The organism is Mesorhizobium sp. AR07 (assembly GCF_024746815.1).
GTDB lineage: Bacteria > Pseudomonadota > Alphaproteobacteria > Rhizobiales > Rhizobiaceae > Mesorhizobium.
Map to the genome: position 1 here is coordinate 5,474,363 of NZ_CP080525.1, position 113,755 is coordinate 5,588,117.

Here is a 113,755-nt window from a genome sequence, read left to right on the forward strand (position 1 = left end):
GGTGAAGTTAGACATCACAGCACCTGTGGCAGCCGGGGAAAATGCTTCGCAAAGGCTTCTCTGACCGGCGGCCAATCGGCTCGGAAGAGCGGTGCGTTGGAATTGACTATGTTCATCACATCGTAGCCGGCAGCACGCAGTTCTTGAGCAAGCTTGCGTTCCAATGCTGCCGTTCGATCGCGATAGGGAATGTGAAGGTCGAGCGCCAACTGCCAATGTGGCGCAGTTCTGTAGGCAAATTCTGGGTGCGATTGACTTCCGGGAAGATGGGACCGTAGGAGAACATACGAAATCTCTCGTATGAGTGGATTTCGCGGTTCTTGAACCTGTCCTCTAAGTGGCGGAGCAAAGCATTGGTGTTATCAGCATCGCCAAGGTGCTGCCCCATCCTACGATACACAGACGAGGCGTAAGGACTCGAGTTGTCTCCGGTGCGGCCGACATAAAGAACCTCGTCAGCTTCGACTTTCACTTCCCAGACGTAAAGCCAAAAACCCCTCTCGGTCATACCGCCAGGTAGATCTAGCTCGTAGATCGACGGCATCTGCCCTCCCCAACTTAGTTTTTTTCGCAACCCCAAATACTAGCTATAGTTTTTTGAGTTCAGATAGCAATTGCCTTCAGAACTGTGCTCGCCAGGTCGCGGCCTTCAGCAGCACGGATCTGTCCAGCGGTGGCGTGAGTTCGAAGGCGCGCGGCTCGCGGGCGAAGTCGAACAGTCGCACAAGTCGAAAAGCATCCGGCCGCTCCTCCGAAAAGGCTCGTTCGTTCTCCGAAAGCAGGAACGGGGTCTGCTTGTGCCCGGTGGTGGTCTTCACCTCGATAAGCCGCTCGCTGCCTGCTGGATCGAACGAGCGAATGTCATAGCCGGCGCCGTCGCCATCCTCCACTGACACCCAGCGCACCTTCCGGGCAAGATCATCGCGCCCGGCCACGCGCAAGCCAGACTGCTCGGCAAAGAAGATGCGTTCCTCGCCGCTCTTGCCCAATTGTCGGTTGCGGGCGTCTCGGAGTGCCGGATCAAACTTCCGCACGATCCGCTCCAGCACGGCTGGCACGGCTTCGAAAGCTGCAACAGGCGGCGCCTCGAAGAAGATTGGTTGAGGCTCGTGCAAGTCAAGCGCGGGCGCTGTCGGTATCGGGTTTTCGAAAAGCGTTGGATCGCGGGCGATATGGCGCTCGACGCCGTCGACCAGTGCGCGCTGGAAGTTTGCCATTGGTTTGTAGCCAGCGATCCACGACATGCTGAGCTGATAGAGCACCGCGCTGATGTTCTGGTGCTTGAATTCGATCGAGCCGCGGCTGCGGCCAGTCAATTCCTGGAGCTGGGCGTTGCGCCGCGCTTTGACGAATGGACGGCCCGTCAACTCCAACGACCGCATGTCGAAATAGTCACCGACGATCAGGTCGATTTCGCGGTCGCTCCAGTCGGTTCCGGCGAGCGCAACGGACATAGCTAAAGCTGGCCCAAGAATGCGCAGGATTGGAGGGAGGAAAAGAGGGCTTCCAGATACTGGTTCGCTTTTGATTGCGGACCGCAAATCCGATGAACTTCCTTAACAGCTTTCTCAAAACTCTGCTGATCATCGAGGTCAGGAACTGCTATTTCCACGGGATATATCCTTCCTCCGGAAATCAATGGTTGGGCAGATCGACCTGCGTATTGGTTGAAGTTTGCTTGCCTTAACGCCGCAGCAAGATAGAGCAGCGACATTGGTCTTTTGATCTCGGATACGTAAAGAGCGTTGTCCGTCACCCAGCTAGTAGGATCCGTTATATGAACGGCTCCGCAATACACACCGACGCGACCTAATACGATCTTTGGCTCTTCAAACATAAAGCGATCATGATAGCCGTTGACACCGTTGCCGCCATAGACTGGATAGCGACCGTCAGGAGCCATATCTTTGGCGACTAACCCGTTGCCGCTTCTTACTCGAATTAAATCGCCGAGCGGGATTCGCGCGAGATTCAGCGGATTGGTATTAGGGTCGCCAAACATCTCAAGAAGAATTGACTGCGTGAGGCTTTCGAGCAATTCGATGGCGTGCCTGCACTTGCGGCGCAGCGCATCCGCCTTATCCAAGATTGCCGCGATCTGCCGCTGTTCGTCGAGCGGCGGGAGTGGAAATTCATAACGAGCGAGATCTTGGCCGGTGAAATGTTTGATTGTTGCGCCGGTGTGGTAGTCCTCAAGTCCGCCGTTGTGGTAGTCGTAAAATAGGCGGTGGATCAAATAGTTAGCGTCTAGTCGCGGGCCGACCCTGACTCGGTGGCATGCTTTCTGGAAGATTATGCCATCTGAGTCCCCTTTCCAATGTGCCGCCCTCCCAGCCTCGCCGCCTTCGCAAATTAGGACATCGCCGTCGCGGATTTCATATTTGTGAACGTCTTTCTCCTCGACCAGAATCTCCTGCAGATCCGAGAGATCAAAGTCGAACCATCGGATGTTCGGATTCCTAAGATAGCGGCGCGGAACGCCTGTGTTTTTCTCCTTGTCGAGCATCTTTCCAAGTCGATGCTCCGCAATGTCACCAAGACGGACACGCGGCCATTTAAATAAAGGAGCGGCCTTTGGGAGATGGATGTTCACAGCATCGCCTCCAGCTCTTCCAGTCCCTCGGCGATCTCCTTCTCTAGTGCCTTCAGCTCGGCGATGATCTCCTTCGGCGGGCGATGCTCCTGCGTCTCGTGCATCACCTCCTTGTAGCGGTTGATGGAAAGGTCATAGCCGGCTGCCGCGATGTCGGCCTTAGGCACACTGAAACTCCGAGCGGTCTGCGGCCGCTCTCGCTCGGTGCCATTGCGCTCAACCCAGCGCGCGACGATGTCAGGCAGGTTGTTCTTCGCCAGCTCCTCGTCGGTGAGCGTCAGGTTGACGAAATGACCGGCTTCATGATGGCCTGGCGTCGGCCCGAGCTTTTCGCCCGGCAGCAAGGCATTGCGCTTGTCGTCCAGCGAGAAGCCGTCGGCCTGGCAGTCATAGAACCAGACGTGATCCGTGCCGCCTGAATTGGTCTTGGTGAACAGCACGATGGCGGTCGAGACACCGGCATAGGGCCGGAACACGCCGGACGGAAGCTTGACGATGCCGTCGAGGCGATGGTCCTCGACCAGCATGCGGCGGATCTCCCTGTGTGCGGTGGAGGAGCCGAACAGCACACCGTCCGGCACAATCACCGCCGCGCGACCGCCCGGCTTCAGCAGCTTCAGGAACAGCGCCATGAACAGAAGCTCGGTCTTCTTTGTCTTGACGATCGATAGCAGGTCCTTTGCGGTGGTGTCGTAATCGAGCGAGCCAGCGAAGGGCGGATTGGCCAGCACCAGCGAATAGCGGTCCTCGTCGCCGGCATGCTCCTGACTGAGCGAATCCTTGTAACGAATGTCGGGATCCTCAACGCCGTGCAGCGTCATGTTCATCGAACCGATGCGCAGCATGGTGTTGTCGAAGTCGAAGCCGTGGAACATTTCCTCATTGAAATGGTCGCGGCTCTCCTGATCGTGGAACATCTTTGGATTGGTGTCGCGCAGATACTCGCCCGCCGCGACCAAGAAGCCGCAGGTGCCGCAGGCCGGATCGCAGATGATGTCCTTCGGCGTCGGCGCCGTCATCTCCACCATCAGCGCGATGATGTGGCGCGGCGTGCGGAACTGGCCGTTCTGGCCCGCGCTGGCGATCTTGCCCAGCATGTATTCGTAGAGGTCGCCCTTGGTGTCGCGGTCTTGCATCGGCAGCTTGTCGATGAGGTCGACCACCTTCACCAGCAGCGCCGGCGAAGGAATGGTGAAGCGCGCGCCCTTCATGTGGGTTGCGTGAGCGGTGCCGTCTTCCGCCATGGCGCGAAGGAACGGGAAGACATGTTCGGCAACGAGTTCGAACATCGTGCCGGCGTCTTTGTTCTTCAGCCTCGACCACCGCATGTCCACATAGGCGACGCCACCGTTTTCGCCGATGCCGTCCTTGCCATCCTTGAAAATGCGCCGGCGCATCGGCTGACCTGTCCGCGTCGAACGGTTTTCCTCAAGCTGCTCGGCATCGTCCAGCCCGCGCATGAACAGCAGGTAGGTGATCTGTTCGATCACCTCGAGCGGATTGGCGATGCCACCCGCCCAGAAGGCGTTCCAGACTGCATCGATTTTCGAACGCAATTCACCGGTGAGCATTGTTCCCCTCGTATTAGACCGTGGGGCACCATACGGATCAGAGCAGCAGCGGCAAGCGTAATCAAGGAGGCCAACGCGCCCTCAGCCAGGCGTCGTCTGATGAGTCATATCCAATGCAGAGGCGTTGACTGCAGCCAGGCTGTCCACCGCGTCAGGAAGCGCCGAAAGCCCGACTCGGATATTCGAAGGTCGTTAAGCCCGACTAACTGCGGTGCCCTTTGATGGCATTTCTCACACTCGTCATATTTCAGACGCGCGCTGACGAAGGCCAACATTGATGTTTGCCTTTCGGAAGTTAGACCGTCCTCATCAAGATACATAATCCCGCCGTGCGATAAGGCATTTCGCAGCGTCATGAGGAACTGACGGAAGGACATTCCCGAGGCAGCGCCGAAAGCCTCTCCGCTACTTAGGGCGGCTGCGAGCTCTTTTGGGAATGGGTTAGCGAGGTTGAAAACCCGATTGCCTTGCACAAAGGCCCAAACGTCCGTCTCGAAAATGTCTGTATCGCGCAGCTTTGCCCTGGCAACGACCTTTCCGAGCGCTCCAGTGACCTCCGGAGCGATACCGCTATCATTGGCATAATCCGGAGCATCCGGTCCGAAATCCTTCAGCAGTCGTTCAACCGGCAACACGATCATCGGGATTGCCATCGCAAGAAGAAATGTGGTCGACAATGGGCCGTCGTGTTTCTGAGCGGTTCCTTTGTCTTTTTCGACAACCGGAAAAAGCAGGTCGATAAGGTCGAGACACCGTGTTGGGATCTCAACGCTGAAGTGCTTGGGGTTGGCCATCGCTTTTTTCCTTTTCTAGCACTTGGTAGCAGGAGCTATTGTCGGCTTGGATTCTGCGTGGACAGATAATCTCAAAGCCTCAGGGTTAGTCCCCTAGGTCGATTGCCGGGCGAACAACTGTCTTGCCGGCAAACCGCCGCTGCGTGGCTGTCGACCTGGCCGCCGCGTATTCAAGAACCACCTGCCGTGCGGGATCCTTGATGGCCCTAAGGACGACTTTGGCCGAGTAGCTCATCTGGGGGCCACTCTCTGAGCAGCCGGGTGACCACACCGGAAGGCCCTTATCCGAGTCGCGTCACCCTAGCGACAGGCACTTCCGAACTCGAGGCTATTTCCGTCTCGCCAACTCGGTCGCCGCCGTTCTCCTATGCGTAAATCGCCAAAAGACGTCAGTAAGTCATAGTTTACTTATGTATAAAATGAAATGAAAGCCAGCTTAAAGGATTTAATGTGCCGTTTTTTGGTTTATATGCTTGATCAGGTAGATGTCGATGGGAAGAAATATATTGTATCTCCCGATGGGGAATCGAAATCCCCTATCGCTGTCTGATATATAGTATGCAAGATCATGCGTTTAAGAAAGAGAACGAACATGGGAAACGATAGCAGGGGTGCACCAGGCAAATCCGAGATTGCCAAATTCCTCGACAAGCGCATCTACGAACTAAGGCACCGAAAGAGCCAAAGAGACATAGCCAGGGAGATTGGCTTCGCTAACGACAACGTCATCACGATGTTGAAGTCCGGTAGAACCAAAGTGCCGCTTTGTCGCGTCGTGAGCATTGCGAGGGCGCTAGAAACCGATGCGCGCCAGCTGTTCATCTTGGCACTCATGCAGGATGGCAATGAAATGGATCGTGCAGCCTTTGAGGAAATAGTCGGCGAGTCCGTTTCAGCCAATGAGAAAGAGATCATCGTCGCACTGCGCAAGGTGTCGAACGGAACGGATCCAAAGATGTCGGTCGTGTTTAGAAAAATCTTGCGCGCCCTCTTTGGTGACATGGGCGTGAAGAAACAGGACGATGATGCTGAGTGACGCCAGCGTCGAAACCCGATCACTGTGACCGACCGAGTTCGACCCCCGAAGGCGACCTTCATTTGCCGGGCGATGACAGCTTCGCGCCGCCGGGCGATTGCCTGCCCAACACCACCGTCGCGCGGACAAATGGAGGAAGCCTATGCTCCCTCACTATGCCTGCCATACCGCCACATCCGCCATGATACGGGCCTTTACAACAGGGTCGGCATAGCTCGCCTCGACGGAGTTTCGCGCAAGCTGCCGGATGATTTCGTCATCCCATGCAAAGGTTGCGGCGCACGCCTTGTAGGAGTCTTCGAGAGTGGTGCTGAGGAGCGCGGGGTCATCCGTGTTGATGGAAACCGAAACGCCTCCCTTGCGTAACAGATCAATGGGATGTTGCTCGAGCGACGGATAGACACCTAACACGACGTTGGAAATCGGGCAGATACCCAGAGGGATCTGCCTGTCGGCAAGCAAGTCAACCAACTCCAGATCCTCGATCGCGCGCACGCCATGGTCGATCCTATCGGCGCCCAGCAGTTCGAGCGCGTCGCGGATGCCCTCCGGCCCGCTCGACTCGCCGGCATGCACGGTGCGCCTTAAACCAGCTGCTGCCGCGCGGCGGAAGGCCTCAGCGAAGCGCGGACCGGTCCGTCCGGCGGCGGCCTCGTTTCCGTCGATCGACAAGGCAACAACGCGCGGGTGCCTGATCGTGCTCAGCAGTTCCACCAACTCGATCGATTGCGCCTCAGACTGGGTCCGAAGCAAGCTGACGCAAAGCCCTACGGGAGGATTTCCATCTTGCTCGGCCGCAGCGAAGCCGGCATCGAGGGCGTCGATCATCGCCGGGATATCTCCGCTCCAGTGCGGCCAATGCGTCGGGTTCACAATGACATCGGCATAGCGAACGCCGCTCGTGGCCATTCGCTGCGAGAACTTGTAGGCGGTCCCAAACAGCTGCTCGCGCGTTCGGAATGTGCCGCAGATCCAGTCGAGCATCTCGAGGAAGCTCTTCAGATCCTCCGCTTTGAAAAGTTCATCACGCGGTCTGCGGAGCGGGATTCCGGCTTCTTTGCAATTCCTGATCACGTCGTCCCTCTCGAAGCAGCCCTCAAGATGGATATGCACTTCGGCCTTCGGTAGCGTCCTGTAGTCGCTCATGATACCTCCACTTTGCGTCATGATACCTTCACTTTGCAAAGGCACCATGAAAAGCACGTCACCGGCTCCTGATGTTTCAAGAAATGGTTGAAGGATTTTGCCCCGGGAAGCACCCAAATAGGCGGCCGCTTATGGCGCTACTTGCTCGTTCCCATCGACGAGAAGAAAAGCAACATTCCGCCCATCTGAGCAAGCGCATGTTCGGTCAGTCCAGCTAATCCAGCGTGGTCGGCGAAATAGGCGCCCGTCAGCGAGCGCACCACTGCGGCAATCGGGTTTCGGTTCTAGGTGACGCTCGAAGAAACTGCTGACGCTCGCCGGGGTTCCTAGGAACCAATCGACTTTATCTCTGACCCGGGATGAACCCCATCGACGGAAGTCTTAGGATGGCCGTGGTGAGCCGAAGGGGATGCCTTTTGTTGCCGGAGACAATATTTCCCCCAATGCTCCGCTTCGTGTGGGGGGCATTGAGCTACCGAAACTTACCTACGCTTTGAATCCGGTGTGATCTGCTAGAAGGACCGGCATTGCACCGGTCTTTTCTTATTGGTTAGATGCCCTCGGGCTACCAAGGGGAACTAGCATGACACCGATAACCATCAAACGACAGGTCAAGGGCTTTCTCGAGCGGAAATATCCAGGGGCCACAGTCATCGAAGGACCAAAGGCACTCACAATCTTCGAGACCCCGGAGGATCACGAAACCGCGGTCACCATCACCTTCGCCCAGACCGGCTCGCTCCGGCGCCAGATCAAGGCCGCCGTGGACAGTAAAGCCAAGCCGGGACGCCAGGGCATCAGCCACAAGGGGAATCCATAAAGCGCCGGCGATACGAGCACGCCGAGTTCCGCCGGCGAACGAACCGAAATTGATCGAGTCCGGGCTTTCAGCTATAGCCACGAAGAGTGGAGGGGACCAAGCCGTGGCGGATGAGGGGTTGATAGAAGAGGAGCTCGCCAAAATTGAGCAACTCATTGGTGAGGCGGTGGACGAAGACCTCGCGAAGTTGGGCGAGGGCATCAACGATGACTCCGCTGGGCTTCAACGAGAGCGAGACATAGATCGGGAGATCGCGAAGTTCAAAGCCAACGCCCTCGATCGAGCTTCGACCTCGCTCGTAACCCTCGGCGCTTTCGCACCTCTGGTGGGTCTCCTCTATCACTCCACCACCGTCAGCTTCATGCAGGACCAGGAACTCGCCACTGCCGTCGTTGGTTGTTTGGTAGGCGCTTTCGTCCTACATTGGGTGGGACGAGGTTTCCTCGAGACGGGATTCAGACAATGAGCCCTGCATTTCTCATGTTTTCGGTTGCCCTGGCTGCCATCCTAATCTGGGCGGTGGTCAGCAGGATCATGTTCGAGCGCCGCGTTAATGACCGCATCAAGCGGGAAAGGGCTTTGGACGAGCGTGCTGCGGACTACCGGGCAAAGCTAAATGCAAAGAGCGCAGAGCTCCAAAAGCAGCTCGCCGATAAAGCCCCCAAAAGGGCGATGGATCTTGAAGAGACCGTAACCATCGCTGTGAATGAAGAGGTTAATTTCGCGCTCGCGAAGGCTGTAAGCGGCAGCTATTTCCGCGCTGCGCGAGAGGCAGCAGGGCACGCGCCGCGTCGTTTTCTCGTCGCGCATCGCATTCTTACGTCGGACGCAATAGTGCCTATCGTAGACCCTCACGATATCGAAGACGAACTGATGATGCGGATTAGCACTGGTCACAGGCCCAAATATCCCAACCCCATCGAAAAACCGGCTAAGCCGAAAGCGCCAGCTCGCGTTCTTCCGCCCGCTCCCATCACCAGATAGCCATCGCCGCCATCACAGGCCAGGCCACAACAGGCCAGGTTGACAAATGACAACCCAACGACCGGCTCGGCCCTCTAACGCAACCAGCTTCGTCAACCAAATAACCTGCGTTCTCTATCTCATTTAAGAGAACGCTTTCCATTAAGTTTACACCAAGTTGACAAAGCCGCCTGAAATCCAATTTTTCGGTAAAGTGTCAACTACGACTGGGTGAAGGGCCAAGCCCAGCCGGCGCAAACCGTTCTATCGGGCCCGATCGTGGGGTGTTCGGGCGCTGTGAGCCTCGATACAGCAAGGAAACTATTTCATATCCTCCCCAATTCGAAGCCCTCTGGTCCCGTAAGCCTCTGGGAGACCACGCCTAAATAGGCGAGATTGCACGGGCCGGAAACTCATGTGCGGGGTGCACAGAGGGCTTAGGTTCAAGCATTTGCATCATCCGATTCCCCACGCCGGAAGTTCTGGACGCAGCGTTCCTAGCCCCACTGTTCTCCCACAAGATGTCCTTCTCGACGACCGTTCATTCACAACGCATCGTCTTTGAGAACCGACGGAAATCCACGAACCATCCGATGGCTTAGAGATCAGCGGTCTTGTCGCAAGGGTGCATCAGATCAAGAGCCCTGCGCGTGCTCACCACGCTGTTAGGGGTGACCGTCAGAGAGCGCCGTAGTGTGCAGCGGTCCCGTTTCAGCAAACCGGCGCTCGAGCTCTCCAGTGAGCTCGCCTGGGACACGTCGCTCATCTTGACCAGAACCTCACCCGGCGTCCGCCGATGGAGATTTAGCCGAAGGACTGTTTTACACGCGCACGCCCCGCGGCTTGTTCGGCAGCACCGGCTTTATGGCGGTCCATTCATAGTCGCTGAGTTCGTAGCGCACGATTCGAAGCCAGTTTCGGAGCTTGAATCACGTCCATCAACCGCAACGACCCGTCGCGAAGCCGGTAATGCGCTTAAATTACTTCCGCTTTTGAGCCCCAAGCGGACAGGGTTTTAGCGTGCCTCACTGGTTTGCTCTGCACTCATCGTTCACTTGCGGGTCTGAAGCGCCGAGATTTGCTCGGTATCGTAGCGACGGCGAAGCTCTCCGATCACCTTCGAGTCAGGTAGGCCGGATCGCGAGACCATCTCGGCAAGCTCCTCGAAATAATGCTCGTGCCCAGGTGGCGAGACGGTCATGATGACCCGCGCCGGCTTGTCCATTGCGTTGGCGATGTTGTGCGGCACGCCCGGCGGGATGAACACGAATGTGCCGGGGACGGCTTGGACGGTTTCATCGCCGATCTGCCATTCGCACTCACCTTCGACAACATAGAAGGTTTCCTCCTGCACGCGGTGCACGTGGCGGCCGGTGGAGAACCGTGCGGGTATCGTCCAGTCGAACATGCTCGTGTGCTTGGTGTGCTTTCCGGTCACGAGGAAGGCCATCGGCTGGCCGGCTAGCGTTACGCCCGTAAAATCATTTGGCTGCCGGATCACTGCATTTGCGGGCATGGCGCAACTCCCTGCTTGCTGTAAGCTCCCTCATCGAGGAGCCGCCCGTAGAGTGCATCACGCCAGCTCGACATGTCGTGAAAGGCTTGCGAAAATGTTGCGAAACGTTTCCGAATGACAGTTGTTCGATCCATGTCAGCGATCTACGACTTCGGCCCGTTCCACCTTGACGCAAGTCTCGGGATATTGATGCGTGGATCAGAGCCCACTGGAATCGGCCATCGTGCGGCCGCCTTGCTTCAATTGCTACTTGATCGCGCCACGCAACCCGTCGCCAAGGAGTTGCTATTCCAGACCGCTTGGCCGGGACTCGCGGTCGAGGACAGCAACCTGACGGTCCAAATCGCCGCCATCCGCAAAGTCCTAGACGAAGTGGGCGGCGCAGGGTGGATCGAGACGTTGCCGCGCCGGGGCTACAGATATGTCGGCCCGCCGGTCGTAACCCGCCAACCTGACGTTGGCACCACAGAGGCTCCTCCATCTCTGGAGTTGCCGGTCAAACCCTCCGTCGTCGTGCTTCCCTTTGCCAACCTGGGCGACGAACCCGAGCAAGCCTATTTTACTGACGGCATGGTCGATGACATCATCACCGGCTTGTCGCGCGTCAAATGGATATTCGTAATCGGGCGCGGCACGACCTTCTCCTACAAGGGACGCATGGTTGCCCCGAGACAGGTAGGCCAGGAACTCGGCGTGAGATACGTGCTGGAGGGAAGCGTGCGCAAGATCGCCGATCACGTGCGCATCAACTGCCAGCTCGTCGACGCAACTAGCGCCGCTCAGGTCTGGTCGGAGCGCTACGACCGCAAGCTCGATGATGTATTCGCATTGCAGGACGGGATCGCCTCCTCGGTCGTTGCCGCGATGGAGCCGGGGCTTCAGCGTGCGGAGATCGAGCGCGTCAGGCGTAAGCGGCCGGATAGCCTCGACGCCTACGAGCTCGTGCTCAAGGCGCAACCTGACGTCGACTCGGGTATGCCGGAGCAGGTCACACGCGCACTCGTATGCCTTGAACGGTCGCTAATTCTGCTCCCGACTTACGCTCTGGCACACGCGAACGCCGCCATGTGCCACCATTGCCTCTTCCTGCGCGTCGGCCTTAGAGAAGAACATCGGGCAGCCTCGTTGCGTCATGCCGACGCCGCCATGACATTTGGCCAGGACGATGCTCGAGCCCTGACACTGGCCGGCTTTTCCGTCGGCATGGACGGCCACGACCGCGGTGGCGCATTCGCGGCCTTCGAGGCAGCATTGGCGTTGAGCCCCTCCTGCGCGCTCACCTACATTCTCGGCAGTGTTGTGGCTGGCTGGGCCGGCGAGGCGGAGCGTGCGATCGATTGGGGCGAGCGAGGCATCCGCCTCAGCCCATTCGATCCGTGGGCCTTTGCAGCCTACGACGCGCAGGCGCTTGGCTATTTTCGTGGTGGTCGCTACGAGGATGCGGCCGGCGCGGCCCACAAATACATCCGGGCCAATCCCGCCCACAGCATCACCTACGTGCAATTGGCCGCGGCGCTTGCCAAGCTTGGGCGCTTGGCAGAGGCGAGGACGACCGCGGCGCGGGTTCTCGAATTGCACCCCACGTTCCGCTACAGTCGGCAATTCTCCGGCGTCAACTGTGCGCCAGCTCTGGCGGCCTCTATGGCTGAGGCACTCAGCGCTGCTGGGCTGCCGGAGTAGGATTCAACTGCTCATTCGGGCTTTTGCGTCCCGAAGGCCGCTCAGCGATCGCACAAATCACGGAATTGGCCCGCACGTCGGGCAGAGCGCACCGATCGAGTTCGATTTATGAATACGAGCCCTAGGTCACCCGTTCGGAGCAGGGGACACTTTTCGGCCTGACTTCGCCACTCGCATTCTGACGCGCGCGATGGAACCACGCGGCGCATCAACGATAAACGGACGTTTGAGTGCGACAAGCAGATCCTTCAGCCGAGCATGTCCGTAAGTTCGCGTATCGAAATCGGTGGTCCGGCTCTCAAGTTCACGTTCGAGAAGGTCAATCGGAACCCAGTCTGCGGGATGATCTACAAGCATGGCCATAGCGCTTTTCACGACGACCTGGGCATCGCCGAGCGGGCGTAGCGGCTTCATTTTGGGACGAGTTGCATGCAGCGGATCGAACCGCAGGTTCTCCAGATAAACGAAGCGGCTACACGCTCGCCTTAACCGTTCCGGCGCGCTTTCACCGCCGAAAATATAGCATTCGAGATTCTGCTCCAGAATGCGGATCGCGAGATTGGCGAAATCGCTGTCGCTCGATACGATACAAAATCCGCCGAGGGCGCCGCTGTGCAGAAGATCCATCACATCAATTACCAGCGCGATGTCGGCGGCATTCTTACCCCTTCCGGAAATTGGCAGATGACGCGGCACGATTGCGTGCCGGACCAACGTCTCCTCCCACGCCAGGCCTTGTTGTCCGGCAAAATCGCCATAGGCTCGCCTCACCACTAACTGGCCGTATTTTTCCGTCTCCGTGATGACACGGCCGATCATCTTTGCCGGAACATTATCCGCGTCGATCAAGACAGCCAGGCGTTTGGAGCGCTGTTCTGTGGGCATCATGGTCTCTGAGCTCCTCATGTGCTTAGCGCTGTCGAGGGAGCTCATCAGAGAGCGCCGGGGTGCGCTAGCGATCAACTCCGGCGGGCCGACGCTCGAGATCCCCAGCGGGCTCGTCCGGGAGCGCGTCGCTCACTTTACTCAACGCATATCGGATTGCTTCGCTCTGGTTATTGAGGCCTTCACGCTGAATGACCGCAGAAATCATTTGCTTGTCCCCTGGCGCGAGCCAGACCGAAACCTGGCCAAGACCCTGGGCGATGCGCTTGCGACGTAGCTGCGCGACGCGCTTGGAAGAGGAACTCATGTGAATTCTCCAAACGTCCCTGGTCACCTCGCATCGGGCAGGGGCCAGCAAGCCAGCCAATCCTGGACTCCTTAAAGTCGGCAGTTCTGGAGGCGAAGTCATGTGATTGTCGGCAGAGATAAATTGTGCATTATTTTCAGGCGCCAGTCAAATGAAAATTGCTATACACTTTATATCTCATTTTTATACTTTTAATGCGGCAATGATATCGCACAGAAATTAGGCTGTAGACGACACTATTTCGGTTATAAGTCATAAATGACTTATCAAGGTCAACCTTTTGGCCAAAGGAGTATTGCTAAACGCTGCAACCCCGTGACGCAGGCGCCCGATCTTACGGCAAGACGCCCTCCATCAGATTTTGACGCATATTCTGCGACCAAAAAAGGATCTGTCGTCTACGAGAGTTCGGTCGAGGGCCCAGCAGACCGTTCGTTTCGCGCTGCCCAGTGTTTGTCTCGTCGATCACCCCTTCCTTCCTCTCCCGTCGTGGCCGGAACGCCCGCCAAATCACCATAGGGGGCCGCTGGTGCGTTCTTTCGCATTCCGAGTGACACTGCACTGCGCCGTTAGGTGCGCGCCCTGGATGCTCAGTGAGAATCTCCTCCAGACTGAGATATTTGGCGTGGATCCGGTAGGCTTGAGCCAGGGATCGATCACAGCGCTAAGGCTGGCGTCACATCGGTGAGTGTCGCCATCAATGTGTTCCTCTGGCCTTCAATTCCCGGGCAGCTGTGAATCTCGAGCCTTACCGGCCCACCTCTATCGCAACTCGTGCAGAACAACGCCCTCTCGACGGAACTGAACAGCGCCCCCTTGCCATATCGTCGGATCAACCCAGCTGGCTTCACCTCGGCATGATGTGAGCAGTTTTTGCACCAGGCTCGCAGCGAGTGCCATTCGCGCAGGTCGCCGAGCGAGACGTCCAGTCCTGCATGAATGCTGCCATCGACAATCATCTGTGGTGGAATCCTCACTTCGCCGGGCGCGATGATTTTCTCCATGACGTGGCGGCTGTTGAGGCGGGGGTGCGAGGGAACTTTTGGGACTACAACTTTATCGACCAAGCGGCTGCCGCGACAACGCAAGGAGTTCCGCCTCATCCGTAATTCCGGCCATGTAGTTGGCAATGATGCGAGAGGCCAGCGCTTCTCGTTGAGCTTCAGATTCACTTTCCCCCTTCGCTTGCTCGAATACCCGACCAAGAAGCCCTATCTCGGAAGGCGTGAAATTGCTCGCCTCCTTGATCCTGCGATTGATCGGCATGTCTGCCTCCTCTTTTTCGCGCAGTCCGGGCTTAGGTGCAACTTCGCCCATTGAGGGGATTTCAAACTGGCACATTACCCGGCAGCCGCTGGGTCGATAGGTCGTCTCCCTTCGAATAGGGCGCTCTGGTCCCCGATCTGCGCGATCATGTGTTCGCGAAAGACCCTCACCCGTTTGGTGTGCCGCAGGTCGGGATGATAAAGCAGCCATAACCCCAGATCGTGTAACGGGTCTGGCGCGCGGAAGCGTTCCAGCCGGTCATCACTGTCGCCCATGAAGCAAGGCAGGTAGGCCAGCCCTAGTCCCTGTTTCAGGGCAGCGAGCGTGAGCAAGGTGTCGTCGACAAAGAAGCTGTGACGATGATCCGGGCATGCCGCGTCGGTCCAGGATCGATGGAAAGCGCAGCATTCCACACCCAGCCAGGTTGGTTTGATGCCGCCGGCGCGCAAAGTCTTGAGGTAGCTTCTTTCCCCGTAAACGGCCGACGCAACGTTGGTGAGCCGGATACCGACCAGAGTGTCGAGCGGGGTGTTTGTCAGGCGAATGGCGATGTCCGCATGGCGCTCGGCCAAGCTGACATACTTGTTGGAAACCTGCACATGCAGCTCGATGTCCGGATAGCTTTCATTGAAACTGGCGAACATGGGCATCAGCACGGACGACGCCATATTGTTGATCGCGGACACCCTTAGCTCGCCGGCAACCCGATCTTCCTGACCGCCGAGAGCGCCCTCGACCTCGAGGACTTCCATCTCCATCTTGCCGGCCGCCATTTTCAATTCCTCGCCGGCCGCCGTCAGTTCGTATCCGGACTTCTTGCGCTCGATCAGGCGCGCGCCAAGCTGCGTCTCCAGCAGCCTGATTCGGCGCGATACGGTGGAGTGCTGGACGTTCATGCGTTTAGCGGCGCCGCTGATCGAGCCATCGCGCGCGACCGCTAGGAAAATTCGCAAATCATCCCACTGCATCATGGACCCCGATCTGTGCAATTTTGCAAAATGGGCGTCGAGATTTCGAGAATTGAACCGAAACTACGCGCCCAATATCGTTTCCTGCAAGACAATACTGTCTTCCGGAAGCCGTTCCGACTTCCGGGGTGATGCGCCAGGAGGCGACCATGGATCAGCAGCCGACTTTCGACCCGATCAAATTCAAGGAAACGACCCGTAAGCAGTGGGACGGTGCGGCCGAAGCCTGGAACCGCTGGAGTCCGCTTTTATCCCGGTGGCTTGGACCGGCGACCGAACTGATGCTGGACATGACCAATGTAAAGCGGGGCAGTCGCGTTCTCGATGTCGCCGCCGGAGCGGGGGAGCAAACGCTGACCGCGGCACGACGCGTTGGCCCCGAGGGTTATGTGCTGGCCACCGACATTTCGGCCGGGATTCTTGATTTCGCTGCCAGCAACGCGAAACTGGCGGGCTATGGCAACATCGACACCGTCGTCGCCGACGGCGAAATGCTGGGCGCCATATCCGCCGACCCGTTCGACGCCGTCATTTCGCGCGTCGGACTGATCTACTTTCCGGATCAGAACAAGGCGCTGGGCGGGATGCGCGACCACCTTAAGCCGGGGGGACGGGTCGGTGCAATCGTCTATTCCACCGGCGACAAGAACCCGTTCTTTTCGATCCCCGTCGGCATCATTCGCCGTCGCGCCGCGCTGCCCGCGCCCCTGCCCGGTCAGCCGGGGCCCTTCAGCCTGGGCGATCCCACGGTTTTGGCAAAACGCCTGGTCGACGCCGGATTCCGCGACGTCCGGATCGAAAAGGTCGATGCGCCAGTGCGGCTGCACTCGGCGATGGAATGTCTGCAGTTCGAGCAGGAATCGTTTGGCGCGCTGCATCAGATGCTCGCCGGCCTGGCCGCCCGGGAACAGGATGACGCCTGGGCTGAAATCGAGGAGGCGCTTGGCCAGTTCGAGCGGGACGGACAATTCGCGGGGCCATGCGAAATGCTCGTCGCGGCCGCCACAAAATAGGAACGCGCCGGCCACCGCGCTGCAGGGGGAAACCATGACGAGGATAGCCATTGTTCAGGAGCCGCCGGCCTTTCTGGATCGTGAAGGAACGATCGCCAAGGCAGTGCGGCTGGTAGCCGAGGCCGCTAATGGCGGCGCCGAGCTTGTGGTCTTCTCCGAGGCATTCATTCCCGGATACCCGGCCTGGATCTGGCGCCTGAAGCCGGGGGCCGACGGCGGCCTTGCAGGGCAATTGCACGCGCGTCTGGTCGACAATGCTGTTGACCTCTCGTCGGATCAGCTGCGCCCTCTGTTCGATGCCGCCAGGGCGTTCAAGGTGACGATCCTGTGCGGCATCGACGAACGCGACAGCGAGTTGAGCCGAACCACCATCTACAACAGCGTCATCGTCATTGGCACGGACGGATCGCTTCTGAACAGGCACCGCAAACTCATGCCGACCAACCCCGAGCGCATGGTCTGGGGCTTTGGCGATGCCAGCGGGCTCAAGGTCGTCGACACGCCTTCAGGACGGGTTGGCTCGCTGGTGTGCTGGGAGAACTACATGCCGCTTGCCCGCTATGCACTCTACGCCCAAGGCATCGATATCCACGTCGCCCCGACCTACGACAGCGGCGATGAGTGGATCGGCACATTGCAGCATATCGCGCGAGAGGGGGGCTGCTGGGTTCTCGGCGCTGGCAATGTCTTGCGCGTGGAGGACCTGCCGCGCGACTTTCCCGACCGTGACCGCCTTTACCCGGACGCGGGCGAGTGGATCAATCAGGGCGACTCCGTGGTGATCGCGCCAGGGGGAAAAATCGTCGCCGGCCCTTTGCGCAAGCAGACGGGCATCCTCCATGCCGACATCGATCTCAAGGCGGCGATTGCGGCCCGCCGCAGTCTCGACGTTGCCGGGCATTACAGCCGTCCGGACATTTTCACCCTGCAGGTCAATGCAAGATCGCAAAGGCCGGTAGAATTCGGTCGTTAAACTGGAAGGTCGTGACCCGCTGGGCTGCGTATCGTTGCCGGCAAGGGTTGGCGGTTCGAGTGGCATCAATGCCGGAGCGGGTGCAATGATGGGTGGGTTCAGCGGGGTTTAAGCATCCTGGGTGAGGCAAGGATGCCGGATGGGGCTTCGCTAAGCCAAAGCAGGCGCCGCACTGGTCCTGTTTAGAACATCGCGATGATGGTGAGCAGTTCCTATAGGAGCAACCATGTCCGATCACGTATTGCCCACACAGAAGAAGCCCAAACTGATCGTTGTAGTAGCCTTCGACCGCGGCGACGAAGGCGAACTGTTTACAGCCTTCGGGCCGACCGACCAGCAGAGCGAGGAGCGTGCAATCCGCACAGAGAGGGCGCTGGCTTCAAATCATGTCGGTGTCATCGCATGGAGCCGCGATGCAGATCCCGCGCTTGGCGACTACCTCATGCGTTTAAGACTGGATGCTAGGCAGCCAGCCTTTCGGCAGCCGCAGATGCGCTCGGCGCTTGAGACGGCGCTGGCGGCGATTGCCGACAATGCTGCGCCGATCGCGCTTGCCGAAGGCGCTTCCTGACATCTACATGGAGGCGCGGGAGTCTCGCTGAGGGGGGAAGGTGATCGGGGACGAAGTGCTGAAGGTTTTTGGGTTTTAACCCAAGGTCGAATGCGAAGAGATGAATTCGGCCGCTATTTGATGGCGTGAACATGCCCAAGCACCTTACGGGCAAAACCAAGGTTCTTAGTGGTTACCGGTCGGTCGAGCATCAGAAGATTCTATTCGATCGCGCAGTCAAGAAGTATGGATGTCTCCGCGGCTCGCAAATTTGTGGCTCCTCCGGGCAGGAGCAATCACCAGCGCGGCATGGCGGTTGGACATACATCCCGAGCGACACTTACGTCCGGCTCACCCTGGCGCTCGCCGCGATCGAACCTTGCCCGTTCACTGGCAAGCGTGAGCCTTACCAGATGGTCGAGGCGCTCATGACGTCTGACATCCGTTGAGCGTTCAGTCAAAGAACGCTAAGCCATTGATCTAATTCATGTTCATAAAAAGCCGCTTTAATTCACTTGTGATCCATCATCGCATGTGACTGATAGGTATTCCCCGCAGCAAAGACGAAACACGTATCGGAGCGAACGCTTCCGGCGACCGGCTCGTCGTTTTTTTTTGGAGATGCATCAATGTCTGCCGAGAATATTATCAATCTCACCGACCGGAAGAAGCTCTATTCAGTTGTTCCTGTCGATCCGAGCGACTTCAAGTTGGACACTCTGGACTCAGATTTGAGGAGCTTTGTCGTCTCTGGTCCTCTTGGGCCGATGTTCGACCATCCACTACATCGGGAAATGATGCTGCTTGCTGTTGCCGGCACGCCGGCTATCAATTGGGGAACGTATGTAAAGCCCGCCGGCCTTCGGTCGATAAATGAGATAATCCGGCGCAGGCGCGCCGCATTGGAAGAGGCGAGAGCCGCCGGCGACTGGCGCTCCTATGTCTTCATTCATCATAGACCCTACCGTGTCGAAGCGCTCAGCCAAATTATAAACGAAGTTGGAGTTTCAGACCTCTGGCCATTGGTGGGAGAGGTCTGGCAAGACACAGAATCATCGTCAGCATCGGCTGATGAATGGCAAGATGTTTGGGAGTTGAGTTATTCTCGGCGAGGCAAGTTCCGACGCAAATCGCGGGAGGTGATGGCCATTGATGACCGGCGTTACTACCGGGCCCTACCAGATTTTATTAAGGTCTATCGCGGTTGCAGGGACGAAAACCACATCGCCTCATTTTCCTGGACGCTCGATCAAAGCGTGGCAGAATGGTTCGCCTATCGCTCTCCAGGCGGCGAGCCAATCTTAGCTCAAGCCGAAATCTCGAAAACTCAAGCGCTCGCTTATTTTGGTGACAGGAACGAGTCGGAGATTGTGGTGGACCCGTTCTATATTTGCGACTGTGAATTTGAGATCCAGCGCCTGCCCGCGCGAAACGACATGCCGGCGCGACCGGGTTTGAAGCAAGAGGCTGCGTGATGGCTCGTCTTGGACGGCGCAGGGAGGTGATAGAGAGCCGCACGACTTCAACAGAAACCCGGGGCCGGACGTTCTACGGCACCTTTGAAGTTCGCAACACGCGTCACCCGATGATCTACGTCACGTGCGAATAGGGCGAAAAACCCGCAAGGCCGATAGCAGGGCTACCGAATTGCGAGACGGCTAATTGCATCCGGGCGAGATCGTTCGGGCAGCGTTGACCGACTTGGCAGCGACCACGTAATCCAACCTCGCCAGTCCGATCGACGGCCGGACAACCCATGAGAAGGGCGCAGATCACTCCGCGCCCTTCTTAGCTTCGGCACTTCCAGCGAAGCTTGACGCCAAGCTTGTCGCGTTTCCGGCCAACTCATATATCGTTCGCGCAAAGATGGGGGGGAATGCATGGACTGGGTTCTAATATTCTCACTTCAATGGGTGGTGGCAGGAACGCCAACTGCGCCGACGACATGGACCAATGTGGATTACGCCAGCAAGGAACTATTTGAGCAGGCCGTGGTGGCGCTGAAGGCCGAAATGGAAAAGCCCATCGCTGACTCAGAAACATGCGTCCGCGCCGTGTGCGTGCAAAGGAAGTGAGTTGCCGGCCGTCGGCCCTGATCTCAACGTCTACACTCTTGAAATATGGTGCGACCAGCGTCCCATTGGCTTTCGTGTAGCCACTGACAGGCGTGGTTCCAGGGTTCCCCGTCACGGCGCTAATAGCACCGTCGCCGCTCGCTGCGCCTGCGCTCTGCCCGCTTAGCCTCGGTTGTGCAGGCCGCCCCCGCTTGGCCCTCCCAATATAAAGACCCATCGATCCGCTCGTTCGTCTTCTCACCGAAGTAAATGATAGACGGCCACTTTTCGTCCGCGTTGGCCGAATCTAGCCAGGGGGTGAAGAATAGAAGGGAAGGCAGTCGTAGAACCGCCCGGCACATTGTGACAACTCCGCAACGCGAGGCCGCGAGCTATATGGAGCGCGAAGAAAACGCGAACGCGCTGATGTGGTGCGGTTAACGATTGGTGGCGGAGCGCCAGCCTCGCCGGTCTAATCAATCGCCGAACAAACATGCGAAGGGCGCGGATCACACCGCGCCCCCTACGCGCCAAAGCCTATAGGCGCGCTCAAAGTTCCCCGATCAGAGTTTCTTGTTGATCGCTGCTGCAGTTTTGTTGGTCGCGTCCTTTGCTGCGGCCTTTACGTCGCCGACAGCCTTTTGGACCTTGCCCTTCGCTTCCTGCGCTCCCCCTTCAGCCCGCAGCCGGTCATTTCCAACTGCCTTACCTACGCCCTGCTTCACATTTCCGGCTGCCTGGTTTGCGAGGCCGGCTGCTTTTTCGCTCGTGCTTCCCATGATGATGCCGCTCCTGGTTGATTAACTGGCCTCCTAGAACGCCGGAGCTAAGGGCAAGTTCCCCTGTAGGGCGGAATAGGCCCGCTAGCGCTGCGTCCACTCGGGAAACGACGCATGCTGGAGATCGTCCTCACCCATTTCGGTTGAATTTGCCGCTCGGTGCGCCCGCAACCGGAACATCTGAAGTTCTGACGCATTGCTTGCCTGGCGGATACCACTACGACTCACTGCCTACGGTCTCAAAATGCGGCACGTAATCACAGATGCATGGGGTTTGGTGCGAGAAAGCGTCGTTGGCTTTGTCAACGACAATGCTCTTAGTCATGGTGCGGCAATGGCTTTTTATGCCACCACATCGCTGGCGCCAATCTTGCTGATTGTGGTCGCAATCGCAGGTCTCGCTTTCGGGCATGATGCTGCACAGTTGGCTTTGTCTGCCCAGATCTCGGGTCTGATGGGGCCGGAGAGCGCGGGTCTCCTTCAGACCGCGCTCGAGAGCGCATCCAGTAAATCCTCCGGGACCTGGGCGACCGTCATTGGCATGGTTGCCTTGTTCGTGACCGCTTCCGGCGTCTTTGGCGAAATGCAGCAGTCGCTGAACACAATATGGAAGGTCGAACCGCAGGGGAGTTCGTTGTCGCGTCTGGTGCGGGCACGTGCAGCGAGTCTGGGTTTGGTCGCTGCACTCGGTTTCATGTTGCTCGTATCTCTCGTAGCGAGCGCGGTGATCTCGGCGCTGGGTAACATCATCAACGCTTACCTGCCGTTCGGCACAGTCGTGCTCGGTGTGATCAACGCGGCCATTTCGTTTGTCCTGATCTCAGTGATGTTCGCTGCCATCTACAAAGTCTTGCCCGATCGAACCCTCGAATGGCGCGATGTCGGGATTGGTGCCGTGGTGACCGCTGCGCTGTTCACGCTCGGAAAATCACTTATCGGCTGGTATATCGGCACCAGCGCGATCGCATCCTCATATGGGGCCGCCGGTGGGCTGCTCGTCATACTACTCTGGGTCTACTACTCGTCGGAAATTTTCCTTCTCGGCGCGGAATTCACTCGCGCCTATTCCATTCGAAAGGGCAGCAGGTCCGATCTGAATCCTGTGGTTCACAACGCCTTGCCCGCAAAACACGTCGTCCCATTTCGGGCAGAGCAAGAGGTCAACGCTTCTGGCGTCGTCGCGCTGATAGCGATGGCGTGCGTGAGTGCAGTGATTACCATCCTTATGCTGGGTCCTCGCCGGCAGTAAGATATTTTTCGTCGAATCGGGAGAACTCTCGTGACCGTCGACCACACTGAAGAAACGTTGATCGCTCAGCTGGCGGTCCGGCACTCGATTTCGACCGACGCTGTCAAAGCCGTCCTGCAGGCCCTTAAGGCAGGCGGCGGGAGGATGGCGCAGTTCAGCCATAAGGAGTTTGGAGGGATGGCGCAGTGGTCATCTGGCATGACGATGGTGGGAGACATGTTCAATGATCCACTTAAGGTCAAGCTCGATGCCCTTGCTACCGAACTGGCGGCATACCTTAGCGACAACCCCGAAGCGTTGGTCAGAAGCGATGAAGTCAGCTACCGCTCCGCCGTGCGTCCCGCGAGTGGCCCATGGTGGCCGCCTGAAATGGGCCAGCCGAACTCGACAGGTGCCCAGAATGATCTCCGCTATGCGATTTTTTCCGACGCCCGACGCCTGGTGATCGACGACCACGGCGAACGAGTGATTTATGACACGGGCGAGCACCACATCTCCGGTATCAGCCAAGCTCAAAGCTCGGGATCGACACTGACTTTTACCGGCCAGGATGGGCTGGTGAGGGTGTCTGATTTGAGGAAAGTCGGCCCATTGAGCTCGTAGAATTTCTTCCGCCGCACCAACGCGGCGATGAACTCCGGGTGCACATCTGATAGCCAATGCAGCGGGTCCAGGGACTCGTCGGCCGAAGCCGGATCGATGCAATCAGAATATAGCACCGCAACGAACGCCTTTACCTTTTGGGACTCCATACGAAACCGCTGGCCCCACGACGCCGGTCTTCGACTTGATTACCTCTTGTTCAGCCCGAACCTGAAAGACCCACTCATTGAAGCGGGTATCGATCAAGATGTCCGCGGCGTCGATGGCGCGGGAACGAAATGTCGTCGCATCGTCTGCCGGCCACCAGAGTGGTTTTTCCTCTAGCCGCTGGGCCAGATTCCGGCATCCGACTTCTTGCATCGTTCGGTCCGGCCCAATAGAAGACCTATCAACAACGGAAAGGGAAAACATAGATGTCCGAGGAAGCTGATCGAAACGCCGATCTAATTGGTTTGACCGCGGATATTGTCGCCGCATTTGTCCAAAACAACTCGGTGCCGGTCGCCGGCCTGCCGGATCTTATTTCCTCGGTGAATCCCGCACTGTTGAGCTTGGGCCAGCCGGCGGTTGCTAAGCAACCAGCACAGACACCAGCGGTCAATCCGAAGCGGTCCGTGTTTCCCGATTACATGTTTCGCTGGAAGATGGCCGTAAGTTCAAGTCAATGAAGCACCACCTTGGCTTGTTGGGCATGACGCCAGATGAGTATCGAGCCAAATGGGGTTTGCCGAGAGACTATCCCATGGTGGCCCCAAGCTACGCCGCCTAGCGATCGGAATTGGCAAAGTCATTCGGTCTCGGCCGAAAGCCTGCTGCGAAAGCACCCACCAAGAAGACGCCAGCCAAGGTGGCATCTAAGCGAGCGAAGGCCTGAAAGATTTAATTGCAATCGGGAGAGCAGTGGCGTTTGGCGTGATTGTCTGGGTCGGACTGTTGGCTTCGCCGGCGGGGGCGCAGTCGACTTTCGACGGCTACGACTGCACCGATGATTGCTCAGGCCACCAAGCCGGCTACGATTGGGCGGAGCGTAACGGCGTCTCCCACGCCAATGACTGCGGCGGCAACAGCCAATCGTTTAACGAGGGTTGCCAGGCCTATGTAGATGAGCAACAGCCTCTTCCGGATGATGAAGACGGGGCCGACGACAGCGACCAGGACAATCAGGAATCGCTGAATGAGGCAGTATCTGTGACGGCGCCCGAATGCGTGACCAAGATGCCTTACGAACCCCATCAATCAGTGTTCGCGCCTTGCAAAATTAGGCCGGCTTCCTCTCGCCAAGCAATCAATCTGGCAAGGTGTTCCCGCAGGATCGCCTGACGGTCCAGGGGAGCATCGATCAGCATTTCCTGGGCATCTTCAATCGCATCGTCCAGCGTGGTCCAGCGGCCGGATTTGTCATTCCGCGCATGAATCCGGGCCGCAATCGCGTGGACAAAATCTGCGCGCATCTTCGCCCCCATAATGTGAGGCGCGTCAAAGTAGATGATGCGCCTAGACAACCCTCTGAGGCGCGGGTCTTCAAATTGCCCTGAGAGTTCAAGCCGAAGTGGCCAGCTCGCCCCGCGGAACTCGTCAACCAGCGATTGGTCTGACCGGGAGTAGAAGCTGCCATAAATCTGCTCCTCGACATGAGGGCTTTCCGAGAACGGAGCACGGCCAGACATGACCGCCGACATCAGCCGCTGTCTGAGACCTTCGTCGTTGCGCACCAGTTCGGCTCGACGTGCGATCTCCTCGAGCCCAAGTTCGTATCCAGAAGCGTGTGCACCGGCGAGCTCGATCGGCATGAACAGCGGAGACGCATTGAGTTTTAACGAGGAAATTGGCCTCGGCTTCGTGGCAATATGTGCCGCCAGTTCCTCGATGGTCATCGACGAGAGGAGCGTTGGATCTTGCCTGAGATCGAGCGCGAAGAGCTCGCCCGAGTTGTCGGGGTTGATCCCGATGGCTGTAACTAGGCTTGAGGAGCAGAGACCAAATCGCAGGCGTGTCGCCATGAACACAGAATTCAGTTCGACAAACTGGGTCGCTGAGGCCTTCGAACGATAGGCCATGGCAGAATTCCAGACCGCAGGCGCACGTTCCTTAATGAGGCGGGCGATATGGATGGTGGCATGAACGTCTGCCAAGGCATCGTGGGCGTTGCTGTGCTCAAAGCCATTGGCCGGCGCCAGGCGATCGAGCTTGAAACTTGTCCGACCCTTTTCATTGACGGGCCAATTGAAGCCCTGAGGCGCGAAGGTGTGCGCTGCCACCGCGAGCGGCAGGATATCCAGACGCGAATTGCCCCCGGTGTTGGTCAGATAGATCGGCAAGAGATTCGAATAGAACGCACGCCGAAGCAATTCCTCGTCGAAGCTGATCGAGTTGTAACCTATCACCGTTGCCGGGGACCATGCAGTCATGACCTCATGAATTCGGTTGCACATCTCGTAGTGCGAGGGCAGCTGCGGATCAAAGAGCTGATCAACGCGCACGCCCGTGACCACCATAGCGCCTGGTGATGGAACGATGTGTGGGAGGAGCCGGCAACGTATCTCGAAACTGTCGATGACGTTGAGATCGTCGTCAGTCAGAGCCGTCGCGAACTGCAAGATCTGATCGAAGCATCGATCAGAGCCAGTCGTTTCGGTGTCGTAAAAGATAAAAGCCATTTGGCGCCCGTCCCTGGCTGATCATGCAAGAAGCTTCCCACATCAAGCAAGATCGGATGCACCGAAGGGGAAGGGCATCGATACCCGTTATGAGCCGTATGGTCCGACAGCTGTGCTTGCCTCCCCAACGACAGCTCGCATTTCTCAACCCACTCGCCAATTATGCATGGCAATTCCCGCAGGGGCCCTGTAGCGAGCCGCTGTCCACCCGAAACCCCAAGGAACCAAGCCATTCGTCACCTTGGGGCATAAAACTCGGAAGCGCCTTTGCGGCGGGATACCTGTGTTCTATCTTCTCGCAGTCGGCAATTATCGCAAGGATTGAGCGTCCGGATATTCTTCCTGCAATTTGTTGATCCAAGGCTGCAGATATTTCGCGTAGGCTTGAACGTCCCTTTCTAACGGGAGCGTCTTCTGCAAGGAGTAGCTTCGGAAGCCCCTATTGCGATGTGCGGTCGGCTTTTTCCCGGAAATACCAAACCGCTTACCAAGGTCCTTCAAGATCTTATCCACCATTTGTTGCTGCTCACGAGTGGCGCGTTGATCGTAGGGCCACGGAGAGACATACAGTTTCAGGCTCCGTTTTTGCAGTTCAAGTCCGACGCGGCAAAGGGGCTTGGTATTCGATTCGGCCTCTATATCGAGGAGTGCTTCACCATTGGTTTCGCGGATATTCACGACCCATCGACTTGCAATCTCCAGTTTCGACTGGAGCTCCGCCATCCAGACACGCTGCGCGAAGGTCCTGAGACGAAAATCCTTCAGGTAGCTCTCAAAACTATTAGTAGGCTCAAAAGCGGCAGGAGCGGCAGGCTGAAAGACGCTGCCAGCTATGTCGATTCGCGTCCTGACGCATGCCTCAACCGCTATCAATCGACCGAGTGCATCCCGCAAGTCGTTCAGATATTTATCGCGTCCAGGGATTTCCATTAGGGTCACGAGGAGATCAGCGCAGGCTAGCGGCTGCCAACCTTGCCCCGACCGTGGTTCTTCGCCAGAAAGCGTCAGGAATATCTTGGTTGTGGGATGATTAAGCGTCCTCAGGTTGTCATCGTATCTGGTGAGTTGTCCATCGCTTTCAGACGATTTGAGCTTCATCTCAACCGCTATCGCGCAGACTTCATTGCATTGGCGCAAGCCTTTTATCAGGAGGTCTATGTTGTTCCATTCGGCGACATACTTTATCTCGTCGCACGCAGCGAAATCCAATCCGGATAGCTCACTGAGAACTTTCTTGCGGCTCGGGCTGTCCAGAGTTGATTGATCGGACAAAAGCCAACCGAGCGCTGCGGTGAAGACCCTTTCCCTGGCAGCCACGAGCACCGCATCAACAAAATTCCGCGTTCCGAAATCGACGGTCTTGTTTGTCTCCATATTGACGGCCCCAGCCGCCCACGGTCCTTCCTCATTGCTGAAATTGCCGAGGTGTTCCCCTTCCTGATAGATTACGTGCAGCCTTAAGGTCATTTTTCCTCCGTTACTAAGCTGATCGGTTGAGTGGCTTGCAGCCGCTTGCTGATGAATTTCTTTGCGTGATGGCGGCACCGAACCAAGCTTAGTTAACCGAGGCTCGCGTCGAATAATCCGGTGGCTGAGACTTCGATCCGGCCCCGCCAAGCAAGCCTCTCTAGCCAATCCCTGGGAATTCCCGATGCACCATAGGCGGCTCCGGCGAGCTGGCCGGCGATGGCCGCCGTCGTGTCCGCATCATCGCCGAGATTGGCCGCCAGAAGGACCGCGGACCGGAAATCGGTTGTCCGATTGACGGCCCACAGCGCCGCCTGCAGTGACTTCACCACATAGCCGGAGCCGTTGATCGCGTTGCGGTGCTGATTACGAAACCCGCCATCGACCTCTTCAGCCTCAGGATCTGTCAAAATGTCGGTCAGCGGGTGGCCTTCAATAGCCTGCACCAAGAGACGCGTGAAGAGGCGGGAGGCTTGGATCGTCTGCGGTGAACCATGCGTGGTGCGAGTCTGCCGGTCGGCGATATCGAGCGCCATCTCAAGGTCACGCCAATGGCGGATGGCCACCGGTGAAAGCCGCATCAGCGCACCGTTACCAGACTTCCTTGAGTCCTCGGAGCCAGCATAGGGATCGCCGATGCGGCGATAGCGGTCAAGCGCGCCTCGGGTCGTGATGCCGATGTCGAAGCATGTGCCGGTGCAGGAATAGGTTCCGTTCAGCCACCAGTCCACAAAGCGATCCATCAGGTCGCCTGCATCGAGCGCCGGGTCTTCCTTCAGGCTCTCCGCCAGCGCCAGTGCCATGGCAGTGTCGTCAGTCCACTGGCCCGGTTCTAGCGGATGCGGACCGCCACCGATCATGTCCTCAATCAGCGTGAACTCTGGCTTTCTCGTGAACTCAATCGCGGCACCGACTGCGTCGCCCACGGCCAATCCGAGCAACGCTCCAGCGGCGCGATCGCGTGTGGCCTGGATGTCCGAGGATGGTAATGAGTCGTCGACCATCTTTCCGGCGGTGACCCACATCTCCTGCGCTTTCGTCTCTGCGGCGTTAGGGTGGCGGGCTTTGCGAACAGTGGCCAAGGCATCCAGCGAATCGGCGCCAAGTTCGACCAACAGCCGCGCCGAGATCATGCCTGCGCGCCCGATCCCGCCGCGGCAGTGAATGAGCACTCGGTTCCCGCGCTTGAGCAGGCCACGCAGTTTGGCTGAATTCCCAGGCCACTTCTTTTCGAAGAAAGCGTCAGGCACGGATACGTCGACGATCGGCAGGTGATGCCATTCCATGTGCCGTCGGCGCACCTCTTCGCCAAGCTGTTCGATCTGCAGCTCGTGGAACTCATGCTCTTCGATCAGGGTTACGACCGCTGCGGCGCCCCATTGAGCGACCTCGTCGAGATCGGCGCCGAGATCGCGCTCATGCACGCCGCCATACGCGCTCGGTCCGCGCTTGCCTGGCGCAAATGTAATGCCGATCAGTCCGCGGGCGGCACTGACTTCGTCTACTCTAAGTGGGTTGTTGATTTTTTCCGGCATATCGGTTCCCCTATTGATGAGAAACTAACTTGGTCTGCTGGAATTTTCGATTTCACCTCCCCTTTTTTCCGGATTCGAGTGCGATGGAAGAGTTTGTTGGTTTCTACTGGACGAGACCGGTAAACTGGGCTGGCTTCCGCAAGCTGCCCAAGGATGTCGAGCAGGCCGCAAAGCGGAGCAAGACCATCCGATACCAGTGCGAGCGCGTTCGACGCTGGGTGAGGAGCAATGGTGGAATTCTCGTCCGTGAATTCGTTTTCATCGAGAGAGACCCCGAAGAAGCCACATCGTCGATCCGTATGGAGTTAGGGAAGGCAATTGACGTATGCCTCGACCGCCAATGCCCATTGGTTCACGTCGACTTCGGCGCTGTGCAACTGTGGCGAAGGCATAGCTATATGAGGGATATGTTGAATGTGAGCGGATTAGAGCCGGTAGGTCTCTCTCCGGACTCCATCGATATAGACGGACGGTTGTTTGATCCGATTAGGCACTTCCAAGACTGGCGGAATACCGAATTTCTCCGCAGAGACGAACACAGACGCAGAGTGCGTTGCGTATTTGCCGAGGCCGAGGAGCGAATTCCGGAGGGTAGGGGACGCCCCAAGGCCATCGCGAGTTACCTCAATAATCTGGGCATTACGACCTTGACTGGTTTGGCGTGGAGCGACGAGACCGTCAGAAAGTTCAAATCGTCGAATGCTCGCTTCGATGGTTCAGCTGACTTGACCTGAACACGGCCTCTCTTGGCCGATTTAGGTCCTGGATAGCCGCTCAGGCGAGCGCCAACGTCATTCCGAAAGCTATATTTATTGCGATGCTGACGGTGTCCTCGTGTCCAATCACTCAAGCCCGTTGACTCTTGCCGTTGGAGAGAACAGATAGGGAACATAATAGGAGCCAATTGAGTTGCAAAGAGCATGGGTGTCGCCGCCGACCGAACCGTTGTCGAAGCCCTTCAGGAGCGTATTCGTCGTCTTGAAGGTGGCAAGGAGCACGGTCGAACGGTCTTGCCCTTCGGTATTGCTGAGCTCGATCGCCATCTACCTGGGGGTGGCTTGGCGCTGGGCGCACTTCATGAGGTCGCTGGCGGCGGCAATGGTGCCATCGACGGTGCGGCGGCATCGCTTTTTGCAGCCGGAATAGCGTCAAGGACGCGAGGCAGGGTGCTTTGGTGCGTGACTCGGCAGGATCTGTTTGCGCCAGCCATTGCCCAGGCAGGCCTTCATCCGGATCGAGTTATTTACGTCGAGGCGGGCGATGACAAATCCCTGCTGGCCTGTTTCGAAGAAGGCCTGAGGCACGTGGGTCTGGGCGCGGTCGTCGCCGAAGTCGCGCGGCTACCGATGACGGCATCCCGCCGCCTGCAATTGGCCGCGGAAGGCTCGGGCGCGATCGGCATTGCCATTCGCCGATGGCGCCGACAGGCTGACGCCGCCGATTTTGGCCAACCAACCGCCTCGGTCACACGGTGGCGAGTTTCGGTTCTTCCCTCGAAACCCCTACCGGTTCCAGGCGTCGGCCGGGCGCGATGGCACCTTGAGCTGATCCGATGCCGTGCAGGGGAAAGTGCTGATCTCGAAGTGGAGGCATGCGATGCCAAGGGTCGTCTCGCTCTTCCTTCCAAGCTGGTCGACAGATCGGCTCAGAAGGAAATTGGGCGACGCCTCGCCGCCACCGGATAAGCCATTGGTGCTGGTAGGTCGGCAAGGAAACCGTCGCATAGTTGTTGCCGCCGATCGCGCGGCGTTAGCAGCGGGCCTGCGTCTTGGAATGCCGGCGACCAAGGCACAGGCGCTTGTGCCCGGTCTGGTTGTCATGGACGCCAAAACGGAAGCGGATGCTGAAGCGCTCGATCGGCTGGCGTTATGGGCGTTGCGACGCTATGCGCCGATCGTCGCTGCGGATCCTCCTGACGGGTTGGTGATCGACACCACGGGTGCTGATCATCTTCATGGCGGCGAGCATGCGATGCTGTCCGATATGGTCGAGCGGCTTGTGCAAGCGGGCCTTTCCGCTCGTGCCGCTATCGCCGACACATGGGGCGCAGCTCATGCGGTATCGCGATACTTGCGGCAGAATGTCAACGTTGTGGCCAGCGGCGGGGCGCGAGATGCGCTTCTCTCTCTGCCAATCTCCGCACTGCGGCTACCCAGAGCGATCGTCGATGGATTGCGCGTGCTCGGCTTCGAAAACATCGGCGACTTGCTGGCGCAACCGCGCGCACCGCTGGCGCTACGCTTTGGTCCGGAGCTTGGCCGCCGACTCGACCAGGCCGCTGGGGTGCTCAATGAACCGATCGACCCGACCCGACCACCAGATGTGATCGAGGTGCAGCGTGTCTTTGGCGAACCGATCGGCGCTGCCGAAACTATCGCGCGCTATGTCCACAAGCTGGTCGAACTGATGTGTGCTGAGTTGGAGACCAAAGGCCTAGGAACACGACGTCTCGATCTACTGTTGCATCGCGTCGATAACCGGATCGAAGCAATTCGCGTAAGCACCGCACTGCCGGTGCGCGACGTGAAGCGGCTGACGCGACTGCTCTGCGACAAGATCGAAACGATTGACCCCGGTTTTGGAATCGAACTGATGCGCTTGGCAGCCCCCCTGGCTGAATCGCTCAAGCCGAAGCAGACGATCTCATCGCTTATCGAGCAACCGGACGCGGATATCTCCGACCTGATTGATACGCTCGGCAACCGCGTCGGCGAAGAGAAGCTTTATAGATTTGCTCCTGTCGCAAGCGACGTGCCCGAGCGGTCGTTTCGGCGTATCGCTCCTGCATCGCCAGACACCGGCGAGGCTTGGCCGGATCATTGGCCGCGACCCGCTCGTCTATTTGCCTTCCCGGAGTTGATCGAGGCGATTGCGCTTCTTCCGGACCATCCGCCAGTCAGTTTCACCTGGCGCGGCATCCGTCGCCGGGTGAAGCGTGCCGATGGTCCAGAGCGCGTTTTCGGCGAATGGTGGAAGTGCCATGCCGAGCTTGCAGCCGTGCGTGACTATTTCCAGGTCGAGGACGAAGCAGGTGAGCGTTTCTGGATTTACCGAGCCGGCGATGGTGAGGATGTCGCGACCGGTTCGCATTGCTGGTTTCTGCACGGGATTTTTGGCTAGTGGCTGGCGCTCCTTACGTCGAGCTGCAATGCACCTCGCACTTCTCTTTCCTGCGAGGCGCCAGTTCCTGCGAGGAATTGTTCGCTCAGGCGGCCGTCATGGAAATGCCGGCGCTCGCCATTGTCGATCGCAACAGCCTGGCTGGCATCGTTCGAGCGCATGAGGCCGCAAAGGCCACAGGCATCAGGCTTGTCGTTGGTTGCCGGCTTGACTTAGCCGAGGACGTGTCACTGTTGGTCTACCCAACGGATCGGCCCGCCTACTCGAGACTTTGCCGTCTGCTATCGCTCGGCAAAAAGCGGGGCGGCAAAGCCAAATGCGTGCTGCATTGTGCTGATCTCGTCGCCTATGGCGAAGGGCTGATTGTGGTTCTCGTGCCGGACCAAGCCGATGAGGCTTGCGCGCTTTGGTTGCGTCGGCTGGGCGAGGGCTTCGGCGATCGAGCTTATGTGGCGCTGACGCTGCGGCGCCGACCGAACGATGCCTTGCGGCTGCATGTTCTTTCCAACCTCGCTGCGCAGGTCGGCGTTCCGACTGTCGTCACCAACGACGTGCTGTTCCATGAACCTTCGCGACGTATCCTGCAGGATGTCGCGACCTGCATTCGCCACAACGTGGCGATCGACGATGCTGGCTTCCGGCGTGAGCGACATGCCGATTGCTATCTCAAGCCGCCGGAAGAGATGGCGCGCCTGTTCTGCCTTTATCCCAAGGCGCTCGCACGCACGGTCGAGATCGCTGAGCGCTGTTGCTTCTCGCTCGATGAACTGGCGTATCAGTATCCGGAAGAGCGGATGCTGCCCTGCCTGACACCGCAGCAAGCGTTGGAGAAACTGACTTGGGAAGGTGCGGCGGAACGCTTTCCGGAAGGCCTACCGGACAAAGTCGTGACCACTCTCAAACACGAATTACAGTTGATCGAGAAGCTGCAATACGCGCCATATTTCCTCACCGTGAATTCAATCGTCCGCTTTGCCCGCAGCCAGGACATCCTGTGCCAGGGCAGGGGCTCTGCTGCCAACAGCGCCGTCTGCTACGTGCTCGGCATCACTTCGATCGACCCGGACCGCAACGACCTCCTGTTCGAACGTTTTGTTTCGGAAGAACGGCGCGAGCCCCCGGACATCGATGTCGATTTCGAGCACGAGCGGCGCGAGATCGTCATGCAGTGGGTATTCGAGACCTACGGCCGCGACCACGCAGCCTGTGCTCTACGGTTATCCGCTACCGCGCGAAAGGTGCATTGCGTGATGTAGGCAAAGCCCTCGGCTTGCCCGAAGACCTGATCAAGATGCTGTCGTCCCAGGTCTGGGGCTGGTCCGATGGAGGCGTCCAGCCGAAGCACGCCGAAGAGCTGAATCTCAATCTCGGTGACCGGCGTCTTCGTCTCGCGCTTGATCTCGCCAGACAGTTGATAGGTGCGCCACGACACCTCTCACAGCATCCCGGCGGCTTTGTGCTGACACGCGACCGGCTAGATGATTTGGTCCCGATCGAGCCTGCTGCGATGAAGGACCGCCAGGTCATAGAATGGGACAAGGACGACATCGATGCGTTGAAGTTCATGAAGGTCGACGTGCTTGCGCTCGGCATGCTGTCCTGCATGAAACGCGGCTTCGACCTGCTTGCCCAGCACAAGGCCATCAATCTTGATCTCGCCTCGATCCCCGCTGAGGATCCGCGCACCTATGCGATGATCCGCAAGGCGGACACGCTGGGCACCTTCCAGATCGAAAGCCGTGCGCAAATGTCGATGCTTCCCCGCATCAAGCCGCGGACCTTCTATGACCTGGTCATCGAAGTGGCGATCGTTCGGCCAGGTCCCATCCAGGGCGACATGGTGCATCCGTATCTGCGACGCCGGGAAGGCAAGGAAGAGGTTGTCTATCCCAAACCCGAGCTGGAGAAGGTGCTTGGCAAAACGCTCGGCGTGCCGCTGTTCCAGGAACAAGCGATGCGTGTGGCGATCGAATGCGCAGGCTTCACACCTGGCGAAGCTGATCAGCTTCGCCGCGCCATGGCGACGTTCAAGCACACTGGCGGCGTTTCGAAATTTGGCACCAAGTTGATCGCCGGCATGGTGAAGAATGGCTATGAACGCGAGTTTGCGGAAAAGACATTCAAGCAGCTCGAAGGCTTCGGCAGTTACGGCTTTCCGGAAAGTCACGCTGCAAGCTTCGCACTGATCGCCTACGCCTCCTCCTGGATGAAATGCCATCATCCAGATGTCTTCTGCGCTGCACTTCTCAATGCCCAGCCGATGGGCTTCTATGCGCCCGCCAGATCGTCCGAGATGCGCGCGATCATGGGGTGGAAGTGCGTCCGGTTTGCGTCAATGCCTCGCGGTGGGATTGCACACTGGAGCCGACAGAGTGGGAAGATCGCTTTGCAGTTCGACTTGGCCTGCGCATGGTGCGTGGGCTTGCCAATGCCGACGCAGCGACCATCGTCACCGCACGCGCTGACCAGCCCTTCCAGTCCGTCGATGATCTCTGGCGCCGAGCCGGCGTTGCTTCAGCTTCGCTCGTCGAGCTCGCCGAGGCCGACGCGTTTCAGCCTTCCTTGTCGCTGGCCAGGCGAGAGGCGCTATGGGCCATCAAGGCGCTACGCGACGAACCGCTGCCGCTGTTCGCAGCCGCCTCCACGCGGGAGCAGGAAATAGTGCCGGAGATCCAGGAGCCCGCAGTAGCCCTGCGCCCTATGACAGCCGGGAGCGAGGTCGTCGAGGATTATGGGCACGTTGGCCTGACGTTGCGCAGTCATCCCGTAGCGTTCCTGCGCGCTGATCTGCGCCGCCGGCGCATGGTCAGCTGCGGCGAGGCCATGGAGGCACGTGACGGTCAGTGGCTGGAGGCTGCCGGTCTCGTTCTTGTCCGTCAGCGCCCGGGCTCGGCCAAAGGTGTCATGTTCATTACATTGGAGGACGAGACCGGCATCGCCAACCTGGTGGTATGGGTAAAGGTGTTCGAGAAATTTCGCCGGGTCGTCCTGTCCGCCGGGATGATCAGCGCTTACGGCCGTATCCAGCGCGAAGGCGAGGTCGTGCATCTCGTCGCTCATCGTCTGAGCGACCTATCGGCCGACCTCGCAAGTGTCGGTGAGCGCGATGCCGCTTTCCCGCTGCCGCATGGGCGTGGCGACGAGTTCCATAGTGGCAGTCCGACACCTGACCCACGTGGTCTGCCTAAGGGGCCGAAGCCGCGCAATATTGTCGACCTCTATGGGCACATTGATCAGATCAAGGTGAAGACGCGGGACTTTAAATAGATTGGAGCTATATCACCTGCCTAAGATGCAAAGCTCTGACCCAACGCCGGCATTCCGCACCAGCGTTGCTCGCGGATACGGACGTTCGGCTCGCGTCCGTTTTGGCTCAATGACGAAATTCGATAACGGCGGATGCGCGCTTCGCCCCAAAACATTTTTGGGACCGGCTGAGGATAAACGAAGATGGTCCGACTGCGCTGCACAGGCATATGATCGCGCTGGAAACTGTGGGCCCTTTGCGTCATGATCCAATCCCTCAGACTGTCAGCCGTAGACGGCTGATCAGCCCGTTCAACGCCGGAGGGGACTACAGCAGAAGCCGCTCAGCTAAGGTATGATGCGATGGAACACACAGATTTTCTATCCGGCACAAATGCAGATCCACTACTCTTGAGTGCACTCGTCGGACTGCAAAACAGTGGGCATCGTAGCGGTTGGATTGATCCTGACAAGATTAGTATCGCGGTTCTGCCATTTCGGAACCTAAGCAGTGGCACTGGTCAGGAATTTTTCTCCGACGGGCTGACCGAAGACTTAATTACGGAGCTTTCGCGATTCAAGGATCTCTTTATTGTATCTTGGAACTCCGCCTCTCAATTTAAAGACAAACCCACGCCAGCGGAGGAGATAGGCCGGCAGCTCGGAGTGCAATACCTCTTGGAAGGAAGCGTCAGACGGAATGGCAACCAAGTCCGAGTGACAAGTCAGCTTGTCCAGGCCAGGAACGGTGTTCACTTATGGGCGGAGCGATACGACCGCACCATTGATGATCTATTCGCGGTTCAGGATGAATTGGTGCAATCGATCTCCTCGGTAATTCCTGGGCACGTTGAGCGAATCAATCTTCAGGAGTTTCGGAAGGGTCCGACTGAGGTCTCCTCCGCATATCTTTGCGAGTTGCAAGGAAGATGGACCTCGCGTCACACCGCAAATGGACTGGGAACCGCCATTAGCTGGTATGAAAAAGCTATTTCCCTTGATGCTGACTTTGGTGTCGCGCATGCGGGGCTTGCCGAGCTTTACGCCTACAGCGTCTTCGTCTTAAGCGATCCCCCTGAAACACGATTTCCAAAGGCTCTTGACCACATTGGCAAGGCGCTGTCTCTGGATGACCTACATCCTCACGTGCAGCATAGGGCGGCATTGGTCTTTACGATGACCGGCTCGCTCGACGTGGCGGAAAAGCATGCCAAGCAGGCGGTCCTGTTGAGTCCTAATGATCCGCGCGTGTTGCAAGCAATGGGGGTTGTCATGACTTATCGGGGCCGGCTCGATGAGGCAATCTCTTGGTTCGCCAGGTCAGAAAAGATTGAGCCCTATGCGGCAGATGATGCACGCCTCGACACGCTTTGCGATGCATTTTTCATGCGGAAGGAATACGAGAAGATCGTCAAAATTTGCGGCAGCTACCAACAGGTTCCCGCACATCAGTATCCAGCGTTGGCAGCAGCAGAAGCTCAACTAGGCCGAGAGGAAAGAGCGCAACAGGCAATGGCACGATACGAATGCATAAAGCCCCCAAGCCACAATGCTGCTGTGATGGCCCGTCTACATGCGAATCTTTGTGAGAGGCCGGAGGATCGAGAGCACTGGCTGGAGGGGTATACGAAGGCAGGGGTGCTCAAGGGTTGACGTAGCGCGTCAATCTGGCTTCCAATCGAGGCTAGGCTTCTTTTTGAGGACAACGGTGGGCCTTGCTCGAAATCAAGTTTGATGCACCTGGCCCAACCTCGTCGCAGAAGCTAACAGTGCGCTTTGATCCTGTTGGGCCACCGACGGCTTGAGAACTTGTTGAAGTTCAGTCATCTCTCTCTGCATGGACGACAATGAAGCCTCGACAGAATGCATTACGCGCACCGCCAGGCTGGCCTCCATTTCTGGGGTCTCTGCAGCGCCGTGGGTTCCAAAAGACAACAGATGTCCATATAACTTAGCGACCTTGAAGGCCACCTCTGGCTCCATGAGTCCAATGCTCCCAACGTATGCGTTGAAGATCGGGGTCTGGAACTGAAATGAGATGCGAGGTTGCGTTTTCCTGTCTCTACCTTCGTTGGCAAGTGCTTCCGCGATCTGGATTTGCGCAGCCAGAAGACGCGATGCGTCGGCAACAGCCACTGCAAGGGCCTGCAGTTCTCCGACGATGGCATTCATGAGAGATGCCAAGTTCTGTCGATGGCGGTCCTCCGCTTCAGCCTTCGCAAGAGCTTCATAATGCGTGCGCTCGTCTGCGGACATTTTCGCTAGCGCTCGTTGTGAGTAGATAACACCACCAAATCCGAGCAGCGCTGCGAGCAGAGCGACCAGAGCTCCCAGCAGTCCTTGGTATTCAGTTATCCAGTTCACATGCAGACCTAATCAAGGTGGGACTTATAATCTAACCCTTCGCGCGAATGGAGCCTAGGGGATGGCGGATTAAATCACGGTTTCTGGTCGACTGCTGTCTTAGTGAAACGTCCGTTTCGCGGATTGGCGGCGACCACGCTTGGCGCAAAGCTGCCGCCGATCGACGATCGCCTGTCGCAAGTCACTGGCTTCCCTGCCGCACCGTCTGGACTGCCAGAAATCCCGCGGGCAGCGGTCGCAAAAGTTCAGCCTCGGGCTTTGTCAGATGAATCCAGGCTGGCCAATCCGCCGGCTGGAGCACAACGACTTGCCGGTTGTGATAACGCACCACATCCGGCCCTGGCTCAGTCGTCAGCATGGTGAATGTAGGGGGCTTGTTGCCGTCGCCTTCCTTCCACAAGCCGGCGATGGCCGTAAAGGAGGAGGAGCCGTTCAGCGAAAATCGATGTTTCGCCTTGGGATATCGTTCCCGTGAATTCGAAGAACGCTGACGCGGGAACAAGGCAGCGCTTGCTATTGGCAAACTGGCGACCTTCGGAGCGGAAGTTGAACACCGGACCGCCTTTCGGCCCCGACGGAGGAAAACCAAACGTCATCGAAACCAGTTCGATGGCATCGCCGGACGCGCGCATGATCGGAGCTCGGTCGTTGATGCGGATGTCGTCGGCCTGCGGCAAATCGAGTTCGGTTTGATGAGTAGAGATGTTGAGCGCGAGCGACTGCATCATCCGGCAGTATTCTGCCCAGGCAATATGCTGCTCGTAGTCGTTGCACATAGGAGGCTCCGCACGGTGGATCGATGGAGTTCAACATAGCGCGTGGAGATCGTCCAGACAGGGGTGGCTTGCCTTTTTGTTCTCTTTTTGTTCATGTTGAGGGCCGAAAGGAGACGATCATGAAAAACAAGCAAGAACCAGTCGTGCCGGTTGAGTTCGCTGGCGTCTCGTTCTCTGTTCATGAGATGCCAAACGGTCGATTTCGAATTGATCTCGAGGGCCAGGCAATACCGTCACTGCCGGGTGTTGCCTACGGGTTGGGTGTTCGGGCTGGGGCCAGGAAAGAGCAGGTGGAGAAGCTCCGTGACTTACTCGAAGAGCTTTGCCCCGAATACTACGCCGGATTCCTGGACCGGGTGAACGACGAAGAGTTCCAAGACTGGATGATGGAAGGCTATGACATCGCCGGCTACCTCAATCCGGGCCGCCCGTTGGGACCAGGCGATGAACTGGGCCGCGATCCGTTTGCCTACGATAGCCAGTAGGCTGTGAGCGAAGAGATTAGGCTGCTCAGGCTGAAGCACGTCACGCCGACTGGCTTCCAGCGGCAGCGGCGGGGATGCCGGCTGGGCTTCCCCGCGCCAGCAGTCGCGTTGGTTTTGCTTCGAGCATGCAGCGAAGACGAGCGATACTGCTGACGGAGTTGAATGTAATGTTCTCTGTAACCGACGAAGAGCAGGCTTATGTGAACGCGATTATCAGCAAGGAGATGCCCGACATCGAACGCGTGTCAAGGAAGATAGCCAAGCTCCTCAACACGCTGTCGCCTCAGGCTGCAGTGTATGCCCACACGCTGCTTGGCGCCGAGCTGATCGCCAGCGTAATCGAGGACGGCGATATGGCCGTCGAACTCTCAAAGCATCTGCAGAGGGAGACCGAAAAAGCGCTGCGCTGGAACCCGAAATATGCCGAGCAAAAGCGTATGAATTGAAATCTATTAGGTCCCCGGCGCGATCCTGGAGGCGGTTCCAGCGCCGCGGTCGCCTACCAGCGTCTCGCGCGTCGTGTATGCTTCTCTGTGCTTAAAGATGAAGCGGCCTACCGCCAGTGCATGTGCTCCCCTGCACGGAACCTCTCGATCGCGGCCCTGCTGTTCGTGCTCGCGCTCCGCCTTTAGACCTAGATTCTATTCGGTTGGTTCTCGCCGACACCATCTTCCAGGGCGCGCAGCCACGCGGCCGCCGCGTGATGCGTCAAATCATATTGGTGCGGGAGCAAATCACCAGTTGCTTGGCGCCTCGGGTCATGGCGACATAGAGGTGTTTCCGATCCATTGCCGCTGGATCAAGCACGACGGCAACATCCGCTTCCAATCCTTTCAGCAGCAAAGTGCTCCCAACCGTGCGTTTCGCTAGCGGTCGTCCGATGAGGCGAGACATTTCTCGCACGCGTATGGCAGCGTCAGCAGGTGCGATGTTCTCAGACCCGCCACATGTTTCCAACATTTTGAGGCCACCGCGTAGGATCGAAGGGCGATGAGCTCGCACACCGCTCTGCTTGCCGATCTCCACAAGCAGGTCTGCCGCCCGTCGGTAACTGGGGGCCTCCGCGAAGGCGATGGCAGCCTTTTCGGCATCGGATGCCTCCCGACGCTGCCTCGCTTCTCGTAGCGTTGTCACACGCTGCATCATGGTCGCACCACCAACCCCGGTCATAACGCTTGAGGCAAAGCCCACGACGTGATGCAACACGTTGGGCGACGTGAGATCGAGCCCTTCTCCGAATGTGACCAGATCGCGCATGTCTACATTCTCGACGGTGACAGCGCCTGGCGTTTGTCCCGCGAAATCGCGCTGACTCTGCGGCGATCGTGAGTCTGCGATGATCAACACTTTGCCATCCAGCCCAGCCACGGATGTCCTCCCGGCGCGGAGCCGAAGTTCGTGATCTCCGGGCCCGCCAGTAAGTTGGACCCAATGCACATTCGGAGGCGACCGAGTCAGGTCTACCTGTCGTCCGGCCACCAAGTCATGGCGAACATCAAGCAGATATCGACCGAAAACCTCCTCTCCTGCATTTATCCAACGCCACGGTGTTTCTAGTTCGCCCACAAGCGGGAACGCAGTGCATACCTCTCGGCTCCAATCGGGCAATACGTTGCCACCGAAAGCGAATATCGCCTGCATAGGGTCGCCAAGCACACAAGTCGGAATGATCGCTGCAGCGTGGAGCACAATGGCGTGCTGATTTTCCGAGCAATCTTGATACTCGTCGACAATGAGCCGGTGGTAAGTTGCGGCCAACACGTCACTCAGATGCCCGGCCTGCAACAATCTCCATGCCGCATCGCGAAGGGCAGGATAGTGGGCAGCCGGATTGCTCACCTGCAAAATCTGAGGGTCGTGGCCGCCACGTTTGGGAAACATCGTTAGTAGCCGCAACGCCCAACCATCGATGGTTGAAAGTCGATAGGCCCTTGAGGGCACGCCAGCGCGGTCTAAGCGACCGCGCAATGCGGCGACACCCGAGTTGGTATGCGTCAGCACGAGAATGGGCTTCGCGTCGGAATGCCGGGCAAGCGCGTCTGCGATGAGGTGCGTCTTCCCACATCCTGCCGGGGCAGTAACCGCGCCACGGTTTATCGCCAAAAGATCGATCTCAGGCACGGAAGATCCAGCGCATGATCGCAGTTACTATAGTTTGAAAGCCCGGCTCGGCATTGGCAAGACCCGGGCCGACGATGTCGCGCGCCGCTTCCTCCATCCAGGTCACTGACTTGAACCATCCGCTACGGCGCGAAGCGAGTGCCATGATTTGGCGGCTTGTGTGCGTCACGGCACCACGACACTGCCACAAATTCATCTGTCCGCTGGACGCTGACCCGATATTTGCGCCAATAGCCTCCTCACCGTGTATCGACACGGCGCGCTCCAACAATTGATGCACGGCCTCGTCGCTCAAGCTTGCGAATAGTTCATCCTCAAGAGCCCGCCCAGCACGCCAGCAAAAGAGGGAGCCTCCGCCCGCGGCGAAGGCTCCCTCCGTCGCCGCATCGGGTTGCTTGTCATCATCTCTCAGCACCGCGACCTCAAAATGCAATGCTCTGAACGCGTTCGCCCGCCGGTAGATGTGGTCACATCCTCCCGCATCCACGAGAGCAACGCCAACGGCTGTCATAGAGAGAGCGTTTTGAGAAACTAGATACTGGTCCAGGCCTCGCAACAGGCCGACCTCACTCGCCCCCTCACACACGAGAACAGAGGAGGCAAGAAATGCGTCCGGTGAGCTTCGGATCGTTCCTTGAATGCCAGGGTCCCCGCCAACAAGTTGAACCTCGTGAACTAATCCACGTTTTCGAACGACAACAAGCTGGTCGCCGCGCAACTCTCGCAATGCCACCGGCGAATGCGTTGTTAGGAAGGCTTGAAGTGGAGGCGGCGCCTCCTTCGCGCCAATGGACCCCAGAAGTCTGATGATGCGATGGGGCTCCAGACCGTATTCCAACTCATCCATAAGTATCACAGTGGCATTCTGCGCTGCACGGCGTTGTAAGCCCGCCAACAGGAGGCGCGTTGATCCGACGCCGAGGGATCGAAGTGGAACGCCGTCTGCCTCATGAAGCGCAATTGTTCCGCCGCTGAACGATACTGAATTCGCATCGAGCATAGCCTTCAGGTTGTCGCCGACGGCGATCCCAAGTGACTTCGCGACCTCGGCAACGATCTGCAGCGTCCCACTAAGCTGTTCCCCAGCCAAATCGCCGAAAGCAGCCCGCGCGTCACGTGCAGCCTTCGCTAACGCACCGGCGGTATCCGCACGTTCTTCGGATAAGCGGTTCAGTATTGAACCACGACGCCAACCAAGATTGTGATCTGCCAAAGCACCAATTCGCGTTGGCGAGATTCGTGTGCGGTCCGCCCAGGTCAGAAAGCGAGCCTGGCCGCGCCCCTCTGCACGATCCGACACCAATGTCCAAACTGGATCCAGGTCGCTACCGACTTGCAAATTGATGGTTAGAACCGTCTCAGCCTGAGCCTCGGGCTCGTCCTCGATCTCTCTAGTCGCCGCGTTGAAACTCCGAACGTAGTTGCCATAACTCTCGATACTCTTCAGCGAGTCATCCAGTTCGCCGATGGAGATCGTGATCGAGATCGGTATCTCGACGTTCAATCTGTAGAAATCCGCGTCGCTGAATTGGATCGAGCGGCGTGCGCCAAGGCAGCAGTCGATCGCATCAATAATTGAGGACTTCCCGGAGTCGCCAGGGCCAACTAGGCAGTTGAGGCCGGCAGAGGGGAACCACGACAGTGCCTGGATGCATCGGAAGTTGCGGATGTCGATGTGACGGATACGGGCCAACTATTCCTTCCCCCCAAGGCTTCGAGAAGCCTTAGTATCTGGAGTGGTCAAGCTCCACCAGAGAAGCAGACTCTGAGCGCACAATTATTTGTAAGACTACGGTCAATAATGTCGTATTGAGCGCGATCATTCGAGACGAGATCCCTGTCTGGTGCCCAATTCGGGCTGCCGAAACACCGATTTTGCGGGGTCGGCGGCGATACAATTTGCTTCTCAAAGCTCCGGAGCACCCTTGGTGCGAACAATTAGCACATACCATTCGACTTCCATTGTAGAGTTGACTGATGTATTTCTTCGCAGGGGAGGCCCAGTCTATGGCATATTTTGTAAAGCATTGTGCGATGGCATTTCTCGCTACGATTACGCTGCCGACGATCTCGCTTGGCAAATGCATGCTTGAGGGCTTTGACAAAGGATTGCCCCCTGCGATCGGGGACGAGGTGGATGGCGGAGACGGCAAGTTTGTTTGGGGTTCGGACCTAGATCGGATAGACGGCCGGAATCGAGTTTGGAATTTTATCCGCAACACGGGACAAAGCCCTCTAAATGCAATGTGGAGGAAAGCGGATATTCGGATTGACTACGCCAAACCATTGCCGCCGGGCGAAGTTTATTGCAACCGCTATTGGGTTAAAGAAATATCGGATAGCGACATCGATGATGACGCTCCAATCATCTACGGCAATCACAATACCAGTCAGCGCGCCACGGTTTTTAGAAAGGTGGAGACTGCGCAAGAATCAGATGGCTATTTCGAGAGCGCCATTGATACAGCCTATGCTGAGGTGAACGGCGTCGTGCGGGAAGTGCACGTTGGATTCTCTTATCAGGTCGAAAACAATCGCATCACGGCAATGAATCTCGACGCACCGTCAGACGTCTACGTATCGATCCCGGGGATTGGCTCGTCATGGTCCAGCGATACTTTGGCGAGGTTCATTCAGGCCGCAAAGGAAAATGGGGCGGAATTCACAAGTGGCAAGTTTACCGATTTCTCCCCAAGTTGGAGTGATTCGCTCTACTTTTCGGGAGATCCAGCACTAAAATCACCGGGTTATTTTACCAAGGGGTCTATAAAGAACTTCGGTATCAACAGTATGGCCTCGGGTAGCATTAATGGGCCTATGATATTGTTCGACTCTGAGAGGAAGCCAATTGCCTCGGGTTCCGTCACGATCCCCGTTATAAAATAGGCGTTCCAATGTCGTTTGAAGACTTCTCGGTAGCATCTGCCCTGTCCGCAGGTGGCGCTGCTATGTCCACCGTTAGCATGAGCGTTCCGGCCGGCTATGAGGCGCTTCACCTTGTCAGCGCTACTGCTATGGCGGCTGGTTATGCACTCGGGAGACAAACTGCCTCTGGAAAATCCCCCAGGGAGACGTCAAAACTGCCAACGTTGGCATGTGCCGCGCTGTCAGTTTGCAGTATCGTTCTCTATTACTTGGCGCTCAGCTACAATGAGCCAGGTGTCCTCGGAACGATCGAGTTGGCCGTCTTGGCATTTTTCACCTTCGCGCCGTTTACATATATACTCGCCATTACCCGGACCTGGCAGGCAGGCTAAACGCCGATGAAGGGTCTGCGCCGCCAACAAGAAGGTCGCGCGTCATGACGCAGACCTGAATCATATCGCCGAGAAACCCGCTACGGATCCCAGCGCTTCAGGCAAGATCTTCGTATTCCTCTCCACCGACAGATAGCAGACGCTTGCACGACGCATCCGGCGGCTGCATCGGAGGTCATTTTGTCGGTTGTCACAATGTTACAAAGATAATCGTAACTAATTGATTTTATTGGAATAACCTAGAGTTCAATCCTTTCTCGCATCGTCCCTTTTTCGCAGGTCAACGTTGCAAAGCCTGCCTCTCCAAAGCGCTTCTTACGAAAGTCGATTGACAAATTATGAAACTGCATTCAGTTTCATAATTGGAACAGGCAAGCGCTGCCGGCAAGGCGGCCAAACATGGGGAACTGACATGAAGTCACTGATCACACTGGCGACTGTTGCAGGTATGACTTTCGCTTCCGCAGTGGCCGCTAAAGCGGAGGATGCAGCCCTTTCTGGCAAGACAGTCTGTGTGAACAGATATGCCTCGGCGCCTGTCATTGATGACATCCTGAAAGGGATGAACGATGGCCTGAAGGCTTCGGGCGGCGAAAAGATCGTCCAGAACATTCAAAACCCCGAAGCTGACGCCGCTACACAGCAAACCATAGCGCAGCAATTCGCGAATGGCGGTTGCGATCTGATCGTGGTCATTGGCACCGCCGCAGCTCAATCCATACAGCAGGCTACCAAGACGGTGCCTGTAGTGTTCGTCGGCGTGTCGACACCCGTCGAGGCGGGCATCGTTCAGTCCCTCGCAAAGCCAGGCGGCAACATGACTGGAGTCTCGGATCCTCTTCCCGTCGAATCGGAAATCGACGGCATGTTGAGTATCCTGCCCACCATCGAGACCATCGGTCTTATCTACAAGGTTGGTGATCCCGCAGGCGATCCGCTGGCAGCGCGCGCTGTCGCGCACATAGAAAGCAAGGGTTTGAAGCACGTCACCGCGGGTATCGCCAATGCCGGCGAAACCACCCAGGCGGCGCAGTCGCTTGTCGGACGCGTTCAGGCGATCGAGTTTCCCTGCGATACGACGACCATCTCGGGCATGGCAGGGGCTCTAAAGGTTGCCAAGGACGCCAAGCTTCCAGTGTTCGGCTGCACGTCTGATGCGGTCAAGGGCGGCGCGATCCTGGCTGGCAGCTACAGTTATGTGACTGTCGGAACGAGAGCGGCCGACCTTGTGGTGGCGGTGCTGAAGGGCGCCAACCCCGCCACGACACCGGTCATCATTCCCAAGATTGCCGGTTTTGAGATCAACAAGACCGAAGCGGGCGCTTTGGGGCTGAAGATTCCCGAGACTATGATGACCTCGGCAGTCAAAACCTACTGAGGCGGATTTCGATGCTGATGGATGTGCTCGTGATCGGGGCCCAGATTGGGCTCCTCTATGGACCGTTGGCGCTGGGTATTTACCTCGCGATCAACGTGCTCAGCCTGCCGGATCTCACACTTGAAGGCTCGTTCGGCCTTGGTGGTGCGGCCGCGGCGAGCAGCCTTCTCATGGGGGTAGATCCGGTCAGTTCGCTGTTGCTCGGCATGTGTGCCGGCGCGCTTGCCGGACTTGTGACAGCCTTGCTGCACGTGATCCTTCAGATGAACGTTCTGCTTGCGGGCATTCTGATGACCACCGCGGCGTGGTCCGTCAGCATCGCGGTGATGGGCACAGGCAATGTCTCACTCGTCCGGGTGGATACGTTGTTCACTTGGGCCGAGAATCTCGGCCTGCGTAACCAGTCGGCTTCGATCCTTGTGGCAGGCGGTGTGACCCTGATCTTCGCGACGTTCCTGGTCTGGCTCCTGCATACCGGATACGGCCTCGCGACACGCGCAAGCGGGCTGAACATACAGACCGCGCGAAGTCTGGGCATACGGACGGAGATGCATCAGGTTCTTGGCCTCATGCTGGCCAACTCGCTCGCGGCTGCATCGGGGGCGCTGGTGGCGCAGAGCCAGGGTTTTATGGATGTCTCTATCCAGGGCGGCGTAATCGTGGTCGGCCTGGCCGCATTGACGATCGGGACCAGCGTCATTCGTTCCGACAAAGTCGCCGTTGGGGTGACCTCTGTTATCATCGGCGTGATCATTTATCGCTGTATCGTGGCGCTCAGCCTCAGAATGGGTATTCCGCCAAACTCCGTTCGGTTGATCACCGCACTGCTGGTGTTCGCCTTCATCGCAGCCCGCATCCACGGAAAGGGCACGCTCACGATTTCCGGGTTCGAAGGCTGGCGGGCCCGCCGGCGCAAACATGTGCAATTCTTGGAGAACGATCGTGTCACCACCCTTCTCTGAGCGACGCAACGCCAGCCCCCCAGTAGCTATCCGGCTTCGCCACGCGACGAAGCGCTTTGCGGGTCTTGGCAAGAAGGAAGTCTTCATCGCGTTGGATGATTTGACCCTTGATATCGCACGCGGTTCCTACGTTGCGCTGATCGGCTCGAACGGCGCTGGAAAGTCCACCCTGCTTTCAATCCTCATGGGGACATTGCTCCTTGATGAGGGATCCCTGCACATTGACGACGAGGACATGAGCGAGAAGCCCTCGTGGCAGAGGGCTTCCAAGATCGCTCTCGTTCGCCAGAATCCCGAGCACAACGTGCTGTCGTCTCTCAGTATCGAGGAGAATTTCGCGTTAGCGACGATGGGAAGGGAGCGTGCTTTCCGTCTTCGCCGCTATGATCGCGACGCGGTGCGGTTGGCGGCGAGAAGCGCGCTTCAGCGATTTGGCATGGGGCTGGAAGATCGGCTCGGTGAATCGACAGGCACTCTGTCCGGAGGACAGCGCCAGGCAGTGGCGATGGCGATGGCGGCGGTCCGCAATCCGCGCGTTCTGCTGCTGGATGAGCACGTGTCGGCGCTTGATCCTAAGCGCGCGAAGGTCGTTGCGGACGTAACCGAGGAGATCGTGCGCGCACAAGACATCACGACGGTCATGGTCACGCATGATCTTGGTCATGCGCTCAGCCACACTGATCGAGTGCTGATGATGCATCGCGGCAAGGTGGTGATGGATCTGTCGGGCGAGAAAAAAGCGGCGCTCGACCTGGCCGAGCTTGCCCGCCAATTCGAGAGACTGGTCGGGGAGGCGCTGCCTGACCGCACGCTTCTCGCGGCGGCTTCCTGATGGGGGACGAGATGACGGATCAGAACGCGCCAAACGCCTCGCCGGCTGGAACCCCGTCAGGCCGGGGCCAGGCAGGCTCCGCCGGAGCGCATCTGGCATTGGGTGATCGCTACGTCGCCGCCCTGAATGCGCAAATCAAGGGCGCGGGTGGCGAAGGCAAGAGCGCGCGGACACGAGCAAAACTGAAGCGGGCGGCATTCGATTGCTTGACGGAAAGCGACCTTGCCAGCCTCACAATCAACTCGATCACCGGCAAGGCAAAGGTCGCCGCAGGGACGTTCTACCTGCATTTCGACAGCATACGTGACCTGGTGCTTGACGTCTTTTCGGAGTTCGCCGCGGTCGACATTGCGCCGGCAATTCCCGAAGGCGACGAATTTGTCGACCTCTTCTCCCAGATGAAGGCGACATTCATCGAAATCGTTGGAGCGTTCCGCCGCCGGCGGATGTTCTTTCGATCATTGTTCCAGATGAAGCGACAGGACGCGGAAGCCAACGCGGTCTGGCTGAGGCTGACAGCGCAGTGGGCGGAAATACTTTCGGCCATCGCCAGGGATCATGCGAAGCAGCCTGTTCCCGCAGCGTTCGACCGGTTTATTGGGCACGCAACGAGTGCGTTCGCCGACGAGATCATGACCCGCATCTATGTCGACGAGATTTTTGGCGCGGCGTTCCCCGACGATCCGCGCAATGACGAGCACGTGGCGGAACTCCTGGCCTTCACGCGCCATCGGATGCTGTTCGGCTCTGATCCCGACCCGAAGCTGCTGACGGCGAACTCCCCCCTCAATGGTTTCTCTTACCCTGCCAAGCGGTCCTGAAAAGACCCGCCCCCGCAGGCAACAGTGCGAGGATACTCATGACACTGCGCTATCAGCATTTCATCACGCCCGAAGGCACGAAGGAATTTCCCAAGGTCGTCCGCGGTGAAGGCGTTTATATCTGGGACAGCACCGGTCGCCGTCTGCTGGATGGATCGTCCGGTGCCATTTCAGTCAATGTCGGGCATGCCCATCCCAGGGTCCTGGAAGCTATGCGTGACCAGATGGGGCGCATCATCTACGCGCACAGCATGAGATGGGACAACGACCCCAACGAGCGGCTGGCCGCCAGGCTCGAGCGCTTGAGCAACTGGAACTATGGCGCCGCCTTCTTTGTCTCCGGCGGTTCGGAGGCCAATGAGGCGGCGATCAAATTCGCCCGTCAGGTGGCGGTGGCGCGGGGTCAAGCTTCACGATTCAAAATCATCAGCCGCATCCCTTCCTATCATGGTGCGACAACGGCGCTTCTGGGCATCACCGGCGACCCCGACTATGCGGCAGCCTACAGGCCGATGTTTGTCGACATGCCAAAGATTGACGCGCCGCTGATGTATCGGCGCCCGGCCGGCGTGAGTGAACAGGATATCGTCGACCGCTGTGTGCGGCAGCTGGAAGAAACGATCCTCAGGGAAGGCCCCGAAACCATCCTCGCCTTCATGATCGAACCGGTCGGCGGCGTATCGACCGGAGCCCTGGTTTCCCCGGACAGCTATTCCACCCGCATCCGCGAGATTTGCGACCGTTATGGCGTCATGCTGATCTACGACGAGATCATGAGCGGCGCTGGCAGGACGGGCAAGTTTCTCGCCGGCCATCATTGGCCGGATTGCCGGCCCGATATCGTCACGCTCGCAAAAGGTGTCAGCGGCTCCTATGCGCCACTTGGTGTAGTCTTGGCGTCAGCCGATATGGTCCACGACGTCCGCCTTTCGGGCGGCTTCAAGCACGGCCATACCTACTCAGCCAATCCCGTCAGTTGCGCTGCATCCGACATGGTTCTGAGGGTTGTCGAGGAAGACGGTCTGATGGAGCGGGCGCAGGCCCTGGGTAGGCTCATCCGGGCACGTTTGGAGGACATCAAAGGCAAGACCGGCATCATCGGCGACATCCGTGGGCTTGGACTGCACATGGCCGTCGAGATCGTCGCGGACCAGGTCACCAAGGAACCGTTCCCGGCAGAGATGCGGGCGAGCGAGCGGATAGGAATGATCTGCCGCGACCATGGACTGCTGCTGTTCTCCCGGCGCACCGCCGGCGGTTCGTTTGGAGAATGGCTGATGGTCTGTCCTCCTCTGACTATCAACGAAGCTGAAATCGAGGAACTGATGGAGTCGTTCACGGCCGGCATTCGCGCTTTCGAGACGGAGATTTCGGCGGAGCCGGAACTGCGCGCGAGCGCCTGAGCGAAGTGGCGGCAGTGCTTGCCGCAATCAAAAGAACTGGCTGATTGGACGGCACCCTTCGAGCGCCGAAAGGAACAGGTATGGCCAAAGCGCAAATCGTCGGTTGGGCTCACACCAATTTCGGCAAATCCGCCGCCCCAGACACCGAAACGTTGATGGCGGAGGTCGTTGGTCCGGCGCTCGACCATGCCGGCGTCGGACCCGCCGACGTCGATGGCATCTTCGTTGGCGTCTACAACAACGGCTTTTCGCGTCAGGATTTTCAGGCCGCGCTGGTCGGCATGAGTCATCATGGACTTGCCGCAACCCCTGCGGTGCGCTTCGAAAACGCCTGTGCGACGGGTTCAGCTGCTCTTTTTGGTGCCCTCGATTTCGTCGAGGCCGGTCGCGGACGCATCGCTTTGGTGATCGGCGCCGAAAAGATGACTGCCCTGCCTTCCAGCGAGGTTGGCGATGTCCTGATGTCTGGCTGCTATCGCAAGGAAGAGGCGGACGTGGAAGGTGGTTTTGCGGGCGTATTCGGGCGCATCGCGCAGAACTATTTTCAGCGCCATGGCGACAGATCCGAGGAACTGGCGATGATCGCCGCGAAGAACCATCGCAATGGTATCGCCAATCCGGTTGCGCATATGCGCAAAGATCTGGGTTTTGACTTCTGCAACACGGTATCGGAGCGCAACCCCTATGTCGCCTCCCCTCTGCGGCGAACTGATTGTTCCCTGGTGTCAGATGGGGCTGTAGCCATCGTCATAGCGGACGAGGAGACAGCGGCCCACATGTCTCGTGCGATCGCATTTCGCAGCAGAAGCCATGCCAATGACGTCATGGCGCTAAGCCGGCGCGATCCGATCGCCTTTGATGGTGCGAGGCGGGCTTGGGCAACGGCGCTCAACTCCTCGATGTTGATCATAGATGATCTCGATCTTGTCGAGACACACGACTGTTTCACCATTGCCGAACTGATCGAATACGAGGCGATGGGCCTGGCGTTGCCCGGCCAAGGTTTTCGCATCGTGCGCGAAGGGGTCGCGGAACGTTCGGGCCGGCTGCCGGTGAATCCATCCGGCGGCCTAAAGGCGAGAGGCCATCCGCTCGGCGCGACCGGCGTCTCGATGCATGTGATGGCGGCACAACAACTCATGAACGAGGCCGGCGGAATGCAGGTTCGGAATGCGAGCCTTGCCGGTGTCTTCAACATGGGCGGCGCCGCCGTCACCAACTACGTTTCAATCCTGGAGCGATCACGATGAACGGGGCGACTGAGCGTTCAATCGAACCGGTGTCCAAGCGCGTGATGAACCTGTCGCGGTTCGTCACCCAGGCGGCTCGCCGATTTCCCGAAAGAATTGCATTTGTCTGGGGAGACAAGTGCTGGACATGGCGGGAGATTGATCGGCGGATCGATGCGATGTCATGCGCCCTTGCTGAAACTTACGGGGTTAAAAAAGGCGATCGCGTTCTCGTGCAGTCGCAAAACTGCAACCAGATGTTCGAGTCGATGTTCGCCTGCTTCCGCATCGGTGCGGTATGGGTTCCCACCAATTTCCGGCAAACACCGGAAGAAGTAGCTTACCAGGCAGAGGCAAGCGGCGCCGTGGGGATGATCTGCGGCAATATGTTTGCGCATCATCAGACCGCTTGTGCGGCCTCCTCCGCGCCTCTGCGCTTCTTCATATCCATCGGCGAAGCGACCTTCGGTGCGGACTACGACACGATCGTTTCTCAGCTCGACGGCAGGCAGGTCGAAACGGCAGCAGTTGAACGAGACCACCCCTGCTGGTTCCTATTTACGTCAGGCACGACAGGCCGGCCAAAGGCGGCCGTGCTAACGCACGGCCAGATGGCGTTCGTCATCACCAACCATCTTTGCGATCTCATGCCGGGGACGACTGCTGACGACGCATCGCTCGTGGTAGCACCACTGTCTCACGGCGCAGGCGTTCACCAGCTGACACAGGTGGCGCGAGGCGCCAAGACAGTGCTGCTGGCGACAGATCGCTTCGACATCGAAGCGGCATGGGCTCTGGTCGAAAAGTGGGGCATCACCAACATCTTCACCGTCCCGACAATCCTCAAACTGCTCGTCGAGCATCCATCTGTGGATCGGTATGACCACACATCGCTTCGCTATGTCATCTACGCCGGAGCCCCGATGTATCGCACGGACCAAGAGCAGGCCCTGACAAAGCTCGGGCCTGTTCTGGTCCAATATTTCGGGCTCGGCGAAGTGACGGGCAACATTACCGTCCTCCCGCCCAACCATCATCGACTGGGTGATGGCGCGGATGCGAGGATCGGCACTTGCGGCTTTGAGCGAACAGGGATGCAGGTTGCCATCAAGTCACCTGAGGGCGAAGAGCTCTCACTCGGCGAGACAGGAGAAATTTGCGTTATCGGGCCTGCCGTTTTTCCTGGATATTTCAACAATCCAGAAGCGAACCTGAAAGCGTTCAGAGACGGCTGGTTCTGCACGGGTGACATGGGTCACCTAGATTCGGAGGGCTTCCTCTATATAACTGGTCGGGCATCGGACATGTATATTTCCGGGGGATCTAACATCTATCCGCGAGAGATCGAGGAGAAAATCCTTGCACATCCCGGCATCAGCGAAGTGGCCGTGTTGGGGGTTCCCGATCCAATCTGGGGCGAAGTCGGGGTTGCTGTTTGTGTTGCAGCGCCTGGCACTGAGGTCGCAACATTGGACATAGATTCCTGGTTGATTGACAAGATCGCCCGCTACAAGCTGCCGAAGCGGTATCTGTTCTGGAGCGACCTGCCAAAATCCGGTTATGGGAAGGTGGCTAAGACGAAAATCAAAGAGGTTCTAGTCGGCCGAACGGATTGACTCTCTGATGGCGCCGGATTCCGTCTGCGATACGTTCATTTGACTGCCCGTCACAACGTTACAAAACTCTGTCTAAGTCGTTGATTTTGTTGATCTCATCCAGAGTTCAATCCTCTCTCTCAGCGCTACGCGTCGCGCGCTTTCTGCGGTTCAAGTTTTTTTTGAGGACTTCGGCTTCTCGGTGACGACAGCGCTATAACGTCAAGCAGAAGGAGCATTCTGCCATGACGATGATCAACTGTGGGCTGATACACGCTTTGCCGTTCGAAGCCCGCCGCGGCTGTAGCCGAAGGGAAGCAGCATCCTATGTAGGTGTCAGTCCGATCCATTTTGACAAGCTCGTCAGCAACGGCATCTTTCCAAGGCCGTTCGAACTTCTCGGTCGGAAGGTTTGGGATGTCCAGACACTCGATCGTGCCGTTGACGCGCTGTCGGGCATCGAGACGATTGCGGCACGTTCTCCGGTCAGCGACGAGGATCATCTTGACGGCGAACTGGCAGCGTTCGAGGCGAAGCATTATGGTCACGCTTGAATTGAAGGGCCTACACCGGGTCACGGCCAAGAGTAGGGTCTATTGGTATGCTTGGCGCGGTGGTCCGCGCCTTGCCGGTGATCCAGGCGCACCGGACTTCCTAGCCTCCTACAACGAGGCGATTGCCAGCCGCGCGACCCCTGACAACAACCGCTTTCGATCGTTGGTCACGCAATACAAGGCGAGCGCCGACTACAGAAAGCTTGCCGAGTCGACGCGACGTAACTGGGGTCCCTGGCTCGACCGGATCGCTGGCCATTTCGGGGAGCTGCGCATCGCCCAGTTCGATCGGCCGGACAAGATCAGGCCGGTCATTCGGCGGTGGCGAGCGGCATATGCCGAGACGCCCAGGTCAGCCGACTATGGCATGCAGGTGCTCTCGCGCCTGCTCTCATATGCAGTCGACCCGCTTGGCAAGATATCCTCGAACCCTTGCGAAGGAATCAAACAGCTTTACAGCGGCTCACGGTCGGAAATCATCTGGACAGACAGCGACATCGCGCATCTGAAGAAGACGTGCTCGGCCGAGATTTGCCACGCCGTCGACCTGGCTGCACATACCGGCCTTCGCGTCGGCGATCTCATCCGCTTGTCTTGGTCCCATATCGGCGAGGACGCCATAATCATCACGACTGGCAAAAGCAGACACCAGCGCGAGGCCATCATCCCGCTCTACCAGGAACTGCGCGACGTCCTCGGACAGATACCGAAGCGCTCACCGGTCATCCTGACCAACAGCAAGAAGCGCCCGTGGACTGTCAACGGTTTGGCTAGTTCATTCTCCGACGCCAAGAAGATCGCATGGCCGAAAGGCGATGACCTTCACTTCCACGATCTCAGGGGCACAGCTGCAACCAAGTTCTACATCGCCAGCCTGACCGAGCGTGAGATTGCGGAGTTGATGGCCTGGGACGAGGAGCATGTTGCACGCATTATCCGCCGCTACGTTGGCCGGCAGGCTGCAATCAAGGAGCGGATCCGGAAACTGAACGAGACGCGCCTGAAAAAGTAGTCTGAAATCCAAATCGGGATTGACCACGATAATTTTTTCTTCCACATCTGAGGTCCGAAAAATTATCGCGCAGGATTCGCACAGATGCTTGCAGCACGCATTTACTCCGAAGATTGGGAAATCGACGCTCGGCTCGCAGCCGACTTCGGCGTCACTCGCGACGACCTTATCGACGTCATTCGCAACACCTTGGCCGAGCGTTCCAGCTCGGTTGATGTAGACCCCGTGAATGCGCCTGGCCTGTTGGCATACATCGCCGGGACGCGGCATCTGCGGTGGTTGTTCACCTCGAAGGAGTTTCTGATCAACCGCGACCGCAACGTCGAGTCCGTCTTCAACCCGAACACCGGCATGAAGATCGCCTACCAGAACGTTGACCTTGCCTGCGCCCAGCGTTCGCCGCGCGCGATTTCAGGCAAAAAGTCAGGGTCCGCGAAAATCATTGGCGACGCGCAGGGCTTGCTGTTTCCCGACAGCGACGCACTGCCGGAGGTAGTCGATCCGGCGCTGGTCAAGGGCCTTAAGAGCGCGATGTGGTATCTCTGCGCATCATTCGAAGGCGACGACGTTCGTGCAGAGCTGTCTTTGCCTGCGTCGGTCAAGGACGGTAATTTTTATGGTTTTCTGGAGCGGATTTTCATTATCCGCGGTGGCGACTGGGGCGGCTTCGATTCTCGCCGCAGTGACGATGATGGTCCGGTGAATGTCGAGCCTGTGATTTCCCGAAGGTAGTTGCAATGTTCGACGTTGGCAGGCTTGAGCTGGCACGTAAGCGTCGCCGGATTACCGCAAAGATCCTTGCGGAGCGATCAGGCGTCGCTCCAGTGACGCTTTCCCGTATCGTCAACGGGAAGCAAGTGCCGGACGAAGACACAATTTCCAAGTTGGTAAAAGCCCTTTCTTTCCCCGCAGAGTTTTTTGAGAAAGACACTGCCGACGAAATCGATGTCGAAGCCGCCAGTTTCAGAAGCCTCACGACCATGACGGCCAGAGAGCGGGATGCTGCGCTGGCAGCTGGCGCATTGGCGTTCGAAGTAGCAGACTGGCTGAATTCCGAGTATCGGCTCCCCGAGCCTGATCTGCTTGACCTAAGCCAGGAAAGGAATCCGACGGCGGCTGCGCGGACGCTTCGACAATATTGGGCTATTGGCGAAAAGCCGATTGGCCATATGATAAAATTCATTGAAAGCAAGGGAATCCGTGTCTTCTCCCTCGCGGAGAACACCAAGAACGTGGACGCTTTTTCCGTATGGAGAAACGGAGAGCCTTTTATATTCCTCAATACATTCAAGACTGCGGAAAGAAGTCGTTTTGACGCGGCGCATGAACTTGGCCACCTGGTTCTGCATAAGCATGGAGGGCCAAATCAGCGCTCGGCCGAGATGGAAGCGAATGAATTCGCAAGTTCGTTTCTTATGCCTAGTGCAGATATTAAATCCCAAATCCCGTATGTCGGCAGCCTGTCACAGATCATATCCGCCAAAACTCGTTGGGGCGTTTCCGCCGCGGCTCTATGCTACCGCCTGCACAAAATGGGAATCATCACAGAGTGGCAGAACAGAACTTTCTGTATTCAACTCAATCAACGATATCGAAATTCGGAGCCTAACGGCATAGCCGCGGAACGCTCGTCAATCTGGCAGATGGTTCTCCAGGACCTGTGGCGTCGCGGCTCGACGCGCTCGAAGATAGCGAAGGCGCTTCATCTTCCGGAGCCCGAGCTAGAAAATCTGATTTTTGGACTAGCTTCCGATCCCACACCGCCTTCTCAAGCCGGGTCGCAGACCATTCGCGCAGTCAAATGATCGCCCGACCGCCTTGGGAAGAAGGTCCGTATCAAGAACATAGGCTGTAAAACTGCCCGTAAAACCGCCGGCTTTCAAGGCCCTCAACATCAGGCGTAAGCCCTTGTTTTACAAACTGGAGCGGGTAGCGGGAATCGAACCCGCGCGTTCAGCTTGGGAAGCTGACAGGCTACCATTACATCATACCCGCGCGTGCCCTCGTTACCATGATGGCCCGGCTTCGGGCAATCGCCAAAGCGGCAGGCGCGCCGGATCAGGCGCCGGGCAGGTAGATCACGGCGTAGTCGTCCGCATAGGCCCGCTTCCAGCCCAGTTGGTCGAAGAAGGGAATGCGGTAGTCGCCGGCCGTCAGCAGCGCCCAGCCTACCCCATATTTCTTCAGCTGGGCTTCGAGGAGCGGCTTGCCGTCGCTGTGTGTCGTCTCGTCATCGGTTTTTGTGAAACCGCCCAGGAACAGCTGGTCCGTCCGTCCGTCGATATAGGTCTTGATCCCGTGGAAAATCAGCGTGCCGCCGAAATCGTAGGAATTCAGCACGTTGCCGGACAGATGCTGGCTTTGGGCGAATGCCAGCGCTCCGCTGGCCGACGTCTTCGGGCTCGGCGTGACCTGATAGGTGCTGCCGAGCACGGCCACCGCGCCGACCAGCAAAACAGCTGCCGCACCGCAGATCGCGTAAAACCGCCTGGCGAAGAATTTCTCCAGTCCGTCGCGCTTTTCAGCCAGCCACGCGGTGGCCGAAAGCGAGGGATATTGCTGTGCGACCTCCATCGCGATCACGATCGGAACCAGGAGGAAGAACAGATACATGAAACGCACATGGGCGAGATAGACATGCAAGGTGAAGACGATGAACAACGCCTTGGCCCAGCCAATTCGCAACCCTGACACCAGCAGCCCGAACAGCGCCAGCAGCATCGCAACTTCCTGGACAGGGTAATCCTGCGCATTGAACGCTCGCCATTCCGTGATCAGCGGCACCGCCTCATTGCCATAGGCCACGGCGAAGGTCGCCAGGATGGCCTGGACGCCATAGGGGTGGATCAGGCTGACCAGCGGGCAAAGCAGACCGAATGCGACCCATTTCGCCAGGAGGGCTGGTTTCGAGAAGCCCGTGCGCGCCAACAGATCGAGGCCGGCGAAAGCCGCGATGATGAAGCTCAAGGTGAAGGTGGCGTGCAGGTTCGCCCACAACACAACCAGCACAAGCAGCCACCAGGGTGGTGCCCGTTCTTCCCTTGCCGCACGAAAGAGCATCGCCGTCCAGATGACGATGATCGGGAAGGTGAAGATATGTGGACGCCCTGTATAGATCGGGCTGATCAGGGCCGTGGCGACGAAGGCCAGCGCAATCGCCAGGATCGGCTTCAGCCATGTGCTGAGAAACCACCCCAGCAGGAAAACCGTCAGGGCTATCGTGACGATGATCAGCGTGGCCACGCCGTTCCAACCTCCTGCCCGGTAGGCCAAAGCCAGCAGAACCTGCCCCAGCCATTCCTTGGCAATCCATGGCTGTCCGGCAAACGTATAGGAATAGGGGTCGACCGTAGGAAATGTCCGGTTTGCCAGGAAATCCAGTCCGACCTTTACCTGCCACCAACTGTCGGGATCCTGCAGGACGGAACCGGCAAAGGCAGCCAGCACCGCCGCCATGATACAGGCCGTGAACAGGCAGAATATCAGCCGCGTCCGCTCGTCCAGCGTTGCCGCCTCCACGCTGGCTTGAGCGTCGTTCATGGTGCGCTGCCCCTGATCGCTTCCGATGACAGTTTGGTTCAAGGCGTTCGACACGACGCCCGCCGATGCCCATCGCTCACGAGAATGTTCGGGTCGGCGCTGTCGTCTCCGTGACCTCTACGTCCCACAAACACGAAGTGTGCCGAACCGAGGTAGAAGACAACCGAGTAGGCGCAGATTCCCGCGAGATGGACCAGCGGGCTTTCGATGATGCCGGTTGAACGGGCGGCGATCACGACTGCCAGATTGATGCTGTAAGCGACCAGAAAGACGCCCCCATAGCGCAGCGCGATTCCGGACCGGAAGCCGTCGGCTCTGGTGAAGGTCCATTGGCGGTTGAGGAAGAAGCCGAGGCCAAGGCCGGCGGCATAGCCCGTGGCATTGGAAACGATATCGCCAAGACCGAGTGCCAGCGCAGCCAGAATGACCGCGTATCCCAGCGCCGTGTTCAACAGACCGACGGCGCCAAATCGCAGCATCCGCGGATAGTCAAACGGCAGGTTTGACCGCATGCGCAAAATATTGGGCTCCGACAGGGACCTTGGTGAGGAAACGCTCGACCGGCCTCAGCCTCGCAAGCAGCCGAGGAAAGAAAATCCGGTAGATGATCCGGGTATTGGCAAGGCCCGCCGCGACCATGCGCCTGCGCATCTCGCGTGAGTTTATCAAAACCGCGTTTTCGTCGAAGGCGCAATTTCTCACCGCGTGCGTGGTCAGCGGGTTCCACGGATTGTGTTCGAAGACAAAGAAGCTGCCGCCATCGGCCAGCACCCTGCCGATCTCAGCGAGCAATCCGATCTGGAGGTCCTCGGGAATGTGGTGGAAGACGCAAGCCGCGAAGGCCAGGTCGAAGCTGCCGTCGGCAAAGGGAATTGTCTTGCCATCGAAATGCGTGAATGCGGCTTGGCCGGGAAAGCGCTTGCCGGCGATGTCGAGCGATTCCCGCGAAGGATCGAGCATGGTGATCTCGCTGTCGGGAAACGCGTTGCGCATATGGCCGAGCGAATTGCCGACGCCGGCGCCGAAGTCGAGTATCCGTCGCGGTTTCACGCCAGCCCGCCGCAGCGCCGCCGCGACGTCGTCGATCTTGTACTTGTGGAAGAACTCCGGCGCCTCGCCGCTCAGTCTTATGCTCGCGGCATGCTGCTGCTGGTATTCTCGCGCAAACTGGTCGAACTCCGCCTCAAGCACGTGCGGCCCTCTTTGCCATCTCCTGCAGGCGATGGACGGGCAATTCCTTGTCCTCGGCTGCCTGGCTGCGCGAAACGATCTCGTTGACGAAGTACAGCGGCCGCCGCTTCGTCTCCATGTACATGCGCCCGAGATACTCGCCGAAAATGCCAAGCACCATGAGCTGGACGCTGCCCAGGATCAGCATGATCGCGGCAAGGCTGGTCCAGCCGGGCATGACGTTTCCCTTGGACCATTCGAGCAGGGTGTAGCCGAGTACGACCAGCCCCAGAAGCCCGAACAGCATTCCAAGCAGCGAGGCGAACCGCAAGGGCGCGATGGAAAAGCTGGTCATCGCGTCGACCGCCAGAAGAACCATCTTCTTCAGGGGATAGTGGGTGGTGCCGGCAAAGCGCCGGTGCCGTTCATAGGGGAACGCCACCTGTTTCAGACCGATCCAGCTCACCATGCCGCGAATGAACCTGTAACGTTCGGGCATCGCGTTCAGATGGTCGAGCGCGCGGCGGCTCATCAGCCGGAAATCGCCGGTATTCGGCGCGATCTCGACGTCGACCATGCGGCGCAGCAAGCGATAGAACATCGAGGCGGAGGCGAGCTTGAACCAGCTTTCGCCGTCGCGGCTCAGCCTCTGGCCATAAACGACATCGAAGCCTTCATTCATCTTCGCCATCATCGCGCCGAGCAGCTCGGGCGGATCCTGCAGGTCGGCATCGAGAATGAGAATGCGCTGGCCGCGACAGAATTCGAGCCCCGCGCTCAACGCGATCTGGTGGCCGTAGTTGCGGGCAAGGTCGATGGCGACGACATGGTCGTCCTTTTCGGCCAACTGGAAAATGGCCTCACGCGTGCCGTCCGTCGCGCCATCGATGACAAGGACGATCTCGTAGGAAGGGCCTTGCTCGAGGCAAGCGGCCGTTATCCGCCGATGAAGCTCGGCCATCCCGGCCAACTCGTTGTAGCATGGCACGACCACCGACAGCATGACGGCGCGTCGCGCGGTGTTTTTTTCCGTCTCCACCAAAAGCCTTGCTCCCGCTATTCGAATGGCAATAGCGGCAATTGGTTAGAAAACAGATAAGCCGGCGGGATCGACCGCGGCTACTGGCCGTCCGCTTTTCTGCCGCCAGCGGCCACAGTCACGAACGAACCGGCAGTTCCATGCGGATGCGGGCGCCCCGCCAAGACCCGGTCAATATCCGGATGGTGCCGTCATGCAGAAGGGCGATCTGCCGGGCAAGGTTCAGTCCCAGCCCCGCGCCGCGCGACTGCGGCTGCAAGCGGTAGAAGGGTTCGAAGACATTCTCGTGCTCCGCCGCCGGAATGCCCGGACCCTCGTCGCGCACTTCGACGCCGCCGATCTCGTCGATCGCTATGGTGATCGTGCCGCTGCCGCCGCCATGGTCGATGGCATTGCGCACGAGATTGGCCAGCGCACGCTCGATCTGCAGGACATTGACCTCGACATGGGTCTTGTTGGGCGCGGGCTCGAAGGCAAGGTCATAGCCGGCCTCGATGGCAAGCGGCGCAAAGTCGGCGGCGACCCGGCTGACAAGGTCGCGGAGATCGACGATCTGGCGCTGGTCGGTGGGGCGGTCGAGCAATTGATGGTCGAGCAGCTGTTGGGCAAGATGCGACAGGCGCTCGATGTCGTGCAGCAGGCGCGCGCTTTGCGGCTCCTGCTTCAGCAATTCGGCGCGGGTGCGCAAGATGGCGATCGGCGTGCGCAATTCATGGGCCGCATCGGTGAGGAAGCGGTTGTGCCTGTCGTAACCTTGGGCGAGGCGCGCCAGTGCCTGGTTGAAGGCATGCACCAGCGGTGCGATCTCCTGCGGTACATGCTTGACCGGCAGCTGCATCGCGCGCGTACCGATATCGATGCGCGCGGCCTGCCGGACGGTTTCGACGAGGCCGGCAAAGGACCGGCGCACCACCGCGGGCGTCGTCACCAGGGTCGTGGTTCCCATGACGAGGACGATCGGCAACAGCAGGATGATGATGATGACCGCAAGCGCCGGAAGCGCTTTCTCCCAGTTCCTGCTGCCGTCCGGATTCCTGGCGACGTCGATAGTCGCCGAAATGTTGATTTCGAGGCCGTCGGTTGCGCCGCGCGACGACCGTGTCGCGGCGATGATCTGAACCGTGCCGGCCCTAGTCGAAGCCCTTTCGAGATAGGCCTCCGGCCTCAGATCATCTTCGGAAAATCCGATGGTGGCATGATCGGCCTCGCCAAGCAGGTCACCAAAATTCCTGGTGTAGACATCGGGTATGTTGCCGAAACGGACGCTCTGGCCGCTGCCGTCGCGAACGATGTACCAGACATTGGGGAAACCTTCGCGAAACGAACGCAGTTCGTCGGTCTCGTGGACGATCAATTTGCCGTCCTTGTCGCGGTCGACGGCATCCTTGATGGCGGCAACGGCAGCCTCGTTGTCGATCAGCAGCCTTGGATTGGCGATCCACAGCGCGGCCGCACACAGCACGATGAAGATGAGAAGCGTCGCCGCCTGCAGCAGGATCAGCCGCCGCACCAGCACCCATTGCAGCGAGCGCGTGCGCGGCTTTTTCACGAGGCCGCCCGCAGGAGATAACCGAGGTTGCGGATTGCCCTGATCTCGATGCCGGCGGCGACATCGTCGAGCTTGCGGCGCAGCCGCGAAATGTGGGCATCCAGCGCATTGGAGCCGATCTCGTCGTCCAGGGCATAGACGGCTTCTTCCAGTGCGCCGCGCATGATGGTCCGGCCCGGCCTGCGGATGAGCGTTTCGAGCACCAGCCGCTCACGCCGTGGCAGCTCCAGGGCCTGATCTTCGACAAGCGCCTCGCGATGGCGGAAATCATAGGTGAGACGGCCGACCACCGTCTGGTTGGCGCGCGAGGTGAACGAGCGCCGATGCAAGGCATGGAGCCTGGCAACCAGTTCCACCGTGGCGAACGGCTTGACCATGTAGTCGTCGGCGCCGGCATCGAGCCCGGCCACGCGGTCGTCTAGACCGCTGAGCGCCGTCAGCGCGATGACAGGCACATCCAGATGCAAGGCCCGCAGGCGCGGGATCAGGCTGAGGCCGTCGCCATCCGGCAGGCGGCGATCCAGCACCACGGCGTCATGATATCCGAGCCGCGCCATGGCCTCGGCATCGGCCAGTGTCGCGGCATGGTCGACGATGATGTCCTGGCGCTCGAGCGCCGTCCTCAGCACCGAGGCCATTTCTGGTTCGTCCTCGATCAGCAGGATGCGCATGCGCGCTCTCTTTCACGGGCAACCAGATGGGCATGGGCAACCGGCAGGCTGTGGCAATTCATTCGCATTCCAGCTTCGGTTGACGAAAGTTCTTCATGATGTTCGAGGCACACCCCGTCAGCGCCAGGACGATTGCGACCGAGACCGCCTTTGAGATCCACGCAGGATGGTTTGCACTCCGCTTGGGCATATCCGATTCCCATCATCAAGGTCATCCGCGGCACCTAGGGTGTGAAGATTGCATCGACATTACGGACGAACTGGCTGGGTCCACGGATGCGCGTCGATGCCAGCGCGGATGGACGCAACGCAATTGCGCGGCGCCCATTCTCCGCGGGCACCGCGCAAGGTCTGTTCGGACGGGAGTACAAGACGGCTGGTTCAACCGAACCATCGGCCTGCCCTAGAAGCGATAGTTGATGCCGGCCTTCAGTTCATGGCTACCGATCGTCGTCTTGGATTTGCCGAAGGCCGACGTCGTTTCGACGCCGGGGGTACGGACATAGTCATATTCGACCTTGGCCGAGAGGCCGCCGGCGAAAGCCTGCTCGATGCCGCCGCCGAGGAGGTAGCCGAGTTTCCATCCGTCGCTGCTGTCCACCTTGTCGCCTTTTTCGAATTTGGTCATGGCTACGCCACCGGTTCCAAACAGCAGCGTCTGGTCGAAGCTCAAGCCGGCCTTGGCCTTGGCGGCGCCGCGCCATTTTTCCTTGATCTTGCCGCCTTCGACGTCGTGTTCGGCACCGCCCAGATAGGAACCCTCGATCTCGGCGCCGAGGACGGCTGGGCCCATCTGCTGGTTGTAGCCGGCCTGAACGCCGCCGCTAAGGCCGTTCCTGCCGGCAAACGGGTTTGGCATCCCTGTGAACGCCGTGCCGCCATGCACGCCGACATAGGCGCCGCTCCACTGAAAGGCGGGGGGATCGTTGTAGGCGGGCGAAAGATCGGCAGCCATTGCCGAGCCGTTCAGGCCCATGGCAAGCGCACCTGCCGTCAGCAGCATCATTGCTTGGGGGGACATTGCATTACTCCAACACGCGCGCGCATCCGACGACACGCAGGTTTCTTTTCGAGGAGCCCGACCGGGGGCAGCCAGGGCTCCGATTCGTGTCTCTCAGGGATGGTCACGCGGCCTGGAAACTGGCTTTCGCCAGCTGCGGTGGGGTGAGAAGCGTCCGCGCAACCAGCCACCTGAAAGACGCCGACTGTCTCGCAGGCGAAAATTGCACGCACATTGCGCAAGATTGGAAAAGGACGATTTTGTGCTTTATTTTCAATAAATTATCGCGATCCTGTTTACGCATATTTAACAAATTGGCGCAGGGTTCGATCAGCTCAATGGCGCGACCTTGCCATGCAATGCCTCTTTCGAGGTCTTCGGCACCCGTCGACCTGTCGGCTTGAAGCCGGGAAGCCGAGTGCGTATGTCTGGGCCGACGCCCTCGAGTATGGGCCACCTCAATCGGGAGACAGGCCCTTGTCCGCATTGACGCGCTTTCTCGGCGACTCGCCGCTCAGGGTGATCCTGAAGCTGCTTGTGGTGTCGTTCCTCGTCGGCCTCGTGATGAATGCCTTCGGCTGGTCGCCGATGGACGTGCTCTACGGCATCCAGAAGTTCTTCATCGACCTGTGGAATCTCGGTTTTCACGCCATCGATCGCTTCCTCGGCTACATCCTGCTGGGTGCGGCGATCGTCGTCCCGGCCTTCATCCTGCTCAGGCTTGCCAACTATCGAAAGTGAGCTTTCAAGCGTAGCCGGCCGCAACCTCGAACAGGATGGCGTGGCGCGCGGCGAGTGCGGGCACATCCGTGGAATAGCCGCCACCAATCACGCCGCAGACGGGAATGCCGAGCGCTCGAAAGTGGCTGATCACGATGTCGTCGCGGGCGCGCAGGCCGTCATCCGAAAGCGCCAACCTGCCGAGCCGATCTTCGGCATGGACGTCGACGCCGGCATTGTAGAAGACGATGTCCCAGTGCGCCCCGGCGGACAGCTTAGGCAGGATGGTCGCGAGCCTCTCGATGTAGGCAGCGTCACCCGTGCCGTCGGGCAGTGCGATGTCGAGGTCGGAGGCGATCTTGCGCACGGGGTAGTTGCGGTCGCCATGCATGGAAAAGGTGAACACGCGCGGATCGCCCGCAAGAATATCGGCCGTTCCGTCGCCCTGATGCACGTCGAGATCCACAACCAGGATGTTTCGTGCAACATCCTCGCATAGCAAGGCCAGCGCGGCGACGGCGACATCGTTGAAGGTGCAGAAGCCGGCGCCCTGCGCGCGGCGCGCATGATGGCTGCCGCCGGCGGTGTTGCAGGCGATGCCGTGACGCATCGCGAGCCGCGCCGCCAGCACCGTGCCGCCGGCGGCAAGCTGCGCGCGCAGCGAGACGCGTGGGCCGACCGGAAAGCCGATCTCGCGCTCGATTTTTTCAGGCACGCAGCAACTGATGACCTGGTCGACATAGTCCGCCGCATGGGCAAGCTTCAGCCATGATGCCGGCGCCGGTTCGGCGGTGTTGAGCGCGTCGGGCCTGGCCAGACCGCGTGCGTGCAAGGCCTCCATCAGCAGCGGATACTTGCTCATCGGAAAGCGATGATTGACGGCGAAGCCGGCGTCGTAGTCAGGGTGATGGACAATCTGCAGGGGCATCGGCTGGATCCGGCGGGCTCGCGCCAGACCGGAGATTCGGTTGGCCGTCACGGTATGAGTGATTGCGCGGTGGCCGGAAAATGAGGCACATCGGCTGTTCGATCAAGCCGCAATCAGCAAGGCAGCAATCCCTTGGACAAGGGTGTATCCCCAGCCGACGCCAGATCCTTTGTCGTCACCAACCGTTCCGTGCTTGCCATCGCGGTGCCGATGACGCTTGCCTATCTGACGACACCGATGCTCGGCCTGGTCGACACGGCGGTTGTCGGTCAGTTCGGCGACGCGGCCCTGCTCGGCGGCCTGGCGGCCGGCGCGCTTATTTTCGACGTCGTCTTCACCAGTTTCAATTTCCTGCGCTCCGGCACTACCGGTCTCGTTGCCCAGGCTTTCGGGCGCGGCGACGAACTGGAGGAACAGGCGGTGTTCTGGCGCGCCGTGCTGATCGCTGTCGTCGCCGGCATCGTGCTGGCAGCACTTGCGCCCCTGGTCGCCATATCAGGGCAAAAGTTCATGGGCGCCGAACCGCGCGTCAGCGAGGCGATGGGCGTCTATATCCGCATCAGGCTGCTCGCGGCCCCCTTCTCGCTGATCAACTATGCCATCCTCGGCTATGTCCTGGGGCGCGGCGAGGGCGGGCTCGGGCTGATGCTGCAGCTGGTGCTCAACGGCATCAACATCGCGCTCTGCTTCCTGCTCGGGCTGAAGCTTGGCTGGGGCGTCGCCGGTGTTGCCTGGGCGACCGTCACCGGCGAGTTCCTTGCCATGCTGTTAGGCCTCGCGATCGTGATCCGCCGGTTCCGGGCGGCCCCGTCCTTGCCGCGCCATCGCCTGCTCGACATGGCCGCCTTCCTGCGCATGCTGTCGCTCAACCGCGACATCATGATCCGCTCGTTCTCGCTGCTCGCCGCCTTCGCGCTGTTCACCCGCCAGGGCGCGCAGTTCGGTACAGTGACGCTGGCCGCCAACGCCGTGCTGATGAATTTCTTCCTCGTCGCCGGCTATTTCCTCGACGGCTTCGCCACCGCCGCCGAGCAGCTGGCGGGGCGTGCCGTCGGCGCGCGCGCCGCCATCCCCTTCCGTCAGGCAGTCAAGCTGACCCTGTTCTGGGGTTTCGGGCTGGCGGGCGCCGCGACCCTCGTGCTGCTCACGGCTGGCGCCGGTCTGGTCGCCTTGGTCACGACATCGGAGGAGGTCCGCTCCGTGGCCGACATCTACCTGCCATGGGCGGCGTTCACCGCACTGAGCGGCGTGCTGGCTTTCCAGATGGATGGCGTCTTCATCGGCGCCACCTGGTCGCGCGATATGCGCAACATGATGCTGCTGTCGTTTCTCGTTTTTGCGGCAGCGCTGCTGACCCTGGCGCCTGCCTTCGGCAATCACGGTCTGTGGGCGGCGCTGCATGTCTTCCTGCTGGCGCGGGGCTTCAGCCTGCTGGCAATCCTGCGGCTGCGGATGCGGACGGCGTTCAGCTGAGCGGCTTCGACGCCCATCGATCGAGATGGCTGTCGCGCAACTCGCGAATGGATTTGAGCCGTTCCGTTCCGGCAAAGTGCGCCATCCCGGCGACGATGCGGCCTGGCAGTGCGGGGCCGGCATAGATCATGCTGGTGTAGAGCTGGACGAGATCGGCGCCGGCGCGGATCTTTTCCAGCGCCGTGTCGGTGGAATCGACGCCGCCGACGCCGATGATGGCAAGCTCAGGCCCAAGCAGTTTGCGCATCCTGGCCAGCACGATGGTCGAGCGTTCGAACAGCGGTTTTCCCGACAGGCCACCGGTCTCCTCTGCTATATCGCTGCTGCGCAGTGCGGGCCGGGAAATCGTGGTGTTGGAAACGATGACACCGTCGATCTGTTTTTCAGCGACCTCGGCGGCGATGTCTTCCAGCTCGGCCTCGGCCAGGTCCGGCGCGATCTTGAGGAAGACCGGCGGCTGCACTGTTGCAGCAGTGCGCGCGGCCATGACACGTGACAGAAGCTCGCCAAGCTGCTCGCGCGCCTGCATGTTGCGCAGGCCCGGCGTGTTGGGCGAGGAGATGTTGACTGAGAGATAGCTGGCATAGGGTGCAAAGCGGGTGACGCCGCGCTCATAGTCGCTGATGCGGTCCGCGCTGTCCTTGTTGGCGCCGATGTTGACGCCGACGATACCGGCGCGCCCCTTGCGCGCGGCAAGGCGTTTTTCGGCCGCGGCGTGGCCTTCATTGTTGAAACCCAGCCGGTTGATCACCGCTTCGTCCGCCGTCAACCGGAAGATGCGCGGTTTCGGGTTGCCGGCTTGCGGCAGTGGCGTGACCGTGCCGACCTCGGCGAAGCCGAAACCGAGCCCAAGCAGTGCGTCGGGCACTTCTGCGTTCTTGTCATAGCCCGCCGCCATGCCGAGCGGATTGGGGAAATCGAGACCGCGGACCGTCACCTTCAGCCGCGCATCGCGCGTCGTCCGCGCGCCAACCGGCAGGCCGCATCGCAGCGCCGCGATGGATAGGCCATGCGCGGTTTCCGGATCGAATGTGAACAGCAGCTTCTGGCCGAGCCGGTCGAGCACGCTCATTCGGCCTCCAGTGCCGGGAACTGGTGCGCGCCGTCGGCGCCGAGCGGCAGCGGCCGGACCCACAGCACCGTTTTCAGGTCCAGCACGCCATAAAGATGTGGAAACAGCGCACCGCCACGCGAGACCTCGTATTTCAGCGCGGCGCCCAGACGCGAGCCGTCGATGGCAACCAGCAGAAGGCCGGTCTGGCCAGCGAAATGTTTTGCCGCCGTCTCCTTGACCTGCCCTGCCGTGGAGAAATGGATGAAACCGTCGGCGACATCGATCGGCGCGCCGGTGAAGCGGCCATCTGCTTCGGCCTCGCGCCAAAGCGCTTCCGGGGTTATCTTGTAGATAAACTGAGACATGGTTGCGCTATAGTCCGAACCAGCCACGTGGGAAAGACCACGCCAAGGGTCTTCCCCATTTCCGGCGCAAACATGCGATAATTTCTGGCATTGACCATGGAGGACGACATGCGTCTACAGCACATCTTGATCCCCGCCGCGCTCGTTTCGCTGGTCGCGGCTTCAGCTTATTCGGAAGAAACCGACCGCTACCGGCTGGAAAAGTCTGATAACGGCTATGTCCGCATGGACACGCAGACCGGCGCGATGTCGATCTGCGAGGAGCGCTCCGGCCAGCTCGTCTGCAAGATGGCGGCCGACGAACGCGCCGCTTTCCAGGACGAGGTCGATCGCCTCCAGACCTCGATGAAGGCGATGGACGAGCGCGTCACCAAGCTCGAGAATTCGCTCTCCGCCCGCCTCGAATCGAAACTGCCGAGCGAGGAGGATTTCAACAAGACGATGAGCTACATGGAGCGCTTCGTGCGTGGTTTCATGGGCATCGTCAAGGATATGGACAAGGACAATGGCGGCGGCGCCCAGCTCAACTCGCAGAAGACCTGAGCGTTCAAAAACAGGGAAAACGCGGCGCGCTGGCTTTGCTGCTTGAAAACAGCGCGCAGCCCCTCATAATCGTCCAGCTGATCCCGCAAAAAAGCTAAAAAAATCAGGGATTCCGGGAGGGACATTTGCCGTCAGGCTATTCTTTCGTCATCGCCGACGATCACCCGCTGTTTCGTGGCGCGCTGCGCGAAGCGCTTGCCGGCATCGGCAATGTCGCGGCAATCCACGAGGCCGGCGATTTCGAGAGCGCCAAGGCGCTGGTCGTCGCCAACGAGGATGTCGATCTGGTGCTGCTCGATTTGTCGATGCCCGGCGCCAGCGGCCTCTCCGGTTTGATATCGCTGCGCGGCATCCATCCGGCGGTGCCGTTGGTCGTGGTGTCGGCGCATGACGATCCGGCGACCATCAGGCGCGCGCTCGATCTCGGCGCTTCCGGCTTCATCTCCAAATCGGCCAGCATGGAGGAGATCCGAAGCGCCGTGCAGACGGTGCTTGCCGGCGATATTGCCGCACCCGTCGGCGTCGATCTCGGCGTCGAGCGCGATCCCGAGATCTCCGACCTGATCAAGCGCCTGCAGGCGCTGACGCCGCAACAGACCCGGGTGCTCGGCATGCTGGCGGAGGGCCTGCTCAACAAGCAGATCGGCTATGAGCTCGGTGTCTCCGAGGCCACCGTCAAGGCACATGTCTCCGCCATTCTGCAGAAGCTCGGCGTCGACAGCCGCACCCAGGCGGTGATCCTGCTGTCCAAGATCGGCGGCGACCCGTTGCAGGCAGCCGGCTGACACGCTGTCCCCGTCGAAATCAAACGACTGGACTATTCAGCGGCAGATGCCAGTGGCCTGACCCTGGCCATCATCGAACGTAGCACCGCCGGTTTCAGCGGCTTGTTGATCATCGCAATCTCGAGCCCGCCCGCGGCTGTGCGCACCTCGTTGGAGCGGTCGGCGGTGACCAGCACGGCCGGCATGTCGTCGCCATGGATCGCGCGCAGCCTGACGATGATATCGAGACCGGTTTCGCCGTCGAGATGGTAGTCGGCAAGGACGATGTCCGGGCGGTGTATCGCGGCACCCTCCAGATCCCTCGAACCGGACACCGTGTCGACCTTGCAGCCCCAGCCTTCGAGTAATAGCCGCATGCCTTCGAGGATGCGGGCGTCGTTGTCGATGCAGAGCACGCGCAGCCCGGCCAGCGAAGCCGTGGCGCGGGCAGGAGCCCTGGTTTCGACCTCGCGTCGCGGCTCCTGCACGGCCGCTACCGGCAAGATGACGGAGAACCGCGTGCCCTTGCCCGGATTGGAAAAGATCCGGATCTCCAGGCGCAAAACGCGGGCGATGCGGTCGACGATGGAGAGGCCGAGGCCAAGGCCCTCGGCTTCGCGCGCGCCTTCGTCCAGTCGGGTGAATTCGTGGAAGACGGTGTTCAGCTTGTCGCCGGCGATGCCGATGCCGGTGTCGATCACCTGGATCTCGGCCAGGTCGCCGCGCCGCCTAACGCCGACCAGCACACGGCCGTGGCGCGTGTATTTGATGGCGTTGGAGACAAGATTCTGGATCAGGCGCCGCAACAGGTTGCGATCCGTCATCACGGTCAGCGATGATGCCATGATCGTCAGGCCGAGCTTCTTCTCGGCGGCCAGCGGCCGGAAATCATTGCCGATCTGGCGCAGCAATCCGTCGAGGTTGAAGGCGGTATCGTCCGGCTTCATCGCGCCGGCATCGAGGCGCGAGATGTCGAGCACGGCGCCGAGAATGGTCTCGACCGATTCCAGCGAGGATTCGATGTTGACCGCTGCCTTGCCGGCGGGTCCCTTGCCCGCCTTCTCGATCAGCGACGAGCAATAGAGCCGGGCGGCGTTCAATGGCTGCAGGATGTCGTGGCCGGCGGCGGCGAGGAAGCGCGTCTTGCCGAGATTGGCTTCCTCGGCCAGCATCTGCGCCTGCGCCAGTTCCTCATTGACGCGGGTCAATTCGATGGTGCGGGTCTTGACGCGCTGCTCCAGCGATTCATTGGCGCGCTTCAGCGCCAGATCCTGTTCGACGCGCCCGGAAATGTCGGCATAGGTGGCGACGATGCCGCCATCCGGCATCGGGTTGGAGCGCAGTTCCAGGATGCGGCCGCTGGTCTTCAGTTCCATCTGCCACGGGCTGACGAAACTGGTCAGCCGGTTGAGCATCGCCACGCGCTGGTCCGCCGGAATGTCGCCGCGCTCGGCAAGATGGCGCAGGATGCGGTCGAGCGAGACGCCGACCTGGCCCATCTCGTCGGGCAGGTCGAACAGCGCCCGGTATTGGCGGTTCCAGCAGATCAGACGGAAATCACGGTCGAAGACGGTGATGCCTTGCTCCATCTGGTCGAGCGCGATCTGCAAGAGGTCGCGGTTGTGCTGCAGCGCCTCGGTGGCGTCGTCGAGTAAGCGGAACGCATCCCTGGATTCGCGGTCGTGGCGCCGAAACAGCAGCGACAGGATCAGCCGTGCCGAAGAGGAGCCGACGGCGCTGGCCAGCAACTGCTCGGAAAAGCGGATGACGTCCATGCTCGCCTGCTCTTTGCCGTGCAGCGACGTGCCGTTGGTCTTTTCGAACGACTGGAAGGAGCGCTCGGTGCGTTCGACGCCGAGATAGCGCGCGATCGTGTCCTTGAGGTCGTTGACGGTGATGGCGGTGCGGAAGCGGCGCAGGCTGGGCATCGGCCCGGCATCGCGCGGCACGAAGATCGACGCCTGGATGCGTTCCAGCGGCACCGACGCACGCGACAGCGAGCCGAACACAAAGAACACCGCGTTGATCGACAGGCTCCACAACACGCCGTGGTTCAGCGGTTCGGCGACGGTGCCGAACAGCGCCTGCGGCCGCAACGCCTCGAAGCCGAACAGCCCGTGCACGATGATGTCGGTGTCGGGTGCGGCAAGCGATGGAAACAGCAGCGTGTAGCCCCAGACGAGGATGCCGGCGACCATGCCGAGTGCCGCGCCCCTGCCGTTGGCGCCGCGCCAGATCAGCCCGCCGATCAGGGCCGGTGCGAACTGCGCGATGGCCGCGAACGACATCAGGCCGATCGACGACAGCCGCGCGCTGTTGGTGCTCTCGCGGTAGTAGAGGAAGGCGATGAACAGCAGGATGAAGATCGCCCCGCGCCGCACATTGAGGATCAGCGTCGACCAGTCTTCGTTCTCGGAGGTCGAGGTCTTGAGCAGGCGACGCACGAACAGCGGAATGACGAGGTCGTTGGAGATCATGATCGACAGCGCCACGCTTTCGACGATCACCATGGCGGTTGCCGCCGACAACCCGCCGATGAAGGCCGCCATCGCCAGCAGATCATGGCCGCTGAACAAGGGCAGCGACAGCACGTAGAGATCGCTGCTGGTGCCGGTGCCGACCAGCGACAGGCCGGCAAACGCGATCGGCAGCACGAACAAATTGATCGCCACGAGGTAGAGCGGAAACACCCATGTCGCGGTGCGCAACTCGGCCTCGCCGCGGTTCTCCACAATGGTAACGTAGAACTGCCGCGGCAGCATGATGATGGCGAAGCCGCTCAAGCAAGTCAGCACCAGCCAGGTGGCAAGCGAGGTGTTGTAGCTCATCGCCTGCCGGACCTGTGCATTCTGCGCGAGCTTGTCGAACATGTCGCCCGGGCCGCCGAAGATCAGGAAGGTGACCATCAGGCCGATCGCCAGGAAGGCGGCAAGCTTGACCACGGTTTCGACCGCCACCGCCAGCACCAGCCCGTCCTGGTGTTCGGTGGCGTCGGCATGGCGGGTGCCGAACAGCACCGCAAACAGCGCCAGCAGCATGGCGACGACCAGCGAGATGTCGCTGACGAAGGGATCGAAGGAGGGTGGCGATCCGGTGTAGTGCTCGACCATCAGGCTGACCGAACCGGAGATCGCCTTCAACTGCAGCGCGATATAGGGCACCGCGCCGATGGTCGCGATCAGTGTTGCGATCGCCGCAACGGTGAAGCTCTTGCCATAGCGCGCGCCGAGGAAGTCGGCGATCGAGGTGATCTTCTCGGTCTTGGCCAGCCGCACGATGCGGTTGAGCAGCGGAAAGCCGAACACGAACACCAGCACCGGGCCGGTATAGATGCCGAGGAATTCGAGGCCGCGCTCGGAGGAGAGGCCGACCGAGCCGAAAAAGGTCCATGACGTGCAGTAGATCGCCAGGCTGAGCGCGTAGATGAAGGGCCGGGCGCGGCTAGGCCCGGAAGTCGCCGAACGCCGGTCGCCCAGGCTGGCGATGGCGAACAGCAGCGTCACATAGGCGATCGCGATGATGACGATGAACAAGCCCTGCACGCCTGGAATTTCCTCCTTTGCCGTCTTTTTATCCGGCTTGTCCGAACGCAATCACAGCTTGGCGTTCGAGTCCATTGCGGCTTTGGAAGCATGATCGCGGCCGCGACACTCAGACGGCACCGCCAAGCTGCCGCAACGTAAGGAGAAAGCGGTTGTTTTCTCCTTTTTTGCCCATGTTGCAACCGCAGGTTTTTGTTATGTTGTCTTCAGGTCGATGCCGCGAGGACGGAGCGGCAACACGGCCGGTCATGACAAGGAGGGTCGAATGCTGAAAGAATTCCAGGAATTCATTTCCAAGGGCAATGTGATGGACCTTGCGGTCGGCGTCATCATCGGCGCGGCCTTCGCCAGGATCGTCGATTCCCTTGTCAACGACATCATCATGCCGATCGTCGGCGCGATTTTCGGCGGACTGGACTTCAACAACTATTTCTTCGGGCTTTCCTCGACCGTCAACGCCACCTCGCTGGCGGACGCCAAGAAGCAAGGCGCCGTTTTCGCGTATGGCAGCTTCATCACGGTGGCGCTGAACTTCGTCATCCTCGCCTTCATCATCTTCCTCATGGTCAAGGCCGTGAACAATATGCGCAAGCGGATCGAGCGCGAGAAGCCGGCTGCACCCGCGGCCCCGCCACCGGCCGATGTCGCGCTGCTGACCGAAATTCGCGACCTGCTCGCTAGGCGCTGACCTCCAACAGCATTGCTGGACCAAAACCCCGGTCGTTCGCGGCCGGGGTTTTCTGTTTTCGCATCTGGTAAGGAGCGCTTGTTAACGCCCCGAGATCGGAACGGACCCGCCCATGACTTTGATCGACAGCTTGCGCACGCAGGCCCGCGCCGCGCCCGAAAGCGGCATTGTCGCCGTCGTCAATTATGGCCGCCTGCGCGAGGGCATGATCCCGCTCTGGGCCGGTGAGGGCGACCTGCCGACACCTCAATTCATCACCGATGCCGCGTCGAAGGCGCTGGCCGGCGGCGAGACGTTCTACACCTGGCAGAAGGGCATCCCCGATCTCAGGCAGGCGCTCTCCCGCTACTATGCCAGGCATTTCGGCAAGAGCTTTCCCGAGGAGCAATTCATCGTCACCGGGTCCGGCATGCATGCCATCCAGCTGGCGCTCGCCGCACTTGCCGGTGCCGGCGACGAGGTGGTCTATCTGTCGCCGGCCTGGCCGAATTTCGATGCAGCCGCGGCGATATCGGGAGCCGTTCCGGTGCCGGTCACGCTCGACCATTCCGGCAATGGCTGGTCCTGCGACGTCGAGAAGATCGCCGCGGCGATCACGCCGCGCACCAAGGCGCTGTTCATCAACACACCGTCGAACCCGACCGGCTGGACCGCCGATCGCGAGACCTTGCAGGCGATCCTCGATCTCGCCCGAGCAAAGAACCTCTGGATCATCGCCGACGAGATTTATGCGCTGTTCCACTATGGTCACGGTCGCGCGCCGTCCTTCCTCGACATCGCGACGGCAGAGGATCGTATCCTGTTCGTCAACAGTTTTTCCAAGAACTGGGCGATGACCGGCTGGCGGGTCGGCTGGATCAAGACCCATCCGGTGCTGCAGCAGGTGTTCGAGAACCTGATCCAGTATTCGACCTCAGGCGTCGCCCAATTCATGCAGCGCGGCGCGGTTGCCGCCCTTGACGAAGGCGATGCTTTTATTGCCGAACAGGTGGAGCGGGCGCGTGCGGCGCGCGATCTGGTCTGCGGCATTCTCGGCGCCTCCGGCCGCGCCCGATTCACCGTGCCGCAGGGCGCGTTCTATCTGTTCTTCACCGTCGACGGCATCACCGATTCACGCGCAGCCGCCTTCGACATCGTCGACAAGGCCAATGTCGGTCTGGCGCCTGGCACCGCCTTCGGCCCCGGCGGCGAAGCCTTCCTCAGGCTGTGTTTCCACCGCCGCCTTGACCAGGTCGAGGAAGCGGCGCACCGGCTGGCGAAGTGGATGAAGACTGTTTGAGCCGTCGACGAAGCCCGGAATGAAAATCGCTCCGGCGAGTCAGCTGGCGTGGGTGTCGAGAACCGGAGCGCAGCGGACATTCAGGTCCGTGAGCACCGGAAGCGCAGACACTCGCGTCAGATGGCCGTCGGAGTAGAGTTTCAAACGGGCTTCAGCCGCCTGACTTGGGGACGAGCAGCGGTATGATCCGGTCGCTCTTGGCGACCGACGGCCGGCCTGCCGAACCGTAAGCGATACCCAGCGCGTCCCAGGTCTCGACCAGGGCATCCTGCAGGGCCGCGATCAGCGCGTCGGAATGGAACGGCGTCGGCGTGATGCGCAGCCGCTCGGTGCCGCGCGGCACGGTCGGATAATTGATCGGCTGGATGTAGATGCCGTGCACGCCAAGCAGGCGGTCGCTCGCCATCTTGCAGAGTTCCGGGTCGCCGACGAGCAGCGGCACGATGTGGGTGGAAGACTCCATCACCGGTAGCCCGGCAGCGGCGAGAATCTGCTTTGTCAGTGTCGCCTGCCGATGCTGGGCGTCACGCTCCGCCTGCGAACGCTTCAGATGGCGGATGGACGTGGTGGTGGCCGCGGCGATGGCCGGCGGCAGCGCCGTGGTGAAGATGAAGCCCGGCGCGTAGGAGCGCACGGCGTCGATGACAGCGCTGGTGCCGGTGATGTAGCCGCCAAGCGTACCGAACGCCTTGGCCAGCGTGCCTTGGATGATGTCGATACGGTCGGCCAGGCCTTCGCGCTCGGTGATGCCGCCGCCGCGCGGTCCGTACATGCCGACGGCATGGACCTCGTCGATATAGGTCATGGCGTTGTAGCGCTCGGCGAGTTCGACGATCTGCTTGATCGGCGCGATGTCGCCATCCATCGAATAGACGCTTTCGAAGACGATCAGCTTGGCGCGTTCACGGCCCGCCGCCTGCAAAAGGCTTTCCAGATGCGCGACGTCATTGTGGCGGAAGATCTTCTTTTCCGCGCCCGAGCGCCGCACGCCTTCGATCATCGAGGCGTGGTTCAGTTCGTCCGAGATGATCAGGCAATTGGGCAGAAGCCGCGCGATGGTCGAGATCGACGCTTCGTTGGAGACGAAGCCGGAGGTGAAGACCAGTGCCGCTTCCTTGTCGTGCAGGTCGGCAAGTTCCAGCTCGAGCTCGACCAGCGGGTTGCTGGTGCCGGAAATGTTGCGGGTGCCGCCGGCGCCCGAGCCCATCTTGCCCGCCGCATTCTGGAAGGCGGCTATGACGTCGGGATGCTGGCCCATGCCGAGATAGTCGTTGGAGCACCAGACGGTGATTTCCTCGGCGCGGCCATTGGAACGCCAGATGGCGCGCGGAAACTTGCCTGCAATACGCTCGAGGTCGGCGAAGACGCGGTAGCGACGCTCTGCATGGAGCTGATCGATCGCTTCTTCGAAGAACCGCTGATAGTTCATGTCGACTTCCCAATTTTGCGCGGGATCATAATCATTGCCCTATTGGTCGTCCACCGGGCCTTTTTGGTCAAAATGCCACGCCCCGGACCTGTTCCTAACGACCACGGATCGTGGCCTATTCCGTTGATGTGGATCAATTTTGTTTCAGCACGATGCCACATCCTGGCAACGCCGGTTACCAAGGGTTCTAATGGCCATTCCACGGGCTTTCCAGTAAGGCGATGGTTGAGACAGTTTCCGATAAATCTTGAGATGCGAGGATGCGGATGACGGTTTTGGTGACAGGCGGTGCCGGTTATATCGGCAGTCACATGGTCTGGGAGTTGCTGGATGCCGGCGAGAGTGTCGTCGTTCTCGACCGTCTTTCCACCGGCTTCGAATGGGCGGTGGCGCCGGAGGCGAAGCTGGTCGTCGGCGATGTCGCCGACAAGGAACTGGTCGGCGGAGTCATCAGGGATAACAAGGTCGACGCGATCATCCATTTCGCCGGTTCGATCGTGGTGCCGGAATCGGTCGCCGACCCGCTCGGCTACTACGAGAACAACACCTGCAAGACGCGCACGCTGATTGAAACCGCGGTGCGCGAGGGCGTCCCCAATTTCATCTTTTCCTCGACCGCCGCCGTCTATGGCGGCGCCGGACTGGAGCCGGTGCGCGAGGATGCCCGCCTGGCGCCGGAATCGCCCTATGGCCTGTCCAAGCTGATGAGCGAATGGATGCTGCGCGATGCGGCGATAGCGCATGGGCTCCGCTACACCGCGCTGCGCTATTTCAACGTCGCCGGCGCCGACCCGAAAGGTCGCACCGGCCAGTCGACGCCGGGTGCCACCCATCTGATCAAGGTCGCCTGCGAGACAGCGCTAGGCAAGCGTCCGTTCATGCAGGTTTTCGGCACCGACTACTCGACGCCGGACGGCACCTGCATGCGCGACTATATCCATGTCAGCGACCTGGCGGCGGCGCATCGGCTGGCCCTGCAGCGGCTGCGCGACGGTGGCACCAGCCTCGTCGCCAATTGCGGCTACAGCCATGGCTATTCGGTGCTCGAGGTCATCGACAGCGTGCGGCGTGCCTTCGGCCATGATTTCGAGGTGAAAATGGGTGATCGCCGCCCCGGCGACGCCGCGGCGGTGGTCGCCAATTCGGATCTCGCCCGCGCCGAACTCGGCTGGACCCCGCAACGCGACGATCTCGACCAGATCGTTGCCGATGCGCTCGCCTGGGAGCGTATCCTGACCGGCAAGAACTCCGCACGGGGCTGAACCGGCGGCTTCTCCCCAGGGCTCGCAAGGCGGGCAGTGAAGCGCTATTGAAGACACTTGCGGCAGGGCGTGGAGGCGCTGTGCCGCGAAGAGCTTTGGGGGACGGTATGAAGATAACGGTGCTTGGGGCCGGCGTTGTCGGTACGGCGGCCGCCTATTATCTGGCCAGCGACGGTCATGAGGTCACCGTGATCGAGCGCCATCCGGCGCCGGCGCGTGGCACCAGCCAGTCGAATGCCGGCTTGGTGTCGCCGGGCGATGCCACTGCCTGGGCCTCGCCGGCGGCGCTGAAGACCTTCCTGCGCGCGCTCTACAACCATGATCTCGGCATAAAGGTGCGGCTGCGCTTCGATCCGTATTTCCTCGCCTGGAGCCTGCGCTTCCTGCGCCAGTGCACGAAAGAGCGCTTGCGCGCCAACAGCCGGGTCAAGCTGCGCCTGGCGCTCTATTCGCGCGACTGCATCAACGCCATCTCCGCCGATACCGGCATCGGCTATGACGAGCGCAAAAAGGGCATCCTCTATTTCTTTCGCTCGCAGCACAGTCTCGACACCGGCACGGACAATTATCGCTATCTGGCCGAGCACGGCCTGCCGATCGAGATCGTTGGGCGCGACCGGCTGATCGAGCTTGAACCGGGTCTTGCCGGCGTGAAGGAAAAGATCGCCGGTGGCGTCTATTCGCCGATCGACCAGACCGGCGATTCCCGGCAGTTCGTGGAAAAGCTCGCGGCCCATGCCGCCGAGAAGCTCCGCGTGACATTTCTCTACGGCACGACGGTCGAGGGCCTCGATATCGAAGGCGACCGGGTGCGCGCGGTGATGACGTCGGCCGGGCCGATCGCCGGCGATGCCGTGGTCATCTCCATGGGGCCGGAAAGCGGCCTGCTCGGCCGCCGCTACGGCATCGACCTGCCTGTCTATCCGGTGAAGGGTTATACCGCGACGATTCCCCTGGAGGACGAGACCAGGGGCCCGACGATGGGCGGCGCCGACGAGGACCAGCTGATCGCCTATTCCAGGCTGGGCAACCGGCTGCGGCTCGCTTCGACCGCCGAATTCACCGGTTTCGACCGCGGCCACAAGCCAAGCGACTTCGCCGCCATGTTCAGGACCGGCAAGGACCTGTTCCCAGGCGCCTTCGACGAGAGGAGGGCGGAGCTGTGGGCGGGTCTGCGGCCGATGATGCCCAATTCGGTGCCGGTTATCGGCCAGGCGCGCTACCAAAACCTCTATCTCGACACCGGGCACGGCCATGTCGGCTGGACCATGGCTTGCGGCTCGGGGAAATTCCTTGCCGACCTGGTCGCAGGCCGCAAGCCGGAGATCGACCCGCAGGGGCTGGTCTACGCCAATTGATGGAGAATTAGCCGTCGTGTCGGACAGACCTATCCCTGCGCTTCGACCGCCGCGCGCCATGCGCTGACGTAGCCGGCCCAGACCGGGTCGGTCGGTGGCTCCAGCCTTTTGCCCTTGCCATGAGCAGTTGCCTGGTCCGTCGCCAGCAGCGCGGCGCCGATGCTGGTGCCGGTGGCGGCCTCGGATGCGATGACGCTGCGTGCCGTGCTTGACGCCAGCATGCCGACAAACAGCCGGTTGCGGGCAAAGGGACCTTCGACGGTGGTCGGGCCGTCGGCGCCGATCAGCTCGAGGCAGGTCGCCGTCATCAGCGCCAGGTAAAACGAGATGGCGGCAAAGCGCTGAGTGTTGTTGATGCCGTCCGCGTTGAGCCATGTCGCGGCATGATGCAGGAACGGCCCCGACCCTTGCTGGGTCGAAGGCAGCAGCAATGTCTTTCGCGCCAGCACAGTGCCGACATCATCTTCGGTCCAGTTGTCTGGCTGGCCTTCGGTCAGCAGGGAAAATTCACGCCCGCCCATGAAGCGCGCGGAGGGAACGGGGTCGCCCAGCGCGCTGACATTGACCAGCGTATCGCGCGCCGCATCCAGCACGACCTGTTTGCCGCCGACCGCCATCGACACCACCCAGGTGCCGGTCGAGACCACGGAGAAGGGCGGCCTGTCGGACAGGAGATGCGGCAGCAGCGAAGCGTTGGAATCGTGCAGGCCGCAGAACACCGGTGTTTGCGGATCGAGCCCGGTTCGTGCCGCAAGCGCCGGCAGGATTGGGCCGAGCCGATCCCTTGCCGGCCGTACCGGCGCCATCAGGTCGCGCCAATCCAGGCGATCGACCAGTGACGAGAAATCGGCTTTCCAGGGGTTCCACAAATCGGTGTGGCAGCCGAGCGAGGTCACCTCATTCGCGGCGACGCCTGTCAGGCGCAGTGCCCAGTATTGCGGATACATCAGCATCGCGGCGGCCTTGGCGAATTCCGCTGGGAAACGCTTTTGCTGCCAGAAGAATTGCGCGCCGAGATTGAGGCCGAGCGGCAGCCGTGGCGTGCCGGTCTCGGCGAAGGGCGGGCGGATCGCGTCGTAGTCCGCCGCCAGCCTGTCGGGGCCATCGAACTCATAGTCGAGCACCGGCAGCACCAACTCGCCCGCGGCGTCGACCAGCGCACCGGTCGCGCCATGCGTGGTGATCGAAATGGCGTCGATGCGCTGTTCGCGGTTGAGATCGGCAAGGCTGTCGAGGATGAACGTCCACAGCGCCTCGACATCGTGATGCGGGTAGGGCGCCTGCCGGACCGGTGCATTCGCCATGCGGCGCAGCGCCCCTTCTGTCAGCGTGGCGAGGTCAACCAATGCCACCTTGGCGTTGGTCTTGCCGATGTCGATGACGGCGATATGGCGGATCGCGCTCATGCCATATGGAACACGGTTTCCAGCGCCACGGCCACCGGCTGATTGTCCGGCCTGGTCTCCATGATGTCCGCCATGTGGGCCCACCAGCGCTGCATCACCGGATGCTTCGGCAATTCGTCCATGCCGTGCTCGTCTCGTCGCCACAGCACGCCGAACAAGATGCCGGTCTCCTCGTCAAGATGGATCGAGTAGTCGGAAACGCCGGCCTGCTGCAGGAGCGCTACCAGCGATGGCCAGATCTCGTCGTGGCGCTTCTTGTATTCGGCCTTCATGCCCGGCATGAGCTTCATCTTGAACGCGTATTTCTCAGGCATATCGTCCTCCGCGCAGCCGCCGCCAGACGATCGGCAGCGCGATAACGATGATCAGCAGCAGGCCGATGAAGATCGACATGACGATGCCGGGCACGTTGAGCAGGCCAAGCCCGAAGGTGACCAGCCCCATGATGAAGGCGGCGAGCACGACGCCCAAAATGCTGCCGGCGCCGCCGAGGATGCTGACGCCGCCAAGCACCACCATAGTGATGACTTCCAGCTCATAGCCCTGCGCGATCGACGGCCGTGTCGAGCCGAGCCGCGAGGTGATCAGCACCGAGGCGATGCCCGACATCAGCCCGGTCAGGCAAAACAGGATGAACTTGGTGCGGCCGACGCGCACGCCGGAAAACTGCGCCGCGACCGGATTGTTGCCGATGGCAAAAACGCGGCGGCCGAAGCTCGTGCGGTGCAGCACGAACCAGTAGACGACGGCCGCGATGAGAAACAGCACCAGCTCGAAGGACACCACCCACCAGACGTAACCCTGGCCGAAGAAGGCAAAAACTTTCAGGATAGCCCTTGTAGGCCTGGTCGCCGAGGATGATGAAGGCGATGCCGCGAAAAAGGCTCATCGTGCCGATGGTGACGACGATGGAAGGCAGGCCAAGTCTTGTCACCAGCAGCCCGTTGAAGGCGCCACAGCCGAGCCCGACGACAGTGCCGATCAGCACCAGCACAGGTGTGCCGGCGCCGGCCTGCACCGCCATGCCCATCATCGTCGACGCCAGCGCGACGATGGCGGCCACCGACAGGTCGATCTCGCCGGAAATGATCAGCAGCGCCATGGCAAAGGCGATCAGGCCCTTCTCGGTGAAGTTGAAGGTGAGATCGGACAGCGAATAGGGGTCGAGGAAATAGGGCGAGGCAAAGCTGTTGATGGCGAAGATGGCGACGGCCACCACGACCAGCAGCGCTTCCCAGGAAAAGATCGCTGACCTTAGCGGCTTATCGAGCCGGTCGGGAATGTGGCGCGGGGCAGGGACGTCGGTCATGTCACCGCCTCCATTTTTCGCAGGATAATGCGGCCCTGCTGGCGTTCGCCGCGCGCGTTGAGCACGACGGCGAGGATGATGGCGCTGCCCGAAATCGCCATCTGCCAGAAGGGCGAGATGTTGATGACCGGCAGGGCGTTAGAAATGATGCCGAGGAACAGCGCGCCGAGCACCGCGCCGCCGACCGAGCCGATGCCGCCGGCGATCGAGATGCCGCCGATGACGCAGGCGGCGATGATGTTGAGCTCATAGCCGTTGGCGACCTCGACCGAGGCGATCACATAGCGCGAGATCCAGAGGTAGCCGGACAGCCCGCCGATCATGCCGGAGATGCAGAAGACAATGAATTTCGTCCGCCCGACATCGATGCCGGCATAGACCGAGGCCGTCGGGTTGACGCCGATGGCATAGATCGATCGGCCGAGCGCGGTGCGCGTCATCAGGACGAAGAACAGCGCGATGACCAGGATGGCGATCCAGGACAGCACCGGAATGCCGAGCAAGGCCGTGCGCTGAAAGCCGATGAAGTCCGGGCTCATCTTGTCGGCATTGACCCAGGCGCCGCCGGACAGGACGAAGGTGGCGCCGCGGTAGATGGTCAGCGTGCCCAGCGTCACCACGATCGAGGGGATGTTCAGCCGCCAGACCAAAAGGCCGTTGATGGCGCCGAGCACCAGCCCAACGGCCAGTGCGATGACGATCAGCAGCGGGATCGGGATCGCCGGGTGCGCGGCGTTCAGCATCGCCACCACCATGCCGGTGAAGCAGAGATTGGACGCCATCGACAGGTCGATCGACCGGGTCAGGATGACGACCATCTGGCCCAGCGCCAGGATCATCAGGATCGAGGTGTCGTTGAACACCTGACGCAGATTGCCCGGGTCGGCGAAGGCCGGAAAGCGTGTCGAGATCAACCCGATCAATACGACAATGGCCGCGAGCAGCCAGATTTCGCGGTATTTGAAAAGAGCTTTCATGCCGCGATCCCCGCTGCCGTCCTGACCAGCGTTTCGGCGTCGAGGCCGTTGTTGTCGTAGACCGCCGCGACAAGACCTTCGCGCATGACGACGACGCGGTCGGACATGCCGAGGATCTCGGGCAGTTCCGAAGACACCATGATCACCGACAGGCCTTGCGCCACCAGCTCGGCCATGAAGCCGTGCACTGCGGCCTTGGAGCCGATGTCGATGCCCTTGGTCGGCTCGTCGAGGATGATCACCTTGGGCGCGGTCGCCAGCCATTTGGCGATGACGATCTTCTGCTGGTTGCCGCCCGACAGGGTGCCGACATCCTGGCTGAGCGAGGAAGCGCGCAGATCGAGCCGCTCGGTGTAGGAGCGGGCGAGCGAAAATTCTTCCGCCAGTCGCAACAGGCCGGATTTCGAGGTGTGCTGGAGCGAGGGCAGCGAGACGTTCTGGAAGATCGGCAGGCCGATCACCACGCCTTGCTTGCCGCGCTCCTCCGGCACGTAGACGATGCCGGCCTCGATCGAATCCGCCGCCGATTTCGGCGCGATCGTCTTGCCTTCCAGCGTGATCGTGCCGCCCGACGTGCGGGTGATGCCTGAAATCGCTTGCATGACCTCGCTGCGCCCGGCGCCGACAAGGCCGTAGAAGCCGAGGATCTCGCCCTTGTGCAGTTCGAAGCCGATATCGTTGAATTCGGTGGGGTGCGACAGGCCGGACACGGAGAGCACCGGCGCGCCGATCTCGGCCTTGCGTTGCGGAAAGATGTGATCGACCGAGCGGCCGACCATCATGCGCACGATCTGGCTCTGGCCGGCATCCCTGATCAGGCCTTCACCGACCATCTCGCCGTCGCGGAACACCGTGTAGCGGTCGGCGATGCGGTAGATCTCGTCGAACTTGTGGCTGATGAACAGGATCGCCTTGCCTTCGTTCTTGAGGAACTCGATGAGCAGGAAAAGCTCCTCGATCTCCTTCATCGAAAGAGCAGCGGTCGGCTCGTCCATGATGACGATCTGCGCGTCGATCGACATGGCGCGGGCGACGGCGACGAGATGCTTGTTGGCGATGCCGAGGTCCTTCAACCTTGCGTCGGCGTCGATATGGCCGGCATGCATGGTGTCGAGCACTTCGCGCGCGTTTTTGCGCATCGTGCGCCAGTCGATGGTGCCAAAGCGCGTGCGCGGCGCGTGGCCGAGAAAGATGTTTTCGGCCACGCTCAGGTCGTCGAACAGCACGGTTTCCTGATGGATGGCCGTGACGCCATGCCCGAAGGCGGCGTGTGCGCTAGGCAGGGTTACGGCCTGGCCGTCGATGCTGATCGTGCCCGCATCGGGCTGGTAGATGCCGGTCATGATCTTGACCAGCGTCGACTTGCCGGCACCGTTCTCGCCGATCAGTGCCGTCACCTGGCCCGGATAGAGCGACAGGCTGACATCGTGCAGCGCGCGCACGCCGGGAAAGCTCTTGGATATGCCCGACAGCGCCAGGCGTGGGGCTGCTTTACCCTCCCCCTTGTGGGGAGGGTCGCGAACAAGGTGAGCGGGGTGGGGGTCTACTAGCATATCAAGGTCCTGGCACATGGAGATGTCGCCATCCCCACCCCGTCTCGCCTGCATCGCTTCGCGAAGCCGCCTCGCCGACCCTCTCCACAAGGGGGAGGGTCGTGCGAGCGTCCCAGATCAATAGATCTTGGAGAACTTCTCGATGTTGCTCTTGTCGAACTGGAAGGGCGGAGCCATCGCAGCCGAGTTGGTGTCGTCGAGCGTGACCTTGCCGACGCGGCCGATCGACAGCGTGGCGCCGGGCTTGGCTTTTTCCTTCTTCACCGCCAGATCATGGGCGAGGTAGACGGCGGAGTAGCCGAGGTCGATCGGGTTCCAAAGCGCAACGGCTTGCGAAGCGCCGTTGTCGATGAACTTCTTGAACTCGGACGGCAGCGCGAGACCGGTGACATTGACCTTGCCGATCAGCTTCTCGTCGGTGACGACCTGGGCGGCGGCAACGACGCCGACGGTGGTCGGCGCGATGATCGCCTTGAGGTTCGGGTAGGACTTCAAGAGACCCTTGGCTTCGTCCGTGCTCTTGGCCGAGTCGTCATCGCCGTAGACGGTGGCGACGAGTTTGATCTTGGGGAACTTCTTCGGCAGGATTTTCTTGGCCGCGTCGATCCAGGCGTTCTGGTTGGTCGCGGTCGAGGACGCCGACAGGATGGCGACGTCGCCGCCTTCCGGCAGATAGTCGGCGGCAAGCTTGATGATGGTCTCGCCGATCAGGCCGGTGTCGGACGGGTTGAGGTGAAGCTGGCGGCCTTCCTTGGCGACGCCCGAATCCCAGGAGATGACAGTGATACCGCGCTCCATGGCCTTCTTCAGCACCGGCACTAGCGCGTCGGCGTCATTGGCCGAAATGGCGATGGCGTTGACCTTCTGGGCGATCAGCGAATTGACCACTTCGATCTGCGCCTCGGCGGTCGCCTTGGTCGGGCCGGTGTAGATGATGTCGACGTCGCCGAGTTCCTTGGCCGCCTCTTCGGCGCCCTTGTTGGCGGCATCGAAGAAGCCGTTGCCGAGCGACTTCACCACCAGCGCGATCTTGACGTTTTCGGCATAGGCCGCATTCACGAACATGGCGGCCGAGAACGCCGCCGTCACCATCAATTTCTTCAAAAAGCTCATCGAATATCCTCCCTTGAGCGTTGCATTCCATCGCCGCTGCGGGTGTGAGTTGGTCTCAGGCCTGCAGTGAAGATTCTTCCTTTGCCGACTTGCGGGCGACGATCAGCGTCACGCCTGCGGTCTCTAACATTTTGGCTTCGCGATCCTCGATGCCGTCATCGGTGATGACGGTGGCGATGCGCGACAGGCCGCACAGGATCAGGCTGGAGCGTTTGCGGAATTTCGAGGAATCGATCAGCACCACCAACTCGTCGGCCTGGTCGATCAGCTTCTGCTCTGCCTGGATCAGCAGTGGGTCGCCTTCCATCAGCCCGAGCGGCCCCAGCCCCTGCGCGCCCATGAACATGCGGCGCGCGTAGAAATTGCGCGTCACGTCATTGTCGAAGGGCGACAGGATGATGTTCTGCTCGCGGTAGATGGTGCCGCCCGACAGCATCACCGTGTTCTTGGAGTGCTTGAGCAGATGCTCGGCGATCGGGAACGAATTGGTGAAGATCGGCATGCGGCGGCCGGTCAGGAAATGCACCATCTGGAAGGTGGTGGTGCCGCCATTGATGATGATCGGCTCGCCATCCCCACACAATTCAACGGCTTCGCGGGCGATCGCCCGCTTCTGCGAAGCATTGAGGGTTTCGTTGACGGAGAAGGGCCGGCCGGCGAGGCCGATGAACTGCGGCGGCGAGATCGCCTCGGCGCCGCCGCGCACACGGCGCAGGCGCTTCTGGACATGGAGTGCCGCGATGTCGCGCCGGATCGTCGCCTCGGAGGACTCCGTCAGGTCGACCATCTCCTGCACCGTCACCACAGGCTTTTCCTGGACGGCGGACAGAATGATCCTATGGCGCTCTTTTTCGTGCATGGTTCCTCCCTGCCTGGGCATCTAGGCATCCAAAACGCGCAGTGTCAATCATTTCCGATCATATAATTTCATTGTGCAGTGCAATATGATCGGTCTTGATCGTTTGTGATTGACAAGTCGGATGCTTCCGTGGAAATTCGGGGCCAAATGGGCCGCGCCGTTTGCGGGCCTTCGGGAGGATACCCTATGCTCGACAAGCGCACCGGCACGCGCCTCGCCAATCTGTGGGACGAGGCCAAGGCTCAGGCGATGAGCGAGCCGGAACTTCTGGTCTATCGCTCGAACACGCTTGGCTCCGACAAGCGCGTCACCAACTATGGCGGCGGCAACACATCCTCGAAAATCCAGCAGAAAGACCCGCTCACCGGCGAAAGCGTCGAAGTGCTTTGGGTCAAGGGCTCGGGCGGCGACAGTGCCTCGATTAAAACAGACGGTTTCGCCACGCTCTACATGGACAAGCTGCGCGCGCTGAAGGGTCTTTATCGCGGCCTCGCGCATGAGGATGAGATGGTCGGCTTCCTGCCGCACTGCACCTTCAACCTCAATCCGCGCGCGGCCTCTATCGACACGCCGCTGCACGCCTTCGTGCCGAAGCCCTATGTCGATCACATGCATCCCGACGCCATCATCGCCATCGCCGCCGCGAAGGACTCCAAGGCGCTGACCAAGGAGATCTTCGGCGACGCCATCGGCTGGCTGCCATGGAAGCGCCCCGGCTTCGAACTCGGCCTGTGGCTGGAGAAATTCTGCCTCGAACATCCCGACGCGAAGGGCGTCATTCTCGAGAGCCACGGCCTGTTCACCTGGGGTGATACGCCGAAGGAGTGCTACGAGACGACGATCTCGGTGATCAATCAGGCGATCGAATGGTTCGAGCGAAGGTCCGAAGGCGTGGCCATCTTCGGCGGCGAAGCGGTCAAGTCGCTCGACGTCGCCGCACGCCGCGCCATCGCGGCGAAGCTGATGCCGAAAATCCGTGGGTTGATCTCGGAAAAGAGCCACAAACTTGGCCATTTCGACGATCAGCCCGCCGTGCTCGAATTCGTCAATTCGAGGGATTTGCGCCCGCTGGCGGCACTTGGCACCTCCTGCCCAGACCATTTCCTGCGCACCAAGATCCGGCCGCTGGTCATCGAATTCGATCCGGCAAAGCCCGATGTCGATGCCGTCATTGGGCGCCTCGCCGACGACATTGCCGCTTATCGTGTTGGCTACCAGGCCTATTACGACAGCTGCAAACATGCGGACTCCCCCGCCATCCGCGATCCCAATGCCGTGGTCTACCTGATGCCCGGCGTCGGCATGTTCACCTTCGCCGGCGACAAGGCCACGGCGCGCATTTCGGGCGAATTCTACGTCAACGCCATCAACGTCATGCGTGGTGCCTCGACCGTGTCGTCCTATGTCGGCCTGCCCGCACAGGAAGCCTTCGATATCGAATACTGGCTGCTCGAGGATCTGAAGCTGCAGCGCATGCCGAAGCCGAAGGCGCTTGCCGGCCAGATCGCGCTGGTCACCGGTGGCGCCGGTGGCATTGGTCGCGCGACCGCCAGCCGGCTGCTGCGCGAAGGCGCCTGCGTCGTGCTGGCCGATATCGACGAAACCGCGCTCGCCAGCGCCAATGACGAGTTGGCCAAGGCCTATGGCAAGGATTTCGTCCGGCCGGTGCTGATCAACGTCACCTCGGAGGACCAGGTCATCTCAGGCTTCGCCGAGACGGCGGTCGAGTTCGGCGGTATCGACATTCTGGTGTCGAATGCCGGCCTTGCCTCCTCGGCGCCGATCGAGGAAACGACGCTGGCGCTGTGGAACAAGAACATGGACATCCTGTCCACGGGCTATTTCCTGGTTTCCCGGGAAGCGTTCCGGCTGTTCCGCGTGCAGAAGATCGGCGGCAACGTCGTCTTCGTCGCCTCCAAGAACGGCCTTGCCGCCTCGCCCAACGCCGCCGCCTATTGCACCGCCAAGGCCGCCGAGATCCACCTCGCTCGCTGCCTGGCGCTGGAAGGTGCGGAGGCGCAGATCAGGGTCAATGTCGTCAATCCGGACGCCGTGCTGCGCGGCTCGAAGATCTGGACCGGCGAGTGGAAGGAACAGCGCGCCGCCGCCTACAAGATGTCGACCGACGATCTCGAGGAGCACTACCGCTCGCGCTCGATGCTGAAGCGCTCGGTGTTTCCCGAGGACATCGCCGAGGCCATCTATTTCTTCGCCTCCGACATGTCGGCCAAATCGACCGGCAACATCATCAATGTCGACGCAGGCAACGCGCAGAGTTTTACGCGGTAATTGTCAAAGGTAGCGCTGCCCCTCACCCTTACCCTCTCCCCGTAAGAACGGGGAGAGGGGGTCGCCTGCGCCGGAGCGCTTCCCTTCTCCCCGTCACTATACGGGGAGAAGGTGCCGGCAGGCGGATGAGGGGCAGCGCCGACCGAATGTATTTGGGAGGAAACAGCAGTGTCCGAAACCATCATTTCCGCCGACCTCGTCGACAGGGACAATGCCGCGCGCAAAGCCAACCTCGAGCGCGACTACGCCTCGCTCGGCGAGCGCCTCGACCGCCGCGGCATCGCCATCGACGCCATCCGCGACAAGGTCGAGAAATTCGCCGTGGCCATCCCGTCCTGGGGCGTCGGCACCGGCGGCACGCGCTTTGCCCGCTTTCCCGGCGCCGGCGAGCCGCGCGACATCTTCGACAAGATCGAGGACTGCGCCGTCATCCAGCAGCTGACGCAGGCGACGCCGACCGTTTCGCTGCACATTCCGTGGGACAAGGCCGACCCGAACCGGCTGAAGCAAGCGGCCTCGCGCTTCGGCCTTGGCTTCGACGCCATGAACTCCAACACCTTCTCCGATGCGAAGGACCAGAAGCTCTCCTACAAATTCGGCTCGCTGTCGCATGCTGACGCCGGCACACGCCGGCAAGCGATCGAGCACAATCTCGAATGCATCGAGATCGGCAAGACGCTGGGCTCCAAGGCGCTGACGGTGTGGATCGGCGACGGTTCGAACTTCCCCGGCCAAGTCAATTTCGCCAGGGCCTTCGAGCGCTATCTCGACGCCATGAGGCAAGTCTATGCCGGGCTGCCGGACGGCTGGAAGCTGTTTACCGAGCACAAGATGTACGAGCCTGCCTTCTATTCCACCGTCGTGCAGGATTGGGGCACCAACTACATGATCGCGCAGGAGCTGGGCGACAAGGCGTTCTGTCTCGTCGACCTCGGCCACCATGCGCCCAACGTCAACATCGAGATGATCGTGTCGAGGCTGATCCAGTTCAAGAAACTCGGCGGCTTCCATTTCAACGATTCGAAATATGGCGACGACGACCTCGATGCCGGTTCGATCGATCCCTACCGGCTGTTCCTTGTCTTCAACGAACTGGTCGATGCCGAGCTTTCCGGCGCCGAGGGTTTCGATCCGGCTCATATGCTCGACCAGAGCCACAATGTCACCGATCCGATCGAAAGCCTGATGCTGTCGGCGGTCGAGGTGCAGCGCGCCTACGCGCAGGCGCTCCTGGTCGACCGCAAGGCGCTGGAAGGCTATCAGGACGGCAATGACGCGCTGATGGCGACACAGACGCTAAAAGTGGCCTACCGCACCGATGTCGAGCCGATCCTGGCCATGGCGCGGCTGAAGACGGGCGGCGCCATCGATCCGGTCGCCGCCTACCGGGCGGCGGGCTACCGCGCCAAGGTCGCGGCGGAACGCCCGGCGGTTGCCGGTGGGAGCGGTGGCATCGTCTGACATCTGATCTGACATCTGAATTGATCCGCCTGGTCCACCCATTGATGGTGGACTCGGTGACCCTGACGGGGTCTTCTAGGCGTCCCCCCGCCGGAGAACCGCGATGCCTCTCACCCGTCGGACACTGATCGCCGCCAGTCTTTCCCTGACCTTCGTCCTGGCGCCGTTGACGAGCGTCTTGGCCGCGTCACCCGCGCCAGCCAAGGGCGAACACGGCATGGTGGTCACCGCCCAGCATCTGGCTTCGGAAGTCGGCGTCGAGGTCTTGAAAAAGGGTGGCAATGCGGTCGATGCCGCGGTCGCTGTCGGCTATGCGCTGGCCGTCGTCTATCCCAATGCCGGAAATATCGGCGGCGGCGGCTTCATGACAATCCGCTTCAAGGACGGCAAATCGACCTTCCTCGACTTTCGCGAGCGCGCGCCGCTTGCGGCGACCAAGACCATGTATCTCGACAAGGACGGCAACCCCGTGAAGGGCGCGAGCCTCGACGGCTATCTCGCGGTGGGCGTACCCGGCTCGGTGGCTGGTTTCGAGATGGCGCGCGAAAAATATGGCACTTTGTCCCGACAGGATCTGATGGCGCCGGCGATCGGCTATGCCAAAGATGGCTTCGTCCTCAATCAGGGCGATGCCGCCTCTTTTGCCGGCAGCGCCGGCAGGCTGGCGAAGGATCCCGCGGCTGCCGCCATCTTCCTGAAGCCGGATGGCAAGCCCTACGGCATCGGCGAGCGCCTGATCCAGCCCGACCTTGCCGCCTCGCTCGCCGCCATTTCCGAGAAAGGCCCGGATGCCTTCTACAAGGGCGCCATCGCCGATGCCATCGTCAAGGCGGGCAGCGCCAAGGGCGGTATCCTGGCCAAGCCGGATTTCGAGCAATATGCGGTCCGCGAACTCAAGCCCGTAACCTGCCTCTATCGCGGCTACGAGATCACATCCTCGCCGCCGCCGAGTTCCGGCGGCGTCATCATCTGCGAAATCCTCAACGTGCTGGAATTCTATCCGCTGTCCTATCTCGGCGCCGGTTCCGCCGAAACGGTGCATGTCATGGTCGAGGCGATGCGCCATGCCTATGTCGACCGCAATTCGGCGCTCGGCGACCCGGATTTCGTCGACAATCCGGTCTCGAAACTGCTGGACAAGGCCTATGCCAAGGATATCCGCGACAAGATCGATCCGTTCCGGGCCGGCGTGTCGCAGGACCTGATGCCGAAGGGTTTTGGCGAGAGCAAGGAGACGACGCACTATTCAATTATCGACAAATGACGGCAATGCGGTCGCCGTAACCTACACGCTGAACGGCTCGTTCGGCGCCGGCGTGGTCGCCGACGGCACTGGCATCCTGCTCAACAACGAGATGGACGATTTCACCCAGAAGCCCGGCGTGCCCAACCTCTATGGCCTTGTCCAGGGCGAGGCGAACGCCATCCAGCCGAAGAAGACGCCGCTGTCGTCGATGAGCCCGACCATCGTGTCCAGGGACGGCAAGCCGTTCATGGTCATTGGCAGCCCCGGCGGTTCGCGCATCATCACCATCACGCTGGAGGCCATCGTCAACGTCATCGACCATGGCATGAACATCCAGGAGGCGATCGACGCGCCGCGCATCCACCACCAATGGCTGCCCGACACGGTCTATGTCGAGCCGTTCGGCCTGTCGCCCGACACTGAAAAACTGCTGGCCGGCATGGGCTATCACCTTGATCTTGGTGACCAGACCTGGGGCCAGGCCGCAGGCATTCTCGTCGGTGGCAAGAGCCTGGCGGAGATCGGGAAGGGCGGCGGCGCGCGCTACAACGGCGCCATCGACAGCCGTGCCGCATCGGGCGAGGCGCTCGGCTATTGATGTCCCAATTCAAAATTCAAAGCCAAGGCCGTCATGAAATCAGCGTCACGGTGGATGCGATCAGCATCAGCGCGGCGATGCCGACGAACATCGCGTAGATGCGTGGCCGGTCGAGCAGCAGCGCGTTTCCGGATATCCAGGCCGATGTGGCGCCGCCAAGCGCAAACAGGAACCCATTGCGGTGCCCGAAGGTCAACGATGCGGCCATCAGCCCGCCAATGATCAGCGCGCCGAACACAATGATCACGGCAACAGCATACTTCTCGAAGTCATTGCCGCTTCCCATGCTCGGACCTATCGCGTTCAACGTAGGCAGATCGTCCGGATCGAAGGGATTGGTCGACCCATATTCGTCTTGACCGGCAGGCTCTCGCATTATTCGTTCTCCGTATGGCGGCAACAAATCATCAAGCCTTGCCGAGCGCAACCCGATCGCACCACCCTCAGGACGTTCGGTACGGTCTTCACCCATCTTTTGACGGCGGCTTGCCGTCGGCTTTTTTGATTCGTGCCCCGGGCGTCTTTGGTCTCAGGCAATCCAGGGTGCGTCTGCCCGAAGGGCGGCCGTGAACCATCCTATCATGGAATGTATTCGTGGAGGAAAGATGATGCCGGGCGTGGTTTCGGCCACCGACTGCGATTTTCGGTGGGACGCGACGTCGCACAGAGCGTGACGGGGCGAATCGCCCGCGCCGATGAATTGGATGTCCAACCAGCCCCGGTTCGCCATGTCTGTATGTCGTGACGCCTAAGCGACGCGAGCAGGCGGCAGTTCGAACAGAGTGGCGCCGTTCTCCTGACCCCGCTCGACATAGCCGATGATGTGAAACCATCTTGCGACGTCGGGCCCCTGGAGCCAGCTGCGCGAGTGAATGGGGAGGTTGCCGGCGAGCGCCTGGATGTGTCTGATATGTTTTTTGCAGAAGCGAACGGTCGCGCCACGGAAGAAATCCTCCTGTGCGGCAAACAGCGTGTCGGCGGCGTCGCTATTCTCGTGCCAGGCGATGATCGCCACGGCCTTGTCGCCCTCGACAAGCGCGTGCGCGCGGCCTTCCTTCAGGTTCATCATCAGATTGTCGTATGCGATCTTGCTGTCCTTGCCGGCCGCGACGTATTCGTCCGACATCCGCTTCGACAGACCACGAAAGACATCCTCCAGATCCCCAAGCGTTGCTGCGCGTGCTCTCATTTCACCTCCTGGCGCCCCGGCAGGCAGTTTGCCCTAAGGATGAGGGATCACCAAGCAAATCGAATCCGCTGGTGGCCTAATGAGCGCAAAGCTGTTTCACCCGGCGATGCGTGCCGGCGCGCGATGGGGCTGGTTTCTGCCAAGCCGGCGGCTATGATCTAAGGTGATGAACTCAATTGGAAAATGGTGCCCAGAGGCGGATTCGAACCACCGACACGCGGATTTTCAGTCCGCTGCTCTACCAACTGAGCTATCTGGGCCTGTTCCGGCAAACGAAATCTCGTCCACCGGATCTCATGAAAGCGCCATCGGCGCCCCTTGAAAGCGCGTGGGTTATAGCACGGGAATCCGGCCTGTCCAGCGCCCAGATGGCGATTTCAGACAGGAAAAGAGACGCCATGCGACGGCCCTGTTCCGATGCCGCGGCGATGGTCGGAACGGCGCGCGGCGTGGTCCCGTTTCGGCCGGTGGTGTCCTTGTCCGCGCTGCCATCGCGGGCCGCAATGCCGTCACCCGTCTTTTAGCCGGCGATCGAGATGCGGCGACGCGTTCGCGGCGGCGGGCATGCCCCGCCTGGCCGTCGCGGCCTATCTGGCTCCGGACAGGCCTCTGCGAAAATCGGAGGGCGACATGCCGGCCAGCTTGCGGAACGACTTGTTGAAGGCGCTGAGCGAGCCGAAGCCAGAGTCCATGGCGACGCGCAGCACATTGGCGTCCTGATGCATCAAAAGCGCCTGCGCGTAGCTCAGCCGCAAAAGGTTCACATACTCGTTGAGCGTCATGCCGGTTGATTTCTTGAACAGGCTCATGGCGTATTTGGGATGGATGTCGGCGGCGGCCGCTATGTTCACGCAATCGATGTCGTAAAGGAAATTCTCGGCGATGAAATCGCACATGCGCCCGACATTGCGTGACGACTGCGGATCGAAGGGGCTGCCGGTTTCCTGGCCGATCGGGGTTGCGGATACGAGCCGGTAAGGTTCGAACCGCACTCGCTCCAGCCGCAGCAGCAATTCGTTGACGGCGTGTTCCGCCTTGGCCTGGTCGCCGGACCGGGCGTAGCGGTTCCAGCGCTCGAAATTATGGTTGTCGGACTGGTCGGTGGCACCGGTCACCAGCGTTGCACCGGTCATCAGCCGGTGCCGGATATCCGTGGGCAGATGCAGGCGGAAGAAATGCACCAGCGGCAGATGCGCGCCGGCATAGATGGCGTCGTCGGACAAATCGTCCATCTGGTGCGGCAGGCCGCCCCAGAACAGGCACATCTCGCCGGCAGAAAGCGAAATCTCGTGGTCGTTCATGCGGTAATGCACGCTGCCGCGGACAATGAAATTCACCTCGACCTGGGCGTGCCAATGCGGCTTGAGCATCACCAGAGGATTGGTGTGAAACATCTGCAGCAAGAGCGGCAGGCCTTCCACGCTGCTGGCGCCAGGCTGGTAAAACGGCCGCTCCGGCATCTTACTTTCCGCCAATTTCATATTCCCTTTGACGGCGACAGGCCCTGCCCACTGCCTAGTCTAGGCATGCTCACAGTGAGAGAGCAAATGAAATGGGAGGATTTCAATGCGCATCACAATGACCTGCGCCGCGCTCGCGCTCGCCCTGGGCTCTGCCCCGGCCTTCGCGCAATCCGGCGAAATCACGATATGGAGCTGGAACATCGCCGCTTCATCGCTGAAGGCGACCATTGCCGGCTTCAACAAGCAACATCCCGACGTCAAGGTGACGGTCCAGGATCTCGGCAACCAGCCGACCTTCGACAAGTCAATCGCCGGCTGCGCCGCTGGCGGCGTAGGATTGCCGGACATCGTCTCGATCGAGAATGGCAAGGCCGAGAACTACTGGAGCCAGTTCCCCGACTGCTTCGTCGACCTGCATACGCTGGGCTATACCGCGCAGGACCAGGCGAAGTTTCCCGATTTCAAGCGCACCGAACTCGAAGTCGGCGGCAAGGCCTATGCCATGCCGTGGGATTCAGGTCCGGTTGCCGCCTTCTATCGCCGTGATTTCTACGAAAAGGCCGGCGTCGATCCAGCCTCGATCAAGACGTGGGACGATTTCATCGCCGCCGGCAAGAAGATCCAGGCAGCCAATCCGGGCGTCTCTATGACCAATGCCGATTTCAACGGCGACACCGAATTCTTCCGCATGATCTCCAATGAACAGGGCTGCGCTTATTTCGCCGATGACGGCCAGTCGATCACGGTCAACCAGCCCAAATGCGTCGACGCCATGACCAAGGTCAAGGAGATGAAGGACGCCGGCATCGTCTCCTCCGCCGACTGGGGCACCAAGATCACCAACAACACCGCTGGCGCGGTCGCCACGCAGATCTATGGCGGTTGGTACGAGGGCACCGTTCGTACCGAATCGGCCGGCGAAAACGGCAAATGGGGCGTCTATCTGATGCCGAGCCTGACCGCAGACGGTCCGCGCGCCGCCAATCTCGGCGGCTCCTCGCTCGCCATCACCTCGGCCAGCAAGAACAAGGAAGCGGCTTACGCCTACCTGAAATACACGCTCGAGACGAACGAAGGCCAGATAACGATGCTGAAGGAATTCGGCCTCGTCCCCTCGCTGGTGTCGGCGCTCGACGACCCCTACGTCTCGCAAGCCTTGCCCTACTGGGGTGGCCAGGCCGTCTGGAAGGATATCCTCGCCACGTTGCCCAAGGTCGTCCCCACCCGTGGCACGCCGTTCCAGAGCGATGCCGAAATCATCATCCGCGCGGTGCAGACCAAATATCTGGGCGGCGGCTATCCCGACGCCAAGGCGGCGCTTGACGACGCCGCAAGCCAGATCGCCGCGGCGACCGGATTGCCCGTCAAGTCCTGACCTCTCAAGGACCGGGTCCGGGACAGGCGCTCGCGCCGCCCGGGCCCGATCGCGCCCTGTGGGTTCCCCTCGCGTGGACGTGTATTTTTCGACAAACCGGCTTCCGTTGCCGCGTGGCCATGGCCTGGAACACCGAGGGATGAAGGAGGATGATGATGCGTAACCGCAACACCACGGCCTATCGCTTCCTCACGCCCTATCTGCTGATCTTTGCAATCTTCTGGGTGTGGCCGATCATCAGCTCGTTCCTGATCTCGTTCCAGGCGACACGCACCGTGCCATGGCGGTTCGCGCCTGCCTTCAACTGGGGCCGATTGATCGGCGATCCGGCCTTCTTCAACGCACTGAAGAACACGCTGCTCATCCTTGTCATCCAGGTGCCGGTGATGATTACGCTGGCGATCGTGATGGCGGTGCTGTTGAACTCGCCGCTGCTTAAAGCGCGCGGCCTCTACCGCTTCGCCTTCTTCGCCCCGGTGGTGGTCGGCGAGGTTGCCTACTCGGCGGTCTTCCGGCTGATGTTCAACCTCAACTTCGGCATCATCAACAAATTGCTGAACAGCGTCGGCCTGCCCAGCATCGACTGGTTTTCCAACGTCACCCCGGCGATGGCGCTGATCATGATCGCGGTGACCTGGCGCTGGGCCGGCTACAACGCCATCATCCTGCTCGCCGGCATGCAGTCCATCCCCGAGGATGTCTACGAGGCGGCGACGCTCGACCGCGTCAGCAAGCTCAGGCAGTTCGGCTTCATCACTCTGCCGCTCCTGAAGCCGGTCATCGTATTCTGCCTGGTGCTGTCGATCATCGGCACCATGCAGCTGTTCACCGAGCCCTTCCTGATCACCGAGCGCGGCGGACCGGGCGGCGGCACGGAGACGCTTGGCCTGTTGCTTTACCGCCAGGGTTTTCGGTCGCTCAACTTCGGCTACGCGTCGGCCGTCGCCTACACCATGGCCGCGCTGGCGATCGCGATCACCCTGGTGCAGCTGTGGCTGACGAGGGAACCGAAATGAGGTCGCGCTCCTCCGCCAGACTGGGACGCAGCGTCGCGCTGCATCTGTTCCTGACGCCGCTGGCGCTGATCTGGCTGTTTCCGCTGTGGATGATGGTGGTGTTCTCGACCATGCCCGACAACGGCATCTTCAGCCCCGGCATCGAGCTTTTGCCGCACGGCAATTTCCTCGACAATGTCAACAATCTGCAGCGTGACACCGACTTCGTCGGCGCCATCGGCATTTCGGTCTCGGTGGCGGTGACCTACACCGTCCTGTCGGTGCTGCTGACGTCGATGGCCGGCTGGGCGCTGGCCCGCTACCAGTTCTTCGGCAAGGGCGTGGTCGTCGCCATCATCCTCGGCACCATCACGCTCCCCTATGCGGTGGTGCTGATCCCGCAATTCATCATGGTGGCACGCGATTTCAAGCTCGCCAACACCTGGGTGGCGCTGATCGTGCCGCCGCTGTTCAATTCGCTCGGCGTGCTGTTCATGCGGCAGTGCTTCTCGATGATGCCGGACGACCTTTTCGATGCGGCGCGCGTCGAAGGGGTGAAGGAATGGCGCATCTTCGTCTTCGTCGCGCTGCCGCTGGCGCGGCCGATGCTGGCGGCGCTCGCCATCATCCTGTTCCTCGCCTCCTGGAACAATTATCTGTGGCCGCTGCTGATCAACAGCCAGCCTGGTTCGATGACGGCGCCGGTGGCGCTCGGCACGCTGATCGGCCTCACCAAGGTGTCGTGGGGCGGCATCATGGCAGGCGCGGTGATGCTGACGGTGCCGATGCTCATCGTCTTCGTGCTGTTGCAGCGCCATTTCATCGCCGGCATCGCCGCCGGCGCCATCAAATAGGACAAGCAGGATCAGCATGGCGACCGTCACGCTCAACAATGTCGTCAAGCGCTTCGGCGCCTTCGAAGTCGTCCATGGCGCCAACATCGATGTCAAGGACGGCGAGTTCGTCGTCTTCGTCGGCCCCTCCGGCTGCGGAAAGTCGACGCTGCTTAGGATGATCGCCGGGCTCGAGGACATCAGCGGCGGCGAGATCGCCATCGCCGGCAAGCTCGTCAACGATGTCGAGCCGGCCGACCGCGGCATCGCCATGGTGTTCCAGTCCTACGCGCTCTATCCGCACATGACGGTCGAGCAGAACCTGAGCTTCGGATTGAGGATGACCGGCAATCCGAAGGCCGACATCGATCGGCGCGTCACGCGAGCCGCCGAAATTCTGCGCATCGGCGAATTGATGAAGCGGCGTCCCAGGCAATTGTCGGGCGGCCAGCGCCAGCGCGTCGCCATCGGCCGCGCCATCGTACGCGAGCCGCAGGTGTTCCTCTTTGACGAGCCGCTCTCCAATCTCGACGCCGAGCTCAGGGTGCAGATGCGGGTCGAGATATCGCGCCTGCACAAGGAGCTTGGCGTCACCATGATCTATGTGACGCACGACCAGACCGAAGCGATGACGCTGGCCGACAGGATCGTCGTGCTCAATGCCGGCAATATCGAGCAGATTGGCGCGCCGCTCGATCTCTACGACGATCCGGCCAACCGTTTCGTCGCCGGTTTTGTCGGCTCGCCGAAGATGAATTTCATGGCGGCCAAGGTGACCGGTGCCGGCGACGGCGCGGTCGTCGTCGAACTTGTCAATCACGGCGGCGCGCGGCTGAAGAAGCCGCTCTCCGGTGCCTTGCCGGCGCCCGGCACCGATGTCGTGCTGGGGGTGCGGCCGGAGCATTTCTTTGATGCCGGTGAAGGCGATTGCGATGTCACCGTCAAGGCCGACGTCGCCGAGCATCTCGGCTCGGTCAGCTATGTCTACACCAATGCCGGGCCCGAGGAACTGATCATCGAGCGCGAGGCGTCGCGGCAGCGGGCGAGCGGAGACCATCTCACGGTCTCGATCAAGGCGAAATGCTCGCTTCTCTTCGACAGCGCCGGCGCGCGGCTTCGCTGATGCGTGTCGGACGACGACATGCATGAAACCAATTTTCTGTGCCCGGCGGTCAGGCGTCGGGGCGACTTGAAGGAGATTTTGACGTGAACGCCAACCCAAGAAAAATCCGCTGGGGCATTCTCGGGCCGGGCAGCATCGCCAAGGCCTTCGCCGGCGGTGTCGCCGGCTCGCGCAACGGCGTGCTCGCCGCCATCGGCGCCCGCAACCCCGGCAAGCCAGGCCTCACTGACGCCTTCCCCGGCGCCCGCATCCTCGACGGCTACGATGCGCTGCTCGCCGATCCCGACATCGACGCCGTCTACATTGCGATACCGCATCCGGGCCATGCGCAATGGGCGATCAGGGCGGCGGAAGCCGGAAAACATGTGCTGTGCGAAAAGCCGCTTGCGCTGACCGCCTTCGAGGCCGACGCCATGATCCATGCCGCGCGCAAGGCCGGCACCTTTCTCGGCGAAGCCTTCATGTACCGGCTGCATCCGCAGACGCTGAAGCTGGTGGAACTGATCCGGTCGGGCGTCATCGGCGACGTCAGGATGATCAAGTCGAGCTTCGGCTTCGCCATGCCGGGCTTCATGCCGGAGCACCGGCTCTATGCCAACGATCTTGCCGGCGGCGGCATTCTCGACGTTGGCGGCTATCCGGTCTCGATGGCGCGGCTGATTGCCGGGGCTGCTGCGGGGCTCCCCTTCGCCGAGCCGGACAAAGTGGTCGGTGCTGCCCATCTTGGCCAGTCCGGTGTCGACGAATGGGCCTCCGCCATCTTGCAGTTTCCGGGCGGCGTCATCGCCGAAGTCTCCTGCAGCATCTCGCTCAACCAAGACAATGTCTTGCGTATCCTCGGCACCAAAGGCCGCATCGAGGTGCCGGACTTCTGGTTCGCCGGCGGCGACCGCGACGTTGGCCTCGGCCAGATCGACGTGATCCGATCCGATGGCGCCCGCGAGACCATCAGCGTCAACGAGAAGCGCCACGTCTATTCCTTCGAAGTCGATGCCGCCGGCGACGCCATTCTCGCCGGCGCCCAAGAATTCGCCTGGCCGGGCATGGCATGGGCCGACAGTCTCGGCACCTTGCGCGTTCTCGACAGATGGCGCGCGGCGGCCGGGCTCGAATATGGGATCGAGAAAGCCTTGCTGCGCACCAACACCATCTCCGGCCGGCCCTTGCGGTCCGGCGGAACGGCGATCGGCAAGCGCACGATTCCGGGCCTGTCGAAGCCGGCGTCGGTGGCGGCACTCGGCTTCGAGGATTTCCGCACCTTTTCCTCGGGCTCGATCCTGCTCGACGCCTTTTTCGAGGCCGGCGGCAATCTCTTCGACACCGGTTATATCTACGGCGCCGGTTACACCGAGACGCTGCTTGGCGAGTGGTTGAAAAACCGCGGCGTGCGCGCGCAATCGGTGATCATCGCCAAGGGCGCCCATACGCCGCTCTGCTATCCCGATGCGATCGGCAAGCAACTCGCACAGTCGCTCGACCGCCTGCAGACCGACCATGTCGATGTCTACTTCATGCACCGCGACAATCCGGACGTGCCGGTCGGCGAGTTCGTCGACGCGATGGACCAGGAAGCCAAGGCAGGCCGCATTCGCGGTCCGTTCGGTGGTTCGAACTGGACGATGGAACGCATGGACGAGGCTATTGCCTATGCCGAACGCACCGGCAAGCAGAAGCCCGGCGCCCTATCCAACAATTTCTCGCTGGCCGAAATGCTGGAGCCGATCTGGGCCGGCTGCGTCACCTCCTCGACCGATCAATGGAAGGCCTGGCTGGCCGCCCGGCAGATGCCGAACTTCGCCTGGTCGAGCCAGGGCCGCGGTTTTTTCACCGATCGCGCCGGACGCGACAAGCGCGACAACGAGGAACTGGTGCGGGTCTGGTATTCGGAGCAAAATTTCGGCCGCCGCGATCGGGCGATCGAACTCGCCGCGCAGCTGGGCAAGAGCCCGATCCATATTGCGCTGGCCTATGTGCTCAATCAGCCCTTCCCATCCATTCCGCTGATCGGGCCACGCACGCTGGGTGAACTGGACGATAGCCTGCGAGCCCTCGACATCAAACTTTCGCCGGCCGATCTCGACTGGCTGGACACTGGCACACGGCACGCTGCCTGATGCATGAGACAAGGACCCAAAGCGGCGTCAGGTGTCGTCCGACGCCCTGACGCCGCGTCTGGGCGGGGTTCTCATGTTGGCATACATGCCGGTGGTACGGAATTGGCTGGGCGTGATGCCGTAGCAGCGGCGGAAGACCTTCGAAAAATAATTCGCGTCCTCGAAGCCGCACAGGATGGCGACTTCCTTCACCGGCAGGAAATCCGCCTTGGTCAAGAGCTTCGCCGCGCGTTGCAAGCGCTGCTGCAGCACGAACTCGGCGGGCGGCAGGCCTTCGCTCTCGGCGAAACAGCGCGAGAAATGGGCCCGGCTGAGACCACTGATCTGGACCAGGTCCGCCACCGGCAGCGGCCCGTCGAGATGGGCGCTGATGTGATCGATGACCGGCTGCATGACACTCTGTTTTTCGGCAAAGGCATGTGAGCCGAAGACATCGTCATAGAGCGCCATCGCGGCCTCGTAGGCGACGGCGGAAGCAGCACCCGGCGAAGCAGCCCCCTTGATGAGCCGCAGGCTGCAGTCAGCAAGATGATCGATCGTCGCCGGCTGCAGCCGAAACACCGGGCCCGAAGTGCCGAGTATGGATTTGTGGATGCGCAGCGCCTCTTCGCCGTTCATCGAAATCCAGAAATATTCCCAACGCTCATCCTTGGCCAGCCAGTAGCGGTGGTTGTGCGGCACCAGCACCAGCAATGTGTCGTTCTTCTGCAGGCGGTAGTTGCGGTTCTCGTAGCGCAGCCGCCCGGTCCCGCTGATGGTGTGCTGCAGCACGGTGAACGGTGTCTGGCCGCGCCTGCGCCCGTCCCAGTCGTAGCTCTCGTCCTCGCGCACTTCGTAGCCGGTGCTCGTCGGCATGGCGTGCAGGCGCTGGCGGCCGCGCGGCAGCGAGATCGTGCGCATGGACTGTCCGTTTTCTATCAAATCCTGCAGCACAAAATTACCCTTGAAAGCATAATCCTTCTCTGGTCGCGCTCGCGAATAAGCGCATAATCCGTCTCGAAAAGCGAGAGAGATCCGCAGTCGAGGAGCGGACAGGGAGGTTGGCGGGCCGGATTCCGGTCTGTCCTGAACACATGCCATGGCATGTGGCCAGACCTTTCCTTGTCATTCCTTGCCCGCCATTCGAATGAAATGAGGTCCGGCTGATGAGTTTCAAAATCGCTATCATCGGTGCCGGCAGCGTCGGATTCACCAAGAAGCTGTTCACCGACATTCTCTGCGTCCCCGAATTCACCGACATCGAATTCGCGCTGACCGATGTCAGCGAGCACAATCTTCAGATGATCAAGGCGATCCTCGACAGGATCGTCGAGGCAAACAGACTGCCGACCAGGGTGACGGCGACCACCGACCGCCGCAAGGCGCTCGAAGGCGCACGCTATGTCATCAGCTGCGTGCGGGTCGGCGGCCTCGAAGCCTATGCCGACGATATCCGCATTCCCTTGAAATATGGCATCGACCAATGCGTCGGTGACACGATCTGCGCCGGCGGTATTCTCTATGGCCAGCGCAACATCCCGGTGATCCTGGATTTCTGCAAGGACATACGCGAAGTCGCCGAGACGAACGCGAAGTTCCTGAACTACGCCAACCCGATGGCGATGAACACCTGGGCCGCGATCGAATACGGCAAGGTCGACACAGTCGGGCTTTGCCATGGCGTCCAGCACGGCGCAGAGCAGATCGCCGATGTGCTGGGCGCGAAGTCCAGGCAGGAGCTCGACTATGTCTGTTCCGGCATCAACCACCAGACCTGGTTCATCGATCTGCGCCTGAACGGCCGCAAGATCGGCAAGGACGAGCTGGTTGCCGCCTTCGAGGCGCACCCGGTCTATTCCAGGCAGGAGAAGCTGCGCATCGACGTGCTGAAGCGCTTCGGCGTCTATTCGACCGAAAGCAACGGCCATCTTTCCGAATATCTGCCCTGGTACCGCAAGCGTCCCGACGAGATCACACGCTGGATCGACATGTCCGACTGGATCCATGGCGAGACGGGCGGCTATCTCCGCTACTCGACCGAAACCCGCAACTGGTTCGAAACGGAATATCCGCAGTTCCTCGAAGCGGCGTCACAGCCGATCGATCCCGAGAAGCGCTCCAACGAGCATGCCAGCCACATACTGGAGGCACTGGAGACCAACCGCGTCTATCGCGGCCACTTCAACGTCAGGAACGATGGCGTGATCACCAACCTGCCGCCGGACGCCATCATCGAGTCGCCCGGATTCGTCGACCGCTTCGGCATCAACATGGCCGCCGGCATCACGCTGCCGGAAGCCTGCGCCGCCACCTGCATCGCCTCGATCAATGTCCAGCGCATGTCGGTCCATGCCTCGATATCGGGCGACATCGATCTGCTGAAGCTCGCCGTGCTGCATGACCCGCTGGTCGGCGCGGTTTCAACCCCGGAGGAGGTCTGGCAAATGGTCGATGAAATGGTCGTCGCCCAGGCAGCCTGGTTGCCGCAATATGCCCATGCGGTTCCGGCCGCCAGGGAGCGGCTGTCGACATCCAGCGTCAAGACCCGCGAATGGGCGGGCGCGGCTCGGCGAAATGTGCGCTCGATCGAGGAATTGCGCGCCGAAAAAGCCGCGCTGAAGCAAGCCGGCTGAAACCTCATGCGGTGATGGCGGATCTATGGGAGGCAGATCCACTGCGACGAAACCGTTTGAATTCGAGGAGAAGCGGAGCAGGTGCAAACGCTCCGGAACAAACAAGAGGGAGAGAGACAGTGAGGAATTTACGCAATATCGGCCTTACCGCGGGACTGGCGCTGAGCGTCTCGGTCTCGGCACTCAATGCATACGCGTCGGAGCCGACGGTTCCGCCGGCACCGACACCGTTCCCCGCCGAGGGCAAGATCAAATATGTGGCGCGTGACTCCATCCTGGAGTTCAAGGCGCTCAAACAATATCACGAGCCCGACTGGGTTACCGAGAAATACGTCAAGACCGGCAAGCTGCCGCCGGTGAAAGACAGGCTGCCGAAAGAGCCGCTGGTCTTCAAGACGGGCAACATGCAGGACGGCATCGGCGTCTATGGCGATACGATGCGCCATGTCATCGGCGGTCGGCCGGAAGGCTGGAACTACGGCGCCGGCCAGACCCAAGGCTGGGGCGGCATCGATATCGGCCTTTCCGAATGCCTGACGCGCACCGCGCCGCTGTTCCAGGTCGAGGCGAAGGACACCGAACCGCTGCCGAACCTGGCCAGGAGCTGGGACTGGTCGAAGGACGGCCACAAGCTGACCATGCACCTTGTCGAAGGCGCCAAATGGTCGGATGGCGTTGCCTTCAACGCCGACGATGTCATGTTCTACTGGGAAGACGAGGTCGTTGACCCGAACGTTTCGCCACTGAACGGCGCGACGCCGGAAACCTTTGGTGTCGGTACGACGCTGAAGAAGATCGACGACTACACCGTCGAGTGGACCTTCAAGGAAGCGTTCCCGAAGCAGTATCTCTACGCAATGGCCTACGGCACCTTCTGCCCCGGCCCGGCGCACATTCTGAAGCCGCAGCATCCGAAATACTCGAAAAACACCTACGAGCAGTTCAAGAACGCCTTCCCACCGGAATTCATGAACATGCCGGTGATGGGCGCCTGGGTGCCGGTCGAATACCGGCCGGACGATATCATCGTCATGCGCCGCAACCCCTACTACTGGAAGGTCGATGAGAAGGGCAACCAGCTGCCTTACCTCAACGAACTGCAGTATAAGCTGTCGACCTGGGCCGACCGCGACGTCCAGGCGGTCGCCGGCTCGGCCGACTTCTCCAATCTGGAGCAGCCGGAAAACTTCGTCGCCTCGCTGAAGCGCGCGGCGGAGGCGAATGCGCCGGCGCGGCTGGCCTTCGGCCCACGGCTCATCGGCTACAATCTGCGCATGAACTTTTCCGCCAATGGCTGGGGCAACCCCGACGAACGCGGGCAAGCTGTGCGCGAGCTGAACCGCAACGAGGATTTCCGCAAGGCTGTCACCATGGCGCTCGACCGCAAGGCGCTCGGCGACTCGCTGGTCAAGGGTCCGTTCACCGCCATCTATGCCGGCGGCCTGTCGTCGGGCACCAGCTTCTATGACCGCGGTTCGACCGTCTACTATCCCTTTGACCTCGAAGGCGCAAAGGCGGAACTCGCCAAGGCCGGCCTCAAGGATACCGACGGCGACGGTTTCGTGAACTTCCCGGCCGGCACCGCCGGCGGCAAGAACGTCGAGATCGTGATGCTGGTCAACAACGACTACACCACGGACAAGAGCCTTGCCGAAGGTGTTGTCGGCCAGATGGAAAAGCTCGGGCTTCGGGTCGTGCTCAACGGCCTCAACGGCACCCAGCGCGACGCCTCCCAATATTCCGGCCGTTTCGATTGGCTGGTCCGACGCAACGATCAGGAGCTGACGTCGGTGGTGCAGAACACCGAGCAGCTTGCCCCGGTCGGTCCGCGCACCAGCTGGAACCACCGCGCGCCGGAAAACGGCGAGGTCGATCTGATGCCTTTCGAAAAGGACCTCGTCGACATCGTCAACAAGTTCGTCTCGACGCAGGACAATGACCAGCGCGCAAGCCTGATGAAACAGTTCCAGAAGATTTCGACGGAACACGTCTACAATGTCGGGCTGACGGAATATCCTGGCGCGCTGATCGTCAACAAGCGCTTCTCCAACATTCCGCAGGGCACGCCGATCTTCATGTTCAACTGGGCCGAGGATTCGATCATCCGCGAACGGGTCTTTGTCGCGGCCGACAAGCAGGCGAAGTACGAATTGTTCCCCGAGGAGCTTCCCGGCAAACCCGGAGACAAGGGCCCGATGGATTAGGGGGCCTGATGGATTAGGTTTACCTCCCTGACCAAGAGAACTCCGGCCGCGCCGCTGGCGCGGCCGGGCAAAGCCAACCTCCGGACGCAACCAAAGGGGCGCGATCGGCGAGACAAGGAAGCGGACCGTCCATGCTGCGATTCCTGCTCACGCGCATAGCGTCGGCAATACCGGTCCTCGCCATTTTGAGCCTGGTCACCTTTGCCATCATCCAGGCGCCGCCGGGCGACTATGCCGACTACATCCGCTCGCAGCTGATCAATCAGGGCGGAGCGTCTTTCGCCGAGGCAGACGCGCAGGCCAAGGCCTATCGCATCGAGCATGGCCTCGATAAGCCGCTGCCCGTCCAGTATCTCAACTGGATCGGCGGTATCATTACGCGCGGCGATTTCGGCTACAGCCTCTACTATAACAAGCCGGTCGCCGATGTGGTCGGCGAGCGCCTGCCGCGCACGCTCATTCTGGCGCTGGTCTGCCATCTGCTCGCCTCGGTGCTCGGCATCGGCTTCGGCATATGGGCGGCGACACGGCAATACACCTGGATCGACTCGACGCTGTCGGCCATCTCCTTCCTCGGCATGACTGTGCCGCGCTTCCTGATGGCGCTGATCATCGTCTATCTCATGGTCTTCCAATTCAACGTGTCGGAGATCGGCAGCTTCTTCTCGCCGCAATATGGTGGCGCGCCGTGGTCGTGGGCAAAGTTAGCCGACCTGGTCAAGCATGTCTGGCCGGTCGTGGCGATAGCCACCTTCGGCGGCCTCGCCTACAATATGCGCGTCATGCGCGGCAATCTGCTCGACACGCTGAACGCGCAATATGTCGAGACGGCGAGGGCCAAGGGGCTGACCGGCGCCGCCGTTGTCATGCGCCACGCCGTGCCCAACGCACTGCACCCGCTCGTCATGTATCAGGGCGTGGTGCTGCCCTACATGCTCACCGGCGAGATCGAGACGGCGATCATCTTCGCGCTGCCGACGGTCGGCCCGGCGATTGTCGGCTCGATGGCTGTCGGCGACGTCTATGTCACCGCCACCTTCATGATGGTGCTGTCGGCGACGCTGATCGTTGGCAACATCATCGCCGACATGCTGCTCGTCCTGCTCGATCCGCGTGTGCGCCAGTTCGGGGAAAGCTGAGATGCTGGCTTTCGACAATCTGCCACCGCCGCTGCCCGCCGAAGGCGCCATCAACAAGCCGCAACGCGGCAACGAGAGCTACATCGCACTTGTCTGGCGCCGGCTGAAGCGCTCCTGGACCGGCATGGCCGGGCTTTGGCTCGTCGTGCTTTTGCTGGTGATGGCTGTGTTCGCCGAGTTCCTGGCGCCGATGGACCCGAAGGTCACGGATGTCGGCTTCGCGCCGCCGCAGCTGCCTGTCTTCCACGACAAGGACGGCAATTTCGTCGCGCGGCCGAGGGTCTACGCGCTGGCCGATTCGGCGGACCTCGATCCGGTCACCTTCCAGCCCGTCGTCGGCCCCGACTATGACCATCCAAGGCTGCTCGGGTTCTTCGCGCATGGCGCGCCCTACAAGCTGTTCGGGCTGTTGCCGGCGGACCGGCATCTGTTCGGCTCACTGGACGGCCAGCCGGTGCATTTCCTCGGCACCGACAAGTTCGGCCGCGACGTGCTGTCAAGAGCCATCCATGGCTCGCGCGTCTCGCTGATGATCGCGCTGACGGTCGTCTTCATCATCACCGTCATCGGCACCACCGTCGGCATGGTCTCCGGCTATTTCGGCGGCAGGTTCGATGTCTGGATGCAGCGCTTCGTCGAACTGGTGCTCGCCTTCCCGCAGCTGCCGCTCTACCTGGCGCTGACGACGCTGATCCCGGTTACCGCGCCCACCAATGTCTTTCTCGCTTTCGTCATCATCGTCATGTCGGCATTGGGCTGGGCGCAGATGTCGCGCGAGGTGCGCGGCAAGACGCTGGCGCTCGCGCGGATCGAGTACGTGCGCGCCGCCATGGCGGTTGGCGCCACCGACCGGCGCATCATCATGCAGCACATCCTCCCCAATGTGATGAGCCATGTGATCGTCGCCGTGACGTTGGCGATCCCGACGGTGGTGCTGCTCGAATCCTTCCTCGGTTTCCTCGGCTTCGCCGTCAAGCCGCCGCTGATCTCGTGGGGTCTGATGCTGCAGGACACCGCGACCTATTCCGTCATCGGCACCTATCCCTGGATCCTGTCGCCGGTCGGTTTCGTGCTCGTCACCGTCTTTGCCTTCAACGCGCTGGGCGACGGCCTGCGCGACGCCGTCGACCCCTACTGAGGTGGCAGGATGACCGTCGCGCTCGCCCAATCCTTCGCACCGACCGTCCGCCACGATCATGACGGACGCCAGGACCAGCCCATCATCGACGCCCGCAATGTCGCTGTATCCTTCAAGGTCGAGCATGGCGTCGTCGAAGCGATCAAGGATATCTCGTTTCAGCTCTATCGCGGCGAGACGATTGCGATCGTCGGCGAATCCGGTTCCGGCAAGTCGGTGACGGCGCGCACCGTCATGGGGCTGCTGTCGCGGCGCGCCACGGTGTCGCCGGGGTCGAGCATCTGTTATGACGGGCAAGACATCCTGAAATTCCCCGAGAGCGCCCGGCGCAAGCTGCGCGGCAACCGCATCTCGATGATCTTTCAGGAGCCGATGAGCTCGCTCAACCCGATCTACACGGTCGGCAGCCAGATCGTCGAGGCGATCAGGGTGCACAGCAAGATGGGCCGCAAGCAGGCCTGGGCACGGGCGCTCGAACTTCTGCAGCACGTCCAGATCCCCGACCCGGAAGCGCGGCTCAAGCAGTATCCGCACCAGCTCTCGGGCGGGCAGCGGCAGCGGGTGATGATCGCCATGGCGCTGGCCAACAATCCCGATGTGCTGATCGCCGACGAGCCGACCACCGCACTCGACGTCACTGTCCAGGCGCAGATCCTGAACCTGATCCGCGGCCTGCAGAAAGAGCTGCGCATGGCGGTGATCCTGATCACCCATGACCTCACCGTGGTGCGCCAGTTCTCCGACTACGTCTATGTCATGCAGCATGGCGAAATGTGCGAGCACAACGTCACCGAACGACTTTTCGCCGATCCGCAACATCCCTATACGCGGCGGCTGCTCGCCTCCGAACCGCGCGGCCGGCCGAAGCCACTCCCCGACGGCTGCGGCACCATTCTCGAGGCGAGCGGCGTGCGCGTCTCCTTCATGCTGCGCCACGGCAGCTTCCTGAAACCGGACTGGCGCGAACTGGTCGCGGTCGACGATCTCGGCCTCAAACTTTGCCGCCATGAGACATTGGGACTGGTCGGTGAGTCCGGTTCCGGCAAGACCACCTTCGGCCAGGCCCTGCTTAGATTGATAGACGCCAAGCGTGGCGAGATCCATTTCGACGGCAAGCCAATCCACGGCCTGTCGCGGGCGCAGATGCGGCCGCTGCGCTCGCGCATGCAGATCGTCTTCCAGGATCCGTTCTCCTCGCTCAACCCGCGCATGACGATCGGCCAGATCATCGAGGAAGGGCTGATCGTCAACAGCATCGGGGCGACACGGCGCGAGCGGGTCGAGCGGGTGCGCGAGGCGCTGGTCAGCGCCGGCATGCCCGACGATATCCTGTCGCGGTTCCCGCACGAATTCTCCGGCGGCCAGCGCCAACGCGTCGCGATCGCCCGCGCCATTGCGCTCGAACCCGAATTCATCCTGCTCGACGAGCCGACATCGGCGCTGGACCTCTCCGTCCAGGCGCAGATCATCGACCTCCTGCGCAAGTTGCAGGACGAGCGCGGCTTGAGCTACCTCTTCATCTCGCACGACCTCAAGGTGGTGCGTGCGCTGTGCCACCGCGTCATCGTCATGCAGCACGGCAAGATCGTCGAGCAGGGCCCCGTCGACGAGGTCCTGTCCAATCCCAAGACCGCCTACACCGAACGGCTCGTCAGGGCCGCTTTCGACGTGGCCTGAACATATGCCGGAGGTTAGCGTGGCAAGAAATCCCAAGATCACTTTCATCGGCGCCGGTTCGACGGTGTTCATGAAGAACATCGTCGGCGACGTGCTGCAGCGGCCGTCGCTTTCCAGTGCGACGATCGCGCTGATGGACATCAATCCGCAGCGGCTGGAAGAGAGCGCCATCGTCGTCAACAAGCTGATCGCGACGCTCGGCGTCACGGCGAAGGCCGAGACCTATTCGGACCAGCGCAAGGCCCTCGCCGGCGCCGACTTCGTCGTTGTCGCCTTCCAGATCGGCGGCTACGAGCCCTGCACCGTCACCGATTTCGAAGTGCCTAAAAAATACGGCCTGCGCCAGACCATCGCCGATACGCTCGGCGTTGGCGGCATCATGCGGGGCCTCAGGACCGTGCCGCATCTGTGGGCAATCTGCGAGGACATGCTCGCCGTCTGCCCGCAGGCGATCATGCTGCAATATGTCAACCCGATGGCGATCAACACTTGGGCGATCGCCGAGAAATATCCTGAGATCAGGCAGGTCGGGCTCTGCCATTCGGTGCAAGGCACGGCGATGGAGCTGGCGCACGATCTCGACCTTCCCTACGAGGAAATCCGCTACCGCTCGGCCGGCATCAATCACATGGCCTTCTATCTCAGCTTCGAGCATCGCCAGCCGGACGGTTCCTACCGAAACCTCTATCCCGATCTCGTGCGCGCCTATCGCGAAGGCCGCGCGCCCAAGCCCGGCTGGAACCCGCGCTGCCCCAACAAGGTGCGCTACGAGATGCTGACGCGGCTGGGCTATTTCGTCACCGAAAGCTCTGAACATTTCGCCGAATACACGCCCTATTTCATCAAGGAAGGCCGCCTGGACCTGATCGAGAAATACGGCATCCCGCTGGATGAATATCCCAAGCGCTGCATCGAACAGATCGAGCGCTGGAAGGGGCAGGCGCAAGCCTATCGCTCGGCCGATCGCATCGAAGTCGAGCAGTCGAAGGAATACGCCTCCTCGATCATGAATTCGGTATGGACGGGCGAACCGTCGGTGATCTACGGCAATGTCCGCAACAATGGCTGCATCACCTCGCTGCCCCGGGATTGCGCCGCCGAAGTGCCGTGCCTGGTCGATGCGTCCGGCATCCAGCCGACTTATATCGGCGACCTGCCGCCGCAATTGACGGCGCTGATGCGCACCAACATCAACGTGCAGGAGCTGACGGTGCGGGCGCTGATGACGGAGAACCGCGATCACATCTACCATGCGGCGATGATGGATCCGCATACGGCCGCCGAACTCGATCTCGACCAGATCTGGTCCCTGGTCGACGATCTTCTCGCCGCTCACGGCGACTGGCTGCCGGCCTGGGCACGCGTGAAACGCAAGACCGAAGCGGCCTGACCGGCCCCGCGTTCATTTGGGACCGTCGTTGTCCGGCTCTTCCTCGTCGTCGCGAGCGGAGATGACATAGGCGCCCTTCAGCCAGCGGTTGAGGTCGATGTCCTTGCAGCGCGTCGAGCAGAACGGAAAGGTGTCGCGCGCCGATGGCTTGCCGCATTCGGGGCAGGGGCGCTTTGGGCGCAGCGGCGTGACTTTGGGGTCGGAATTCACGGCCGTGCACCCGCCAGCCAGCCGCCATGCACCTTGAAGCCTTCGCCGGAAAGCAGCGCCACCGTCTCATAGAGCGGCAGGCCGACGATGTTGGTGTAGGAGCCGACCAGCTTGACGACGAAGGCGCCGGCGAGACCCTGGACGGCATAGCCGCCGGCCTTGCCGCGCCACTCGCCCGAGGCGACATAGGCATCGATTTCCTCGCGCGGCAGCCGCTTGAAGCGCACCCGCGTCTCGACCAGCCGCTGTCGCAATTTGCCGCCCGGCGTGATCAGGCAGATGCCGGAATAGACCCGGTGCGAACGGCCCGACAACAGCCCGAGGCAGTTGGCGGCGTCGTCAAGGGTCTCGGCCTTGGGCAGGATGCGCCGCCCGACGGCGACCACCGTGTCGGCGGCCAGCACGAAGCCCGGCGCATAGTCGGCCTCGGTCTTCAGCGACGCGAACGCCTTCTCGGCCTTTTCCTTCGACAGCCGCTTGGCCAGCGAGCGCGGATGCTCGGCGCGCAGCGGCGTCTCGTCGACATCGGCCGGCAGCACGCGGTCCGGCTCGATGCCGGCCTGCTGCAAGAGCTCGATGCGGCGCGGCGAACCCGAGGCAAGCACCAGCTTCTGCAAAAGGCTCATCGCGGACCAGTCGGGCTTTGCTTACTTGAAACGATAGGTGATGCGGCCCTTGGTCAGGTCGTATGGCGTCATCTCGACCAGAACCTTGTCTCCGGTCAGCACGCGGATGCGGTTCTTGCGCATGCGGCCGGCCGTATGGGCGATGATCTCGTGTTCGTTTTCGAGTTTCACCCTGAACATCGCGTTGGGCAACAATTCCGTCACGACACCCGGAAACTCGAGGACTTCTTCCTTCGGCATTCGATACCTTTGCTTGGATGGCAGTTCCGGCGGCCTGGCCGGAATTTCGGCGGAACCTATATGATAAACGCTCGCTTGTGAACACGCTTAATCGGCAGCCTTCGGAGCGGCAAAACGGCGACCGATCCGCGCCTTCAGCCGCTCACGCACGTCGCGATAGGCCGCCATGATCTGCTCGCGCGTACCGGCGGCGTCGGTCGGGTCCGGCGTCGGCCAGTATTCGACCTCGACGGCGAGCGAGCGGGTAAGTTCGAGCGCCGCGTGGTGCGCTTCCGGCGCCAGTGTGACGATGAGGTCGAAATAGTCGTCCTCGAGATCGTCCATCGTCCTTGGATGACGCTCGCCCAGCGACAGGCCGTCCTCGGCAAGCACCGCATCGACGAACGGGTCGCGCTCGCCGGCGCGAACGCCGGCCGAGGCGACGAAGATGGTCGCCGGCAGCGCCCGCCGCGCCAGCAGCTCCGCCATCGGCGAGCGCACGGCGTTCATGCCGCACAGGAACAGGATCGAGCGGGGCAGGGCGCCGGGTGCCAGGGCTAGCCCCGCCAGTGCAGCACGCAGACCAGCGTGAACAGCCGGCGCGCCGTATCGAAGTCGATGTCGATCTTGCCGGAGAGCCGGTCCATCAGCGTTTGCGAGCCCTCATTGTGCAGGCCGCGGCGGCCCATGTCGATCGCCTCGATGTGGCTCGGCGTCGAGGAGCGGATGGCGTCGTAATAGCTTTCGCAGATCATGTAGTAGTCCTTGACGATGCGCCTGAGCGGCGTCAGCGACAGGATGTGGGTGACGACGTCAGCACCGTCCTCGCGCGCCACGGCAAAGACCAGGCGCTGCTCGGCCAGCGACAGTTTCAGCCGGTAGGGGCCGGCGCCGCTGTCATTGACGGGTTGAAAGCTGTTCTCCTCGATCAGGTCGAAGATCGCTACCGCGCGCTCATGCTCGACATCAGGCGTCGAACGGCCGATCGATTCATCGAGTTCGACATCGATCAGTTTTGCGCGGGTTTGATCGGAGCCCGTCATGATGGCCTACATGTTCAACCGTATGGCGACCGAGCGGCCATGCGCATCAAGACCTTCCGCCTTGGCGAGCGCGATCGCCGCCGGCGCCAGAAGCCGCAACTGTTCCGGCCCTAGCTTCAGGATAGACGTGCGCTTGACGAAGTCGAGGACCGAAAGCCCCGACGAGAAACGCGCGGAGCGTGCCGTCGGCAGCACGTGGTTGGAGCCGCCGACATAGTCGCCGATGGCTTCCGGCGTGTGGCGGCCGAGAAAGACAGCACCGGCATTGCGCATCCGCGCCAGAAACCCCTCGGCATCGTCGATGGCGAGTTCGACATGTTCGGCCGCGATGCGGTCGACCAGCCGCAGCGCGGCCTCGATCGTCGGCACAAGGATCACAGCGCCGAAATCGCGCCAGCTCGCCGCCGCTGTCTCGGCGCGCGGCAGGCTCTGCAACTGGCGCTCGACCGCCTGTTCGACAGCGATGCCGAAGGCCGGATCGTCGGTGACCAGGATCGACTGCGCCGACGCATCGTGCTCGGCCTGGGCCAGCAGGTCGGCGGCGATCCAGTCCGGATCGTTGCCGCCATCGGCCACGACCAGCACTTCCGAGGGCCCGGCGATCATGTCGATACCGACGGTGCCGAACACCTGCCGCTTGGCCGCCGCGACATAGGCATTGCCGGGGCCGACGATCTTGGCGACCGGCCTGATCGTTTCGGTGCCATAGGCAAGAGCGGCGATCGCCTGCGCGCCGCCGATACGATAGATCTCCGACACGCCTGACATATCGGCCGCCACCAGCACCAGCGGATTGATGATGCCGCCAGGCGCCGGCACCACCATGACGATGCGCTCGACGCCGGCCACCCGGGCCGGGATGGCGTTCATCAGCACCGAGCTTGGATAGCTTGCCGTGCCGCCCGGCACATAGAGCCCGACCGCTTCGATCGCCGTCCAGCGCCAGCCGAGCTCGACACCGGCTGCATCCGTATAGCGATCATCTTTCGGCCGCTGCCGCTCGTGATGCGAGCGAATGCGGTCGCGCGCGAATTCCAGCGCCTCGATCGTCTTCGGGTCGGCAGCCTTGTAAGCTCGGGCGATGTCGTCCTTTGAAACGGCAATGCCGAGATCCTTCAGGTCGGCACGGTCGAATTTCGTGGTGTAGTCGATCAGCGCCGCGTCGCCCTCGGCGCGAACGCGCGCGATGATGTCGCGCACCGCGGCATCGACATCGGCCGACACCTCGCGCTTGGTCAGCAGGAACGCGGCGAAACGCTGCTCGAAATCGGCGTCGGACTGACGAAGCGTGATGGCCATGGGACGCTCAAGCCTTGTGGACGGGGCGCGACGTGGCTTCCCACGCGCCGCCGATATCGGCAAGGCGGGCTTCGATGCACTCGACATCGAGCATGATGGTGCCGCCGCCCGAAAAGATCAGCTCGACGATGCCGGCGGGCTTGCTGATCTCGATGAAGCTGATCGCCAGCAGCGACAGGATCTCGGCCGGCTTGTCGCGGGCAATGCCGTTGGTCTTGGCGCCCAACACGCGGTCGAAATGCAGCACGGCCTGCCGCCGCTCATTGTGCTGGTGAAACAGGCCCGATTTGGCCTCCCAGACGAAACGGTTCATGGTCAGCAGGAAACGCTTGGTCGAAGGC

General features: G+C 60.7%; 101 protein-coding genes, 2 tRNA genes and 7 pseudogenes (2 of these 110 cut by a window edge). 57 read left to right on the plus strand and 53 right to left on the minus strand.

The annotated features are described in order from the left end of the window. The 6 genes from BPNPMPFG_RS27325 to BPNPMPFG_RS27350 form a co-directional block, all read right to left on the minus strand. On the minus strand, positions 1-15 hold the beginning of the coding sequence (locus BPNPMPFG_RS27325) for a DEAD/DEAH box helicase family protein (protein WP_258591699.1). The gene continues 3,414 nt to the left of window position 1, outside the view; 15 of the gene's 3,429 nt are visible here — the first part of the coding sequence; the start codon lies at positions 13-15; its stop codon lies beyond the left edge, outside the window. Between the two features lie 100 nt (positions 16-115). After that, on the minus strand, positions 116-544 hold the full coding sequence (locus BPNPMPFG_RS27330) for a hypothetical protein (RefSeq protein ID WP_258591700.1): 429 nt from the start codon (positions 542-544) through the stop codon (positions 116-118). 76 nt (positions 545-620) lie between these two features. Beyond that, positions 621-1,454 carry a protein NO VEIN domain-containing protein gene (locus BPNPMPFG_RS27335; protein ID WP_258591701.1) on the minus strand — a complete coding sequence of 278 codons (834 nt, stop codon included), beginning with the start codon at positions 1,452-1,454 and terminating at the stop codon, positions 621-623. Positions 1,455-1,456: 2 nt separating this feature from the next. After that, positions 1,457-2,593 (minus strand): restriction endonuclease subunit S, encoded by a 1,137-nt coding sequence (locus tag BPNPMPFG_RS27340; protein WP_258591702.1) that lies wholly within the window; start codon positions 2,591-2,593, stop codon positions 1,457-1,459. Next, on the minus strand, positions 2,590-4,164 hold the full coding sequence (locus tag BPNPMPFG_RS27345; protein WP_258591703.1) for a type I restriction-modification system subunit M: 1,575 nt from the start codon (positions 4,162-4,164) through the stop codon (positions 2,590-2,592). The genes BPNPMPFG_RS27340 and BPNPMPFG_RS27345 overlap by 4 nt, the downstream gene beginning before the upstream one ends. A gap of 104 nt (positions 4,165-4,268) precedes the next feature. Further along, the gene (locus tag BPNPMPFG_RS27350) at positions 4,269-4,958 is read right to left on the minus strand and encodes a S8/S53 family peptidase (protein WP_258591704.1); all 690 of its coding nucleotides are present in this window, start codon (positions 4,956-4,958) and stop codon (positions 4,269-4,271) included. Between the two features lie 592 nt (positions 4,959-5,550). Here BPNPMPFG_RS27350 and BPNPMPFG_RS27355 point away from each other — a divergent pair. Then, positions 5,551-5,994, plus strand: a complete 444-nt coding sequence (locus BPNPMPFG_RS27355) for a helix-turn-helix domain-containing protein (protein ID WP_258591705.1) — start codon at positions 5,551-5,553, stop codon at positions 5,992-5,994. Between the two features lie 153 nt (positions 5,995-6,147). Here the strand turns inward: BPNPMPFG_RS27355 and add are convergent, their stop codons facing one another. Further along, on the minus strand, positions 6,148-7,140 hold the full coding sequence (add, locus tag BPNPMPFG_RS27360; protein WP_258591706.1) for an adenosine deaminase: 993 nt from the start codon (positions 7,138-7,140) through the stop codon (positions 6,148-6,150). A gap of 583 nt (positions 7,141-7,723) precedes the next feature. On the opposite strand from add, the gene BPNPMPFG_RS27365 reads away from it, so the two are divergent. From BPNPMPFG_RS27365 to BPNPMPFG_RS27375, 3 genes are all read left to right on the plus strand, one after another. Continuing rightward, positions 7,724-7,960, plus strand: coding sequence for a hypothetical protein (locus BPNPMPFG_RS27365; RefSeq protein ID WP_258591707.1), 237 nt, complete (start codon positions 7,724-7,726; stop codon positions 7,958-7,960). Positions 7,961-8,063: 103 nt separating this feature from the next. Next, entirely contained in the window at positions 8,064-8,426 is a 363-nt protein-coding gene (locus BPNPMPFG_RS27370) for a hypothetical protein (RefSeq protein ID WP_258591708.1), read from the plus strand. Then, the gene (locus BPNPMPFG_RS27375; RefSeq protein ID WP_258591709.1) at positions 8,423-8,944 is read left to right on the plus strand and encodes a hypothetical protein; all 522 of its coding nucleotides are present in this window, start codon (positions 8,423-8,425) and stop codon (positions 8,942-8,944) included. The genes BPNPMPFG_RS27370 and BPNPMPFG_RS27375 overlap by 4 nt, the downstream gene beginning before the upstream one ends. 1,030 nt (positions 8,945-9,974) lie before the next feature. On the opposite strand, the gene BPNPMPFG_RS27380 is transcribed toward BPNPMPFG_RS27375, so the two are convergent. Continuing rightward, positions 9,975-10,439, minus strand: coding sequence for a cupin domain-containing protein (locus tag BPNPMPFG_RS27380; protein ID WP_258591710.1), 465 nt, complete (start codon positions 10,437-10,439; stop codon positions 9,975-9,977). Positions 10,440-10,571: 132 nt separating this feature from the next. Between BPNPMPFG_RS27380 and BPNPMPFG_RS27385 the strand changes: the two genes are divergently transcribed. After that, positions 10,572-12,119 carry a winged helix-turn-helix domain-containing protein gene (locus BPNPMPFG_RS27385; RefSeq protein ID WP_258591711.1) on the plus strand — a complete coding sequence of 516 codons (1,548 nt, stop codon included), beginning with the start codon at positions 10,572-10,574 and terminating at the stop codon, positions 12,117-12,119. 126 nt (positions 12,120-12,245) lie between these two features. On the opposite strand, the gene BPNPMPFG_RS27390 is transcribed toward BPNPMPFG_RS27385, so the two are convergent. The 5 genes from BPNPMPFG_RS27390 to BPNPMPFG_RS27410 form a co-directional block, all read right to left on the minus strand. Next, on the minus strand, positions 12,246-13,007 hold the full coding sequence (locus BPNPMPFG_RS27390) for an NYN domain-containing protein (RefSeq protein WP_258591712.1): 762 nt from the start codon (positions 13,005-13,007) through the stop codon (positions 12,246-12,248). A 64-nt stretch (positions 13,008-13,071) separates the two neighbouring features. After that, the gene (locus BPNPMPFG_RS27395) at positions 13,072-13,311 is read right to left on the minus strand and encodes a hypothetical protein (RefSeq protein WP_258591713.1); all 240 of its coding nucleotides are present in this window, start codon (positions 13,309-13,311) and stop codon (positions 13,072-13,074) included. Between the two features lie 656 nt (positions 13,312-13,967). Continuing rightward, positions 13,968-14,315 (minus strand): hypothetical protein, encoded by a 348-nt coding sequence (locus tag BPNPMPFG_RS27400; protein ID WP_258591714.1) that lies wholly within the window; start codon positions 14,313-14,315, stop codon positions 13,968-13,970. A gap of 52 nt (positions 14,316-14,367) precedes the next feature. Continuing rightward, complete coding sequence (locus tag BPNPMPFG_RS27405) at positions 14,368-14,628, minus strand: hypothetical protein (RefSeq protein WP_319945960.1); 261 nt, start codon at positions 14,626-14,628, stop codon at positions 14,368-14,370. 23 nt (positions 14,629-14,651) lie between these two features. Beyond that, the gene (locus BPNPMPFG_RS27410; protein WP_258591715.1) at positions 14,652-15,548 is read right to left on the minus strand and encodes a LysR family transcriptional regulator; all 897 of its coding nucleotides are present in this window, start codon (positions 15,546-15,548) and stop codon (positions 14,652-14,654) included. Positions 15,549-15,694: 146 nt separating this feature from the next. Between BPNPMPFG_RS27410 and BPNPMPFG_RS27415 the strand changes: the two genes are divergently transcribed. The 6 genes and pseudogenes from BPNPMPFG_RS27415 to BPNPMPFG_RS27440 all read left to right on the plus strand — a co-directional run bounded on the left by BPNPMPFG_RS27415 (position 15,695) and on the right by BPNPMPFG_RS27440 (position 20,156). After that, positions 15,695-16,558 carry a class I SAM-dependent methyltransferase gene (locus tag BPNPMPFG_RS27415; RefSeq protein ID WP_258591716.1) on the plus strand — a complete coding sequence of 288 codons (864 nt, stop codon included), beginning with the start codon at positions 15,695-15,697 and terminating at the stop codon, positions 16,556-16,558. 34 nt (positions 16,559-16,592) lie between these two features. Next, complete coding sequence (locus BPNPMPFG_RS27420; protein WP_258591717.1) at positions 16,593-17,531, plus strand: carbon-nitrogen hydrolase family protein; 939 nt, start codon at positions 16,593-16,595, stop codon at positions 17,529-17,531. 226 nt (positions 17,532-17,757) lie between these two features. Then, positions 17,758-17,970: pseudogene (locus BPNPMPFG_RS27425) on the plus strand (hypothetical protein); the annotation flags it as partial. A gap of 263 nt (positions 17,971-18,233) precedes the next feature. Next, positions 18,234-18,530, plus strand: coding sequence for a hypothetical protein (locus BPNPMPFG_RS27430; protein ID WP_258591718.1), 297 nt, complete (start codon positions 18,234-18,236; stop codon positions 18,528-18,530). A 180-nt stretch (positions 18,531-18,710) separates the two neighbouring features. Further along, a complete protein-coding gene (locus BPNPMPFG_RS27435) occupies positions 18,711-19,556 on the plus strand; it encodes a hypothetical protein (RefSeq protein ID WP_258591719.1) in 846 nt (281 codons plus the stop codon). 405 nt (positions 19,557-19,961) lie between these two features. Continuing rightward, complete coding sequence (locus tag BPNPMPFG_RS27440) at positions 19,962-20,156, plus strand: hypothetical protein (RefSeq protein ID WP_258591720.1); 195 nt, start codon at positions 19,962-19,964, stop codon at positions 20,154-20,156. 542 nt (positions 20,157-20,698) lie between these two features. Here BPNPMPFG_RS27440 and BPNPMPFG_RS27445 read toward each other — a convergent pair. Beyond that, positions 20,699-20,914: a CsbD family protein gene (locus tag BPNPMPFG_RS27445; protein WP_258591721.1), complete on the minus strand. Its 216-nt coding sequence runs from the start codon at positions 20,912-20,914 to the stop codon at positions 20,699-20,701. A gap of 244 nt (positions 20,915-21,158) precedes the next feature. Between BPNPMPFG_RS27445 and BPNPMPFG_RS27450 the strand changes: the two genes are divergently transcribed. The 4 genes and pseudogenes from BPNPMPFG_RS27450 to BPNPMPFG_RS27465 all read left to right on the plus strand — a co-directional run bounded on the left by BPNPMPFG_RS27450 (position 21,159) and on the right by BPNPMPFG_RS27465 (position 23,640). Next, positions 21,159-22,163, plus strand: a complete 1,005-nt coding sequence (locus BPNPMPFG_RS27450; protein WP_258591722.1) for a YihY/virulence factor BrkB family protein — start codon at positions 21,159-21,161, stop codon at positions 22,161-22,163. A gap of 30 nt (positions 22,164-22,193) precedes the next feature. Further along, positions 22,194-22,766, plus strand: a complete 573-nt coding sequence (locus BPNPMPFG_RS27455) for a hypothetical protein (RefSeq protein WP_258591723.1) — start codon at positions 22,194-22,196, stop codon at positions 22,764-22,766. A 129-nt stretch (positions 22,767-22,895) separates the two neighbouring features. Further along, a pseudogene (locus BPNPMPFG_RS27460) lies at positions 22,896-23,090 on the plus strand (hypothetical protein); the annotation flags it as partial. 89 nt (positions 23,091-23,179) lie between these two features. Continuing rightward, positions 23,180-23,640, plus strand: a pseudogene (locus BPNPMPFG_RS27465) (Ros/MucR family transcriptional regulator). Between the two features lie 358 nt (positions 23,641-23,998). Here the strand turns inward: BPNPMPFG_RS27465 and BPNPMPFG_RS27470 are convergent. The 3 genes from BPNPMPFG_RS27470 to BPNPMPFG_RS27480 form a co-directional block, all read right to left on the minus strand. Next, positions 23,999-25,423, minus strand: coding sequence for an exodeoxyribonuclease I (locus BPNPMPFG_RS27470; protein WP_258591724.1), 1,425 nt, complete (start codon positions 25,421-25,423; stop codon positions 23,999-24,001). 309 nt (positions 25,424-25,732) lie between these two features. Beyond that, on the minus strand, positions 25,733-26,890 hold the full coding sequence (locus BPNPMPFG_RS27475; RefSeq protein WP_258591725.1) for a PD-(D/E)XK nuclease family protein: 1,158 nt from the start codon (positions 26,888-26,890) through the stop codon (positions 25,733-25,735). Positions 26,891-26,982: 92 nt separating this feature from the next. Continuing rightward, positions 26,983-28,425, minus strand: coding sequence for an ADP-ribosylglycohydrolase family protein (locus tag BPNPMPFG_RS27480; protein ID WP_258591726.1), 1,443 nt, complete (start codon positions 28,423-28,425; stop codon positions 26,983-26,985). An 83-nt stretch (positions 28,426-28,508) separates the two neighbouring features. On the opposite strand from BPNPMPFG_RS27480, the gene BPNPMPFG_RS27485 reads away from it, so the two are divergent. The 5 genes and pseudogenes from BPNPMPFG_RS27485 to BPNPMPFG_RS27505 all read left to right on the plus strand — a co-directional run bounded on the left by BPNPMPFG_RS27485 (position 28,509) and on the right by BPNPMPFG_RS27505 (position 36,444). Beyond that, the gene (locus tag BPNPMPFG_RS27485; protein WP_258591727.1) at positions 28,509-29,159 is read left to right on the plus strand and encodes a recombinase family protein; all 651 of its coding nucleotides are present in this window, start codon (positions 28,509-28,511) and stop codon (positions 29,157-29,159) included. Positions 29,160-29,345: 186 nt separating this feature from the next. Further along, entirely contained in the window at positions 29,346-30,110 is a 765-nt protein-coding gene (locus BPNPMPFG_RS27490; protein ID WP_258591728.1) for an ImuA family protein, read from the plus strand. Continuing rightward, positions 30,022-31,545, plus strand: a complete 1,524-nt coding sequence (locus BPNPMPFG_RS27495; RefSeq protein WP_258591729.1) for a Y-family DNA polymerase — start codon at positions 30,022-30,024, stop codon at positions 31,543-31,545. The genes BPNPMPFG_RS27490 and BPNPMPFG_RS27495 overlap by 89 nt, the downstream gene beginning before the upstream one ends. Next, a pseudogene (locus BPNPMPFG_RS27500) lies at positions 31,545-34,812 on the plus strand (error-prone DNA polymerase). The gene BPNPMPFG_RS27495 and the pseudogene BPNPMPFG_RS27500 overlap by 1 nt, the downstream one beginning before the upstream one ends. A 342-nt stretch (positions 34,813-35,154) precedes the next feature. Beyond that, a complete protein-coding gene (locus tag BPNPMPFG_RS27505; RefSeq protein WP_258591730.1) occupies positions 35,155-36,444 on the plus strand; it encodes a tetratricopeptide repeat protein in 1,290 nt (429 codons plus the stop codon). A 72-nt stretch (positions 36,445-36,516) separates the two neighbouring features. On the opposite strand, the gene BPNPMPFG_RS27510 is transcribed toward BPNPMPFG_RS27505, so the two are convergent. Both BPNPMPFG_RS27510 and BPNPMPFG_RS27515 read right to left on the minus strand, forming a co-directional pair. Beyond that, entirely contained in the window at positions 36,517-37,155 is a 639-nt protein-coding gene (locus BPNPMPFG_RS27510) for a hypothetical protein (RefSeq protein WP_258591731.1), read from the minus strand. 181 nt (positions 37,156-37,336) lie between these two features. Continuing rightward, positions 37,337-37,931, minus strand: a pseudogene (locus tag BPNPMPFG_RS27515) (SOS response-associated peptidase). Positions 37,932-38,050: 119 nt separating this feature from the next. Here BPNPMPFG_RS27515 and BPNPMPFG_RS27520 point away from each other — a divergent pair. Together BPNPMPFG_RS27520 and BPNPMPFG_RS27525 are read left to right on the plus strand one after the other, a co-directional pair. After that, entirely contained in the window at positions 38,051-38,416 is a 366-nt protein-coding gene (locus BPNPMPFG_RS27520; RefSeq protein ID WP_258591732.1) for a hypothetical protein, read from the plus strand. 167 nt (positions 38,417-38,583) lie between these two features. Then, positions 38,584-38,862, plus strand: a complete 279-nt coding sequence (locus BPNPMPFG_RS27525; protein WP_258591733.1) for a hypothetical protein — start codon at positions 38,584-38,586, stop codon at positions 38,860-38,862. A gap of 262 nt (positions 38,863-39,124) precedes the next feature. On the opposite strand, the gene BPNPMPFG_RS27530 is transcribed toward BPNPMPFG_RS27525, so the two are convergent. Both BPNPMPFG_RS27530 and BPNPMPFG_RS27535 read right to left on the minus strand, forming a co-directional pair. Then, the gene (locus BPNPMPFG_RS27530; protein ID WP_258591734.1) at positions 39,125-40,537 is read right to left on the minus strand and encodes an ATP-dependent helicase; all 1,413 of its coding nucleotides are present in this window, start codon (positions 40,535-40,537) and stop codon (positions 39,125-39,127) included. Beyond that, positions 40,530-42,230 (minus strand): ATP-dependent nuclease, encoded by a 1,701-nt coding sequence (locus BPNPMPFG_RS27535; protein WP_258591735.1) that lies wholly within the window; start codon positions 42,228-42,230, stop codon positions 40,530-40,532. Before BPNPMPFG_RS27535 ends, BPNPMPFG_RS27530 begins: the two co-directional genes overlap by 8 nt. Before the next feature lie 284 nt (positions 42,231-42,514). Here BPNPMPFG_RS27535 and BPNPMPFG_RS27540 point away from each other — a divergent pair, with 284 nt between their 5' ends. The 13 genes from BPNPMPFG_RS27540 (at position 42,515) to BPNPMPFG_RS27600 (ending at position 55,385) form a co-directional block, all read left to right on the plus strand. Further along, positions 42,515-43,423: a hypothetical protein gene (locus BPNPMPFG_RS27540; RefSeq protein ID WP_258591736.1), complete on the plus strand. Its 909-nt coding sequence runs from the start codon at positions 42,515-42,517 to the stop codon at positions 43,421-43,423. An 8-nt stretch (positions 43,424-43,431) separates the two neighbouring features. Next, the gene (locus BPNPMPFG_RS27545) at positions 43,432-43,794 is read left to right on the plus strand and encodes a hypothetical protein (RefSeq protein WP_140781493.1); all 363 of its coding nucleotides are present in this window, start codon (positions 43,432-43,434) and stop codon (positions 43,792-43,794) included. Between the two features lie 412 nt (positions 43,795-44,206). Then, the gene (locus BPNPMPFG_RS27550) at positions 44,207-45,172 is read left to right on the plus strand and encodes an ABC transporter substrate-binding protein (RefSeq protein WP_258591737.1); all 966 of its coding nucleotides are present in this window, start codon (positions 44,207-44,209) and stop codon (positions 45,170-45,172) included. An 11-nt stretch (positions 45,173-45,183) separates the two neighbouring features. Then, a complete protein-coding gene (locus BPNPMPFG_RS27555) occupies positions 45,184-46,134 on the plus strand; it encodes an ABC transporter permease (protein ID WP_258591738.1) in 951 nt (316 codons plus the stop codon). Beyond that, positions 46,115-46,966 (plus strand): ABC transporter ATP-binding protein, encoded by an 852-nt coding sequence (locus tag BPNPMPFG_RS27560; protein WP_258591739.1) that lies wholly within the window; start codon positions 46,115-46,117, stop codon positions 46,964-46,966. Before BPNPMPFG_RS27555 ends, BPNPMPFG_RS27560 begins: the two co-directional genes overlap by 20 nt. 11 nt (positions 46,967-46,977) lie before the next feature. Next, on the plus strand, positions 46,978-47,787 hold the full coding sequence (locus BPNPMPFG_RS27565) for a TetR/AcrR family transcriptional regulator (RefSeq protein ID WP_258591740.1): 810 nt from the start codon (positions 46,978-46,980) through the stop codon (positions 47,785-47,787). A 38-nt stretch (positions 47,788-47,825) separates the two neighbouring features. Further along, positions 47,826-49,190 carry an aminotransferase family protein gene (locus BPNPMPFG_RS27570; protein WP_258591741.1) on the plus strand — a complete coding sequence of 455 codons (1,365 nt, stop codon included), beginning with the start codon at positions 47,826-47,828 and terminating at the stop codon, positions 49,188-49,190. An 80-nt stretch (positions 49,191-49,270) separates the two neighbouring features. Next, positions 49,271-50,440: an acetyl-CoA acetyltransferase gene (locus BPNPMPFG_RS27575; protein ID WP_258591742.1), complete on the plus strand. Its 1,170-nt coding sequence runs from the start codon at positions 49,271-49,273 to the stop codon at positions 50,438-50,440. Then, positions 50,437-52,035 (plus strand): acyl-CoA synthetase, encoded by a 1,599-nt coding sequence (locus tag BPNPMPFG_RS27580; protein ID WP_258591743.1) that lies wholly within the window; start codon positions 50,437-50,439, stop codon positions 52,033-52,035. Before BPNPMPFG_RS27575 ends, BPNPMPFG_RS27580 begins: the two co-directional genes overlap by 4 nt. A gap of 224 nt (positions 52,036-52,259) precedes the next feature. Continuing rightward, entirely contained in the window at positions 52,260-52,568 is a 309-nt protein-coding gene (locus BPNPMPFG_RS27585; RefSeq protein ID WP_258591744.1) for a helix-turn-helix transcriptional regulator, read from the plus strand. Further along, positions 52,555-53,580 carry a tyrosine-type recombinase/integrase gene (locus BPNPMPFG_RS27590; RefSeq protein ID WP_258591745.1) on the plus strand — a complete coding sequence of 342 codons (1,026 nt, stop codon included), beginning with the start codon at positions 52,555-52,557 and terminating at the stop codon, positions 53,578-53,580. Before BPNPMPFG_RS27585 ends, BPNPMPFG_RS27590 begins: the two co-directional genes overlap by 14 nt. A gap of 84 nt (positions 53,581-53,664) precedes the next feature. Further along, positions 53,665-54,312, plus strand: coding sequence for a hypothetical protein (locus BPNPMPFG_RS27595; RefSeq protein WP_258591746.1), 648 nt, complete (start codon positions 53,665-53,667; stop codon positions 54,310-54,312). Between the two features lie 5 nt (positions 54,313-54,317). Continuing rightward, entirely contained in the window at positions 54,318-55,385 is a 1,068-nt protein-coding gene (locus tag BPNPMPFG_RS27600) for a helix-turn-helix domain-containing protein (RefSeq protein ID WP_258591747.1), read from the plus strand. Between the two features lie 116 nt (positions 55,386-55,501). Here the strand turns inward: BPNPMPFG_RS27600 and BPNPMPFG_RS27605 are convergent. From BPNPMPFG_RS27605 to BPNPMPFG_RS27640, 8 genes are all read right to left on the minus strand, one after another. Then, positions 55,502-55,575, minus strand: a tRNA-Gly gene (locus tag BPNPMPFG_RS27605). 63 nt (positions 55,576-55,638) lie between these two features. Then, positions 55,639-57,120 (minus strand): hypothetical protein, encoded by a 1,482-nt coding sequence (locus tag BPNPMPFG_RS27610; RefSeq protein WP_258591748.1) that lies wholly within the window; start codon positions 57,118-57,120, stop codon positions 55,639-55,641. A gap of 38 nt (positions 57,121-57,158) precedes the next feature. Then, the gene (locus BPNPMPFG_RS27615; RefSeq protein ID WP_258591749.1) at positions 57,159-57,572 is read right to left on the minus strand and encodes a GtrA family protein; all 414 of its coding nucleotides are present in this window, start codon (positions 57,570-57,572) and stop codon (positions 57,159-57,161) included. 37 nt (positions 57,573-57,609) lie between these two features. Continuing rightward, the gene (locus BPNPMPFG_RS27620; RefSeq protein WP_258591750.1) at positions 57,610-58,311 is read right to left on the minus strand and encodes a class I SAM-dependent methyltransferase; all 702 of its coding nucleotides are present in this window, start codon (positions 58,309-58,311) and stop codon (positions 57,610-57,612) included. Continuing rightward, positions 58,304-59,293, minus strand: coding sequence for a glycosyltransferase family 2 protein (locus BPNPMPFG_RS27625; RefSeq protein WP_258596949.1), 990 nt, complete (start codon positions 59,291-59,293; stop codon positions 58,304-58,306). Before BPNPMPFG_RS27625 ends, BPNPMPFG_RS27620 begins: the two co-directional genes overlap by 8 nt. A gap of 154 nt (positions 59,294-59,447) precedes the next feature. Then, positions 59,448-60,878: a sensor histidine kinase gene (locus BPNPMPFG_RS27630; RefSeq protein ID WP_258591751.1), complete on the minus strand. Its 1,431-nt coding sequence runs from the start codon at positions 60,876-60,878 to the stop codon at positions 59,448-59,450. Further along, complete coding sequence (locus BPNPMPFG_RS27635; RefSeq protein WP_258591752.1) at positions 60,875-61,549, minus strand: response regulator transcription factor; 675 nt, start codon at positions 61,547-61,549, stop codon at positions 60,875-60,877. The genes BPNPMPFG_RS27630 and BPNPMPFG_RS27635 overlap by 4 nt, the downstream gene beginning before the upstream one ends. A gap of 403 nt (positions 61,550-61,952) precedes the next feature. Then, complete coding sequence (locus tag BPNPMPFG_RS27640) at positions 61,953-62,570, minus strand: outer membrane protein (RefSeq protein WP_258591753.1); 618 nt, start codon at positions 62,568-62,570, stop codon at positions 61,953-61,955. Positions 62,571-63,026: 456 nt separating this feature from the next. Here BPNPMPFG_RS27640 and BPNPMPFG_RS27645 point away from each other — a divergent pair, with 456 nt between their 5' ends. After that, on the plus strand, positions 63,027-63,290 hold the full coding sequence (locus tag BPNPMPFG_RS27645; protein WP_258591754.1) for a DUF6460 domain-containing protein: 264 nt from the start codon (positions 63,027-63,029) through the stop codon (positions 63,288-63,290). A gap of 4 nt (positions 63,291-63,294) precedes the next feature. Here the strand turns inward: BPNPMPFG_RS27645 and BPNPMPFG_RS27650 are convergent, their stop codons facing one another. Continuing rightward, positions 63,295-64,197 (minus strand): histone deacetylase family protein, encoded by a 903-nt coding sequence (locus BPNPMPFG_RS27650; protein WP_258591755.1) that lies wholly within the window; start codon positions 64,195-64,197, stop codon positions 63,295-63,297. A gap of 132 nt (positions 64,198-64,329) precedes the next feature. Between BPNPMPFG_RS27650 and BPNPMPFG_RS27655 the strand changes: the two genes are divergently transcribed. Further along, a complete protein-coding gene (locus BPNPMPFG_RS27655) occupies positions 64,330-65,670 on the plus strand; it encodes an MATE family efflux transporter (RefSeq protein ID WP_258591756.1) in 1,341 nt (446 codons plus the stop codon). On the opposite strand, the gene BPNPMPFG_RS27660 is transcribed toward BPNPMPFG_RS27655, so the two are convergent. Both BPNPMPFG_RS27660 and BPNPMPFG_RS27665 read right to left on the minus strand, forming a co-directional pair. Continuing rightward, positions 65,663-66,742 carry a quinone-dependent dihydroorotate dehydrogenase gene (locus BPNPMPFG_RS27660; RefSeq protein WP_258591757.1) on the minus strand — a complete coding sequence of 360 codons (1,080 nt, stop codon included), beginning with the start codon at positions 66,740-66,742 and terminating at the stop codon, positions 65,663-65,665. The two genes, BPNPMPFG_RS27655 and BPNPMPFG_RS27660, sit on opposite strands and share 8 nt — an antisense overlap. Next, positions 66,739-67,089 (minus strand): DUF952 domain-containing protein, encoded by a 351-nt coding sequence (locus BPNPMPFG_RS27665; RefSeq protein ID WP_258591758.1) that lies wholly within the window; start codon positions 67,087-67,089, stop codon positions 66,739-66,741. Before BPNPMPFG_RS27665 ends, BPNPMPFG_RS27660 begins: the two co-directional genes overlap by 4 nt. A gap of 108 nt (positions 67,090-67,197) precedes the next feature. Here BPNPMPFG_RS27665 and BPNPMPFG_RS27670 point away from each other — a divergent pair, with 108 nt between their 5' ends. Further along, a complete protein-coding gene (locus BPNPMPFG_RS27670) occupies positions 67,198-67,632 on the plus strand; it encodes a hypothetical protein (protein ID WP_258591759.1) in 435 nt (144 codons plus the stop codon). Between the two features lie 125 nt (positions 67,633-67,757). Next, positions 67,758-68,417, plus strand: coding sequence for a response regulator transcription factor (locus BPNPMPFG_RS27675; protein ID WP_258591760.1), 660 nt, complete (start codon positions 67,758-67,760; stop codon positions 68,415-68,417). A gap of 32 nt (positions 68,418-68,449) precedes the next feature. On the opposite strand, the gene BPNPMPFG_RS27680 is transcribed toward BPNPMPFG_RS27675, so the two are convergent. Then, positions 68,450-71,938 carry a PAS domain-containing hybrid sensor histidine kinase/response regulator gene (locus tag BPNPMPFG_RS27680; protein ID WP_258591761.1) on the minus strand — a complete coding sequence of 1,163 codons (3,489 nt, stop codon included), beginning with the start codon at positions 71,936-71,938 and terminating at the stop codon, positions 68,450-68,452. 265 nt (positions 71,939-72,203) lie between these two features. Here BPNPMPFG_RS27680 and mscL point away from each other — a divergent pair, with 265 nt between their 5' ends. Next, the gene (gene mscL / locus BPNPMPFG_RS27685; protein ID WP_258591762.1) at positions 72,204-72,626 is read left to right on the plus strand and encodes a large conductance mechanosensitive channel protein MscL; all 423 of its coding nucleotides are present in this window, start codon (positions 72,204-72,206) and stop codon (positions 72,624-72,626) included. Between the two features lie 112 nt (positions 72,627-72,738). Continuing rightward, positions 72,739-73,905 (plus strand): pyridoxal phosphate-dependent aminotransferase, encoded by a 1,167-nt coding sequence (locus BPNPMPFG_RS27690; RefSeq protein WP_258591763.1) that lies wholly within the window; start codon positions 72,739-72,741, stop codon positions 73,903-73,905. A 151-nt stretch (positions 73,906-74,056) separates the two neighbouring features. Here the strand turns inward: BPNPMPFG_RS27690 and hemA are convergent, their stop codons facing one another. Further along, entirely contained in the window at positions 74,057-75,334 is a 1,278-nt protein-coding gene (hemA, locus tag BPNPMPFG_RS27695; RefSeq protein WP_258591764.1) for a 5-aminolevulinate synthase, read from the minus strand. A 266-nt stretch (positions 75,335-75,600) separates the two neighbouring features. Here hemA and galE point away from each other — a divergent pair, with 266 nt between their 5' ends. Together galE and BPNPMPFG_RS27705 are read left to right on the plus strand one after the other, a co-directional pair. Further along, a complete protein-coding gene (gene galE / locus BPNPMPFG_RS27700) occupies positions 75,601-76,596 on the plus strand; it encodes a UDP-glucose 4-epimerase GalE (RefSeq protein ID WP_258591765.1) in 996 nt (331 codons plus the stop codon). Positions 76,597-76,703: 107 nt separating this feature from the next. Beyond that, positions 76,704-77,954 (plus strand): D-amino acid dehydrogenase, encoded by a 1,251-nt coding sequence (locus tag BPNPMPFG_RS27705; RefSeq protein ID WP_258591766.1) that lies wholly within the window; start codon positions 76,704-76,706, stop codon positions 77,952-77,954. Positions 77,955-77,983: 29 nt separating this feature from the next. Here the strand turns inward: BPNPMPFG_RS27705 and BPNPMPFG_RS27710 are convergent, their stop codons facing one another. The 7 genes and pseudogenes from BPNPMPFG_RS27710 to BPNPMPFG_RS27740 form a co-directional block, all read right to left on the minus strand. Next, positions 77,984-79,360 carry an FGGY-family carbohydrate kinase gene (locus BPNPMPFG_RS27710; protein WP_258591767.1) on the minus strand — a complete coding sequence of 459 codons (1,377 nt, stop codon included), beginning with the start codon at positions 79,358-79,360 and terminating at the stop codon, positions 77,984-77,986. After that, positions 79,357-79,674: an L-rhamnose mutarotase gene (gene rhaM, locus BPNPMPFG_RS27715; protein ID WP_258591768.1), complete on the minus strand. Its 318-nt coding sequence runs from the start codon at positions 79,672-79,674 to the stop codon at positions 79,357-79,359. Before rhaM ends, BPNPMPFG_RS27710 begins: the two co-directional genes overlap by 4 nt. Then, positions 79,667-80,669: pseudogene (locus BPNPMPFG_RS27720) on the minus strand (ABC transporter permease). Before BPNPMPFG_RS27720 ends, rhaM begins: the two are co-directional and overlap by 8 nt. Further along, positions 80,666-81,646: an ABC transporter permease gene (locus tag BPNPMPFG_RS27725; RefSeq protein WP_258591769.1), complete on the minus strand. Its 981-nt coding sequence runs from the start codon at positions 81,644-81,646 to the stop codon at positions 80,666-80,668. Before BPNPMPFG_RS27725 ends, BPNPMPFG_RS27720 begins: the two are co-directional and overlap by 4 nt. Further along, positions 81,643-83,199 (minus strand): sugar ABC transporter ATP-binding protein, encoded by a 1,557-nt coding sequence (locus BPNPMPFG_RS27730; RefSeq protein WP_258591770.1) that lies wholly within the window; start codon positions 83,197-83,199, stop codon positions 81,643-81,645. The genes BPNPMPFG_RS27725 and BPNPMPFG_RS27730 overlap by 4 nt, the downstream gene beginning before the upstream one ends. Before the next feature lie 117 nt (positions 83,200-83,316). Next, complete coding sequence (gene rhaS / locus BPNPMPFG_RS27735; RefSeq protein WP_258591771.1) at positions 83,317-84,312, minus strand: rhamnose ABC transporter substrate-binding protein; 996 nt, start codon at positions 84,310-84,312, stop codon at positions 83,317-83,319. Between the two features lie 55 nt (positions 84,313-84,367). Further along, complete coding sequence (locus BPNPMPFG_RS27740; protein ID WP_258591772.1) at positions 84,368-85,171, minus strand: DeoR/GlpR family DNA-binding transcription regulator; 804 nt, start codon at positions 85,169-85,171, stop codon at positions 84,368-84,370. A 186-nt stretch (positions 85,172-85,357) separates the two neighbouring features. Between BPNPMPFG_RS27740 and BPNPMPFG_RS27745 the strand changes: the two genes are divergently transcribed. The 3 genes and pseudogenes from BPNPMPFG_RS27745 to ggt all read left to right on the plus strand — a co-directional run bounded on the left by BPNPMPFG_RS27745 (position 85,358) and on the right by ggt (position 90,765). Beyond that, complete coding sequence (locus tag BPNPMPFG_RS27745) at positions 85,358-87,460, plus strand: bifunctional rhamnulose-1-phosphate aldolase/short-chain dehydrogenase (RefSeq protein ID WP_258591773.1); 2,103 nt, start codon at positions 85,358-85,360, stop codon at positions 87,458-87,460. Positions 87,461-87,628: 168 nt separating this feature from the next. Further along, complete coding sequence (gene rhaI / locus BPNPMPFG_RS27750) at positions 87,629-88,921, plus strand: L-rhamnose catabolism isomerase (RefSeq protein ID WP_258591774.1); 1,293 nt, start codon at positions 87,629-87,631, stop codon at positions 88,919-88,921. Positions 88,922-89,024: 103 nt separating this feature from the next. After that, positions 89,025-90,765: pseudogene (ggt, locus tag BPNPMPFG_RS27755) on the plus strand (gamma-glutamyltransferase). Between the two features lie 31 nt (positions 90,766-90,796). On the opposite strand, the gene BPNPMPFG_RS27760 reads toward ggt, so the two are convergent. From BPNPMPFG_RS27760 to BPNPMPFG_RS27775, 4 genes are all read right to left on the minus strand, one after another. Further along, the gene (locus BPNPMPFG_RS27760; RefSeq protein WP_258591775.1) at positions 90,797-91,141 is read right to left on the minus strand and encodes a hypothetical protein; all 345 of its coding nucleotides are present in this window, start codon (positions 91,139-91,141) and stop codon (positions 90,797-90,799) included. A 372-nt stretch (positions 91,142-91,513) separates the two neighbouring features. Beyond that, positions 91,514-91,954, minus strand: a complete 441-nt coding sequence (locus BPNPMPFG_RS27765) for a hypothetical protein (protein WP_258591776.1) — start codon at positions 91,952-91,954, stop codon at positions 91,514-91,516. A 184-nt stretch (positions 91,955-92,138) separates the two neighbouring features. Beyond that, positions 92,139-92,214, minus strand: a tRNA-Phe gene (locus BPNPMPFG_RS27770). Between the two features lie 327 nt (positions 92,215-92,541). Next, the gene (locus BPNPMPFG_RS27775; RefSeq protein WP_258591777.1) at positions 92,542-93,435 is read right to left on the minus strand and encodes a helix-turn-helix domain-containing protein; all 894 of its coding nucleotides are present in this window, start codon (positions 93,433-93,435) and stop codon (positions 92,542-92,544) included. A gap of 85 nt (positions 93,436-93,520) precedes the next feature. Here BPNPMPFG_RS27775 and BPNPMPFG_RS27780 point away from each other — a divergent pair, with 85 nt between their 5' ends. From BPNPMPFG_RS27780 to BPNPMPFG_RS27800, 5 genes are all read left to right on the plus strand, one after another. Next, on the plus strand, positions 93,521-94,792 hold the full coding sequence (locus tag BPNPMPFG_RS27780) for an extracellular solute-binding protein (RefSeq protein WP_258591778.1): 1,272 nt from the start codon (positions 93,521-93,523) through the stop codon (positions 94,790-94,792). Positions 94,793-94,947: 155 nt separating this feature from the next. Further along, on the plus strand, positions 94,948-95,808 hold the full coding sequence (locus BPNPMPFG_RS27785; RefSeq protein WP_258596950.1) for a carbohydrate ABC transporter permease: 861 nt from the start codon (positions 94,948-94,950) through the stop codon (positions 95,806-95,808). Continuing rightward, the gene (locus tag BPNPMPFG_RS27790) at positions 95,805-96,641 is read left to right on the plus strand and encodes a carbohydrate ABC transporter permease (protein ID WP_258591779.1); all 837 of its coding nucleotides are present in this window, start codon (positions 95,805-95,807) and stop codon (positions 96,639-96,641) included. The genes BPNPMPFG_RS27785 and BPNPMPFG_RS27790 overlap by 4 nt, the downstream gene beginning before the upstream one ends. A gap of 16 nt (positions 96,642-96,657) precedes the next feature. Continuing rightward, entirely contained in the window at positions 96,658-97,743 is a 1,086-nt protein-coding gene (locus BPNPMPFG_RS27795) for an ABC transporter ATP-binding protein (protein ID WP_258591780.1), read from the plus strand. A gap of 83 nt (positions 97,744-97,826) precedes the next feature. Beyond that, entirely contained in the window at positions 97,827-99,857 is a 2,031-nt protein-coding gene (locus tag BPNPMPFG_RS27800; protein ID WP_258591781.1) for an aldo/keto reductase, read from the plus strand. Positions 99,858-99,884: 27 nt separating this feature from the next. On the opposite strand, the gene BPNPMPFG_RS27805 is transcribed toward BPNPMPFG_RS27800, so the two are convergent. Next, on the minus strand, positions 99,885-100,937 hold the full coding sequence (locus BPNPMPFG_RS27805; RefSeq protein ID WP_258591782.1) for an AraC family transcriptional regulator: 1,053 nt from the start codon (positions 100,935-100,937) through the stop codon (positions 99,885-99,887). A gap of 65 nt (positions 100,938-101,002) precedes the next feature. Between BPNPMPFG_RS27805 and BPNPMPFG_RS27810 the strand changes: the two genes are divergently transcribed. The 6 genes from BPNPMPFG_RS27810 (at position 101,003) to BPNPMPFG_RS27835 (ending at position 110,017) form a co-directional block, all read left to right on the plus strand. Then, positions 101,003-102,469, plus strand: a complete 1,467-nt coding sequence (locus tag BPNPMPFG_RS27810; RefSeq protein ID WP_258591783.1) for an alpha-glucosidase/alpha-galactosidase — start codon at positions 101,003-101,005, stop codon at positions 102,467-102,469. 119 nt (positions 102,470-102,588) lie between these two features. Further along, positions 102,589-104,673, plus strand: coding sequence for an ABC transporter substrate-binding protein (locus BPNPMPFG_RS27815; RefSeq protein ID WP_258591784.1), 2,085 nt, complete (start codon positions 102,589-102,591; stop codon positions 104,671-104,673). Positions 104,674-104,804: 131 nt separating this feature from the next. Further along, entirely contained in the window at positions 104,805-105,812 is a 1,008-nt protein-coding gene (locus BPNPMPFG_RS27820; protein ID WP_258591785.1) for an ABC transporter permease, read from the plus strand. 1 nt (position 105,813) lies between these two features. Then, positions 105,814-106,950: an ABC transporter permease gene (locus BPNPMPFG_RS27825; protein ID WP_258591786.1), complete on the plus strand. Its 1,137-nt coding sequence runs from the start codon at positions 105,814-105,816 to the stop codon at positions 106,948-106,950. Between the two features lie 9 nt (positions 106,951-106,959). After that, on the plus strand, positions 106,960-108,627 hold the full coding sequence (locus tag BPNPMPFG_RS27830) for an ABC transporter ATP-binding protein (protein ID WP_258591787.1): 1,668 nt from the start codon (positions 106,960-106,962) through the stop codon (positions 108,625-108,627). A gap of 19 nt (positions 108,628-108,646) precedes the next feature. Beyond that, positions 108,647-110,017: an alpha-glucosidase/alpha-galactosidase gene (locus BPNPMPFG_RS27835; protein WP_258591788.1), complete on the plus strand. Its 1,371-nt coding sequence runs from the start codon at positions 108,647-108,649 to the stop codon at positions 110,015-110,017. Positions 110,018-110,029: 12 nt separating this feature from the next. Here BPNPMPFG_RS27835 and yacG read toward each other — a convergent pair whose 3' ends face one another. The 7 genes from yacG to BPNPMPFG_RS27870 all read right to left on the minus strand — a co-directional run. Then, positions 110,030-110,227, minus strand: a complete 198-nt coding sequence (gene yacG / locus BPNPMPFG_RS27840) for a DNA gyrase inhibitor YacG (protein WP_258591789.1) — start codon at positions 110,225-110,227, stop codon at positions 110,030-110,032. Further along, positions 110,224-110,853, minus strand: a complete 630-nt coding sequence (locus tag BPNPMPFG_RS27845) for a Maf-like protein (protein WP_258591790.1) — start codon at positions 110,851-110,853, stop codon at positions 110,224-110,226. The genes yacG and BPNPMPFG_RS27845 overlap by 4 nt, the downstream gene beginning before the upstream one ends. Positions 110,854-110,874: 21 nt before the next feature. Then, a complete protein-coding gene (gene infA / locus BPNPMPFG_RS27850; protein ID WP_006200926.1) occupies positions 110,875-111,093 on the minus strand; it encodes a translation initiation factor IF-1 in 219 nt (72 codons plus the stop codon). Between the two features lie 87 nt (positions 111,094-111,180). Then, positions 111,181-111,582 carry an arsenate-mycothiol transferase ArsC gene (locus BPNPMPFG_RS27855; RefSeq protein WP_258591791.1) on the minus strand — a complete coding sequence of 134 codons (402 nt, stop codon included), beginning with the start codon at positions 111,580-111,582 and terminating at the stop codon, positions 111,181-111,183. Between the two features lie 47 nt (positions 111,583-111,629). Continuing rightward, positions 111,630-112,115 carry a UPF0262 family protein gene (locus BPNPMPFG_RS27860; RefSeq protein WP_258591792.1) on the minus strand — a complete coding sequence of 162 codons (486 nt, stop codon included), beginning with the start codon at positions 112,113-112,115 and terminating at the stop codon, positions 111,630-111,632. Positions 112,116-112,121: 6 nt separating this feature from the next. Beyond that, entirely contained in the window at positions 112,122-113,414 is a 1,293-nt protein-coding gene (gene hisD / locus BPNPMPFG_RS27865) for a histidinol dehydrogenase (protein ID WP_258591793.1), read from the minus strand. A gap of 7 nt (positions 113,415-113,421) precedes the next feature. Continuing rightward, positions 113,422-113,755, minus strand: the 3' portion of a protein-coding gene (locus tag BPNPMPFG_RS27870; protein ID WP_258591794.1) for a DUF2948 family protein. Its footprint extends 101 nt past the window's final position; only the last 334 of its 435 coding nucleotides appear in the window; the start codon falls outside the window, past its right edge; the stop codon is at positions 113,422-113,424.

Coding starts and splice junctions, on each gene's coding strand:
- BPNPMPFG_RS27820 (WP_258591785.1), top strand. CDS start 104,805: ATGCTGCGATTCCTGCTCACGCGCATAGCGTCGGCAATACCGGTCCTC.
- BPNPMPFG_RS27760 (WP_258591775.1), bottom strand. CDS start 91,141: ATGCGAGAGCCTGCCGGTCAAGACGAATATGGGTCGACCAATCCCTTC.
- BPNPMPFG_RS27780 (WP_258591778.1), top strand. CDS start 93,521: ATGCGCATCACAATGACCTGCGCCGCGCTCGCGCTCGCCCTGGGCTCT.
- BPNPMPFG_RS27355 (WP_258591705.1), top strand. CDS start 5,551: ATGGGAAACGATAGCAGGGGTGCACCAGGCAAATCCGAGATTGCCAAA.
- BPNPMPFG_RS27635 (WP_258591752.1), bottom strand. CDS start 61,549: ATGCGCATCCTGCTGATCGAGGACGAACCAGAAATGGCCTCGGTGCTG.
- BPNPMPFG_RS27825 (WP_258591786.1), top strand. CDS start 105,814: ATGCTGGCTTTCGACAATCTGCCACCGCCGCTGCCCGCCGAAGGCGCC.
- BPNPMPFG_RS27380 (WP_258591710.1), bottom strand. CDS start 10,439: ATGCCCGCAAATGCAGTGATCCGGCAGCCAAATGATTTTACGGGCGTA.
- BPNPMPFG_RS27480 (WP_258591726.1), bottom strand. CDS start 28,425: ATGCCGGAAAAAATCAACAACCCACTTAGAGTAGACGAAGTCAGTGCC.
- BPNPMPFG_RS27580 (WP_258591743.1), top strand. CDS start 50,437: ATGAACGGGGCGACTGAGCGTTCAATCGAACCGGTGTCCAAGCGCGTG.
- BPNPMPFG_RS27470 (WP_258591724.1), bottom strand. CDS start 25,423: ATGGCTTTTATCTTTTACGACACCGAAACGACTGGCTCTGATCGATGC.
- BPNPMPFG_RS27610 (WP_258591748.1), bottom strand. CDS start 57,120: ATGAACGACGCTCAAGCCAGCGTGGAGGCGGCAACGCTGGACGAGCGG.
- BPNPMPFG_RS27450 (WP_258591722.1), top strand. CDS start 21,159: ATGCGGCACGTAATCACAGATGCATGGGGTTTGGTGCGAGAAAGCGTC.
- BPNPMPFG_RS27575 (WP_258591742.1), top strand. CDS start 49,271: ATGGCCAAAGCGCAAATCGTCGGTTGGGCTCACACCAATTTCGGCAAA.
- BPNPMPFG_RS27405 (WP_319945960.1), bottom strand. CDS start 14,628: ATGGGCGAAGTTGCACCTAAGCCCGGACTGCGCGAAAAAGAGGAGGCA.
- BPNPMPFG_RS27330 (WP_258591700.1), bottom strand. CDS start 544: ATGCCGTCGATCTACGAGCTAGATCTACCTGGCGGTATGACCGAGAGG.
- BPNPMPFG_RS27390 (WP_258591712.1), bottom strand. CDS start 13,007: ATGATGCCCACAGAACAGCGCTCCAAACGCCTGGCTGTCTTGATCGAC.
- infA (WP_006200926.1), bottom strand. CDS start 111,093: ATGCCGAAGGAAGAAGTCCTCGAGTTTCCGGGTGTCGTGACGGAATTG.
- BPNPMPFG_RS27430 (WP_258591718.1), top strand. CDS start 18,234: ATGCCCAAGCACCTTACGGGCAAAACCAAGGTTCTTAGTGGTTACCGG.
- mscL (WP_258591762.1), top strand. CDS start 72,204: ATGCTGAAAGAATTCCAGGAATTCATTTCCAAGGGCAATGTGATGGAC.
- BPNPMPFG_RS27445 (WP_258591721.1), bottom strand. CDS start 20,914: ATGGGAAGCACGAGCGAAAAAGCAGCCGGCCTCGCAAACCAGGCAGCC.
- BPNPMPFG_RS27440 (WP_258591720.1), top strand. CDS start 19,962: ATGGACTGGGTTCTAATATTCTCACTTCAATGGGTGGTGGCAGGAACG.
- BPNPMPFG_RS27415 (WP_258591716.1), top strand. CDS start 15,695: ATGGATCAGCAGCCGACTTTCGACCCGATCAAATTCAAGGAAACGACC.
- BPNPMPFG_RS27665 (WP_258591758.1), bottom strand. CDS start 67,089: ATGTCTCAGTTTATCTACAAGATAACCCCGGAAGCGCTTTGGCGCGAG.
- galE (WP_258591765.1), top strand. CDS start 75,601: ATGACGGTTTTGGTGACAGGCGGTGCCGGTTATATCGGCAGTCACATG.
- BPNPMPFG_RS27705 (WP_258591766.1), top strand. CDS start 76,704: ATGAAGATAACGGTGCTTGGGGCCGGCGTTGTCGGTACGGCGGCCGCC.
- BPNPMPFG_RS27810 (WP_258591783.1), top strand. CDS start 101,003: ATGAGTTTCAAAATCGCTATCATCGGTGCCGGCAGCGTCGGATTCACC.
- BPNPMPFG_RS27845 (WP_258591790.1), bottom strand. CDS start 110,853: ATGAGCCTTTTGCAGAAGCTGGTGCTTGCCTCGGGTTCGCCGCGCCGC.
- BPNPMPFG_RS27805 (WP_258591782.1), bottom strand. CDS start 100,937: ATGGCATGTGTTCAGGACAGACCGGAATCCGGCCCGCCAACCTCCCTG.
- hisD (WP_258591793.1), bottom strand. CDS start 113,414: ATGGCCATCACGCTTCGTCAGTCCGACGCCGATTTCGAGCAGCGTTTC.
- BPNPMPFG_RS27345 (WP_258591703.1), bottom strand. CDS start 4,164: ATGCTCACCGGTGAATTGCGTTCGAAAATCGATGCAGTCTGGAACGCC.
- BPNPMPFG_RS27745 (WP_258591773.1), top strand. CDS start 85,358: ATGCTCGACAAGCGCACCGGCACGCGCCTCGCCAATCTGTGGGACGAG.
- BPNPMPFG_RS27785 (WP_258596950.1), top strand. CDS start 94,948: ATGCGTAACCGCAACACCACGGCCTATCGCTTCCTCACGCCCTATCTG.
- BPNPMPFG_RS27775 (WP_258591777.1), bottom strand. CDS start 93,435: ATGAAATTGGCGGAAAGTAAGATGCCGGAGCGGCCGTTTTACCAGCCT.
- BPNPMPFG_RS27350 (WP_258591704.1), bottom strand. CDS start 4,958: ATGGCCAACCCCAAGCACTTCAGCGTTGAGATCCCAACACGGTGTCTC.
- BPNPMPFG_RS27795 (WP_258591780.1), top strand. CDS start 96,658: ATGGCGACCGTCACGCTCAACAATGTCGTCAAGCGCTTCGGCGCCTTC.
- BPNPMPFG_RS27565 (WP_258591740.1), top strand. CDS start 46,978: ATGACGGATCAGAACGCGCCAAACGCCTCGCCGGCTGGAACCCCGTCA.
- BPNPMPFG_RS27725 (WP_258591769.1), bottom strand. CDS start 81,646: ATGAAAGCTCTTTTCAAATACCGCGAAATCTGGCTGCTCGCGGCCATT.
- BPNPMPFG_RS27435 (WP_258591719.1), top strand. CDS start 18,711: ATGTCTGCCGAGAATATTATCAATCTCACCGACCGGAAGAAGCTCTAT.
- BPNPMPFG_RS27540 (WP_258591736.1), top strand. CDS start 42,515: ATGTATTTCTTCGCAGGGGAGGCCCAGTCTATGGCATATTTTGTAAAG.
- BPNPMPFG_RS27410 (WP_258591715.1), bottom strand. CDS start 15,548: ATGATGCAGTGGGATGATTTGCGAATTTTCCTAGCGGTCGCGCGCGAT.
- BPNPMPFG_RS27600 (WP_258591747.1), top strand. CDS start 54,318: ATGTTCGACGTTGGCAGGCTTGAGCTGGCACGTAAGCGTCGCCGGATT.
- BPNPMPFG_RS27400 (WP_258591714.1), bottom strand. CDS start 14,315: ATGGAGAAAATCATCGCGCCCGGCGAAGTGAGGATTCCACCACAGATG.
- BPNPMPFG_RS27585 (WP_258591744.1), top strand. CDS start 52,260: ATGACGATGATCAACTGTGGGCTGATACACGCTTTGCCGTTCGAAGCC.
- BPNPMPFG_RS27830 (WP_258591787.1), top strand. CDS start 106,960: ATGACCGTCGCGCTCGCCCAATCCTTCGCACCGACCGTCCGCCACGAT.
- BPNPMPFG_RS27545 (WP_140781493.1), top strand. CDS start 43,432: ATGTCGTTTGAAGACTTCTCGGTAGCATCTGCCCTGTCCGCAGGTGGC.
- BPNPMPFG_RS27730 (WP_258591770.1), bottom strand. CDS start 83,199: ATGCTAGTAGACCCCCACCCCGCTCACCTTGTTCGCGACCCTCCCCAC.
- BPNPMPFG_RS27375 (WP_258591709.1), top strand. CDS start 8,423: ATGAGCCCTGCATTTCTCATGTTTTCGGTTGCCCTGGCTGCCATCCTA.
- BPNPMPFG_RS27495 (WP_258591729.1), top strand. CDS start 30,022: ATGCCAAGGGTCGTCTCGCTCTTCCTTCCAAGCTGGTCGACAGATCGG.
- BPNPMPFG_RS27640 (WP_258591753.1), bottom strand. CDS start 62,570: ATGTCCCCCCAAGCAATGATGCTGCTGACGGCAGGTGCGCTTGCCATG.
- add (WP_258591706.1), bottom strand. CDS start 7,140: ATGAGCGACTACAGGACGCTACCGAAGGCCGAAGTGCATATCCATCTT.
- BPNPMPFG_RS27490 (WP_258591728.1), top strand. CDS start 29,346: ATGGGTGTCGCCGCCGACCGAACCGTTGTCGAAGCCCTTCAGGAGCGT.
- BPNPMPFG_RS27550 (WP_258591737.1), top strand. CDS start 44,207: ATGAAGTCACTGATCACACTGGCGACTGTTGCAGGTATGACTTTCGCT.
- BPNPMPFG_RS27860 (WP_258591792.1), bottom strand. CDS start 112,115: ATGACGGGCTCCGATCAAACCCGCGCAAAACTGATCGATGTCGAACTC.
- BPNPMPFG_RS27420 (WP_258591717.1), top strand. CDS start 16,593: ATGACGAGGATAGCCATTGTTCAGGAGCCGCCGGCCTTTCTGGATCGT.
- BPNPMPFG_RS27365 (WP_258591707.1), top strand. CDS start 7,724: ATGACACCGATAACCATCAAACGACAGGTCAAGGGCTTTCTCGAGCGG.
- BPNPMPFG_RS27525 (WP_258591733.1), top strand. CDS start 38,584: ATGTTCTCTGTAACCGACGAAGAGCAGGCTTATGTGAACGCGATTATC.
- BPNPMPFG_RS27590 (WP_258591745.1), top strand. CDS start 52,555: ATGGTCACGCTTGAATTGAAGGGCCTACACCGGGTCACGGCCAAGAGT.
- BPNPMPFG_RS27740 (WP_258591772.1), bottom strand. CDS start 85,171: ATGCACGAAAAAGAGCGCCATAGGATCATTCTGTCCGCCGTCCAGGAA.
- hemA (WP_258591764.1), bottom strand. CDS start 75,334: ATGAACTATCAGCGGTTCTTCGAAGAAGCGATCGATCAGCTCCATGCA.
- BPNPMPFG_RS27650 (WP_258591755.1), bottom strand. CDS start 64,197: ATGCCCCTGCAGATTGTCCATCACCCTGACTACGACGCCGGCTTCGCC.
- BPNPMPFG_RS27485 (WP_258591727.1), top strand. CDS start 28,509: ATGGAAGAGTTTGTTGGTTTCTACTGGACGAGACCGGTAAACTGGGCT.
- BPNPMPFG_RS27570 (WP_258591741.1), top strand. CDS start 47,826: ATGACACTGCGCTATCAGCATTTCATCACGCCCGAAGGCACGAAGGAA.
- BPNPMPFG_RS27855 (WP_258591791.1), bottom strand. CDS start 111,582: ATGAACGCCGTGCGCTCGCCGATGGCGGAGCTGCTGGCGCGGCGGGCG.
- BPNPMPFG_RS27395 (WP_258591713.1), bottom strand. CDS start 13,311: ATGAGTTCCTCTTCCAAGCGCGTCGCGCAGCTACGTCGCAAGCGCATC.
- BPNPMPFG_RS27710 (WP_258591767.1), bottom strand. CDS start 79,360: ATGAGCGCGATCCGCCATATCGCCGTCATCGACATCGGCAAGACCAAC.
- BPNPMPFG_RS27765 (WP_258591776.1), bottom strand. CDS start 91,954: ATGAGAGCACGCGCAGCAACGCTTGGGGATCTGGAGGATGTCTTTCGT.
- BPNPMPFG_RS27335 (WP_258591701.1), bottom strand. CDS start 1,454: ATGTCCGTTGCGCTCGCCGGAACCGACTGGAGCGACCGCGAAATCGAC.
- BPNPMPFG_RS27475 (WP_258591725.1), bottom strand. CDS start 26,890: ATGACCTTAAGGCTGCACGTAATCTATCAGGAAGGGGAACACCTCGGC.
- BPNPMPFG_RS27660 (WP_258591757.1), bottom strand. CDS start 66,742: ATGAGCGTGCTCGACCGGCTCGGCCAGAAGCTGCTGTTCACATTCGAT.
- BPNPMPFG_RS27790 (WP_258591779.1), top strand. CDS start 95,805: ATGAGGTCGCGCTCCTCCGCCAGACTGGGACGCAGCGTCGCGCTGCAT.
- BPNPMPFG_RS27520 (WP_258591732.1), top strand. CDS start 38,051: ATGAAAAACAAGCAAGAACCAGTCGTGCCGGTTGAGTTCGCTGGCGTC.
- BPNPMPFG_RS27555 (WP_258591738.1), top strand. CDS start 45,184: ATGCTGATGGATGTGCTCGTGATCGGGGCCCAGATTGGGCTCCTCTAT.
- BPNPMPFG_RS27595 (WP_258591746.1), top strand. CDS start 53,665: ATGCTTGCAGCACGCATTTACTCCGAAGATTGGGAAATCGACGCTCGG.
- BPNPMPFG_RS27690 (WP_258591763.1), top strand. CDS start 72,739: ATGACTTTGATCGACAGCTTGCGCACGCAGGCCCGCGCCGCGCCCGAA.
- rhaS (WP_258591771.1), bottom strand. CDS start 84,312: ATGAGCTTTTTGAAGAAATTGATGGTGACGGCGGCGTTCTCGGCCGCC.
- BPNPMPFG_RS27625 (WP_258596949.1), bottom strand. CDS start 59,293: ATGCTGTCGGTGGTCGTGCCATGCTACAACGAGTTGGCCGGGATGGCC.
- BPNPMPFG_RS27505 (WP_258591730.1), top strand. CDS start 35,155: ATGGAACACACAGATTTTCTATCCGGCACAAATGCAGATCCACTACTC.
- BPNPMPFG_RS27385 (WP_258591711.1), top strand. CDS start 10,572: ATGTCAGCGATCTACGACTTCGGCCCGTTCCACCTTGACGCAAGTCTC.
- BPNPMPFG_RS27670 (WP_258591759.1), top strand. CDS start 67,198: ATGCGTCTACAGCACATCTTGATCCCCGCCGCGCTCGTTTCGCTGGTC.
- rhaM (WP_258591768.1), bottom strand. CDS start 79,674: ATGCCTGAGAAATACGCGTTCAAGATGAAGCTCATGCCGGGCATGAAG.